Origin of the sequence: Janthinobacterium sp. EB271-G4-7A, from assembly GCF_020858075.1 — a bacterium.
GTDB classification, from domain to species: Bacteria; Pseudomonadota; Gammaproteobacteria; order Burkholderiales; family Burkholderiaceae_D; genus Janthinobacterium; species Janthinobacterium lividum.
On sequence record NZ_JACYMI010000002.1, the window covers coordinates 519,045 to 616,972 of the forward strand.

86 protein-coding genes and 1 rRNA gene (1 of these 87 only partly in view) are annotated in these 97,928 nt (G+C 61.9%); 59 read left to right on the plus strand and 28 right to left on the minus strand.

The genetic code is table 11. The features are described 5' to 3' along the window. The 22 genes from IGS58_RS19895 to IGS58_RS20005 all read left to right on the plus strand — a co-directional run. Positions 1-1,440, plus strand: the 3' portion of a protein-coding gene (locus tag IGS58_RS19895) for an ATP-binding cassette domain-containing protein (protein ID WP_034782110.1). The gene continues 453 nt to the left of window position 1, outside the view; 1,440 of the gene's 1,893 nt are visible here — the last part of the coding sequence; the start codon falls outside the window, past its left edge; its stop codon occupies positions 1,438-1,440. A 149-nt stretch (positions 1,441-1,589) separates the two neighbouring features. Then, on the plus strand, positions 1,590-2,279 hold the full coding sequence (locus tag IGS58_RS19900; RefSeq protein WP_230522482.1) for a CAAX prenyl protease-related protein: 690 nt from the start codon (positions 1,590-1,592) through the stop codon (positions 2,277-2,279). A 40-nt stretch (positions 2,280-2,319) separates the two neighbouring features. Further along, the gene (epsL, locus tag IGS58_RS19905; RefSeq protein WP_070253532.1) at positions 2,320-3,594 is read left to right on the plus strand and encodes an XrtB/PEP-CTERM-associated polysaccharide biosynthesis outer membrane protein EpsL; all 1,275 of its coding nucleotides are present in this window, start codon (positions 2,320-2,322) and stop codon (positions 3,592-3,594) included. A 7-nt stretch (positions 3,595-3,601) separates the two neighbouring features. Further along, complete coding sequence (locus IGS58_RS19910; RefSeq protein WP_070253533.1) at positions 3,602-4,984, plus strand: undecaprenyl-phosphate glucose phosphotransferase; 1,383 nt, start codon at positions 3,602-3,604, stop codon at positions 4,982-4,984. 662 nt (positions 4,985-5,646) lie between these two features. After that, complete coding sequence (locus tag IGS58_RS19915) at positions 5,647-6,663, plus strand: EpsD family peptidyl-prolyl cis-trans isomerase (RefSeq protein WP_230522483.1); 1,017 nt, start codon at positions 5,647-5,649, stop codon at positions 6,661-6,663. 46 nt (positions 6,664-6,709) lie between these two features. Next, a complete protein-coding gene (epsE, locus tag IGS58_RS19920) occupies positions 6,710-7,498 on the plus strand; it encodes a polysaccharide export protein EpsE (protein WP_070253535.1) in 789 nt (262 codons plus the stop codon). Positions 7,499-7,551: 53 nt separating this feature from the next. Next, positions 7,552-8,961, plus strand: coding sequence for a chain length determinant protein EpsF (epsF, locus tag IGS58_RS19925; RefSeq protein WP_070253536.1), 1,410 nt, complete (start codon positions 7,552-7,554; stop codon positions 8,959-8,961). A gap of 15 nt (positions 8,962-8,976) precedes the next feature. Then, on the plus strand, positions 8,977-9,852 hold the full coding sequence (gene epsG, locus IGS58_RS19930; RefSeq protein WP_070253537.1) for a chain length determinant protein tyrosine kinase EpsG: 876 nt from the start codon (positions 8,977-8,979) through the stop codon (positions 9,850-9,852). 1 nt (position 9,853) lies between these two features. Next, on the plus strand, positions 9,854-10,753 hold the full coding sequence (gene xrtB / locus IGS58_RS19935) for an exosortase B (protein WP_070253538.1): 900 nt from the start codon (positions 9,854-9,856) through the stop codon (positions 10,751-10,753). A 17-nt stretch (positions 10,754-10,770) separates the two neighbouring features. After that, complete coding sequence (gene epsI / locus IGS58_RS19940) at positions 10,771-11,436, plus strand: exosortase-associated protein EpsI, B-type (RefSeq protein WP_230522484.1); 666 nt, start codon at positions 10,771-10,773, stop codon at positions 11,434-11,436. 49 nt (positions 11,437-11,485) lie between these two features. Then, positions 11,486-12,946 (plus strand): oligosaccharide flippase family protein, encoded by a 1,461-nt coding sequence (locus tag IGS58_RS19945; protein ID WP_230522485.1) that lies wholly within the window; start codon positions 11,486-11,488, stop codon positions 12,944-12,946. 46 nt (positions 12,947-12,992) lie between these two features. Then, complete coding sequence (locus IGS58_RS19950; RefSeq protein ID WP_230522486.1) at positions 12,993-14,492, plus strand: O-antigen ligase family protein; 1,500 nt, start codon at positions 12,993-12,995, stop codon at positions 14,490-14,492. A 58-nt stretch (positions 14,493-14,550) separates the two neighbouring features. Then, positions 14,551-15,036, plus strand: coding sequence for a serine O-acetyltransferase (locus IGS58_RS29210; RefSeq protein ID WP_070253542.1), 486 nt, complete (start codon positions 14,551-14,553; stop codon positions 15,034-15,036). After that, the gene (locus IGS58_RS19965; protein WP_180277067.1) at positions 15,014-16,015 is read left to right on the plus strand and encodes a glycosyltransferase; all 1,002 of its coding nucleotides are present in this window, start codon (positions 15,014-15,016) and stop codon (positions 16,013-16,015) included. Before IGS58_RS29210 ends, IGS58_RS19965 begins: the two co-directional genes overlap by 23 nt. 53 nt (positions 16,016-16,068) lie before the next feature. Then, positions 16,069-17,409: a phenylacetate--CoA ligase family protein gene (locus IGS58_RS19970; RefSeq protein WP_230522487.1), complete on the plus strand. Its 1,341-nt coding sequence runs from the start codon at positions 16,069-16,071 to the stop codon at positions 17,407-17,409. Between the two features lie 177 nt (positions 17,410-17,586). After that, on the plus strand, positions 17,587-19,833 hold the full coding sequence (locus tag IGS58_RS19975; RefSeq protein WP_230522488.1) for a heparinase II/III domain-containing protein: 2,247 nt from the start codon (positions 17,587-17,589) through the stop codon (positions 19,831-19,833). A 469-nt stretch (positions 19,834-20,302) separates the two neighbouring features. After that, positions 20,303-21,382, plus strand: a complete 1,080-nt coding sequence (locus IGS58_RS19980) for a glycosyltransferase family 4 protein (protein ID WP_230522489.1) — start codon at positions 20,303-20,305, stop codon at positions 21,380-21,382. Beyond that, on the plus strand, positions 21,379-23,361 hold the full coding sequence (locus IGS58_RS19985) for a heparinase II/III family protein (protein WP_230522490.1): 1,983 nt from the start codon (positions 21,379-21,381) through the stop codon (positions 23,359-23,361). Before IGS58_RS19980 ends, IGS58_RS19985 begins: the two co-directional genes overlap by 4 nt. 27 nt (positions 23,362-23,388) lie before the next feature. Then, complete coding sequence (gene wecB, locus IGS58_RS19990) at positions 23,389-24,498, plus strand: non-hydrolyzing UDP-N-acetylglucosamine 2-epimerase (protein ID WP_230522491.1); 1,110 nt, start codon at positions 23,389-23,391, stop codon at positions 24,496-24,498. Further along, positions 24,495-25,232 carry a WecB/TagA/CpsF family glycosyltransferase gene (locus IGS58_RS19995; RefSeq protein WP_046682608.1) on the plus strand — a complete coding sequence of 246 codons (738 nt, stop codon included), beginning with the start codon at positions 24,495-24,497 and terminating at the stop codon, positions 25,230-25,232. The genes wecB and IGS58_RS19995 overlap by 4 nt, the downstream gene beginning before the upstream one ends. A 49-nt stretch (positions 25,233-25,281) precedes the next feature. Beyond that, positions 25,282-26,562, plus strand: coding sequence for a nucleotide sugar dehydrogenase (locus IGS58_RS20000; protein WP_070253547.1), 1,281 nt, complete (start codon positions 25,282-25,284; stop codon positions 26,560-26,562). A 244-nt stretch (positions 26,563-26,806) separates the two neighbouring features. Then, positions 26,807-28,237, plus strand: a complete 1,431-nt coding sequence (locus IGS58_RS20005; protein ID WP_230522492.1) for a mannose-1-phosphate guanylyltransferase/mannose-6-phosphate isomerase — start codon at positions 26,807-26,809, stop codon at positions 28,235-28,237. Here IGS58_RS20005 and IGS58_RS20010 read toward each other — a convergent pair. Next, the gene (locus IGS58_RS20010) at positions 28,225-28,830 is read right to left on the minus strand and encodes a serine O-acetyltransferase (RefSeq protein WP_070253549.1); all 606 of its coding nucleotides are present in this window, start codon (positions 28,828-28,830) and stop codon (positions 28,225-28,227) included. The genes IGS58_RS20005 and IGS58_RS20010 overlap by 13 nt on opposite strands. A gap of 243 nt (positions 28,831-29,073) precedes the next feature. Here IGS58_RS20010 and IGS58_RS20015 point away from each other — a divergent pair, with 243 nt between their 5' ends. The 3 genes from IGS58_RS20015 to IGS58_RS20025 all read left to right on the plus strand — a co-directional run bounded on the left by IGS58_RS20015 (position 29,074) and on the right by IGS58_RS20025 (position 31,465). After that, positions 29,074-29,628, plus strand: a complete 555-nt coding sequence (locus IGS58_RS20015) for an FxDxF family PEP-CTERM protein (protein WP_070253550.1) — start codon at positions 29,074-29,076, stop codon at positions 29,626-29,628. Positions 29,629-29,706: 78 nt separating this feature from the next. Next, positions 29,707-30,285 (plus strand): FxDxF family PEP-CTERM protein, encoded by a 579-nt coding sequence (locus tag IGS58_RS20020; RefSeq protein WP_081345400.1) that lies wholly within the window; start codon positions 29,707-29,709, stop codon positions 30,283-30,285. Between the two features lie 157 nt (positions 30,286-30,442). Then, positions 30,443-31,465: a TIGR03790 family protein gene (locus IGS58_RS20025; RefSeq protein WP_211551180.1), complete on the plus strand. Its 1,023-nt coding sequence runs from the start codon at positions 30,443-30,445 to the stop codon at positions 31,463-31,465. A gap of 40 nt (positions 31,466-31,505) precedes the next feature. Here the strand turns inward: IGS58_RS20025 and IGS58_RS20030 are convergent, their stop codons facing one another. Then, positions 31,506-32,255 (minus strand): PEP-CTERM sorting domain-containing protein, encoded by a 750-nt coding sequence (locus tag IGS58_RS20030; RefSeq protein WP_211551178.1) that lies wholly within the window; start codon positions 32,253-32,255, stop codon positions 31,506-31,508. 456 nt (positions 32,256-32,711) lie between these two features. Here IGS58_RS20030 and IGS58_RS20035 point away from each other — a divergent pair, with 456 nt between their 5' ends. The 4 genes from IGS58_RS20035 (at position 32,712) to IGS58_RS20050 (ending at position 38,068) form a co-directional block, all read left to right on the plus strand. Next, positions 32,712-35,705 (plus strand): ExeM/NucH family extracellular endonuclease, encoded by a 2,994-nt coding sequence (locus tag IGS58_RS20035; protein ID WP_230522493.1) that lies wholly within the window; start codon positions 32,712-32,714, stop codon positions 35,703-35,705. A 10-nt stretch (positions 35,706-35,715) separates the two neighbouring features. After that, the gene (locus tag IGS58_RS20040) at positions 35,716-36,354 is read left to right on the plus strand and encodes an NF038129 family PEP-CTERM protein (protein WP_099395144.1); all 639 of its coding nucleotides are present in this window, start codon (positions 35,716-35,718) and stop codon (positions 36,352-36,354) included. 347 nt (positions 36,355-36,701) lie between these two features. Further along, a complete protein-coding gene (locus IGS58_RS20045; RefSeq protein WP_230522494.1) occupies positions 36,702-37,400 on the plus strand; it encodes a winged helix-turn-helix domain-containing protein in 699 nt (232 codons plus the stop codon). Continuing rightward, the gene (locus IGS58_RS20050; protein WP_070253555.1) at positions 37,397-38,068 is read left to right on the plus strand and encodes a LuxR C-terminal-related transcriptional regulator; all 672 of its coding nucleotides are present in this window, start codon (positions 37,397-37,399) and stop codon (positions 38,066-38,068) included. The genes IGS58_RS20045 and IGS58_RS20050 overlap by 4 nt, the downstream gene beginning before the upstream one ends. Here IGS58_RS20050 and IGS58_RS20055 read toward each other — a convergent pair. The 3 genes from IGS58_RS20055 to IGS58_RS20065 form a co-directional block, all read right to left on the minus strand. Beyond that, the gene (locus IGS58_RS20055; RefSeq protein ID WP_230522495.1) at positions 38,065-38,484 is read right to left on the minus strand and encodes a protease inhibitor I9 family protein; all 420 of its coding nucleotides are present in this window, start codon (positions 38,482-38,484) and stop codon (positions 38,065-38,067) included. The genes IGS58_RS20050 and IGS58_RS20055 overlap by 4 nt on opposite strands. Before the next feature lie 112 nt (positions 38,485-38,596). After that, positions 38,597-41,749, minus strand: coding sequence for a S8 family peptidase (locus IGS58_RS20060; RefSeq protein ID WP_230522496.1), 3,153 nt, complete (start codon positions 41,747-41,749; stop codon positions 38,597-38,599). 43 nt (positions 41,750-41,792) lie between these two features. Then, positions 41,793-42,551, minus strand: coding sequence for an NF038120 family PEP-CTERM protein (locus IGS58_RS20065; RefSeq protein ID WP_034782165.1), 759 nt, complete (start codon positions 42,549-42,551; stop codon positions 41,793-41,795). A 465-nt stretch (positions 42,552-43,016) separates the two neighbouring features. On the opposite strand from IGS58_RS20065, the gene gspG reads away from it, so the two are divergent. The 12 genes from gspG (at position 43,017) to IGS58_RS20125 (ending at position 53,151) form a co-directional block, all read left to right on the plus strand. Further along, a complete protein-coding gene (gene gspG, locus IGS58_RS20070; RefSeq protein WP_034782166.1) occupies positions 43,017-43,460 on the plus strand; it encodes a type II secretion system major pseudopilin GspG in 444 nt (147 codons plus the stop codon). A gap of 36 nt (positions 43,461-43,496) precedes the next feature. Further along, complete coding sequence (locus IGS58_RS20075) at positions 43,497-44,702, plus strand: type II secretion system F family protein (protein ID WP_230522497.1); 1,206 nt, start codon at positions 43,497-43,499, stop codon at positions 44,700-44,702. Then, entirely contained in the window at positions 44,699-46,405 is a 1,707-nt protein-coding gene (locus tag IGS58_RS20080) for a GspE/PulE family protein (protein ID WP_230522498.1), read from the plus strand. Before IGS58_RS20075 ends, IGS58_RS20080 begins: the two co-directional genes overlap by 4 nt. Further along, positions 46,398-47,216 (plus strand): hypothetical protein, encoded by an 819-nt coding sequence (locus IGS58_RS20085; protein ID WP_230522499.1) that lies wholly within the window; start codon positions 46,398-46,400, stop codon positions 47,214-47,216. Before IGS58_RS20080 ends, IGS58_RS20085 begins: the two co-directional genes overlap by 8 nt. Further along, complete coding sequence (locus tag IGS58_RS20090; RefSeq protein ID WP_070253560.1) at positions 47,213-47,761, plus strand: hypothetical protein; 549 nt, start codon at positions 47,213-47,215, stop codon at positions 47,759-47,761. Before IGS58_RS20085 ends, IGS58_RS20090 begins: the two co-directional genes overlap by 4 nt. Continuing rightward, a complete protein-coding gene (locus IGS58_RS20095; RefSeq protein WP_230522500.1) occupies positions 47,758-48,330 on the plus strand; it encodes a hypothetical protein in 573 nt (190 codons plus the stop codon). Before IGS58_RS20090 ends, IGS58_RS20095 begins: the two co-directional genes overlap by 4 nt. Further along, a complete protein-coding gene (locus tag IGS58_RS20100; RefSeq protein WP_070253562.1) occupies positions 48,327-48,848 on the plus strand; it encodes a hypothetical protein in 522 nt (173 codons plus the stop codon). The genes IGS58_RS20095 and IGS58_RS20100 overlap by 4 nt, the downstream gene beginning before the upstream one ends. Next, a complete protein-coding gene (locus IGS58_RS20105) occupies positions 48,848-50,872 on the plus strand; it encodes a secretin N-terminal domain-containing protein (protein WP_230522524.1) in 2,025 nt (674 codons plus the stop codon). Before IGS58_RS20100 ends, IGS58_RS20105 begins: the two co-directional genes overlap by 1 nt. Beyond that, entirely contained in the window at positions 50,869-51,360 is a 492-nt protein-coding gene (locus IGS58_RS20110; protein WP_230522501.1) for a type II secretion system protein, read from the plus strand. Before IGS58_RS20105 ends, IGS58_RS20110 begins: the two co-directional genes overlap by 4 nt. A 3-nt stretch (positions 51,361-51,363) precedes the next feature. After that, entirely contained in the window at positions 51,364-51,756 is a 393-nt protein-coding gene (locus IGS58_RS20115) for a type II secretion system protein (protein WP_230522502.1), read from the plus strand. A gap of 5 nt (positions 51,757-51,761) precedes the next feature. After that, positions 51,762-52,412: a type II secretion system protein gene (locus IGS58_RS20120; RefSeq protein ID WP_230522503.1), complete on the plus strand. Its 651-nt coding sequence runs from the start codon at positions 51,762-51,764 to the stop codon at positions 52,410-52,412. A 241-nt stretch (positions 52,413-52,653) separates the two neighbouring features. Further along, positions 52,654-53,151, plus strand: a complete 498-nt coding sequence (locus IGS58_RS20125) for an FxDxF family PEP-CTERM protein (RefSeq protein WP_070253567.1) — start codon at positions 52,654-52,656, stop codon at positions 53,149-53,151. A gap of 179 nt (positions 53,152-53,330) precedes the next feature. On the opposite strand, the gene murJ is transcribed toward IGS58_RS20125, so the two are convergent. Continuing rightward, a complete protein-coding gene (gene murJ, locus IGS58_RS20130; RefSeq protein ID WP_230522504.1) occupies positions 53,331-54,878 on the minus strand; it encodes a murein biosynthesis integral membrane protein MurJ in 1,548 nt (515 codons plus the stop codon). Between the two features lie 308 nt (positions 54,879-55,186). Here murJ and rpsT point away from each other — a divergent pair, with 308 nt between their 5' ends. After that, the gene (gene rpsT / locus IGS58_RS20135) at positions 55,187-55,453 is read left to right on the plus strand and encodes a 30S ribosomal protein S20 (RefSeq protein WP_010395935.1); all 267 of its coding nucleotides are present in this window, start codon (positions 55,187-55,189) and stop codon (positions 55,451-55,453) included. 161 nt (positions 55,454-55,614) lie between these two features. On the opposite strand, the gene IGS58_RS20140 is transcribed toward rpsT, so the two are convergent. The 3 genes from IGS58_RS20140 to IGS58_RS20150 form a co-directional block, all read right to left on the minus strand. Beyond that, positions 55,615-56,058 carry a DUF192 domain-containing protein gene (locus IGS58_RS20140; RefSeq protein ID WP_070253569.1) on the minus strand — a complete coding sequence of 148 codons (444 nt, stop codon included), beginning with the start codon at positions 56,056-56,058 and terminating at the stop codon, positions 55,615-55,617. Positions 56,059-56,185: 127 nt separating this feature from the next. Continuing rightward, positions 56,186-56,506: a hypothetical protein gene (locus IGS58_RS20145; RefSeq protein ID WP_230522505.1), complete on the minus strand. Its 321-nt coding sequence runs from the start codon at positions 56,504-56,506 to the stop codon at positions 56,186-56,188. A gap of 110 nt (positions 56,507-56,616) precedes the next feature. Continuing rightward, positions 56,617-57,180, minus strand: coding sequence for a pseudouridine synthase (locus IGS58_RS20150; protein WP_034782188.1), 564 nt, complete (start codon positions 57,178-57,180; stop codon positions 56,617-56,619). Between the two features lie 290 nt (positions 57,181-57,470). Here IGS58_RS20150 and icd point away from each other — a divergent pair, with 290 nt between their 5' ends. Next, positions 57,471-58,724 (plus strand): NADP-dependent isocitrate dehydrogenase, encoded by a 1,254-nt coding sequence (gene icd / locus IGS58_RS20155; protein WP_070282785.1) that lies wholly within the window; start codon positions 57,471-57,473, stop codon positions 58,722-58,724. Between the two features lie 87 nt (positions 58,725-58,811). Here icd and cspE read toward each other — a convergent pair whose 3' ends face one another. Further along, positions 58,812-59,015, minus strand: coding sequence for a transcription antiterminator/RNA stability regulator CspE (gene cspE / locus IGS58_RS20160; RefSeq protein WP_010395943.1), 204 nt, complete (start codon positions 59,013-59,015; stop codon positions 58,812-58,814). Between the two features lie 321 nt (positions 59,016-59,336). Here cspE and clpS point away from each other — a divergent pair, with 321 nt between their 5' ends. From clpS to IGS58_RS20175, 3 genes are all read left to right on the plus strand, one after another. Then, a complete protein-coding gene (gene clpS / locus IGS58_RS20165; RefSeq protein WP_034751577.1) occupies positions 59,337-59,639 on the plus strand; it encodes an ATP-dependent Clp protease adapter ClpS in 303 nt (100 codons plus the stop codon). Continuing rightward, positions 59,636-61,936, plus strand: a complete 2,301-nt coding sequence (gene clpA, locus IGS58_RS20170) for an ATP-dependent Clp protease ATP-binding subunit ClpA (RefSeq protein ID WP_034751575.1) — start codon at positions 59,636-59,638, stop codon at positions 61,934-61,936. The genes clpS and clpA overlap by 4 nt, the downstream gene beginning before the upstream one ends. Before the next feature lie 171 nt (positions 61,937-62,107). Continuing rightward, positions 62,108-65,461, plus strand: coding sequence for a S41 family peptidase (locus IGS58_RS20175; protein ID WP_230522506.1), 3,354 nt, complete (start codon positions 62,108-62,110; stop codon positions 65,459-65,461). Between the two features lie 5 nt (positions 65,462-65,466). Here IGS58_RS20175 and IGS58_RS20180 read toward each other — a convergent pair whose 3' ends face one another. From IGS58_RS20180 to prpR, 5 genes are all read right to left on the minus strand, one after another. Beyond that, on the minus strand, positions 65,467-66,186 hold the full coding sequence (locus IGS58_RS20180; protein WP_034782191.1) for a LytR/AlgR family response regulator transcription factor: 720 nt from the start codon (positions 66,184-66,186) through the stop codon (positions 65,467-65,469). Beyond that, positions 66,183-67,232 carry a sensor histidine kinase gene (locus IGS58_RS20185; protein ID WP_230522507.1) on the minus strand — a complete coding sequence of 350 codons (1,050 nt, stop codon included), beginning with the start codon at positions 67,230-67,232 and terminating at the stop codon, positions 66,183-66,185. Before IGS58_RS20185 ends, IGS58_RS20180 begins: the two co-directional genes overlap by 4 nt. A 3-nt stretch (positions 67,233-67,235) precedes the next feature. After that, positions 67,236-68,108, minus strand: coding sequence for an alpha/beta fold hydrolase (locus IGS58_RS20190; protein ID WP_230522508.1), 873 nt, complete (start codon positions 68,106-68,108; stop codon positions 67,236-67,238). Positions 68,109-68,198: 90 nt separating this feature from the next. Then, positions 68,199-69,137 carry a phytanoyl-CoA dioxygenase family protein gene (locus tag IGS58_RS20195; RefSeq protein ID WP_230522509.1) on the minus strand — a complete coding sequence of 313 codons (939 nt, stop codon included), beginning with the start codon at positions 69,135-69,137 and terminating at the stop codon, positions 68,199-68,201. A gap of 25 nt (positions 69,138-69,162) precedes the next feature. Beyond that, positions 69,163-70,776, minus strand: a complete 1,614-nt coding sequence (gene prpR, locus IGS58_RS20200) for a propionate catabolism operon regulatory protein PrpR (RefSeq protein ID WP_151093313.1) — start codon at positions 70,774-70,776, stop codon at positions 69,163-69,165. Between the two features lie 211 nt (positions 70,777-70,987). Between prpR and IGS58_RS20205 the strand changes: the two genes are divergently transcribed. Then, the gene (locus IGS58_RS20205) at positions 70,988-74,650 is read left to right on the plus strand and encodes a sensor domain-containing protein (protein ID WP_230522510.1); all 3,663 of its coding nucleotides are present in this window, start codon (positions 70,988-70,990) and stop codon (positions 74,648-74,650) included. Here the strand turns inward: IGS58_RS20205 and xth are convergent. After that, positions 74,647-75,411 (minus strand): exodeoxyribonuclease III, encoded by a 765-nt coding sequence (gene xth, locus IGS58_RS20210; RefSeq protein WP_034782197.1) that lies wholly within the window; start codon positions 75,409-75,411, stop codon positions 74,647-74,649. The two genes, IGS58_RS20205 and xth, sit on opposite strands and share 4 nt — an antisense overlap. A 569-nt stretch (positions 75,412-75,980) precedes the next feature. Between xth and IGS58_RS20215 the strand changes: the two genes are divergently transcribed. Genes IGS58_RS20215 through IGS58_RS20230 form a run of 4 tightly spaced genes read left to right on the plus strand, consistent with a single transcriptional unit; the run spans position 75,981 to position 77,599 of the window. Then, the gene (locus tag IGS58_RS20215; protein ID WP_034751548.1) at positions 75,981-76,352 is read left to right on the plus strand and encodes a hypothetical protein; all 372 of its coding nucleotides are present in this window, start codon (positions 75,981-75,983) and stop codon (positions 76,350-76,352) included. 10 nt (positions 76,353-76,362) lie between these two features. Next, positions 76,363-76,551, plus strand: coding sequence for a DUF1653 domain-containing protein (locus IGS58_RS20220; RefSeq protein ID WP_034782199.1), 189 nt, complete (start codon positions 76,363-76,365; stop codon positions 76,549-76,551). A 32-nt stretch (positions 76,552-76,583) separates the two neighbouring features. After that, complete coding sequence (locus IGS58_RS20225; protein ID WP_058049645.1) at positions 76,584-77,054, plus strand: CreA family protein; 471 nt, start codon at positions 76,584-76,586, stop codon at positions 77,052-77,054. Positions 77,055-77,065: 11 nt separating this feature from the next. Then, on the plus strand, positions 77,066-77,599 hold the full coding sequence (locus IGS58_RS20230; protein ID WP_230522511.1) for a hypothetical protein: 534 nt from the start codon (positions 77,066-77,068) through the stop codon (positions 77,597-77,599). A gap of 186 nt (positions 77,600-77,785) precedes the next feature. On the opposite strand, the gene IGS58_RS20235 is transcribed toward IGS58_RS20230, so the two are convergent. Continuing rightward, entirely contained in the window at positions 77,786-79,279 is a 1,494-nt protein-coding gene (locus tag IGS58_RS20235) for a leucyl aminopeptidase (protein WP_230522512.1), read from the minus strand. Between the two features lie 67 nt (positions 79,280-79,346). On the opposite strand from IGS58_RS20235, the gene lptF reads away from it, so the two are divergent. From lptF to IGS58_RS20255, 4 genes are read left to right on the plus strand one after another with little or no spacing between them, the layout of a single operon-like run. Beyond that, positions 79,347-80,492 (plus strand): LPS export ABC transporter permease LptF, encoded by a 1,146-nt coding sequence (lptF, locus tag IGS58_RS20240; RefSeq protein WP_034782206.1) that lies wholly within the window; start codon positions 79,347-79,349, stop codon positions 80,490-80,492. Further along, positions 80,489-81,658 carry an LPS export ABC transporter permease LptG gene (gene lptG / locus IGS58_RS20245; protein WP_034782207.1) on the plus strand — a complete coding sequence of 390 codons (1,170 nt, stop codon included), beginning with the start codon at positions 80,489-80,491 and terminating at the stop codon, positions 81,656-81,658. The genes lptF and lptG overlap by 4 nt, the downstream gene beginning before the upstream one ends. Further along, positions 81,658-82,065 (plus strand): sirohydrochlorin chelatase, encoded by a 408-nt coding sequence (locus tag IGS58_RS20250; protein WP_230522513.1) that lies wholly within the window; start codon positions 81,658-81,660, stop codon positions 82,063-82,065. The genes lptG and IGS58_RS20250 overlap by 1 nt, the downstream gene beginning before the upstream one ends. Next, a complete protein-coding gene (locus IGS58_RS20255) occupies positions 82,062-83,030 on the plus strand; it encodes a Stealth CR1 domain-containing protein (protein ID WP_230522514.1) in 969 nt (322 codons plus the stop codon). The genes IGS58_RS20250 and IGS58_RS20255 overlap by 4 nt, the downstream gene beginning before the upstream one ends. Here IGS58_RS20255 and IGS58_RS20260 read toward each other — a convergent pair. The 8 genes from IGS58_RS20260 to IGS58_RS20295 form a co-directional block, all read right to left on the minus strand. Beyond that, positions 83,027-83,677, minus strand: a complete 651-nt coding sequence (locus tag IGS58_RS20260) for a hypothetical protein (RefSeq protein ID WP_230522515.1) — start codon at positions 83,675-83,677, stop codon at positions 83,027-83,029. The genes IGS58_RS20255 and IGS58_RS20260 overlap by 4 nt on opposite strands. A 245-nt stretch (positions 83,678-83,922) precedes the next feature. Continuing rightward, positions 83,923-84,687 carry a uroporphyrinogen-III C-methyltransferase gene (gene cobA, locus IGS58_RS20265; protein ID WP_230522516.1) on the minus strand — a complete coding sequence of 255 codons (765 nt, stop codon included), beginning with the start codon at positions 84,685-84,687 and terminating at the stop codon, positions 83,923-83,925. A 28-nt stretch (positions 84,688-84,715) separates the two neighbouring features. Further along, on the minus strand, positions 84,716-86,032 hold the full coding sequence (locus IGS58_RS20270; RefSeq protein WP_034782214.1) for a sulfate adenylyltransferase subunit 1: 1,317 nt from the start codon (positions 86,030-86,032) through the stop codon (positions 84,716-84,718). Beyond that, a complete protein-coding gene (gene cysD, locus IGS58_RS20275; protein ID WP_034782216.1) occupies positions 86,032-86,943 on the minus strand; it encodes a sulfate adenylyltransferase subunit CysD in 912 nt (303 codons plus the stop codon). The genes IGS58_RS20270 and cysD overlap by 1 nt, the downstream gene beginning before the upstream one ends. Before the next feature lie 39 nt (positions 86,944-86,982). Further along, positions 86,983-87,699 (minus strand): phosphoadenylyl-sulfate reductase, encoded by a 717-nt coding sequence (locus IGS58_RS20280; protein ID WP_070282804.1) that lies wholly within the window; start codon positions 87,697-87,699, stop codon positions 86,983-86,985. Between the two features lie 9 nt (positions 87,700-87,708). Then, entirely contained in the window at positions 87,709-88,269 is a 561-nt protein-coding gene (locus IGS58_RS20285) for a DUF934 domain-containing protein (RefSeq protein ID WP_034782220.1), read from the minus strand. Beyond that, complete coding sequence (locus IGS58_RS20290; protein ID WP_070253892.1) at positions 88,262-89,950, minus strand: nitrite/sulfite reductase; 1,689 nt, start codon at positions 89,948-89,950, stop codon at positions 88,262-88,264. Before IGS58_RS20290 ends, IGS58_RS20285 begins: the two co-directional genes overlap by 8 nt. Before the next feature lie 81 nt (positions 89,951-90,031). Further along, the gene (locus tag IGS58_RS20295; RefSeq protein WP_070253893.1) at positions 90,032-90,805 is read right to left on the minus strand and encodes a sulfite exporter TauE/SafE family protein; all 774 of its coding nucleotides are present in this window, start codon (positions 90,803-90,805) and stop codon (positions 90,032-90,034) included. Between the two features lie 160 nt (positions 90,806-90,965). Between IGS58_RS20295 and IGS58_RS20300 the strand changes: the two genes are divergently transcribed. From IGS58_RS20300 to IGS58_RS20310, 3 genes are all read left to right on the plus strand, one after another. Next, the gene (locus tag IGS58_RS20300) at positions 90,966-91,907 is read left to right on the plus strand and encodes a CysB family HTH-type transcriptional regulator (protein ID WP_034751505.1); all 942 of its coding nucleotides are present in this window, start codon (positions 90,966-90,968) and stop codon (positions 91,905-91,907) included. A 61-nt stretch (positions 91,908-91,968) separates the two neighbouring features. Further along, the gene (locus IGS58_RS20305; RefSeq protein ID WP_034782226.1) at positions 91,969-92,619 is read left to right on the plus strand and encodes a class I SAM-dependent methyltransferase; all 651 of its coding nucleotides are present in this window, start codon (positions 91,969-91,971) and stop codon (positions 92,617-92,619) included. A 185-nt stretch (positions 92,620-92,804) separates the two neighbouring features. Beyond that, on the plus strand, positions 92,805-93,752 hold the full coding sequence (locus IGS58_RS20310; protein ID WP_052140115.1) for a porin: 948 nt from the start codon (positions 92,805-92,807) through the stop codon (positions 93,750-93,752). Positions 93,753-93,798: 46 nt separating this feature from the next. On the opposite strand, the gene IGS58_RS20315 is transcribed toward IGS58_RS20310, so the two are convergent. From IGS58_RS20315 to IGS58_RS20325, 3 genes are all read right to left on the minus strand, one after another. Beyond that, entirely contained in the window at positions 93,799-94,992 is a 1,194-nt protein-coding gene (locus IGS58_RS20315) for a PAS domain-containing sensor histidine kinase (protein WP_230522517.1), read from the minus strand. A gap of 156 nt (positions 94,993-95,148) precedes the next feature. Beyond that, positions 95,149-95,907, minus strand: coding sequence for a LytR/AlgR family response regulator transcription factor (locus IGS58_RS20320; protein WP_034782231.1), 759 nt, complete (start codon positions 95,905-95,907; stop codon positions 95,149-95,151). A gap of 68 nt (positions 95,908-95,975) precedes the next feature. Further along, positions 95,976-97,256 carry a sensor histidine kinase gene (locus tag IGS58_RS20325; protein ID WP_070253895.1) on the minus strand — a complete coding sequence of 427 codons (1,281 nt, stop codon included), beginning with the start codon at positions 97,254-97,256 and terminating at the stop codon, positions 95,976-95,978. 605 nt (positions 97,257-97,861) lie between these two features. On the opposite strand from IGS58_RS20325, the gene IGS58_RS20330 reads away from it, so the two are divergent. Beyond that, positions 97,862-97,928: ribosomal RNA gene (locus IGS58_RS20330) — 16S ribosomal RNA — on the plus strand; the annotation flags it as partial.

The window sequence follows — 97,928 nt, forward strand, 5'->3', positions numbered from 1 at the left end:
ATGCTGATGAAAACCCTGTCCGGCGGGATGCAAAAGCGCGTGGCGCTGGCGCGCGCGCTGGTCTCGGCACCCGACGTGCTGCTGCTCGATGAGCCGACCAACCATCTGGACTTCAGCTCCATCCTGTGGCTGGAAGGCTTGTTGCGCGACTTCAAGGGTAGCGTGCTGTTCATTACCCATGACCGCTCCTTCCTCGACAATGTTGCTACGCGCATCATCGAGCTCGACCGCGGCCGTTTGCTGTCGTACCCGGGCAACTTCACGGCTTACCAGACCCGCAAGGCGGAGCAGCTGGAAATCGAGGAAGTGGAAAATGCCAAGTTCGACAAGTTCCTGGCGCAGGAAGAAGTGTGGATACGCAAGGGCGTCAAGGCCCGCCGCGTGCGCGACGAAGGCCGCGTGCGCCGCCTGGAAGCACTGCGTCTGACGCGCAATGCGCGCCGCGAACAGCAGGGACAGGTCAAGCTGGACGTATCGGCCGGCGAACGCTCGGGCAAGATCGTGGCGGACCTGGAAAACGTCTCGAAGATCTATGGCGACAAGGTCATCGTCAAGGATTTCAGCGCCACCATCCTGCGCGGCGACAAGGTTGGCCTGATCGGTGCCAACGGCGCCGGCAAGACCACCTTGCTGAAGATGATCCTGGGCCAGGAAGAGTCGGACACGGGCACCATCCGCCTGGGCACCAAGCTGCAAGTGGCGTACTTCGACCAGATGCGCACGCAGCTGAACGAAGAGGCAAACCTGATGGAAACCATCGCGCCAGGCAGCGACTGGGTCGAGATCAATGGCCAGCGCCGTCACGTGATGACCTACCTGAACGATTTCCTGTTCGCGCCGGAGCGTGCCCGTTCGCCCGTCAAGTCGCTGTCCGGTGGCGAGCGCAACCGTTTGCTGCTGGCGCGCCTGTTCGCCAAGCCGGCCAACGTGCTGGTGCTCGATGAGCCGACCAATGACTTGGATATCGATACCCTGGAGTTGCTGGAAGAGTTGCTGGAAGAATACACGGGCACTGTTTTCCTTGTCAGCCATGACCGCACCTTCCTCGACAACGTGGTCACGCAAGTGATCGTTGCCGAAGGCGAGGGCAAGTGGCGCGAATTCGTCGGCGGCTACACGGACTGGGAGCGCGTGCGCACCTTGCCGATCGCCACGGCGCCCGCCAGCAAGCCGGCCGTGAAGGTCGAGGCTGCCGCGCCGGCCGCCAAGCAGAAAAAGCTCAGCTACAAGGAACAGCGCGAGCTGGAAGAGTTGCCGAAACTGATCGCCAAGCTGGAAGACGAGCAATCGGTGCTGGCCGCCGAGCTGTCGCACCCGGACTTCTACAAGAAGACGCCGGCCGAAGGCAAACGCCTGAATGCGCGCGTGGCCGAGATCGAAGGCGAACTGCTGGAAGCGCTGGAAAAGTGGGAGCAGATCGAGGCGCGCGCCAACGGTTGATTGTTTTCCACCTCTCCTGTTGTAATTAAGTTAGGATTATTTGCCACGGCAACGGTTCAGCTTGATATAATTATATAATTATATTTTTTACATCGGGGGATGCATGTTTGTTATTAAAAGCACGCGCTCCGGACCACGGCGTCCGGCGCGTGGTTCCGCCTCCAGTGCGCATCAGCATGTTTGACCGCGCCGCCTTGCCCCGGGTAGCGCCATTCCTCGCCTACCTTTCCTTCATCTTCATCGCCGACATGCTGGGCCGGCTCGGCTTTGCCGCGCAGGACCTGCGCTGGCTGTATGCCGTCAAGATCGGCGTCGTACTGGGCATGCTGCTGTACTGGCGCCGCAGCTATACGGAATTGGCCAGGGTGCCATTGGGCGCGCGCGCGCTGGCCGTGGCGCTGGTGACCGGCATTGTTGTTTTCCTGCTGTGGATCAACCTCGATGCGGGCTGGATGACGATCGGCAGTGCCGACGGCTTCGACCCCCGCAATGAGGGGCGGATCGAGTGGAGCCTGGTGGCCGTGCGCATCGCCGGCGCCGCCCTGGTGGTGCCCGTGATGGAAGAGCTGTTCTGGCGCTCCTTCCTGCTGCGCTGGATCGATGCCCCTGATTTCCTGAAATTCCAGCCACGCCTGGCCAGTGCCAAGGCGTTTGTCATCAGCGTCGTGTTGTTTGGCTTTGAACATAATTTGTGGCTGGCGGGCATTGTTGCCGGTGCCGCCTATACACTGCTTTATATGCGCAGTCAGTCATTGTGGTCGCCCATCCTGGCGCACGGCGTCACGAATGGCGTACTGGGTCTCTGGATTGTTTCCGGTGGATACTGGACTTACTGGTAATATTGCCAATCAACTGTTTGCTCTATCAAAGAGAATACCTATGTTGAATTCCCCGCAAAAAAAAGATGTCGATGACAGTTACCGTCTTGCTGCTGCATCACGCCGTTTTCCGGCTGCATCAGCATTGCGTGCCGGTTGTTTATTGTTGCTGGGAAGCATGGCCAGCCCGGCTGCTCTTGCCTCATGGAGCGACACGATTTTCCCATTCCTGGCCACGTCATATTCGTATGATGACAACCTTTTGCGTCTTGACGACAACACGCCTGGCTACACTGGGCCCCGTTCCGATACTTCGCGCCAGATCCAGGCCGGCTTTCTGTTCAACCGGCCGATTGGACGCCAGGTGCTGAGCGGACAAGCCAAGTGGTCGCGGGTATCGTTCCAGCATTTCGATGACTTGAACTATAACGGCAAGGATTTGCAGGCCGACCTGGAGTGGCATATTGGCAATCACCTGGATGGCCATGCGGGAGCGACCTATTCGGAGACCCTGACGCCATTCAGCGACTTTCAAACCACAGGTACGGATCGCAATATGCGTACGCGGCACAGGACCTACCTCGACGGCGGCTGGCTGTTTCATCCGAGCTGGCGCCTGCGCGGTGGCGTTAGCCGCGAGCGCTATTACTATGACCTTTCACGCCTCAGTTATGCGAATCGCGTCGAGGATGCGAGCGAACTGGGGCTCGATTACCTGGCTTCGAGCGGCAGCAAGATCGGGGTGCAGCTGCGGCACTTGAAGGGCAATTATCCGAATCGTCTTGCCGGTTCGCAATTTAGCCTGGTGGATGGTTATACCCAGGACGAGGTGAAGGCGAATATCTATTGGCGCTACAGCCAGGTGACGCAGGTGCAGTTGCTCGCCGGCTGGGTCCGGCGCGGCTATGCCTCCTTTTCGGGACGTGATTCGAAAGGCGCGAACGGACGCCTGATCGTCAATTGGGCACCGCTGGGGAAAGTGCGCTTTACGGGCAACTTATGGCACGAATTTGGCGCGGTGGAAAGCGCGCTGGTATCGAGCAGCCTGAATAACGGCGCCAGCGTGGCCGCTGCATGGGATATTTCGTCGAAGGTGCGCATGGATGCCGAAGTGCGGCGCCAGAAACGCGATTTTTCCGCTGCCAGCGGGCTGGTCTTTCCTGTCGATGTCACGGACTCCACACATACGGAGTCGCTGGGGCTGACCTATGCGCCGCGGCCGAATATCCAGCTGGGCTTGAATGCCTTCCGCGATACCCGCAAGGGCGCCCCTATTATTAATACAGGCAGCTACCGCGCCAAAGGCGTTTCCTTCAGCGCCAGTGTTCAGTTCTGAGTGTAATATGACGGTTAATGATATACCCCTGATCTCGTTTTTCCAGCGCATACTCGACCCATTGATCATCATGGGCACGCTGTATCTGCTGTCCGCCTTGTCAGGTTCGCCATTTACCGGTTACTCGCTGGTACTGATGATCCTGGCGTTCTTTATTTCATCATCAGTATTCCAGTATGTCGATCCCTATCGTACCTGGCGCAGCGGTCGCATGCTGGCCTATGCCCGTGATATCTTCGTCAGCTGGGGCATCACGGCCCTGATCCTGGTATTCCTGGGTTCGGCGACGGGACTGGCGTTTCACTATGACCGCGAGCTGGTGTTGGCCTGGTTCATGCTGACGCCATTCATATTGCTGCTCAGTCATCTTGCCGCACGGCGCATGGTGGCCGACCCCGGGCGCGACAGCGAAGTGCGTTCGGTCGTCATCATCGGCGCCAATGACGCCAGCCTGAAGTTTGCCGCGACCGTGGAGCGCAACCCGAATCTGTTCATGAGCGTGCGGGGCTTTTTTGACGACCGTACGGATGACCGCTGGCCGGAGACGATGCGCGAACCGATGCTGGGCAAGATGGCCGATATTGCCGCCTATGTGCGCGAACACAATATCAAGATGATATTCATCAGCCAGCCCATTTCGGCCCAGCCGCGCATCCGCAAGATGCTCGATGAGTTGCAGGATACGACGGCTTCCGTGTACTTCTTGCCCGATATCTATATCTTCGACCTGATGCAGGCGCGCTTCGACAATGTGGGCGGCATGCCGGTGATCGCCATCCGCGAATCGCCGTTCACGGGCTTTAACAGCATGGTCAAGCGCGGCAGCGACATCGTGCTGGGCCTGCTGATCCAGATCATGCTGCTGCCCGTTATGCTGGTCATCGCCATCGCCGTCAAGTCGACGTCGAAGGGGCCGGTGATCTTCCGCCAGCGCCGCTACGGCCTGTATGGAGAGGAAATTATTGTGTATAAATTCCGCTCGATGACGGTGAGCGAGGATGGCGACAAGGTGGTGCAGGCAACCAAGAACGACCAGCGCGTGACGCGCGTGGGCGGCTTCCTGCGCCGCAGTTCGCTCGATGAGCTGCCGCAGTTCATTAACGTGCTGCAGGGAAGGATGAGCATTGTCGGGCCCCGTCCGCACGCGGTGGCGCACAACGAGCAGTACCGCAAGCTGATCAAGGGCTACATGCTGCGCCACAAGGTCAAGCCGGGCATTACCGGCTGGGCGCAGGTGAATGGCTTGCGCGGCGAGACGGAGACGCTCGACAAGATGGAGGCGCGCATTCATTTCGACCTCGACTATCTGCGCAACTGGTCGCTGTGGCTGGACTTGTGGATCATTTTGCGCACCGTCAAGGTGGTGCTGAAGCGCGACAACGCGCATTGAACGTGGACCGATGGCGGGCCGCCACACCAGGCTTGAATATTTTTTGCGGAGAATTAATACGCGTTAAAATGGCGCAATCATGCAAGATGTCCAATAGCCGGTTCCTGGAGCCGGCCGAACAGTGATTCGACGAGCCAGACGATCCTATGAGGCAAGCACGGCGACATGATGTGCACGGTGACATGCTCCGCCTGCCTGGCGGCGGGCCAGCTTGTGCCCCGTGGCATGCCCGCTGTCGCCGCGCCCGGCCCGCATGGCGCACGGCGGCTGTTCAATTGATACTGTTCCCAAAGCACCGGCCCCATCCCTGCCGCTTTCCCATGCTGGCCCGCCTTCCATTATTGTGCGGCGTCATGCAAGTGCCCGTCGCTGTGCGAGAAATATTGCCTTGTGAAAACTATTTATTGAGGCTTGGCGATTGCACGGATTGTGTTTCTGATGAAACAGTTGTTTTTAAGACCTTTTAATAGTTTTTTAAGCAAATAGTTTCCTAGCAAGCTAGTACACTGTGTATCATATTTATAATATTGACAATCATGTGGTCGCAAGCCCATAATTTCAATCGAAATCTGTTTTTTTGACAATGTTTTGTTGTTAAGTGAGTTATCATCACGCTCACAAAGCTGTCAGCGGATTTCCTTACCTGAACTGAAGGAGTCATTTTGAACCAAGCGCAAATCGCCCGTGTGCCCTCGAGCAAATCCGCCACGCATTCCCGCCTGCTGTGCGCAGGCCTGGTAGTACTGGCCGTCGCAGGATTGTCTGCTTGTGGCGATAAAGAAAAAAAGGCCGGCCAGGCGCTGGCGAGTGTGAATGGGGAAGAAATCACCGTCCTTCAGCTCAATGAAGAAATGCAGCGCGCCAATGTGCAGGCTGCGCAACAGGAAGCGGCCAGCAAGCAGTTGCTGGAATCGCTGATCGACCGCCAATTGCTGCAGAATGAGGCGGCCAAGGACAAGACGGACCGCGATCCCAAGGTGGTGCAGGCGATCGAGCGCGCCAAGGCACTGATCGTCGCGCAAGCCTACATGCAAAAACGCATCGGTACGATCACCCGCCCCACCAAGCAGGAAGTGGAAGAGTATTTCCAGAAGAACCCGCAATTTTTCACCGAACGCAAGCAGTTCGACATGCGCGAACTGATCATTGCCAGTGCCGACATGAACGACCAGTTGAAGGCGGCCATGGACAGTGCCAAGACACTCGACGACGTAGCGGCCTGGCTTGAGACAAACAAGGTCAAGTTTGCCCGTACCCAGCTCTCGCGCACCAGCGCCGACCTGGCGCCGGAGCTGAGCGCGAAATTGCTGTCGATGCCGAAGGGTCAGTTGTTCATCATCCGCGAGGGCGACCGCACCTTGCTCATTTCCCTGGCCGATATCCGCGACAATCCCGTGACCCTGGCACAAGCCGCACCGCAAATTGAACAATTTTTGTTCAACAAGAAAAACAAGGATGCAGCCGATGCTGAACTGAAACGTTTGCGTGCCGCCGCCAAGATCGAGTACCTGAACAAGAATGGCGCCTCGGCATCGGCATCGGCAGTGGCCAGTGCGCCGGCTGCGGCACCGGCCGTTGCGACGCCTGTCGCGCCAGCACCAAGCGTACCGGTGGCGCCGGCGGCACCGGCACCGAGTTCTTCGGAATCGAATGATCGTGGCGTTGCTGGCTTGAAATAAGCCGCAGCATTTTAAGTTAAGCAACTCATTATGGATTGAACGAATCATGAAACGACTTGTCATGTGGTGCCTGACCCTGTTGCTGGCCATTGGTACGGGGGTTGCCAGTGCCGCCGATGTACAGCTGGGTGCGGGCGATGTATTGAAAATTTCCGTGTATGGCAGTCCTGACCTGGCGCTGGAGACGCGCATCAGCGAAGCTGGGCAGATCACCTTCCCGTTGGTTGGCAACGTGGCGCTCGGCGGCTTGTCGGTTTCCGCGGCAGAAAAGAAACTGGGCGGCTTGCTTGAAAGCGGCGGTTTCCTGCGCAAGGCACAGGTCAACATTATCGTGACTTCGCTGCAAAGCCAGCAGGTGTCGGTGCTGGGCCAGGTGAACCGTCCGGGACGCTATCCGATCGAAGGGCGCCGCAGCGTGATGGATATGCTGGCCATGGCTGGCGGCGTCAGCGCCGATGGCGGTGATTCGATCAACCTGATCCGCAAACGCGATGGCAAGACCAGCCGGGAAGTGATCGATATCGTGGAAATGGTGCGCAGCGCCGATTTGAACCGAGACCTTGATGTGGCTGGCAACGACGTGATTTTTGTCGAGCGTGCGCCACGCTTTTATATTTATGGCGAAGTCCAGCGTCCTGGCCCATTCCGCCTGGAGCGTTCGATGACCGTGTTGCAGGGTTTGTCCGCAGGGGGCGGCTTGACGCAGCGGGGCACGGAACGCGGCATCCGCATCAAGCGCCGCGATGCGGAAGGCAAACTGCAGATTCTTGAAGCCAAGCATGACGATATGCTGCAGGTCGATGATGTCGTGTATGTCAAAGAGAGCTTGTTCTAGTCTTGAACGGGGCCGGCGCCTCGTTCTTATCATTCAGTATTGAAGGTTCCAACATGAATTTCTCTCAATTTTTGCTGATTTTGCAAGCGCGCAAGAAGATTATTTTCTTGACCTTGATCATCACCGTGCTCGCCACGCTGTCTGTCAGCCTGTTATTGCCGAAGAGCTATAAAGCCACCAGTTCCTTGGTCATGAACTACAAGGGCGTCGATCCTGTCACGGGCCTGGCCATGCCTGGACAATTGTTGCCTGGATACATGGCCACGCAGATCGATATCATCAGCAGCAAGAATGTGGCTTTGCGCGTGGTCGATCACCTGGGCCTGGCCAATAGTCCGGCCGTCATCGAGCAATTCAATGCGGCGACAGAAGGCAAGGGAACGGTCCGTGACTGGCTGGCCAATCTCTTGCTGAAAAAACTGGAAATCGTGCCATCGCGCGAAAGCAGCGTGGTCGACATCAGCTTCAAGGGGTCCGATCCGCAATTCGTGGCAGCCGTGGCCAATGCCTTTTCCGACGAATATCAGAAAGTCAGCATCCAGCTGAAAGTGGAGCCGATGAAAAAAGCGGCCAGTTATTTCGATGAGCAAACCAAGATGCTGCGCGATAACGTGGAAAAGGCGCAAAACCGCCTCTCCAAGTATCAGCAGGAAAACGGTATCGTCAGCGTCGACAACCGTCTCGACGTGGAATCGAATCGCTTGAATGATCTGTCCGCACAGCTGGTGATGGCACAGGGCCAGTTGATGGAGGCAAATTCGCGCCAGCGCATGGCTACTGGCGGCAATGGCGGCGAATCGCCGGACGTGGCGTCGAATCCCCTGATTCAAAGCTTGAAAATGGGGCTCGGCAATGCCGAAGCCAAGCTGGCCGAACTGGGACAGCGTCTTGACAAGAATCATCCACAGTACCAGAGCGCGAAGGCCGAAGCGGACAAGCTGCGTGCCGATCTGCGCGAACAGCTGCGCGTCGCCTCGAATAGCGTAGGCAATGCGGCGCAGATCCAGCAGCAGCGCGAAGCTTCGGTACGCGCGGCGCTGGCGGCGCAAAAGTCGAAGGTGCTGGAACTGAACCGTACCCGCGATGAGATGGGCGTGCTGCAAAAGGATGTGGAAAGCGCCCAGCGCGCCTTCGACGTGACATCGCAACGCTTCTCGCAAACCAAGATCGAAGGCCAGTCCGACCAGTCCGACATTGCCGTGCTGAACCCTGCGGTGCCACCGATCGAACCGTCCAGCCCGCGCGTGCTGATGAATACCTTGTTGTCCATCGTCCTGGGAACGTTCCTGGGTATCGGCCTGGGCCTGTTGATTGAAATGCTGGACCGCCGCGTGCGTTCCGACCATGATCTGGCTGACTTGCTGCAAGTGCCAGTACTGGGCATGGTCGACTGGAAAGCCGCACCGCGCCGTCGCAAGGGCTTGCATCGTCTTCTGCCGGCCCGCCGCCTGAGTGCCAATTAATTGATGGAATTGAATATGAACTTTCCCGCGCATCCTGTTTCGAAACCGTCACCCCTGCGGGGCGGCGACTCCAGCATCGGCGCCCTGTTGCTGGCCTCGGGCAAAATCACCCCGGAAAATGCCGAGCGCGTGCTGCGCATGCAGAAGGAGCTCGGCATCCGTTTTGGCGAAGCGGCCTTGCGTCTCGGCTTGATCAGCGAAGCCGACATCCAGCACGTGCTGGCGCGACAATTCGACTATCCGTATCTGCAGGAAGGCGAGGGCAAGTTTGCCAGCGAGCTGGTGGCGGCATATCAGCCCTTCAGCCCGCAAATGGAAACCTTGCGCGCCGTGCGCAGCCAGTTGATGCTGCGCTGGTTTTCGCTGGGGCGCAAGGCGCTCGTCGTGGCCAGCGTCGATAGCGGCGATGGCGCCAGCCTGTTCGCCGCCAACCTGGCCGTGGTGTTTTCGCAGCTCGGTGAAAGCACCTTGCTGGTCGATGCCAATCTGCGCAAGCCGCGCCAGCACGAGATTTTCGCGCTGGAAGAGCGCCAGGGTCTCTCCGATGTCCTGGCCGGGCGCGCCCAGCAGGACGCCATTTCCGTCATCGATTCCTTCGTCGATCTGTCCGTGCTGGGTGCGGGTACCTTGCCGCCGAATCCACAGGAGCTGCTGAGTCGTCCTGCCTTTGGCGCGCTCAATACGCAGCTGGAAGAGCGCTACGATGTCGTGCTGTATGACGTGGCGTCCGTGTCGTCGGGATCCGATGCGTTCGTGATGGGTGCCCGCGTCGGTGGCGTGTTGCTGGTCGTGCGCAAGAACAAGACGCGCCTGGCCGATATCGACGCCATGCGCGAGCAGCTGCAGCGCAGCGGTTCGGAAGTGGTTGGTTCCGTACTGGTCGATTACTGACATGGCCACGCTCGCACAGTCGCGACCAGCCGCCTCGCTGGACTGGAAACAGTTGCTGCTGCACTGGTGGCCTATGCTGCTGGGCTTGCTGGCCATGTACGTGCCCACCTTCCACGACCTGGCCTTTGGCCTGTGGTCCACGGAGAGTTACGCGCACGGTCCGATCATTCTGCTGCTCGCCTTGTGGCTGCTAGGGCGGCAATGGCCGGCCATGCTTGCCGCTGCGGGCGGCACGGGCGGCTCGGCTGCCGGTTGGCCGCTGGCCATACTGGCATTGCTGTTCTATGTAATGGGGCGTTCGCAGAGTATCCAGAGCATGGAACTGGCTTCCTTCATCATGATGCTGGCGGCCCTGCTGCTGCTGTTCTTTGGCGCGCGCGCCTTGAAAACGCAGTGGTTCCCCTTCTTTTTCATGTTGTTCATGATTCCCTTGCCAGGCGCTATTGTCAGCGCGCTGACGATGCCGATGAAAATGGCCGTATCGTATGTCACCGAGCACCTGCTTTTCTGGGCCGGCTATCCGATCGCGCGCAGCGGCGTCATCTTGCAGATCGGCCAGTACCAGCTGCTCGTGGCCGATGCCTGCGCTGGCTTGCAGACGCTGCTGACCCTGGAATCGCTGGGCCTGTTCTACATGAATGTGGTGCGCCATACGTCGGCATTTCGCAATGTCATGCTGGCCATCCTGATCGTGCCGATTTCGTTTACCGCCAACGTGGTGCGCGTCATCGTGCTGACATTGATTACCTATTACTTTGGCGATGCCGCAGGCCAGGGTTTCCTGCACGGTTTTGCCGGCATGGTGTTGTTCATCAGCGCCCTGATCCTGATCATTTCCATTGATTCGCTGTTGCAATGGTTCGTGAATATGCGCCAGCGCCGTCACAAGGGGGCAGTATGAAACCATCGCGACTTTCCATGTTTGTGCTGAGCTGCATGATGGTGCTCGCCTCCCTGGCTGCGGCGTACGCCAAGCCGACCATCCGCCTGGCCGAAACCATGCCGATGCCGGCGCTCGAGAAAATCGTCCCCAGCCAGTTTGGCGTATGGCATGAGGAAAAGACGTCTATCGGCGCCGTGATCGACCCGCAAATTCAGGCAGAACTCAAGCGCATCTACACGCAGATCCTGTCGCGCACCTATGTCAATGACCGGGGCGAACGTATCATGCTGTCGATTGCCTACGGCAAGGACCAGAGCGACACCACGCAAGTGCACTATCCGGAAATCTGCTATCCGGCACAGGGCTTCCAGATCGGTGCCACGCGGGAGGAGATCCTGTCGACGCGCCAGGGCGATATCCCATTGAAGCGACTGGAGACGAGCATGGAAAACCAGCGCTACGAGCCTGTGACGTACTGGACGACGGTGGGCGATGTGGTGGTGACGAACCGCACGGACAAGAAACTGGTGGAAATGCGCTACGGTTTCAAGGGACAGATTCCCGATGGCCTGCTGTTCCGCGTGTCGTCGATCGACCGCGACACGGCTGCCGCTTTCCGCCTGCAGGACGACTTCGTCAAAGCTATGCAGGTGGCGCTCGACCCCGCCAGCAAGCTTCGCCTGATGGGCATACACGGCTAGACACACGGTGCGCGCCGCACCATGTGCTGTTTCACTTACCTAGAAAAACATGACTCTTGCAGCAAAGACACTCGGCGCGGTGAAAAGTAACTACGCAGGCACTCTGATCCGCGTGCTGGCGCAATTCGGTGCACAAGTCGTCATCATGCGCGAACTGGGACCGGAACTGGTGGGAACGTTCGGCTATGCACTGCTGGTGTTCGGCGTGCTGGCGCTGGTGATCGACCAGGGTTTTGGCTGGGCATTGATGCAGGGTGATTTTTCGGAAGAGGAACTGCGCGTGGTATTGTCCCGGTTAATGCTGGGTTCGGTATTCGGCATGCTGTTCGTTTTCGGCATGTCCTATCCGCTTGCCATCTGGCTGGACAATCCGCTGGCTGGCACCTTGTTCCGCTATTCGGCGCCTTCGTATCTGGTCATTGCCGTATATGGCATTTCTCAGGCCCGGCTACGCGCCGAGTTGCGTTTTCGTGAAATCCAGTATGCCACCACCGGCGCTTACCTGATCGCCTATCCCGTCGTTGGCGTCGGCATGGCCCTGGCCGGAGCCGGTGTATGGGCGCTGCTGGCGGCCTGGTATGCGCAGGCGATATTGCAGTTTGCCCTCAGCTATTACTTTAGTCCGCATCCTTTGGTATTCGGCAATCCGTTTCACTCCTGCAAGGCCGCAGCACTGGGCCGCCAGGTGGCTGGCATCAATGTGTTGAATTGGGCCGTGGACAACGCCAGCGGCGTCTTCACCGGTGCGCTGGGACCGCAGGCACTGGGTAATTTCAATGCCGCGTCGATGCTCTCGCGTACGCCGGCCATGCAGTTGGCGCAGACCATGCAAACCGTGTTGTTTTCCACTGCGTCCGCGCTGGCGGGAGACCTGGCACGCATACGCCAGCTTTACCTGAGCGCGCTGGCATCGATTGCCATCCTGGTAGTGCCATCGTATGCGTATGCGCTGACGCATGCCGATTTCCTCGTGCATCTGGTGTTTGGCGAGAAATGGCTGCAGGCCGCGTCCTTGTTTGCCGCCATGACGGTCGGCATGGTGGCGCTGGCCATGAGCACCCTGTCTGGCGCGGTATTGACGGCGACGGGCGGGCAAGGCACGGTGCTGCGCTCGCAGGCTTATTGCCTGGCCTTGATGTTGGCCGGACTGTACTTCGCCGTGCATGTGGAGCTGGTTTATGTGGGCATCGTGATCAGCATCGCTTATACGGTGCGCCTGCTGCTGCAGATGCGAACCATCGCCGTCAGTGCCCGGCTTGCCGGGGCCGACTTCGGCAATGTGCTGCGCGGCCCGCTCGTGCTGGGCATGCTCTGGTCCTTGCCCCTGGTGTCATGGCTGGCGCCGGGGCATCCGGGCCTGCTTGCCGAGCTGCTGGAACTGGGGGGCAAGCTGATCTTGAGCGTGTGCGTGTGCAAGCTGTTCCCGAGCTTCTTCTTCTGCCCCGCGCTGATGTATGTTTTGCAACGTTTTGGCCCCGGACGCCGTCTGGCGAGTGCCTTGGGCCTGTGAGAAATTGATGAAAAAAAATAGTATGAAAGCGAGCTAAGGGCTATCCATGGAAGAGTTAATCATCTATTTTCTGTTGCCTCTGGGCGCCTTGCTCTTTGCTTTGCTGGCGATTGGCGGCGCCGTTTTCGTGGCCGGCATTGCCGCACGCTGGCGCGGTTGGGCATTTGCGACGGTCTTGTTGCTGACGGTGGCCGCCAGCATCAGCAGCATCGTCCTGTCGTTCCGCAAGCTGACCCTGAGCGAGCAGGGGCTGATGAACATGAGCGACGGCGATGGCGCCTCGGGCCTGTTGTCCAAGCTGATCCTGATGGCCGTGATCGGCAGCTCCTTCGCCCTGTGCCTGGCATGGTTGTTCGATTTCAACAAGAAGCTGCGCCAGCACTCGCGCTTTACGCGCCGTGACATGTGCGCGCCCAACGATATCGTGATCGCCTTCATGGTGTTTTATGTGGCGTTCAGCATCGTGCCCATCTTTATGGGCCAGCGTTATTACTTCCACGTGTCGCTGATCTATCCCTTTTTTGTCTACCTTGCCATGTTCCTGTATCTGCAGGTATCGGACATCGATCCTGTGCGGGTTTCAAAGTATTGCCTGGGAGCCCTGGTGTTCGGTAGCCTGGTCGCGGCCATCGTCACGCCCAGCGCCGCTTTCCAGCCTGGCTACAATGGCTTGATTCCAGGCTTCAACCTGCGTTTATGGGGCGTGACGGCGCACGCCAATGCGCTCGGCGCGGTCGCCTGCGCGTTTTTCCTGATGGAGATGGCCGAGCCAGAAAAGAAACGCTGGCTACATTTCGGTATTCTTTTTGCGGCAGGGCTGACGATGATCATGTCGCAGTCCAAGACGTCGATCCTGACGGCTTTCATGGGTGGCATGATGATCACCTGCATGCAGATATGGAACTACCTGAGGACGCAAACCCGCGGCTACAACCGCAACAGTTCGGCCTTTCTGGCCGTGCTGCTGATGGGCTTTTGCTTCGTGATCGTCATGGTGGGTATCTGGATCATGTTTTCTGACGTGAATTTATTAACGATGATCGAGAGCAAGCTCGACTCGCGCGCGGTGGGTGATCTCAGTACGGGCACGGGCCGGCTGTGGATCTGGTCCGCAGCCATCAAGGGCGGGATGGAAAATCCCCTGTTTGGCCAGGGAGCATCGTTCTGGAACCTGGAAAACCGCCTGCGCCTGGGGCTGAGCGGCGCGGTTTCCGCGCATAACTTGTACTTGCAGGTGTTCAGCCGTTCGGGGCTGATCGGACTGGCATCCCTGCTGGCCTTTCTGTTTTTCCTGGTCCGCTATGCGATGCGCGCCTCGAAGGCCACCAATGGCGCCAGCCTGGTGATGCTTGCCGTGCTGCTGGTCCGTTCGATGACGGAAGTGCCGATCGCGCCGAACGGGATACTGGGCGCCGAGTTTTTCGGCACCATGGCGTATATTTTTTACATCATTGACCGCGGGGCGCGGCCGTTGAGCAAGCGTAATGTCATTGAGAAAAAACAGCCGGCATACTTTGCCAACGGGCGTTTCAGGGAGCCAGCATGAGTTGCCGTGTTGTTTCTTCTTGCCAACGGACGGCGCGTGAGCGGAGCGGGGAGGCGCCATGCTGACCATTTACCGGATTGCGCACTTGCTCGCGCGGGCCCGCATCCCCCTGTTGCCGCGCCTTCTCTATATGTTCAACCGTATCGTGTTTTCGATCGTGCTGCCGCCGACCAGTATCGTCGGCCGCGATGTGCTGTTCGGTTATAGCGGACTGGGCATCGTGGTGCATGCCCGCTGCAAGATTGGCGACCGCGTCAATATCGGCCCGCATGTGACGCTCGGTGGACGGGCCGGATTGAACGGGGTGCCGGAAATCGGCGACGATGTGCTCATCGGTAGCGGTGCCAAGATTCTTGGCCCCGTGCATATCGGCAATGGCGCGCGCATAGGCGCCAACGCCGTCGTGCTGCACGACGTGCCTGCCGGCGCCACGGCCGTTGGCATTCCTGCACGTATACGCGGTGGCCAGGCCGGCGGGCCGCTATCGACAGATGGACTGGACAGCTCTACACAGGTGGATAATGAAGTTAGCGATCTTAATTAAGACATACAACGAAGCGCATAATATCGAACGCTGCCTCAACGCCGTGTTTGATGCCATTGCCGGGATTGCCGGGGGCGTGGAGGTGCTGGTCGCCGATTCGTTGTCGACCGATGCCACCGTCGCCCTTGCACGGGCTTATCCTGTGAAGATCGTCCAGTTGACGCTGCCCGCCGATCGCGGCTGCGGCGCCGGGGTGCAGCTTGGTTATCAGCATACGCGCGCCCAGTTCGTGTATCTGCTTGACGGCGACATGGAACTGCAGGGCGACTTTCTGAAGCAGGCGCTGGCGCTCATCGAAAACGACGCGACGCTGGGTGGCATTTCCGGCGTATTACGCGACCGGCACATCAATAATCGGTTTGACCGGCACCGGCTGAAAAACAAGCCCGCCGCGCGCGCCGGCGACGTCGAGTGGCTGGCGGGTGGCGGACTGTATCGCCGTGCGGCGCTGGACGAGGCCGGAGGATATGCGGGAAACCGCAACCTGAAGGCATATGAGGAGGCGGAACTGGGCTTGCGCCTGGGCAGTCACGGCTGGCGCATGCTGCGGCTCGACACGGTGGCGGTGTATCATACGGGACATGCCGAATCGACTGGCGCGCTGATCTGGCGCCAATGGCGTAGCAGACGCATGGATGCTGGCGGCGTGCTGCTCAAGTCAGCCTTGGGACGGCCCTGGTGCTGGCGTGTGATGCGCATGTGCTTGCATCCGCTGGCGGTGCTGTGTTTCTGGACGCTGGTGCTCGGTGCCGCGCTGCTGGCCCCCGACTGGCGTCTGCCTGCGGCATGCCTGGGGCTGGGGGGGCTGGCGGCATTGGCCCTGTGCGTCAAGAAGCGCAGTGTCAATGATGCCGGTTTTTCTATTTTGCTGTGGCATCTTTCTGCCGCAGGCCTGGTAAGGGGTTTCGTTACGGCCAGGTTGCGCTCGCCGTGCGAGGCGATTCCCAGTCAGATCCTGTCCGAGAATACGGCGGTATAGGCCGGTGCAGTTTGGCACCATGGTAAATGTGGTACACGTATTAAAGACACCGAATGAAGAAAAATGTAAAAAAAGAGCTGTTTTATGGCCTTCGTTCGCTGCTGCGCGATAATTTTCTGAGCCGGCATCTGCTGGCACGCCTGCGCCGCAATGCGCAGCTGGACCAGGCGGGCATGGACCGTTTGCAGTTGAACTTGCTGCACGCAACCTTGCAATGCGCGATCGACAAGCTGCCGTATTACGCGCACATCGACAAGCATTTTCCCGTAGGCGACACGCTGCAAGTGTTGCGCCGGGACTTTCCCATCATCGACAAGGGTACCTTGCTCGCCAACCGCCAGCGTTTGTATCCGAACGGTGGCAAGACCAAGCCCTGGTACAGTGTCGGCAAAACCAGCGGCACCACGGGCACGCCACTGACGATCTTCCGCAGTCCGCTTTCCGTGCTGTACGAAATGGCTTTTGTGTGGAGGCACTGGGAATGTAGCGGTTTTCGCCGCGGCGCGCGCAGCGCCGTGCTGCGCGGCGACGTTGTCGTGCCGCAGTCGCGCGAGGCGCCGCCATTCTGGTTTCATAACCGCCATGACAAACAGTTGATGATCTCCTCGCGTCACCTGAAGGAAGGCTATATGGCAGCGATTTGCGATCAGCTCGACGCTTACGCGCCGGCCATGCTGCAAGCCTATCCATCCACTGCCTTCACCCTGGCCAGCTACCTGCAGCGCCAGCAGCGCTTCCTGTCCATTCCGCTGGTCTTTACCAGTTCCGAGCCTTTGTATCCGCATCAGCGCGCGCTGATCGAGGAGCGTTTCCGTGCGCGGGTCAGCGATATGTATGGCATGGCCGAACGGGTGGCGTTTGCCAGCGCCTGTGAATTTGGCGCCATGCATGTAAATGCCGATTATGCATATGTGGAAATTGTTGATGGCGATGGCCAGCCGACGGCGGATTTCGGTTTTGTCGTCGGTACGACGCTGCATAACCACGTCATGCCATTGGTGCGCTACCGTTTGTCGGACCGCGCGCGCTGGAAGGCGGGGGCTTGCGCCTGCGGCCGGCCATTTCCCGTGCTGGAAGAAATCAGCGGCAAGTACGAGGATGCGATTTTTGGCGGCGATGGTCAACCCGTCAGCCCATCCGTGCTGACCTTCGCCTTCAAGGGCGTCGAACATATCCTCAAGTCGCAGGTGGCGCAGGTGGCGCAGGACCGCTGGCAAATCCGCATCGTACCCGCACCCGCGTTCTCCAAAGTGCAGGAACTTGCGCTCATCGAGAATATTCGACAATTGGTAGATAAGGATATCATGGTCGAAATTGTATTAACGTCGGATATCCCCAACACATCTTCTGTTAAGTTCCGCTGGGTCGTGAATGAGCATAAAAAAAATAAATGAAAATGCGTATAATAAAATGCTAGGCGTCAACTCCAATTGAGGCCTGTCCAGGTCTCTAAATCTCGCGTTGAATCACAAATATTTTTGCGCTGCAAAATGGTTTATCTTGCCAGCCTTGTCACACCTATTTTTCAAGATCGGTTCCGATCTTATTGCCGTTGCCTCGGAGGCTAAATTATGAAATTCTTTCCCGTGAAGCTGCCAATATTGCTGGCAGCTGGTGTGTTGTCGGTCGCAGGGCCGGCGCATGCCGACTGGGTGCAGTCCGTCGACCCAGTCGTGGTGGCGCCAGCACCAACAAACCTGCAGATTCAAGCGCAAAATCCCCCCACCTTTACCTGGTCGCGCCATGTGTCGGCGCCGGCATCTTATACGGTGGAAGTCAAATCGGCCACCGGCGCGGTGAGTACCTATACAACGACCCGTAACTGGTTGTTGCCCAGCCAGCTATTGCCAGTCGGTAGTTATTCCTGGCGCGTACGCCCCACGCCGACCGTGGAATGGTCCGATTACCGCAACTTCACGATCACGACGGCTTCGGCGCCGTTCGTTGTGCCGGAGAATGCGGAATTGCGCGCGCGCATCGCTAAAATGCCGAGGCCGCGCAGTTTGCAGGGCCTGCCTTTATATAGTGCCTGGAGCGCGCCGCTGAAGGCCGAGCGCAATGCCGCCATGCTCAAGATGCGTTCCGAGGTCGACTGGGTGACAGTCAAGCCTGGCGCTGGAGTTCTGGATTCGAACTGGACACTGCAGACGGGTTCCGTGTTGACGGCTGCCAACGTTGCGCAGACGGCTAATATCCGTGCTCTGGTATCGGCGAATGGACGCCAACTGGAGGGCGCTTCGCTGCTGTACCGCCTGACCGGCGAGCAGAAGTACCTGACCGAGGCGATCTACCGCGGCGATATGCTGGCCGCGCTCAATCCATATGGTCCGACCAGCTATGTCAACCAGGACCAGGGCACGCGCGTCATCGCGCTGACGCTGATCAAGGCCATCGATACGCTGGGCAGTGCCATCGACGGTACCCGCCGCGCCGCGTGGCTCAATGTCGTGCGTTTGCGCACCAACGATATCTACGCCGATCTGGCCGGTAGCAATGGCCGCATGGATCAATATCCGTTCGACTCCCATGGTGGCACGAATCTGGGTTTCCTTGCCCTCATCGCCACCTTGTCGCTCGGTGAAATCAAGGAAGCCGATACCTGGTTTGACTTTTCCTTCCGCGCCTACGCGGCGGCATTCAGCGCCTGGAGCGGTCCGGAAGGCGGCTTTGCGAATGGCACGGCGTATGCGCAGTACACGGCGGACCTTGCCTTGCAGGTATGGCAGCCGCTGGCCAGCGCTTCCGGCATCGACATGTTCGGCAAGCCATGGTCGAAGGGTTTCGTGCGCTACTTCATGCACTTCGTGCCGCCCGGTACGCCGCGTCATTTGTTTGGCGATGAGGCGGAAGTCGTACCCACCTTCGCGGTACTGAAGGCCTTCGTGTCGCATTATGCGAGTCCCGAGGCGGCCTGGTATTTCCGCGCGCTGCCTGTGGAGATGGACGCGCTGACCCTGCTGCAGGCGCCGTATCCGCTGCCCGTCTCGTCGGTCAGCACGCCGCTGCCTCCGGAGAATGCCCGTTTGTACCCCAGCATAGGCTGGGCGGCCATGCACAGCAGCATGGCCGACAACGGACGGACATCGCTGTATTTCAAATCGAGTCCGTACGGCTCGTATAACCACAGCCATGGCGAGCAGAACAGCATTGTCCTGGTACGCAACGGCGTCGCGCTGCTGGGGCAGTCTGGTTACTCCGACTATTATGGTTCACCGCTGGCCAGCACATGGTATCGCCAGACGCGGGCGCACAATGCCGTCACCTTCGATGGCGGCCTGGGTCAAGCCATCGATGGCTATACACCGCAGGGCTACACGAGGACCAAAGCCTATGGCGGCAAGATCACGGCCTTCTCGACCACACCTCAGCTCGATTATGTGGAAGGCGATGCCACGCCGGCGTACAGCGGCGCCCTGACGCAGGCCGTGCGCAAGGTCTGGTATTTGCGCGGTGCCAATGCGGCGGTGGTCGTCGACGTCCTGGCGTCGGCCACACCGCGCAAGTTTGAATGGAATTTCCATTCCTATGCACCGATGCAGACGGGCGAGAATGGCAAGGTGGTTGTCGCCAAAGATGGACAAATGGTGTGCCTGATTCCCGTGTCGACGGGTATGCCGATTGCTTTCGAGAAGCGCACCGGCCCTCCGCCAAAAGTAGGCACGGTGGAAGACCACGGCGCGTTTGTGAATACCGTGCTGCAACCCAAGGCCGAGTTTGTGGTCGTGCTCGATGTCGGCTGCAGCAATCCGGCACCCGTGTTCGATCCTGTCGCGCGCACCCTGAAGGTTGGGGCACAGACGGTCACGATACCGAAATGACTGCCTGCCCGGCAGCCGGATCAGTTCGCATCGGAAAGCTCGATGCGGGATTGGTTTAGACGCTGCAGGCAATGGTTGAGCAAGTTGTGGACGCGTTTTTTTGCCGATCCCCTGACGCTCTCCTGATATGAAATGACCTCTCCGCGCAGCGCTGGCGGAGAGGTTTTTTTTTACCGGAGGCGGTCGATACCTGTTGGCAAACCGATGTTGAGAGAAAGAGACAAATTTCCATGCGTCATGATTTATGCTTGGCGCATGGTTTTCCAGATGCGCACAGACAAGAAAAGTGCCGTGCTGCGGTTGACAATTGTGGTAATGAATGCAATGATTGTGTTGTTTTAACATTATTTTTTTGTTAGTCGTATTGCACGTGCACAAAGTGTTTTCTGCAATGTCTTCAATGAATCTGATCTGGGAGATGATCGATGGGTGAGTTACTGGTCACGGTGGGCTGGCATGGGATGGCGGCGTGAGTGACGAAAGGCCGCAGGCATTGATGCTGGGCACCGCGCCGGAAGGCAAGGGTGGCGTGGCGGCCGTCGTTTGCGTCCTGCTGCGGGAGGGTTTCCTGGATGAGCATGCGGTACGCTATGTCGTGACGCATGCCGAAGTGCCGGCGATGGACAAGCTTGCCCTTGCCTTCAACGCATTGCGCCAGTTGCTCGCGGTGCGCCTGACCGGGGCGAAGCCGCTCGTGCATGCGCATTGTTCGTCGCGCGCCAGTTTCTACCGCAAGTCCGTCCTGCTGGCGCTGGCCCGCGGCATGGGATGCAAAACCATCTTTCACTTGCACGGTGGCGAGTTCCGCCAGTTCACCATGGATGAGGTGGGTCCCGTGGGCCGTTGGTGGATCCGCCACACCCTGGAAAAAAGTTCGGCCGTGATCGGCCTGTCGCCATCCTGGGCCGAGTTTCTGCAGACTTTCGCGCCGCGCGCGGCCGTGCTGGTCGTGGCCAATTCGGTCAAGTTGGCCGCCTTGCCCCCCGTGCTGCCGGAAGAGGAGGGGCGCCTGTTGTTCCTCGGCCGCGTCGAAAAGAAAAAAGGGGTGTTTGAACTGGTCGAAGCCGTGGCCAGCCTGAGCGCACAATTTCCCCACCTGCGCCTGGTCATGGGCGGCGAGGGCGCACTGGCCGAGGTCCGTGCGCGTGCTGCTGAACTGGGTATTGCCGACCGGCTTGAATTGCTCGGATGGATAGATCCAGATCAGAAAGCCGCGGAAATGGAGCGTGCGAGCATCTTCGTGCTGCCTTCTTATCATGAAGGTTTGCCCATGGCCATGCTCGAGGCCATGGCGGCCCAAAAGGCGGTGGTGGTGACGACCGTCGGCGGCATCCCCGAAGCGGTGCAGGACGGCATCAATGGCTTGCTGATCGAGCCGGAGAGTGTCGCGAGCCTGGCTGGTGCATTGCAGCGTTTGCTTGCCGACAAGCCGTTGCGCGAGCGCCTGGCGGCGGCGGGGCGGGCCACGATCGAGCAGCGTTTCGATACCGAACTGATGCTCGACAAGCTGGCGACGCTTTACGCGCGCCTCGAGGGAGCGGGACGATGAGTGTGGCGACGAGCGTGGTGCGCGCGCGGACCAGTCGCCTGGGCTGGCTATGGAACCGGCTGCGCTGCATGCCGCCAGGCGAGCCTTTGTATCGCCTGCGCCAGGTGTGGCAGTCGCGGCTGTTGCGCCATGGCTTGCTGAGCACGGCCATCCCGGCGCCGCTGGCGCAAACCGGCACCGCCTCGCCGTATACGGCACCACGGCTGGCGGACGCGGCACTGTATCTGCGCGAAGCCGACGCGATCATGGCGGGTGACGTGGTACTCTTTGCCACGGCGCATTTCCAGGTGGGTGCTTCGCCGCGCTGGAATACCGATCCCCTGACGGGCGTGGCGGGACCTGCCAGTTTCAGCCTTGCGCTCGACATTACCGACCGTAGCAGCGTGGGCGATATCAAGCACGTGTGGGAGCTGAACCGCCATCTGCATCTGGTGCGGCTGGCACAGGCCTGGGCGCTGAGCGGCGACGCGCGCTACCGCGATGCGCTGGCGGGGCAGCTGGACTCCTGGCTGGAGCAATGCCCGCCGTTGACGGGGCCGAACTGGACCAGCTCACTGGAACTGGGCATCCGCCTGATTAACTGGAGCCTGATCTGGCACATCATGGGGGGCGGCAACGGTGCCCTGTTCACGGGAGAAGCCGGGGCGCGGCGGCGATCGCGCTGGCTGGACAGCATTTTTTCCCACTGCCAGTTTATCCAGCGTCATCTGTCGCGCCACTCGTCGGCAAACAATCATCTGATCGGTGAATTGGCCGGCCTGTATGTTGCGGCGCAGACCTGGCCGTGCTGGCAGCACAGTGCGGCCTGGCGCGATCAGGCGGCGCGCGAATTGGAGCAGCAAGCGCAGTTGCAGCATTCAGCCGATGGCGTCAACCGCGAGCAGGCATTTGCCTATCAGGTATTCGCCGCCGAATTCCTGCTGCTGGCGGGCTTGAGCGGTGCGCGCGCCAAAACGCCGTTCAGCGACGCTTACTGGCAGGTACTGCAGCGGGCCACACATTTCCTGCGTGCCGTGCGTGATGTCGGCGGCCATGTGCCTATGGTGGGCGACGCCGATGACGGCATCGTCTTTCGCCTGGAGCCCGGTACTATGGGCGACCGGCCGGCAATGCTGCTGGCGCTGGCCGATGTACTGTGGGGAGGGCAAGCGCCATCGCAGTATGGCGCGACGGCGCAATGGTTGCTTGGCGGCACGGAGTTGCCAGCCGTGCCTGCCGTGGATGGACGGGCCAGCGACTGGAACTTTGCCGATGGCGGTTACCTGCTGTTCGGTAACGATTTCGGTCTACCCACAGAAATCAAGGGCATGCTCGATTGCGGTCCGCTCGGCTACCTGGGCATCGCGGCGCATGGGCATGCCGACGCGCTGGCGCTGACCCTGTCGATCGGCGGCGAAGAGTGCCTGGTCGATCCCGGTACCTACTCGTATTGGCAGGATATGAAGTGGCGCGATTATTTCCGCGGCACTTCCGCGCACAACACCTTGCGGGTCGATGGTCTGGACCAGTCCGTCAGCGGCGGCCGCTTCATGTGGTTGCGCAAGGCGGCGAGCAGCGTGCTGCAGATGCCGCAGGATCCCGCGCAGTTTGTCTTTCGCGGTGCGCATGATGGCTATTTGCGCCTGACCGACCCCGTGCGCCATGTGCGCAGCGTGCAATTCGATGCGGCAACACGGCGCTTGAGCGTGCAGGATTGCGCCGAGGCACGCCAGGCGCACCGCCTGGAACAGTTCTGGCATTTTGCGCCCGACCTGTCGGTGGCGCTGGACGGCGAGGTGCTGGTGGTAAGCGGCGCGCGTTTCCGCCTGGAAGGCCGTTTTACCGGCAGCCAGCTGCGTTTGCAGTTGTCCAGCGCCAGAGAGCAGCCGCCGCTGGGCTGGTATTCGCTCCACTACGAAGTCAAAGTTGCCTGTACGACCTTGTGCGTCACTGCCGAGGGCAGCGATATCGCGGCAGAATTTACGATGGCATTATTTTAGACCTTATTAACGTTGAAAGAACATTCGATGCCTACCCTCTATCTGGTTGCCGGAGCGCGTCCCAACTTCATGAAAATCGCACCGATCGTGCGCGCCTTGCAAGCCCACGGCGGGCTTGGATTCAAGATCATTCATACCGGCCAGCACTATGATCGCGAAATGAACGACGTCTTCTTCGAAGAGCTGGGTATCCCCCAGCCCGACGTCTTCATGGGCGCCGGCGGCGGCAGCCATGCGCAGCAGACTGCCAAGATCATGCTGGCCTTCGAAGAGCTGTGCCTGGCCGAGCGTCCCGACGCCGTGCTGGTGGTGGGCGACGTGAATTCCACGCTGGCCTGTTCCATCGTTGCCAAGAAACTCAATATTCCCGTTGCCCATGTCGAAGCCGGTTTGCGCAGCGGCGACATGACCATGCCGGAGGAGATCAACCGCCTTGTCACCGACAGTATCAGCGACTGGTTTTTCGTCACGGAACCCAGCGCGCTGGAACACCTGCGGCGCGAAGGCAAGCCGGAAGCGGCCGTGCACTACGTGGGCCACGTGATGGTGGACAACGTGCTGTATCAGGCCGACAAGCTCGGTGCCGGCGTCGTCACCGAAGGCGAGGGGGTGCTTTTCAAGGCGGCCCATACGGGCGCAGGACAGCGCTACGGCGTGGTCACCCTGCACCGGCCCAGTAACGTGGACAACGCGGACATGATGCAATCGATCGGCGGCGCGCTGCGCACGATCGCGCAGGACTTGCCGCTGATTTTCCCTGTGCATCCGCGCACGCGCGCCAACCTGGACAAGTTCGGCATCGACCTGGGGCCGAACGTGACCCTGGTGGGACCGCAGGGATACATGGCCTTCCTGAATCTGTGGAAGGATGCTTGCGTAGTGCTGACCGACAGCGGCGGCTTGCAGGAGGAAACCACGGCGCTGGGCGTGCCGTGCCTGACGATCCGCGAAAACACGGAGCGTCCCGTCACTGTCGATGAAGGTAGCAATGTACTGGTAGGAACGGATCCGCAGCGCATCGTGGCCGAGGCCGGCAAAATACTGCGCGGCGAAGGCAAGCGCGGGCAGCGTCCGCACCTGTGGGACGGCAAGGCTGCCGAACGTATCGTGGCCGTGCTGGCCGCGCAGCTGTCATGAGCGCCCGTATCACGATGATGGGCTGTCAGATTGATAATCTGACGATGGAAGAAACCCTGCAAAAAGTCGAGGGATTCATCCAGTCCGGCCATCCCCATCAGCATGTGGTGGTCAATGTGGACAAGCTGGTCAAGGCGGAACGCGATGCCGAATTGCGGCGCATCATCAATGACTGCGCGCTGATCAATGCCGATGGCATGCCGGTCGTGTGGGCGTCGCGCCTGCTGGGCAAGCCGCTCAAGGAGCGCGTCGCGGGCGTCGATTTGTTCGAGGCGCTGATGCGCCGCAGCGCCGACAAGCAGTGGCGCGTGTATCTGCTGGGCGCGCGCGAGGAGGTCGTCAGCGAGGTCAAGCGTCTGTACGAGCTGAAGTATCCAGGATTGACCGTGGCCGGCTACCGTAATGGCTACTGGAGTGCGGAGGAGGAGCCTGGCGTCGTCGCGCAGATCACGGAGGCGCGCGCCGACCTGCTGTTTGTCGCCATCAGTTCACCCAAGAAGGAACACTTCCTGGGACAGTACCAGGGGCAGATGAAAATCCCGTTCGCCATGGGCGTGGGCGGCACCTTCGACGTTGCCGTCGGCCGCGTCAAGCGTGCGCCCGTGTGGATGCAGAAATCGGGTCTGGAATGGTTTTATCGTTTTTTACAGGAACCGCGCCGCATGTTCCGGCGCTACTTTATCGAGGACATGGGCTTTATCCGCCTGTTCTTCAAGGAAGCGCTGCGCCGCTAGGCGCCATCGCCGAATTACGGTTTCCACCTTTTAGATTGAAAGTATTGTTATGACTACTATTGCCGTGATTGGCCTCGGTTATGTCGGTTTGCCCCTCGTTGCCGAATTCGGCAAGCAGGCGCGCACCATCGGCTTTGATATTGTGCAAAGCAAGGTTGACAGCTGCCTGCGGGGCGTCGATCCGTCGCGCGAGCTGAGCGACGAGCAGATGGCCGCCGCCGTGCATGCCGAATACTCGTCCGACCCCGCCATTCTGGCGCAGGCCGACATCATCATCGTCGCCGTGCCGACGCCGGTCGACGTGGCCCACAGCCCCGACTTCGGCCCCCTGATCGGCGCCAGCAAGAGCGTCGGCCAGCACATGAAGAAGGGCGCCATCGTCGTCTACGAGTCGACCGTATACCCGGGCGCGACCGAGGAAATCTGTATTCCCGTGCTGGAACAGGCGTCGGGCAAGCAGTGGAAGCGCGATTTCTTCGTCGGCTATTCTCCGGAGCGCATCAACCCGGGCGACCGCAAGCACATGCTGACGAACGTGGTGAAAGTGGTCTCGGGCGACACGCCGCAAACGCTGGAAACGGTGGCCGCCATGTACGAATCCATCGTCGAGCCGGGCGTGCACCGTTGCTCCAGCATCAAGGCGGCGGAAGCGTGCAAGGTGATTGAAAATACCCAGCGCGACCTGAACATTGCGCTGATGAACGAACTGGCGATCATCTTCGACAAGATCGGCATCGATACTTCCGAAGTCTTGACGGCGGCCGGCACGAAGTGGAACTTCCTGAAGTTCAGCCCAGGTCTGGTGGGCGGGCATTGCATCGGCGTCGATCCGTATTACCTCACGCACAAGGCCGAGACGCTGGGCTACCATCCTCAGGTCATCCTGGCCGGCCGTCGCATCAATGACGGCATGGGCAAGTACATCGCCGAGCAGACCATCAAGAACATGATTGCCGCCGGCAGCTATATCAAGGGCGCGCGCGTGAATGTGCTGGGCTTGACCTTCAAGGAAGATTGCGCCGACCTGCGCAATTCCAAGGTGGGCGACGTCATTAACGAACTCAAGACCTATGGCGTGGAAGTGTTCGTGCACGATCCGTATGCCGATGCGGAGGAGGCCATGCACGAGTATGGCGTGCGCCTGTTTGCGTGGGATGAGTTGCCGCGCGCCGATGCCATCGTCGCTGCCGTGTCGCACCGCGCGCTGACGTCGCTGCCCGTGGAAGACTTCCAGCAAAAACTGATCAAGGGCGGCTGTTTCATCGATGTGAAGGCGTGTTTTGACGAGGCGGCATTGCGCGCCGTGGGGATCAAGGTCTGGCGCTTGTAACAGCCGCTGGGCGGCACGGCGGGACAGGCGGCCACGCTTGTCCCGTTAATGTGCTCCTCTTTTGCACTGTATCAATTTCCTCTCTGGCATAGTCCCCTACACTGGGCCTGGCCATCTTCCTGGGGCGCCGACGGCGCCTTATCGAACTATCCTTCAGACAGACAGACAGACAGGCAGCGGCGCCGCGGCCGGAGTGCCGGACCGACGATGGAAGCGTGCGCCATTGAGTCGACAGGAGCCCGACATGAAAATCTACCCAGTGATCCTGTCGGGAGGTGCCGGCAGCCGCCTGTGGCCCTTGTCGCGCCAGGCGTTGCCCAAGCAATTGTTGCCGCTGCTTTCGCAGCAGACCCTGCTGCAGGAAGCCGTGCTGCGCGTGCGCGGGCTGGGTCATGCCGCGCTCGAGGCCATGCCGCCGCTGCTGGTGTGCGGCAATGAGCACCGCTTCATGGTGGCGGAGCAGTTGCGCCAGATCGGCGTGGCGCCGCTGGCCATCGTCCTGGAGCCGCTGGGACGCAATACGGCGCCGGCAGTGGCGGTGGCCGCGCAATATCTGCTGACGCTCGATGCCGAGGCGGTCATGCTCGTCCTGCCTGCCGACCACTGCATCGCCGACGTACCGGCGTTTCACCAGGTGGTCGGGCAAGCGGCTGCGCTGGCCGGGGCCGGCGAGCTTGCCACCTTTGGCATCGTTCCTACCACTGCGGAAACGGCTTACGGCTATATTCTTTCCGGCGCACTGCTGGCCGGTTCGCCGCAGGGCCGCGAAGTTGAGCGTTTCGTGGAAAAACCGGACTTGGCGACGGCGCGTGGCTTCCTCGCCGATGGCCGTTATCTGTGGAATAGCGGCATGTTCATGTTCCGCGCCGCAAGTTACCTGCGCGAGTTGCAGCAATTCGAACCGGCCATGCACGCGGCGTGCGCCGCTGCGGTGGCCGACGGTTGCCGCGACCTCGATTTTTTTCGCCTGGCAGCGGATGTTTTTTCGTCCTGCCGCAGCGTCTCGATCGACCATGCTGTGATGGAGCACACGCGCCGCGCCGTGGTGCTTCCCGCCGCCATGGGCTGGAGCGATATCGGTTCCTGGTCCGGCTTGTGGGACGTGTTGCCAGGCGATGAGCAGGGCAATGTCGTGCGTGGCGATGTCTATCTGGACGGCGCCCGCAACTGCATGATACGGGCGGAAAGCCGCATCGTGGCCGTGTTGGGCGCACAGGACCTGGTGATCGTGGAGACGGACGATGCCGTCCTGGTGGCGCGGCGCGATCAGGTGCAGCGCGTGCGGCAAGTGGTTGAACACCTGGAGCGCCATGGGCGCACCGAGCACGTGCAGCATCGGCTCGTGTACCGTCCCTGGGGCAGCTATGAAGGCATCGACGTGGGCGAGCGTTTTCAGGTCAAGCGCATCGTCGTCAATCCAGGTGGGAAACTATCGCTGCAGATGCACCATCACCGTTCTGAACACTGGGTGGTCGTGCGCGGCACGGCGCGCGTCACATGCGGCGAGACGGTGCGCCTGCTGACAGAGAATGAATCGACATATATTCCGCTCGGCATGATCCACCGGCTGGAAAATCCTGGCAAGCTGCCGCTGCACCTGATCGAGGTGCAGACGGGCGCTTACCTGGGAGAGGACGATATCGTGCGCCATGCGGATGCGTATCAGCGCGCCTGAGATGCGGGCGTACCGAGCGGCGCCGCATTCATGACGTCGGGAACGCAGTCGCTGGCGATGATCTTGCCGGGATTGCCCGCGACGATGGAGGCGGGCGGCACGTCGGCCACGACCACGGTGCCGCCGGCGACGCGGCTGCCCTGTCCGATGGTGATCGCGCCGGTAATGATGGCATGGGGGCCGACCCAGACGCCGTCCTCCAATGTCGGATAGGCGCTGCTGCGCTGGTCCGGGGCGGTGATGCTATCGCGCCGGCCCAGGGTCGCGCCGTGCAGCAGGGTGACATTGCTGCCGATGACGGCGCCAGGCGAAATGACGGTGCCCCAGCCATGCGTCAGGGCGAAACCGGGACCGACCCGGGTTTGCCAGGAAAAGTCGATACCCGCGCGGCGGGTGGCGCTGCGATGCAGCAGCTTGCAAAACGGTAGCAGATATTTCCAGGGAGCGCGGGCGTCGCGCGCGGCCTGGCACAGGCGCATGGTGACGATCGCGCGGAAGGGACGGCTGCCGACAGCCCCTTTCAGCGTCAGGCGCCAACCACTGCGCCCGTATAACCGGAATGTGTCCGCATGCAATGCCGTCCAGGTGGACATATGACTTCCTTTTCTTGAGATGATCCGTCAATCTGATAAAACTTTGCCAATTATAACTGCTGCATGTGCCTGCCCTGGTGGCTGACGGGCGATAGTTTTCGCCTCTTATTTTGATGCCATAAAGAAACTTTTCATTAAAAAATAAATAACTTAAAAAGTTACTTTATGCTATTATCCTTGCTGGTTTGATTATATAAATTCATGTGGCCGCGTTGCGGCCACAATTTTGCTTGGTGGAGTCGCATGAAGAACAATACCCGCTCTATTCTGGCTGTCCTGGCTTTTGCCGGTTCGGCCCTGCTGTCCCAGGCGGCCACTGCGGCTGTCGACATCAGTTCCCTGCCGAAAGCCGTCAAGCTGGAGAGCGGCGGTTCGCTGACATTTGGCGACAAGTTCAAGAACAATCAACAGGGCAGCTTTTTCAATGATGTGTTTACGTTTAACGTGACGCAGCCCAGCGCGCTCAACGTGGTCCTGACTTCGCAAAGCACCAGCGCCCTGACCGGCTTGAATTTGACGGGCTTTGGCTTGTACAGCAGCGTCGGCAACACCTTGCTGCAGGGCGGTACCCAGGAGCTGAGCGGTGCGACCGACAAATGGAGCCTGTCGTTCGCGAACCTGGCCGCCGGTGCGTACTATATGAAGGTCAGCGGCGATATCGTCTTCAGCACCGGCGCCACGTTCAGCGGCAATGGCAACCTGGTATCGGCCGTGCCCGAGCCTGGAACCTATGCGATGCTGCTTGCCGGCCTGGGCTTGCTGGGGTTTGTCGCCCGCCGCCGTCAGAAATCCGCCTGAACACGACTCGCTGTCGTGACGCTATAGTCCCTTTCCCGCGGCGCGCTTGCGTTGACCGCCGTTATCTTGGTGAAAAGTATGCATAAAATATTGAAATCCCTGTTCATGACGTTCGTGCTCTCCGCTGCCAGCGTGGGCGCCCACGCCGCTCCCGTCGACCTGAGCCATGCGCCGGTCGACCTGACGCAGGACCTGATCGACTATTCCAGCGGTGAACTGTTTGGTTCCTTCCGCCTGGGCGCCGGCCAGCTTGCTGGCGCCGGGAATAATTTTTTCAGCGACAAATTCCTCTTCACGCTGACGGGCATCCATGATTTCAGCGGGCTGGCAACTTCGCTCAAGCCAAGCGCCAATTCCGGCCTGACCCTGACGGGATTTAGCCTGAGCAATACCAGTGGCGTAGTGCTGCAGGGCGCGCTCGATCTGCTGAATTTCACGGCGCAGGACCAAGCCTGGGTGCTGAACAGCGGCAAGACGCCTTTGCTTGAGGGAACCTATTTCCTGCAAGTTGACGGCTATGTCGCTTCCGCAACGGGTGGTAGCTACAGCGGCAATATCTCGGCCAGTGCCGTGCCGGAAGCTGAAACCTACGCCATGCTGCTTGCCGGCCTGGGATTGATGGGCTTTGTGGCGCGCCGGCGCAAGCTGCAAGCCTGAGCGCGCGCTGGCATTATCAGCAGCAATAAGAAACGGAAGCCTTGGCTTCCGTTTTTTGTTTGCCGCGTTGCGGCACTATTTCCAGCGCTATAATTGGCCGTCAAGCTCCGACTGCCATGCTGCGGTCGTTTCGATTCATCTTTCTGGCAGCCATCCATTGCATACTCCACTACGTTTTTTGCCCGTGTTGCTGGCGGCTTTCTTCTCCGTGCCGCAAGCTGGCGCGGCGCCAGGATTGCAGCCCGCGCACCTGGCGGTCATCATCAATGATGCGGAACCGAATAGCGTGGAGGTCGGCGAGTACTACCGCCAGTCGCACGACATTCCGCTTGCCAACGTCGTGCATGTGAATATTCCAAACCGGCCACGCAAGCTTAGCGCCGAACAATTTTCCCAGCTTAAGGAGCGCATCGAGGCGCAGCTCAAGCCCGAGATCCAGGCCGTGCTGATGGTCTGGAGCGCCCCCTATGCGGTCGAGTGCAATTCGATCACCTCCGCATTTACCCTGGGATATGACATGGCGCAGTGCGTCAAGACGTGCGACCCGGGCAAGCCCAGCATCTATTTCAACAGCAACGTGGACCGGCCCATGACCCAGATGGGCATGCGCCTGTCCATGCTGTTGCCTGTCGATTCCGTGGATGATGCCAAGGCCGTCATCAAGCGCGGCACGGCCAGCGGGTTTGCCGTGCCGGCCGCCGGCGCCTATTATTTGACTACCAGCGACGCCGCGCGCAATAGCCGCGCGGCATTCTTTCCGCCGACCGGCATGGTGCGTCAGCGCAAGCTGACCATTACGAATGTGCATGCCAACAGCATTGAAAGCGTCCAGAACATCATGGTGTACCAGACCGGCGTGGCCAATGTGGCCAAGCTGGACACGCTGCGATTTTTGCCGGGGGCGCTGGCCGATCACCTGACGTCATTCGGTGGCGATTTGCAGGGCACAGGGCAGATGAGCAGCCAGCGCTGGCTGGAAGCTGGCGCGACGGCCAGTTACGGTACGGTGAGTGAGCCGTGCAATTATTGGCAGAAATTCCCGAATCCTACCGTGCTCCTGCGCCGCTACCTGAACGGCATGACGGCGCTGGAAGCGTACTGGGGGAGTGTGCTGTGGCCGGCGCAGGGGCTGTTTATCGGCGACCCGCTGGCCGCGCCGTACATGGCTTACCGGCGCTGAGCGCTGACCTGGCGGTGCGCCCGACGCCGGGGAGGATAGCTTAAGCGGCTTTGACGCTTCGCTTTCTGCGCGCCGCGAATGCCACCAGGCCGAGGCCGGCGATTAGCATGGCGTAGGTTTCCGGCTCAGGCACGACGGCGATAGGCGGCCTGGGAACGCCGATGCCGCTATTGCCGCTGTCGATCCCGCCTGTCGCCCCGCCGCCACCCACGCTGGAGCCGCCAGCCGGCGAGCCGGTGCCGCGCGAGGCGGACGTGATCAGCGGTGCATAGGTATCGGTGCCGGTGGCGCCATGGTAGGCGCGCCCCGGTCCACGGTAGCCGGCGCCGCCATCGATCGGCGGGAACTCCTGGCTGGTAACGAAATCGCGGGTGCCAAACTGATAGCTTCCCGTGTCGCGCGCCGGACGCGCACGCGTGCCGCCCGCCGTATCGCCCGCATCGGCAAACTGATTGCCCAGGCGGTGGCCGCCGCCGCCAAATTGCGGGTTGCGCAATTCCTGGTCCGAAGCGCCGCTGCCGAATTCCGGCGGCGTGCTGGTGCCGTCGTTGATGCGTGCGCCGAAGCCGATGAAACCATCGACGAGGCTGCAAGCGCTGTACGTGCTATCGAGGTCGGCGTCCTTCGCCTTGCCGCCTGCGTTGCTGGCGGCTCCCGTGGCCTGGCAGCGTTTATCGTCGCCGCTGGCGCGCTGCGCATCATTTTGCGCTTGTGCCGTGCTAGCCGCCAGCAATAACACGCTGCAGGCGAACAAGGATGCGAACTTGGATGGGGTGGCTGGTTTTAACATTACTTACCTCTTGGAAATGCATTCTGAGCGCGGCGCATATCGCCAGGCGCTGAGGATGTAATTGGTGCCTACGCTAGCTGTGCGACATTGTTTGTGCACGCCAGGATGGCAGATGAAGAGCCGGGCATGTATGGGGCCCGCTCAATCCATTTGTATTGCAAGGTTCTCAAAGTTGCCAATGGCTTATCAAGAACAAAACTTATTTGCCTGAAATATATCATATTTTTCACATTGGCGCTTTCTTTGCGTAAATGGAAAGCATTGTTTGTTGTTTGAAAGATACTTATTTTGATGCGTCTGGAAAGAAAATTACTCCATTCGGCTTAATCAAATGTCATCAAGTCGTCATCCCGGGCCTTTAATATGCAAATAACAAGTCTGAAATACTTTTGTTAATTGTGGCGCGCCGGCCGATCATGCGGGACCGGCGTCATTTATTTATCGACCGGGATCCTCATGCACACCTCGTTTTCCCCCTTGCGCACGCCGTTGCGCCTGACCGTCATGGCCTCCCTGCTGGCCAGCCTGTCCGTGCCGGCCCTGGCTGCTTCCGATATCGTCATCAGCCAGGTGTATGGCGGGGGCGGCAATACGGGGGCGCTGTACCGCAACGATTTCATCGAATTGTTCAACCGCGGTGCCAGCCCCGTGAATGTGAGCAACTGGAGCGTGCAATACGCGTCCGCCGCCGGTTCCAGCTGGTCGGTGACGGCCTTGCCGGCTATCGAATTGCAACCTGGCCAGTATTTGTTGGTCCAGCAAGCCAAGGGCGCGGGCGGTACGCAGGACTTGCCTGCGCCGGATGCCACGGGCAGCCTGGCCATGTCCGGTACGGCGGGCAAGGTGTTGTTGAGCAATAGCAAGACGGCGCAGACGGGCACCAGCCCCACGGGCGCCGCCGTCATCGACCTGGTCGGTTTCGGCACGGCCAACGGCTTCGAAGGCGCCGTCGCGCCCGCGCCATCGAATACGCTGTCGATTGCGCGTGCGAATGGCGGCTGCGCCGACACGGACGATAACAGCGCCGACTTCGCCACAGGCAGCGTGACGCCGCGCAATACGGCTTCGCCATTGAATGCCTGCGGCGGCCCTGTCGTGCACCAGATCGTCACCAGCTGCCCAGCCAGCCTGGCCTTGGCCGTGGGCAATGGCGGCAGCGCCGTGCTGCGCGCATCCGACGTCGATGGCGTCGTGAATGCCGCCACCTTGAGCTCGCCGGCCGTGGCCGGCATCAGCCTGGCCAATTTCAGCGCGGCCGGCGTGGCGGGCGAGAGCGCCATGGTCAGCCTGCTGGTGGCCGCCGGCGTGCCGGTGGGAAATTACCCTGTCATCGTGAATTTCAGCAACGACCAGCAGCAAAGCGCCAGTTGCAAGATCGATGTCGCCGTGCAAGGCCTGGCTGCCGTCAGCCACACGATCCCGCAAATCCAGGGCAGCGGCGCTGCCAGCCCGTACGCCAATTCCGTGCAGACGACGCAGGGCGTGGTCACCCTGAAAGTAGGCACCGGCTTCTTCATCCAGGATGCGGCCGGCGATGGCGATCCATCGACCTCGGACGGCATCTTCGTGTACACGGGCGCCACGGCCACCACCGTGCAGCCGGGCGAGCTGGTGCGCGTGACGGGCACGGTGGTCGAATACACGCCGTCGGGCGCGAAAAATTCCTATACGGAATTCAAGGACGTGACGGCCATCCTCACGCAAAGCGCGGGCCACGCCATCGTGCCGACGAATGTGATCTTGCCGAACGAGAACCTGGCCGCCGTGGAAGGCATGCTGGTGCGCTTCACGCAGCCCTTGACCGTGTCGCAAAACGCCTACCTGGGCGCGCGCGGCGAATTGAGCCTGTCGGCGGGACGGCGCGAAGTGCCGACCAACCGCCATCCGGCCGGTTCCGCCGAGGCGCAAGCCTTGATCGCCGCCAATGCGAACAACCTGATCGTGCTCGATGATGGCATCTTTGTCGCACCGCCGACGATACCGTACATCGGCCAGGATAACACCGTGCGCAGCGGCGACACGGTGGCCGACCTGACGGGCGTGGTGGACTTTGGCGCCATCGGCGGTGGCGGTGCCGCCTACAAACTGCAGCCGACGCAAACGCCGCAATTTTCGCGCGACAATCCGCGCACGGGCAGTCCGGAACTGCCATCAGGCAACGTCAAGGTGGCTAGCGCGAACGTGCTGAACTTCTTTACGACCTTTACCAATGGCAATAACGTGTTTGGCCAGACGGGGCAGGGCTGCACCGTGGGCTCGTCTACCAGCAAGAGCAATTGCCGCGGCGCCGACAACCTGGCCGAATTCGTGCGCCAGCGCGACAAGATCGTCGCCGAACTGAAAGCCATCGATGCGGACGTGGTGGGCTTGATGGAAATCCAGAACAATGGCGAAACAGCCGTCAGTTACCTGGTTGAGCAGCTCAACGCCGCCATCGGCGGCGTCACGTATGCCGTGGTGCCGAAGCCGGCCGCCACGGGAACGGACGCCATCCGCGTGGCCATGATCTACAAGCCGGCCAAGCTGGGCCTGGTCGGCGCCGCCTTGTCGGATGCCAATGCCATCAACAACCGTCCGCCCATGGCACAGACCTTCCGCGCCGGCAATGGCGAGAAATTCTCGCTGATCGTCAATCACCTGAAATCGAAAGGCAGCTGCCCGTCGAGCGGGCTGGATGCGGACCAGAACGATAGCCAGAGTTGCTGGAACGCCACCCGCGTGCAGCAAGCCCAGCGTCTGGTGGGCAGCTTCGTGCCGCAGGTGGCGGCCGCTGCCGGCGACGCTGACGTGCTGGTCATCGGCGACCTCAATTCCTATGGCGCGGAAGACCCGATCCAGGTCATCACGGGCGCCGGCTTCGTCAATGAACTCGAGCGTTTCGTGCGGCCGTCCGGCATGCCGTATTCGTACGTGTTCGGCGGCCAGAGCGGCTACCTCGACCACGCGCTGGCCAGCGCGTCGCTGAGCGCGCAAGTGGCGGGCGTGGCCGAGTGGCATGTGAATGCGGACGAGCCGGAAGTGATCGACTACAACATCGACTCGGCCAAGCCGCAAGACTTGTACAACGGCTTGCCTTACCGCGCCTCGGACCACGACCCGGTCGTCATCAGCCTGGACTTGCAGCCCGCTTACCGCGACATCACGGCTGGCGTGGCGCAAGCCAGTTCGGGCCTCGCGTACAACCGCGTGACGCAAAAATACACGGGCACCTTCTCGTTCACCAACACGGGCACGAGCGCCTTGTCCGGCCCGTTCCAGGTGGTGTTCGGCGGCTTGCCTGCCGGCGTGGCCCTGGCCAATGCCACGGGCAGCCATGCGGGCGCCCCGTATGTCACGGTCAACGCGGCCAGCCTGGCGCCGGGCGCGACAGCCTCGTTTGCCGTCAGTTTCACCAATCCGTCGAAAGTGACGATCAATTATTCCGCCAGCATTTTCGCCGGCAACTTCTAAGGACACCATCATGTTGACAACGACACTTCATCCGGCCCTGCGCCGCGCCGTCCTGGCCGCCGTGCTGGCCGCCAGCTCCAGCCTGGCGCTGGCGGATCCGCTCGGCTACCGCGTGGAAATCGACACGAGCCAGTTCTCGGGCGCCGGTTTCCTCGACTTCGCCTTTATCGCCGGCAACAGCCCCGCGCCGGGCGCCAGCGCCGTGCTCAGCAATTTCTCGGGAGCGTTCGGCGGGCTGGCATCGCAGGAAGGCAATGTCAGCGGCAGCTTGCCCGGCACCTTGACCTTCGGCAATAGTGGCGCCTACAACGACTGGTTTCACAACGTGACCCTGGGCGGCAAGTTCGGTTTCAATATCGTCTTCGGCGGCGACTTCCTGAACACGGCCGGCAACGCGGGCACGACCTTCGGCGTGGGCTTGCTCGACTACACCGGCATGGCTTATCTGGGCAATGCGAACGGCAACCTCGTGCAATTCGAACTGACCCCGCTCAACGGCGGCTTGCCCGCCAGCATTGCGGGCAGTAGCTACGCCAGCATCGCGACGATCTCGGCCGTGCCGGAGGCGTCGGAATGGATGATGCTGACGGGCGGCCTGGCGCTGATCGGTTTTGCCCTGCGCCGCCGCCAGCCTGGCACACGGGCCTAGTCTTTCCAGCCTGGACACAGCGCGCCTGCGGGCCGCTGTGTTTTTTTTGTTTATTTATTTGAAATAGCTATAAATCAGGAAACTAAATTGTATTGGTCACCGTTTTACGCTTGATGCATAGTAAAAAACTTGTCGGGCAGTCTAAGTAACCCCCAATAAATTCTTGTGTTTTCTAGCTTCCATAAGTGGCGCGCTGCTGCGTTACCCATCGCTAGCAGTGCTCGCACTGCGTCGCGCCGGGCGCCTTGCATCACATCCACTTCTGTTTGCAATAAATTCACAATAATTTTCTGGCGATTACTTAGTTCTTCATAGATTGCCGCCAACTTTTTTCGGGAGATGCATCGATGCCTGGCCATATCCTGGTGCTGGACCCTGCGCCTGCCATGCAGGCGCTGCTGGCGCATAACTTCGCAGGCGCCGGCTACCGGGTCAGCTGCGCCGTGGATGCGCGCGGCGCGCTGGCGCTGCTGGCGGCCGGCCCGCCCGATGTACTGCTGCTGGAATGGGAGCTGCCGGATGCGTCCGGCATCGCGCTGCTGCGCCAGGTGCGCCAGGATGGCGTGTTGTGCGACTTGCCCATCATCATGGTCAGCGCGCGCGACAGCGAACAGGACAAGGTGCTGGCGCTGGAAAGCGGCGCCGACGACTATCTGTGCAAGCCTTTCGGTCCCCGTGAAATGCTGGCCCGCGTGCACGCGCTGCTGCGCCGGCGCGCGCCATCGGCCTTGCGCGCAGGCACGGCAGCGCTGCGGCTCGACCCGCACACCCTGCGCGTGACGGCCGGTAACGTGCCCGTCAACCTGGGCCGCGTGGAATTCAAGCTGCTGCATTTCCTGATGAACCATCCGGGCAGGGTGCATAGCCGCGCGCAGTTGCTGGACCAGGTGTGGGGCCATGCAGCGTATCTCGACGAGCGCACGGTCGACGCCCACGTGGGGCGTCTGCGGCAGGCGCTGCAGCCGGGCGGCTGCGGCCACCGCATCGAAACCGTGCGCGGCAGCGGCTACCGCTATCTGGCGTTTGACGCCGCCGTGTGCGCATGATGCTGCTGACGGGGCGGGAGCAGGAATACCTGCTGCACGCCATCCTCGGCGCGCATGGCATCGTCGCGCCCGGCGATTTCTTTCTGTGGAGCCAGGGGCCGCTGCAAACGCTGTTACCGCACGACATATTAATGTGCGCGCAACTGGATGACGATGGTGCCGTGCTGCGCAGCGAAGCCTGGCACAGCGCCGCGCCCGATCACGCGCTGCTGCGCGAGCGCCAGGGCCAGCTGGCGCACCTTGCGCTGGCCTGGCGCGCGGGCGGCCAGGGGGCTGCCGTCATCGACGGCGTGCTGGTGCACGGCAGCGTGGGCGACGCCGGCGGCAGCTTTTTTGCCCTGTTCGCCGTGATGCCGGCGGACGCTGCGCGCCAGGCGTATGTGCTGGAACTGCTGTTGCCCTACCTGCACGTGCACTGGCTGGCGCTGCCAGGCAGCCAGCATGCGCGCATGGCCGGCCCGGCTGCCACGCGCGCGGCCAGTGCGCGCGAACTGGAAGTGCTGCATTGGGTGCGCGAAGGGAAAAGCAATGACGAGGTGGGGGAAATTCTCGGTATCAGCGGCGCCACCGTGAAAAGCCATTTGCAGCGTATCTACAAATTATTGGGCGTGAGCAATCGCATGCAAGCCGTGTCGCGCGGCATCGCGCTGCGCTTGCTCAGCCATTAGCGCTGGTCCTGCGGCCTGGCCTGCGGCTTGCCGCTGCCGCCGCCATCTTGCGTGTGTTCGATGCTGCCGGGTGATACACGTACCACGTCCGGGCTCGCTTGCAGGCGCGCCACTTCGGCGCGTGTCAGCATGGCGGCAAAGCCATTGAAGGCCACCGTGTAGCGGTATTGCACTGGGGCATCGGGCACCAGCGCCAGCACGGCGCGCTGCTGCGCTTCCAGCTGGGCCGTGTAGCGCCGCGCCGCGTCGCTGTCCGTATCGAGCCTATGCACGCCGTCCGCTTGCGAGGCCAGCGGCGGGGCGCGCAATTGCACCAGATAGGACAGTCGCGCCGCAGCGGCCTGCGCCGCGACAGGCAGTGCATGGAGGCTGGCCATGCCGGCCAGGATGGCAATGCTGAGGCGAAATGCGGACATGCAAACTCCTTTGCGCATGGCGGACGAGTTGCCCGTGCGCCGATTGTACGCGTGTTACGCATAAAAAACGCGCCCCGCAGGGCGCGTCGTGTTACCGCCTGGAGCGATACCGTTACAGCTTGGCGTCCGCCTTCACGTTGCGCTGGCTGGGGACGGCCAGCGGCAACGGGCTGTTGGTCTCCACCGACAGCACGGTGGTGGACGCTGCCGCGTTGTTACCATCAAGGAAGACTACGCCGCCCAGGTAGCGCTTGCCCGTTTCCAGCCCCGACCAGCTGACGCCGGCCGTGGCGCTGCCGCCCACATACACCTTGGTAGGCAGGGTGGCTTTCAGGTTGCCGCCCTTGTCGGCTGTCGTGACGACGGCCGACGACAGGCCGAAGCCGGTCGACGCGCCATTCGCCAGCTCATAGCCGACCACGCACACCTTGTAGCTGCCTGCCGCCGGGGTGGTCACGGTGATCGCCTCGTTCGAGCCGGCCGTGGCCGAGGTGGCAACGGTCGCGCCAGCGCTGTTGAGCAGCAGCAGGTCGAGGTCATTGCCCGCGCCTTCGCTGGTGTCGCGGTCGAAGATTTCGAAGCGCGCCACGACGGTGCTGGCGGGAATGCTGACATTGACGACCCGCACGCCGCTGCCGCCCGCCTTGCACGCGTCGGCCATCTGCACCAGCGTTTCCACGCTGCCCGGCGCGGCCTGGCTGATGGTTTGCGCGCTGCGCGCCACTTCCTTCAGGCCGCCCGTCGCCGCGCCGACCTTGCCGGCAAAGCCGGTGGACAGGGTCAGCGAACGCAGGCCGCTGACCTTGTCGGCCTGCAGCAATGCCGGCGACTGCACCGCGCGGCCCGAGCGGGCCGTGACGGGGCTGCGTACCGTGTGCACGCCGTCGCTCCACACGAGGGCGCCATACTGCCAGACGTTGTCCGGCGCCGTGGTGCGCGTCAGGGTGACGGTGAAGGACTTGGTTTCGCCGGGCGCCAGCGCCAGGGTGGCAGGCGCCACCGCAACGCTGTAGCCGCTGAGCGAGGCGCTGGCCGTGTAGGTGGCGCTGCTGCTGCCCACGTTGGTGACGCGGCGCGTTACCGTTTGCGTGCCCAGCACGTTGCCGATGGTGATGGACGGCATGTTCAGGTTGTAGCCGGCCAGGGTGCCGCCCGCGCACTCGGCCGTCATGCCGACGCCGCACATGTATTTCTTGTAGTCGGCCAGGTTGGCGTCATACACGAGGCCGGGATCGGTCGCCTTGTTCGGCGTCACGTGGCCGGCGCCCTGGCCCCATGGCAGGATGCCGCGCGCGTCGCCTGCCTGGATGTCGGGCAAGGTGGTGCTGCCGGTCGTCATCAGGGCCGACTTGATGGCGGCCGGGCTCCAGTCCGGATGCTGCTGGCGCAGCAGGGCGGCCAGGCCGGCCACATGCGGGCTGGCCATCGAGGTGCCTTGCAGGAAGATGTAGGCTTGCGCAGGGACCAGGCTGCCATCCTGCACGGCGTCGCGCTGGGCGCGCGACAGGGCAGGCGTGCCGCCGGCCAGGATGTCCACGCCAGGTGCGGTGACGTCCGGCTTGAGCAGGTTGGCGTCGTACAGGTTCGGGCCGCGCGACGAGAAGTCGGCCACCACGGGCGCGGCAGGGCCGTTGCCGTTGGTGACGAAGCGCGAGATGGCGGCCGTGGCCGTGCCCGTTTGCGCCTGGGCATTGATCAGCGCGCCATCGGCGGCGCTCACGTGCACGGCCGGCAGCACGTGCGGGTCGGACACCAGGCCCACGCCCGTGTCGACCAGCACCATGCCGGCGCCGCCCGCTTCGAGCACGGCGACGCCCTTGTCGGTGCGCGCCGTGGTGCCGCGCAGGCAGCTGACGACCTTGCCGGCGACCTTGGCCGGATCCAGCAGGGCCACGCCGCCGTTGTCGCCGGCGCGGTAGCACAGGGCCAGTTTTTGCGCATCGGCGCCGGCCAGGCCCGCGTCTTGCGCGCGGATCAGGGTGGTGGCCGGCAGCGGATTGTAGTTGAGCGAGGCGCCCGTGTAGCTGGCGCCGTTGCTCAAGGTCACCTTGGCCTGATTGGCGCGGTTGTGCGTCGAGGCGGCCACCGTGGTGATCCATGGGCTGACGTGGGCCACGGTATTGGCCGGTCCCGCATTGCCGGCCGAAGCGGCAACGAAGACGCCCGCATTCGAGGCGTGCAAAAAGGCTTGCTCGACGGGATCGTTGACGGTGCCGCCGCCGCTGATCGAGTAATTGATGACGTGTACGCCATCCTGTACGGCTTTTTCAATCGCCGCCACGCTGTCGCCGCCGTAGCAGCCGTTCTTCGCACCGGTCGGCTGGGTAGCCAGATTGTATGACCAGCACACCTTGTAGACGGACAGGCGGGCGCGCGGCGCCACGCCGGAAATGGCGCCCAGCGGCGAGCCGTTGGCCGTGACGGGCACGCCCGCATTGCCGCCCGCGGTGGACGAGGTGTGCGTGCCGTGGCCGCCTTCGCCATTCGGGTCGCCGATGGAATCGCGCGGCGAGGTGAATTCGCTCCAGTGCTGGATCTTGTCCGTCTCGGTCAGGCGCACGGCATTGAAGTATTGCGCACCGAGCAGCTTGTTGTTGCAGTGGTCTTGCGTAAAGCCTTCGCCCGTCTGGCAGCTGCCTTTCCAGGCGGCCGGCGCGGCGCCGTAGGCCAGGGTGGCGTTCGGGTCGAAGGTCGGGGCGCCGTTGGCGTCGACCTTGTCCGCATACGACAGGTTTTCCGGCCACACGCCGCCATCGACGATGCCGATGATGATGTCTTCGCCCGCATGCTGCTTGCCGCCCAGCTGGCTCCACAGGCCGCCCGGCTGGTCCAGGCCCAGGAAGGTGGGCGTGTAGTTCGTCTGCAGGGCGCGCGGTTCGTCGGGGGCGATGCTGGCCACTTCGCCGCTCGCCTGCAGCTGGCGCACTTCGGCGTCGGTCAGCAGGGCGGAGAAGCCGTTGAGGACGATCTTGTACTGGTATTGCACGGGCGCGGCGGCGACGAGGGCCTGTACCCGGGCCTGTTTCTGTTCCAGGTAGTCGCCGTACAGCTGCACTTGTGTGCTGGCCAGGTCGAGGCGGCCGCCGGCGGCAGGCTGGGTGGCGCCCAGGCCTTCCACCGAGCCGGTGTAGGAAGCGATCGGTTTGTCGTTCAGTTGCACGATGTAGGGGCGGCGCAGGTCGTCGGCGTGGGCCTGGAAGCTGAGGCTGGCAAACAGGCTCAGCACGGCGAGCGAAATGGGACGCAAGGCGGGACGGAATGTCATGTAGGGTTTCCTGGTGACGGTAGCGGGAATCGAAAGGGATAAATCAGGCTTGCTGGCGGCGGCGCGCCGCGAAACCGATGCCTGCCAGGCCCAGCAGCATCATCGCGTAGGTCGATGGCTCCGGTACCGAGGCGACGATATTGTCGAGCGCAAACTGGCCCTTGTTGGTGCTGAAGGCGTTGCAATTGCCGGCCGTGTTGCAAGTGAAGCCGAAGAAGGCCAGCGAGGCGAATTGCTGGCTGCCGAAGCTGGCGCTGGTGTTGTAGTGTTGGAACTGGAAGTTGCCGCCGATGGGGCCGCCCAGCTGGTATGTTTCATACAGGGAAGAGCCGTCCGCGTAGAAACCTTGCACGCGCAGCAGGCCGGCTACCGCCGGATAGGTGACGCCCTGGGCGTAGCCGATGAAGCTGGCGTCGAAACCCTGCAGGCTGACGCTGCCGCCCGGGTTCAGCGGGTCCAGGTAGATGATGCCGTCGTTGAGCGAGGCATAGTAATTGCTCGTATTGTTGGTCGGGCACGCCATGCCGCAGGCGGCCGGATCCGTGCCGTCGAACACGGCGCCGACCAGGTCGCCATAACTGGCGCCGGCGGCATTCGAAGCACCCGTCAGCAGGAATTTGCCGAATTCCAGGGAGTCGCCGTGGCCGACGAACTGGCTATCCAGATTGTCAAAGTTGATCACGTCCGCGATGGCGGCGGGGGCCCAGGCGGCGGACAGGGCCAGGATGGCGGCGCCGGTCCACTGCTTGGCCGAGAAAGGACTTGCTGCGGAAGCTGCCTTCGAATGCACAATACGAGTCATGAATTTTCCCTTGGTGATTATGTAGGATGCAATATGTTTTGCGTCTGGGATGCTCTTTCCTGCGTGGACGGATAAGACCAATACGTAGAAAATTGATTTTTACTATAGCAAAAGAGGCAATTTCATTGTTTGATATTCTTGCAAATTTAATTTGAAAGTTACAAATAATGAATGAATAAAATTCATCACTTACTATGAATTGGTAACCAGTAGTAGATAGTTTCCGCATTGAAAATAGTTGAGTGATTGACCAGCCAGTCAAGCGCGCGCGTCGCCGTGGCGGTTTCGCGCACACTGGATGGTTTCCGTCGGAATTTGTTGTTCACAGTACAAAGAAAAGATTGTATGAACCATAACCGGCATGGTAGGCTGATAAGCATCAGGCAAGCGCGTGTCGCCTGTGCGTGGCCATCCGCCGCGCGCAGCGACGCAATGTATTGAAGGTAGGCAATAAGGAGTTACCGGATGCATGCAGCACACAGGCAGAACCTTGCGGCAACGCGCCATGCGCGCGGCTTTACCTTGCTCGAATTGCTGGTCGTCATCGTGATCATCGGCTTGCTGGCGGCGTATGTCGGCCCCAAGTATTTCGCCCAGCTGGGCAAATCCGAAGTGACGGTGGCCAAGGCGCAGATCGAGGCGTTTGAAAAATCGCTCGACACCTACCGCCTCGACGTGGGGCGCTATCCCACCACGGAAGAAGGCCTGGCCGCGCTGCTGGCCGCGCCGCCTGCCGCCGGCACGCGCTGGAATGGTCCCTACCTGAAAAAGGCCGTGCCGCTCGACCCGTGGGGCCATGCCTATCAATACCGCGCGCCCGGCAGCAAGGGCGAGTACGACATCGTCTCGATGGGCAAGGATGGCCAGCCGGGCGGCAGCGGCGAGAACGCCGACATCAGCTCGCAATAACGCCAGCGCCATTCTTTTTCCTACGGACAAGCCATCATGCAGTTCGAAGTACGCGCGCTTTCCACGGACCAGGCCGTAGCAACCTTGCATACGTGCGTGATCGACGGCCGAGATGAAGCCGACGCGCGCCGCCAGGCCGAAGCGCGCGGCTTGTTTGTCAGCGCCATCCGCCCGTTGCGTGCCACGCCGTTCAGCGCGGCCGGGCGCCAGCGGGCGCGCGCCTTGCCACTGCTGCTGTTCAGCCAGGAATTGCTGGCGCTGCTGCAAGCGGGCCTGGGCATCGTCGAAGCGCTGGAAGCCTTGCTGGAAAAGGAAGCGTCGCCGGCCACGCGCAGCGTGCTCACGCGCCTGCTGGAAGGCTTGCGCGAAGGCAAGCGCTTTTCCGCCGTGCTGGCAGAGCAGGCGGAACTGTTCCCCCCTCTGTATATCGGCATCGTCAAGGCGGCCGAGGGCACGAGCGACTTGCCGCGCGCGCTGTCGCGCTACATCGACTACCAGCAGCGCATCGATACGGTGCGTGGCAAGATCGTCAGCGCCGCCATCTATCCCACCATCCTGCTGGCCGTGGGCGGCGGCGTCAGCGCCTTCCTGATCAGTTATGTGGTGCCCCGTTTCGCCGAGGTTTACCAGGGCGCAGGGCGCAACCTGCCGTGGATGTCGCAAGTCATGCTCAGCTGGGGCCAGTTCGTCACGCAGCATGGCGTGCTGTTGCTGCTTGGGCTGGCGCTCGCCGGCAGCGCGGTGTTCATGGCCGTGCGGCGCGTGCTGCGCCATGGCGGCGTGGCGCGCCTGCTGGCGAAACTGCCCGGCATCGGCGAGCGCGTGCGCATCTATGAACTGTCGCGCCTGTACCTGACCCTGGGCATGCTGGCCGAAGGCGGCATCACCATCGCGCAGGCGATTTCCACCGTGCAAGCGATGGTCTCGCCGGGCATGCAGGCATCCTTGCAGGGCGCGCGCGGCGCCATCGAGGCGGGCCAGCCCCTGTCGTCCGCCTTCGAGCAGCATCAATTGACGACGCCGATTTCCCTGCGCATGCTGCGCGTGGGCGAGCGCACGGGCGACATGGGGCCCATGCTGACGCAGTCGGCCGCCTTCTACGACGGTGAAATCAGCCGCTGGATCGACCGCTTTACGCGTACTTTCGAACCCTTGCTGATGGCTGGCATCGGCCTGGTCGTGGGCGCCATCGTGATCCTGCTGTATATGCCCATCTTTGACCTTGCCGGCGATATTTCATGATGCAGACCGCTGCCGAATCCACCCTGGCCAGCGTCGCCATCGACGCCGCCCTGCTGCAGCGCGCCCGCGTCCTGAGCCGCCAATCGAAGCGCAGCCTGGTCGAGGAATTGCAGGAACTGAGCGGCATCGAGGCGCGCGCCGTGGTGCGCGAACTGGCGCGCCCGTTCGGCCTGGACGTGCTGGAAACGGCCGACATGCTGGCGTTTTCTCCCGCCTTCGATGTGCTGCCCCTGTCGCAGGCGCTGGCGCGCCACAGCGTGCTGCTGCGCGCCGCCGACGGCCAGCTGGTGGGCGTGATTGCCGACCCGTTCGATCTCGACCTGCAAACCTGGCTGAGTGCGCGCGCCGGGCAGGGCACCTTGCACGTGCGCCTGGCGCTGCAGGCCGACATCGGCGCCTATCTGTCGAAGCAGGAAGAATCGGCGCGCGCCGTCGACAGCCTGCTGCCCGGCGCCGCCACGGATGCGCGGCGCGACGGCAAGACGGCGGCCGTGCTGTCGTTCGCCAGCGTGTCGGAAGCGGCCAGTCCCGCCGTCAAGCTGGTCAACTCGACCTTATATGACGCGCTGAAGGCGGGCGCTTCCGACATCCACCTGGAAAGCACGGCCGGCGGCCTGGCCGTCAAGTACCGCGTCGACGGCGTGCTCGATCACGCCACGTCCGTCAACGGCATCGAAGTGGCCGAGCACATCATCTCGCGCCTGAAAGTGCTGGCCGAACTCGATATCGCCGAGCGCCGCGTGCCGCAGGACGGCAGCTTCCGCGTCGAATCGGGCGGACGCGAAATCGATCTGCGCGTCTCCATCATGCCCAGCATCCATGGCGAGGATGCGGTCATCCGTATCCTCGACAAGCGCGCCATGATCGAGGCGTATGGCGCCCTGACCCTGGAAGCGCTGGGCTTTGACGCGCCATCGCTGGAAGCCTTGCGCGCGCTGGCGCAGGAAGCCTACGGCATGCTGCTCGTGACGGGACCGACCGGCTCCGGCAAGACGACGACCCTGTATGCGGCGCTGACGGAAATCCACAACGGGCGCGAAAAGATCATCACCATCGAAGACCCCGTCGAATACCAGCTGCCCGGCATTTTGCAGATACCCGTCAATGAAAAGAAGGGGCTGACGTTTGCCAAGGGCTTGCGCTCCATCCTGCGCCACGACCCCGACAAGATCATGGTGGGCGAGATCCGCGACCGCGAAACGGCGGAAATCGCCGTGCAGTCGGCCCTCACGGGCCACCTGGTGCTCACCACCGTGCATGCGAATAACGTCTTCGACGTGTTCGGCCGGTTTACCCACATGGGCATCGATCCGTATGCGTTCGTCTCGGCCCTGAACGGCATCTGGGCGCAACGGCTGATCCGCACCAACTGCCCCCATTGCGCCACCGACTACACGCCCGACGATGGTGAGCTGGCCAGCGTGGGCCTGGCGCGCGCCGACGTGGCGCAGTATCAATTCAAGCAGGGCAAGGGCTGCGGCGACTGCCGCGGCACGGGCTACAAGGGGCGCCGCTCGATTGCCGAAATCCTCGTGCTGACCGATGAAATCCGCGAACTGATCGTCGACAAGAAACCGATCCGGCAGATCAAGGCGGCCGCGTATGCGAACGGCACGCGCAGCCTGCGCCTGGCGGCGCTGGAACTGGTCAAGCGGGGCGCCACCACCATCACGGAAATCAAGAGGGTCACCCTGCATGCGTAGAGGTTTTGGACAAGGTTTGCGCCTGGGCGTGGCGGCGGGCAAGGTGAGCCTGTGGCGCAGCAGCCGCTGGCGCGCCCCTGCATGGATATTGCTGGGCGAAGCTGCGTATGTGCCGGACGGCACGCTGCATGGCGACTTTGCCGCCCTGGGCCAGGCGTTGGAACAGATTCTGCCAGCCAGCCAATACGCCGGCTGGCCCCTGTCCGTGGTGCTCGACAATGGATTGGCGCGCCTGTGGCAAGTGGACATGCCGCAAGGCGCCGCGCGCCTGGCCGATATCGAGGCTGCCGCCGCGCTGCGCTTCCAGTCGCTGTATGGCGATGCGCCCGGCCTGTGGCACAGCAGCAGCGCCTGGGATGCGCGCGCGCCGTTCTTTTGCGCCGTGCCCCGTGCGCTGCTGGCGCAGCTGACGCGCGTGGCCGACGCACGCAAGCTGGCCCTGATTTTTATCGCACCGCAATTCGCGCGCCACTGGAACCGCTGGCACGGCGCGTTGAAGCCAGGCGCCTGGTTTGGCCAGTTGCAGGAGAACGTCCTGACCCTGGGCGTGCGGCACGATGGCCGCCTGCGCGCCGTGCGCGCGCTGCCCGTGCCCGCAGACGCCGGCCTTGGCTGGCTGGCGCAGACCTTGGCGCGCGAGGCGCTGCTGCAAGGCGTGCCCGCACCGGTGCTGCTGCAGCTGTGCGGCGCGCCGCCGCCCGCATGGATGACACAGGCGAAAGAGTTCCACTGCCAGATTTTTTCCACGCCGGACGGGGACGGCGCCTTGTCGCCGGCCGCCCGGCTGGCCCGCAGCGGGGGCGTGGCATGACGCGCCTCGATATCGATTTCGCGCCGCCCAGCTGGCGCCGCAGCCTGCACCGCGTGCCCGCGTGGGCGTGGAGCATCGGCGCCGTGGGTGCGGCGCTGATCGCCACGGCGGCGTACAGCGGCAGCGCCGCGCTGCAGCGGCAGCAGGCAAGCGAGGCACATTGGCGGCTGGCGCAGCAGCGCGTCATGGCCGCCACGCAGGGACCGGTGGCTGCACCGCAAACACCCATCGCGCCGGCGCAGGCGGCGGCCGTGAATGCGGCCATCCTGCAACTGAATCTGCCGTGGCGCGACGTGCAGGATGCGCTGGCCAGCGCCACGCCACCCGCCATCGCGCTGCTGGCGCTGGAACCGGATGCGCGCAAGCGCGTGCTGAAGATCACGGCCGAGACGACCAGTAGCGACGCCATGGTCGCGTATGTGGCGCAACTGAAGCAGCAGGAGCTGTTCGGCACCCGCGTGCAACTGCTGCGCCATGAAATCAACGCGCTCGATCCGAACAAACCCTTGCGCTTCCAGCTTGAAGCGCGCTGGGGCACGCCATGATGGCCATCGACATCAATAGCGTGCGCCTGCGCGCGCAACTGCTGCTGCGCCGCCTGGGCGCGCCTGCCTGCCTGGCCGTGGCCCTGCTCGCGCTGGGCTTGACCGCCTGGGCGTGGGCCTGGCAGCAGCGCGCCGTGGCGGCGCAGCTGGAAGCGCGGCCCTTGCCGCAGCCATCGCTGGCCGCAGTCATCGCGGCGCCGCCGGCGACATCCAGCGAGAACCTGGCGCGCTTTTATGCCGCCCTGGGACAGCAGCGCCACGCGGAGCAGCAAGTCAAGCAGCTGTTCGACCTGGCCGCGAAAAACGGCTTGCTGCTGGCGCAGGGCGAATACAAGAGCGGCTACGACAAGGCCAGCAGGGTTGCCAGCTATCAGGTGACCTTGCCGCTGAAGGGCAGTTATGCGGCCGTGTGGCAGTTCGCGCTGCAAGCGCTGCGCGCCGTCCCCTTCGCCTCGCTCGACGAACTGAGTTTTCGCCGCGAGCAGATCGCCGATACGGAACTCGAAGCGCGCTTGCGCCTGACCTTTTATCTGACCGATACGCCTGGCGATGCGGGAGAGGCGCCATGACCCCGCGCCATTGGCTCATGCTGGCCGGCGTGCTGGGCGCGGGCGCCTTGCTGCTGTTCGGCGAGCGCCAGCCCGTGGCCGAGGTGGCCGAAGCGGTGGAGCGGGCCGTCGCGCCCGCGCGCCATGCGGCAGCCAAGCCGCCAGCCGCGCAGCCGGCCATCCTGGCCCTGCTGCCGCGCAGCGAAGTGGCGGGCGAGGATGGCGATACCTTTGCCGGCGCCGGCGCTGTCTTCCAGAGCCAGAACTGGAATCCGCCGCCGCCGAAAATGGTAGCCGTCGCGCCACCGCCGCCGCCACCGCCGATGGCGCCGCCGCTGCCCTTCGTCTACCTGGGCAAGGCGGCCGCCGATGGCGCCTGGGAAGTGTTTTTGTCGCGCGCCGACAAGACGTATATCGTGCGCGCCAATACCGTCATCGATGGCGCCTACAAGGTCGTGACGATTGCGCCGCCCGTCATGACGCTCACTTATCTGCCGTTGAACCAGGTTCAGCAGCTCAACATTGGAGTTTCCGAGTGATGTCTCGTTCCTTTTCATCGGCGCTGCTGCTCTTGCTGCTGTCCGGCTGCGCAGGGCAGCAAGCCTACCGCGACGGGCGCGAGCTGATTGCGCAAGATCAAATCCCGGCCGGCCTGCAAAAACTGCAGGAGGCGCTGCAGCAGGACCCCGGCAATGCGCAATACCGCAGCGCCTATCTGCAGGCGCGCGAACGGGCGACTGGCAGCCGCTTGCAGCAGGCCGAGCGCCAGGCGCAGGCAGGGCAGGGCGACCTGGCGCGCGCCTCGTTCATGAGCGTGCTGGAAATCGATGCGCAGAACGAACGGGCCAACAGCGGCTTGCGCGCGCTCGAGCGCGAGCAGCGCCAGGGCAAGCTGCTGGCCGAAGCGCAGAAAGATATCGATGCCAAGCGCTACGACCCGGCGCGCCAGCGCCTGAACGCGATCCTGACCGAGCAGCCGAATCACGCCGGCGCGCGCGCGCTGCTGCGCGAGGTCGATGACAAAACGGCGCCGCCCATCGTCGAATCGGGCCTGGCCAAATCGTACAAGCAGCCGATCACGATCGAGTTTCGCGAAGCGCCATTAAAACAGGTGTTCGAGCTGATCGCGCGCCGTTCCGGCCTCAATTTCGTCTTCGACAAGGACGTCAAGGCGGATGCGAAAACCTCGATCTTCCTGAAAAACAGCACGGTGGAATCGGCCGTCTACTTCCTGCTGGTGACGAACCAGCTGGAACAGCAGGTGATGGATGCAAACACGATCTTGATCTACCCGAACGTGGCGGCAAAATTGAAGGAGTACCAGGAAGTGCTGGTGAAAACCTTCTTCCTGGCGAATGCGGACGCCAAGCAGGTGGCCAACACCCTCAAGACCATCTTGAAGACGCGCGACGTGGTGGCCGATGAAAAACTCAACCTCGTCATCGTGCGCGACACGCCGGAGGCGATCCGCCTGGCCGAGCGCCTGATCGCGCTGCAGGACGTGCCGGAGGCCGAGGTCGTGCTGGAACTGGAAATCCTCGAAGTCAAGCGCAGCCGCCTGATGGAACTGGGCGTGGCCTGGCCCACCAGCCTGACCCTGACGCCGCTCTCCACCTCGGGCGGCGCGGGCCTGACCATCAATGACTTGAATAACCTGAACCAGCGCACCATCGGCGTGAGCGACCTGTCCGTGACGGCGAACGCCAAGAAGACGGACGGCGACGCGAACATCCTGGCCAATCCGCGCATCCGCGTGCGCAACCGGGAAAAGGCGAAGTTCGTCATCGGCGACAGGGTGCCCGTGGTCACCACCACCATTTCGCCCGGCACGGGCGGCTTCGCTTCCGAGTCCATCAGTTACCTGGACGTGGGCTTGACGGTGAATGCCGAGCCGACCATTTATTTGAACAATGAAGTGGGCATCCGCATCTCGCTCGAAGTGAGCAACCTGGGCGCGGCCACCACCACCCGCAGCGGCTCGACCCTGTACCAGATCGGCACGCGCCAGGCCTCGACCATGCTGCAACTGAAGGATGGCGAAAACCAGGTGCTGGCGGGCCTGATCAACAATGAAGAGCGCAGTTCGGGCAACAAGGTGCCTGGCCTGGGCGACATACCCGTGCTGGGGCGCCTGTTCGGCAGCAGCAAGGACGACAGCCAGAAGACGGAAATCGTGCTGTCGATCACGCCGCACCTCGTGCGCACGGTGCAGCGTCCGGAAGCGAAGGAATCGGAATTCTCGGCCGGCACGGAAGGCAGCTTCCGCCGCCGGCCCGACATGGCGGCCAAGGCGCCCACGCAGATGCCGGGCACGGTGATCGTGCGTTCCGGCCCGTCGGCCGTCGGCATGCAGCCGGCGCCGGCGCAGCCGCTGATGGTGCCCGGCCAGGTGCCATCGGCCTTGCCGCAGAGCGTTCCGGCGCCGGAAGTGGCGCCATCGCCCGAGCCGGCCGCCTCGCCCTTGCCGATATCGTCGGGCCAGCCCGTGCCGCTGCAGGCGGCGCCTTTGCCGCTGTCATCGAGCCAGCCGGTGCCGGTGGTGCCGCCGCCGCCCGTCAAATGAGACTGGCGCATGCGCAGGGTGGGCAGGGCGGCTTCACCCTGATCGAGCTGCTGGTGACCCTGGCCATCCTGGGCGTGCTGGCCACCCTGGTGATCCCCGTCACCCAGGTAACGGTGCAGCGGCGCCAGGAGCAGGAATTGCGGCGCGCGCTGCGCGAGATCCGCCAGGGGCTCGATGCCTATAAACGGGCCGGCGACGAGGGCCGTATCCTGCGCGCGCCAGACGCCAGCGGCTATCCGAAAAGCCTGGAACTGCTGGTCGAGGGCGTGCCTGACCAGCGCAACCCGAAGCGAAGCAAGCTGTTTTTCCTGCGCCGCGTGCCGCGCGACCCGTTCAACGCGGACGCTGGCCTGAGCGATGCGCAAACGTGGGGCAAGCGCAGCTACGCCAGCGAAGCGGCCGAACCACGCGAGGGCGACGATGTCTACGATGTGTATTGTACATCCGGCAAAATGGGCTTGAACAACGTGCCTTACCGTCTATGGTGAACCATGGCTGCTGAAAATATCCCACACCGCAGGCGCGGCTTTACCCTGATCGAGTTGCTGGTGGTGCTCGGCATCGTGGCGCTGCTGCTGACCTTGGCCGTCCCCCGCTACTTTCCCAGCCTGGACAAGGCGAAGGAAACCGTGTTGGCGGACAACTTGCGCAACCTGCGCGCGACCATCGACCAGTTCCACGGCGATACGGGGCGCTATCCCGATACGCTGGATCAGCTGGTGGAAAAGAAATATTTGCGGGCCATGCCCATCGATCCCATCACCGATAGCGACAGCAGCTGGCTCATCGTGCCGCCGCCCGACGACACGCCGGGCCAGGTGTATGACGTGAAAAGCGGCGCGCCCGGCAAGGACCGCAGCGGCACGCCGTTTGCCGACTGGTAGCGGCCATGCACCGTCCTGCGCGCCGCCAGCGTGGTTTTACCTACCTGGGCCTGATCATCCTGGTGGCTATCCTGGGCCTCGTGGGGGCGGCCGGACTGAAGATGGGTTCCTTGCTGCAGCGCCAGGCGACCGAGCAGGAGTTGCTCGACATCGGCGCGCAGTTTTCAGATGCCCTCTACAGCTATGCAGCCGCCACGCCGGCCGGCCAGCCGCAGCAGCCTCCGACCCTGGCGGCCTTGCTGCGCGACCCCCGCTTTCCGCAACTGCGCCGCCATTTGCGCAAGCTCTATGTGGACCCCATCACGGGACGCGCCGAGTGGGGCTTGCTGTACCAGCCCGGCAGCCAGGGCATCATCGGCGTACACAGCCTGTCGCAGGCGGTGCCATTAAAGGTTGGCAATTTCGAGGCCCGGTTTGCGGGCTTCGAAGGCAAGGCGCATTTCTCGGAGTGGCGCTTCATGGTCGATGCACGGCTGTCATCGGTGCCGCCTGCGGGACCGACAACTGTTCCGGCTAGTGATGAGGCCGGCATCATGCCCGCCTTGCCGGCGCCACCGTTGTTTTCCCGCCCTGTTACTCCATCGCAAGAACAGGCGCCACCAGAGCCAGTTGAGCCGCCTGAACCGCAAAGTCCCGTTGAAAACCCTGCCGAATAGGCGTTTTCACCGTTAAACATGGGAAAAATTAGATGTATGCCCCGGTAACTATTTTTCCATAGAAATTCATAGATAGTGGCAAATAGTTCATTTCGAAAATAGTTATCATGGATGAAACTTCGATAAAATATTTATAAGTAATTTGATGTGATTATGCTACCATCCTGTCTAGTACTTCCGGTACTAAAACTATTGGTGGCCTGCGCATTGCAGCCATAAATTACTTTTTAAGGGATAAACTATGAAATTGAAATTTATCGCTGCAGGCATTCTGGCAGCAGCATCGTTCAGCGCGTCGGCAGCAACCTACGACTTGGGCATCCTGGACCCAACCGGTTCGGACACCCTGTCGGCTTTCACGACCAAGTTCGCCATCAATTCGGAAATCAATGATTCGTGGACTTTCCAGTTGCTGGCCCCATCGTCGACCTCGTTCGGTGCATTGCAAACGTTCTCCGTTGCTAACGGCGCGATCAAGGATTTCGCCGCCAGCCTGGTCGGCTATGGCAGCCTGGCCAAGAGCACGGCCAACGGCATCCAGAATCTGAGCTGGGCCGGTCAATTGGCTGCAGGCACGTACACGGTGCAAGTCACGGGCCTGACGCTGGTGAAAAATGTTCAGTACGTAGGCACGGTTTCGGCCCTGCCAGTACCAGAACCAGAAACCTATGGCATGCTGCTGGGCGGCCTGGCACTGGTCGGCGCCGTGGCACGCCGCCGCGCCAAGAAAGCTGCCTAAGCTTTCGCTGCAATGAAAAAAAACCCGCTTCGGCGGGTTTTTTTTCGTCTTTCGTCAGTATGGCGAGACGCCGCAACAACGTCCTGCACAATCCGGACAAGCTGCGCAGGACCAGGCGCCAAGTCGAAGACAGTACGCTAGTACGGCGAGACGCCGGCAACAACGTCCTGCACAGCTTGTCACGCGTGGCGCTTGAAATCGCGGAAGCGGAAGCCAACCAGGAACAAAGTGGCAAAGTACGCCACGCCGCACACGGCCACCACCAGGGCCAGCGTGCCGGCCCGCAGCAGCGGATGGGCTTGCATGGCGATCCAGTCGATGCGCATGGCGCCAACATATGCCACGCCGCCCATCACGATGAGTGCCGGCAGCAGGCGCAGGAAGAACTTGGCCCAGCCCGGCTTCGGCTGGTAGATGCCGCGCTTGCGCAAGCCCCAGTACAGGAAACTGGCGTTCAGGCAGGCGCCCAGGCCGATCGACAGGGCCAGGCCGGCCACGGCGATGTAGGGCACGAACAGCAGATTCATCAGTTGCGTGGCGATCAGCACGCCGATGGCGATTTTCACGGGCGTGCGGATGTCCTGGCGCGCATAGAAGGCGGGCGCCAGGGTTTTCACGAGGATGATGCCGATCAGGCCCAGGCTGTAGGCCACCAGCGGCTGCGTCGACATGGTCACGGATTCGGCCGTGAACTTGCCGTAGTGGAAGAGGGTGGCGATCAGCGGCGTGGCCAGGGTCGCCATGCCGACGGCGGCAGGCAGGGCCAGCAGGAAAGTCAGGCGCAAGCCCCAGTCCAGCAGGGCCGAGTATTCCGTCTTGTCGCCATCCACATTCGCCTTCGACAGGCTGGGCAGCAAGATGGTGCCCAGGGCCACGCCCAGCATGGCGGTGGGGAATTCCATCAGGCGGTCCGCATAGGACAGCCAGGAAATGCTGCCCTCGGCCAGGCGCGAGGCGATGCTCGTGTTGATCATCAGGCTGATCTGCGCTGCCGAGACGGCAAACACGGCCGGCCCCATCTTTTTCAGCACGCGGCGCACGCCGCCGTCGGACAGGCCGATGGCGGGGTTGATCGACAGGCGCGGCAGCATGCCGATCTTGATCAGCGCAGGGATCTGGATCGCCACCTGCAGCAGGCCGCCGGCGAACACGGCAATGGCCATGGCATAGATCGGCTGCTCCAGATGGGGCGCGAGGAACAGCGAGGCGGCGATGAACGACAGGTTCAGCAGCACCGGCGTGAACGCGGGAATCTTGAATTCGCGCCAGGTATTCAGAATGCCGCCGGCCAGGGCCACGAAGGACATGCAAGTAATATAAGGGAACATCAAGCGCGTCATCCACACGGCCGCGTCAAAAGCGCCCGGGTCCTTGGACAGGCCGGTGGCAATCACATATACGAACCACGGCGCGCCGACGATGCCGATGGCGGACACGAGCAAGGTGGCCCAGACGAGGGTGGTGGCCACATGGTCGGCCAGTTGCTTGCTGGCTTCCTGGCCATGTTGGTTCTTGTATTCAGACAAGATCGGCACGAAGGCTTGCGAGAAGGCTCCCTCGGCAAACAGGCGGCGCAACAGGTTGGGGATGCGGAAGGCAACAATGAAGGCGTCCGTGTAGGCGCCGGCGCCAAAGGCGCGCGCGAACAGGCTTTCGCGCAATAATCCGGTTACACGGGACAGCATGGTCATGCTGGAAATGGCGGCGAGGGTTTTAAGCAAGTTCATGGGGCCAGATTATAGCCGGGCGCGGTACTGGCAAACGGTTAAAATATGGTAACAAGCGGGTAACAAGCGCCGCCGATTCGCCCTTGTCGGCCCCATTTTCAGGTGTTTTTGACGCGATACCCGGTTTTTTGATTTGCCCCCGCTTGAAAATATCGCTATAATCGAAGGCTGTACAGAATTCTGTTACGCAGACACTAATGTTTGACAGGCACTGGTTTGGCACACATGGTTCGGCAGACGCACAGAACGCACCGGTTGGCAAACACTAATGTTTGCAAACGCACTTTGACCCTGTTTTAGGAAATTCCATGGCAAATACCGCACAAGCGCGCAAACGCGCTCGTCAAGCAGTTAAGCAAAACGCACACAATTCGTCCCAACGTTCGACCTTGCGCACGGCTATCAAAGCTGCTCGCAAAGCGATCCAGGGCGGCGACAAGGCAGCTGCTGCTGCAATCTTCCAAGCATCCGTGTCGACCATCGACCGTATCGCTGACAAGAAGATCATCCACAAAAACAAGGCAGCTCGCCATAAGAGCCGTCTGGCAGCCGCTTTGAAAGCACTGTCCGCTTAATATTCGCCAGCAGGCAAGCCACCATGGTGGCCTTGCCTGTGCCGGTACGCTGGCGCTGGTTGAAAAGCAAAAACCCGCAGATTCATTCTGGCGGGTTTTTTCGCGTTTTTTCACCTTTTTTGCGGCCACGCCCGCCAGCGGCAGACCGCGGCCGCGCCGGCCTAGCGTGCCGCCGGCAAGTTGCCGATGTTCATTCCCGGCTTGATGTTTCTTTGCTTGAACCAGCCTAGGTGCATTTCCAGCGCATAGCGCACGGGTACTGTCCTGGTCGAGCAATGGCTGTCGAGCGTGTGCGGCTGCATGTCTTCGATATTGACGATCTTGCCGCCGGCATCGATAAAGGCCACGGACAGGGGCAGCGGCGTGTTCTTCATCCACATGCATTGCGTCGATGGGTTGCCAAAGACGAACAGCATGCCCGCATTGGCCGGCATCTTTTCACGGTACATCAAACCCTGTTCGCGCTGCTCTTCCGTGGCGGCCACTTCCGCCTGGATCAAATGCATGCCAGCCGACAGTTGCAAGCTCTTTGTCTGCGCTTGAGCAATGCTGGCGCACGCCAGCAGGGCGATCGACAGGCTGAGACGGCGTAGGGAATTTTTCATGGGGCGGGACGGTGGCTGCGAAGCGGCGATTAAGCCATGCTGGTGGCCGCCTGGTCAAGCGTGCTGCCCGGCCGCGCCGAAAGCGTGGGGTTACAGCAACATGCTGCCGTAACCCCGGGAACCGCGTTTATTTCACGGGCTTGCCTTCAGTGGCCGGCTGCTTGGTCTTGCGCGCCTGGGGAATCAGGCGCGGCGCATCCGTTGCCGCCGAGGCCTTGGTCGATGCACCTGATCGCGCCGCATCCGTCGCGGCCGAAGCGTTGACGGTGGCCGATGCCGGCGGCACCGGCTTGGCGGCGTCGGTGGCGGCCGAGGCATGGCTGGCAGCCGATGCGGGCGGCGGCTTGACGGCATCGGTCGCGGCGGAAGCGTGCACCTGGGCGCCCGATTGCGCCAGTGCGGTGCCGGCAAGCAGGGAAGCGGCCAGGGCCAGTATTACTTTTGTCATCATCTTTCCTTTTCGGTCATGTTGAGGTCAGATGATTTTAATGCATTATCTAAAAATAAATAGTGCTTATTGGCAAAATTCGGTACGGAAGGCGTTTTTTCTTGTCCGGCTCACGTTTTCCCAATGTTCTCGGCCGGCACCTCGCACCATTCTCCGGGCAGCAAGGGATGGCTGGCCAGCGAGAATGGGCCGATGGCGCTGCGCACCAGGCGCAGGGTGGGCAGGCCGACGGCGGCCGTCATGCGCCGCACTTGCCGGTTCTTTCCTTCTTTCAAGGTGATTGCCAGCCATGAGGTCGGCTTGTCGGCGCGTGCGCGGATGGGCGGATTGCGCGGCCACAGCCAGTCCGGCTCGGCGATGCGCACGGCCTTGCATGGCTTGGTGATGAAGTCGCCCAGGTCCAGCGGCGCCTGCAGGCGCGCCAGGCTGGCTGCATCGGGCACGCCATCGACCTGTACCAGGTAGGTTTTCGCTTCCTTGCGGTCGGGGTGGCTGATTTCGTGCTGCAGGCGGCCGTCGTCCGTCAGCAGCAGCAAGCCTTCGCTGTCGGCGTCGAGCCGGCCGGCCGGGTAGATGCCGGGGATGCTCAGATGGTCGGCCAGGGTGGCGCGGCCATCCTGCGGCGAAAACTGGCACAGGACCTGGAATGGTTTATTGAAGAGGATGAGTGGCATGCTGGTAGAGGAATTGATGTAAACGATGGTGGCTGCTGGTTGGCGCCGCAAAAGCGTGGCGCCCTGTAGGATACTGGTGCATAATATGGATGTTAGTCTTATGTCTTATAGAAGACATGGACGGTATGGCATTGAGATTCTTTGGCGCCCCAGATAGCCCGGGTGTTCTTTCCCTGCTAAAGTGCGTTGTTGCCGCCATGTTCGCACTTGTTTTTGTAAACTCTGCAACCGCAGAGCGCGTCGCCGGCCTGCGTTGCCCGCCAGCGGTGTGTCCCACTTCGGAGATCACGATGTATCAACATATCACTGTACCTGCTGACGGCCAAAAAATCACCGTCAACGCCGATTTTTCGCTGAATGTACCAGATAATCCCATCGTTCCCTTCATTGAAGGCGATGGCACGGGCATCGATATCAGCCCGGTCATGATCAAGGTGATCGATGCCGCCGTGGCCAAGGCCTACGGCGGCGCGCGCAAGATCAGCTGGATGGAAATCTATGCGGGCGAAAAATCGACGAATGTGTACGGCCCCGATGTGTGGCTGCCGGAAGAAACTTTGGCCGTGCTGAAAGATTACGTGGTTTCCATCAAGGGCCCGCTGACCACGCCCGTCGGCGGCGGCATCCGCTCGCTGAACGTGGCCCTGCGCCAGCAGCTCGATCTGTACGTCTGCCTGCGCCCCGTGCGCTACTTCACGGGCGTGCCATCGCCCGTGAAAGAGCCGGAAAAGACGGACATGGTGATTTTCCGCGAAAACTCGGAAGATATCTACGCCGGCATCGAATACCAGCAAGGCTCCCCCGAGGCCAAGAAATTGATGGATTTCCTCGTCAATGAAATGGGCGTGACGAAAATCCGCTTCCCGGCCACGTCGGGCCTGGGCATCAAGCCCGTGTCCATCGAAGGCACGCAGCGCCTGGTGCGCAAGGCCATTCAGTATGCTATCGACAATGACAAGCCATCCGTGACGATTGTGCATAAAGGCAACATCATGAAGTACACGGAAGGCGGCTTCCGTGACTGGGCGTATGCGCTGGCGCAAAAGGAATTTGGCGCCGAGCTGATCGATGGCGGCCCATGGTGCAAGTTCAAGAATCCGAAGACGGGCCGCGACATCATCGTCAAGGATTCCATCGCTGACGCGTTCCTGCAACAGATCTTGCTGCGTCCGGCCGAATACAGCGTCATCGCCACCCTGAATTTAAATGGCGATTACATTTCCGACGCGCTGGCGGCGCAAGTGGGCGGCATCGGCATCGCGCCGGGCGCCAACCTGTCCGATTCCGTCGCCATGTTCGAAGCGACGCACGGCACGGCGCCCAAGTACGCAGGCAAGGATTACGTGAACCCCGGTTCGTTGATTTTGTCGGCGGAAATGATGCTGCGCCACATGGGCTGGCTGGAAGCGGCTGACCTGGTGATTTCTTCGATGCAAAAATCGATCGCCTCGAAACGCGTCACCTATGACTTTGCCCGCCTGATGGAAGGCGCCACGCAAGTGTCGTGCTCCGGCTTCGGCGAAGTGATGATCGAGCACATGTAACTGGAGGGGCAGGGTGCCGCGCACCTTGCGGACGAAAAAAAACCCCGTCAGGAGACGGGGTTTTTCACATCTGAGGGCCGGCGATGCTTAGGCTGCTTGGATGTTGGAAGCTTGCTTGCCTTTAGGGCCTTGCGTGACTTCGAATTGAACTTTTTGACCTTCTTTGAGGGTCTTGAAACCGTTCATGTTGATTGCGGAGAAATGAGCAAACAAATCTTCGCCGCCATCATCTGGAGTGATGAAGCCAAAACCTTTGGAATCATTGAACCACTTAACTGTACCTGTTGCCATAAAAAGAACTTTCAAAATTAAAACAAATCACACGAGCCATAAAAGCAAGAAGCTTCTTGCCCCCTCCTCGACGTCTCACTTCTTATCAAGCTGTACATTACTGCAACAGTCGATACAGCATTGTTGGCGGAATAAATAATGAAGTCAAGCGCTTTTCCATCGATATTGCCAAATTCTTCACGGCAACCAAAAAAGCAACTCTTGATTTTGACGGCAAGGTCGCCATCTGCGCAGTATTAAGAAAACGCGTAAGATTGAAAACAATTGGAAAGGCGTAGATATTGCGCATGACAACCACTGTGAAAGCATTAGAATAAGCGTATGGCAACCAAGCACGACACAGAAACCCTGCTGGAGCGGCAAGTGCTGAAGCCGCCACCGCTCTACCAGGTAGCCTTGCTCAATGACGACTACACCCCGATGGAATTTGTGGTGGCCATCATTCAGGAGTATTTCAACAAGGACCGTGAAACGGCGACGCAAATCATGCTCAGTGTTCATCGCTACGGCAAAGGAGTGTGCGGCGTGTTCTCTAAAGATATAGCGTGTACCAAAGTGGAGTTCGTTTTAACGCATGCGCGCAAGGCGGGGCATCCCCTGCAGTGCGTGATGGAGGAAGTATGATTGCGCAGGAATTAGAAGTAAGTTTGCACATGGCGTTTGTCGAAGCTCGGCAGGCACGGCACGAATTCATCACGGTTGAGCATTTACTGCTGGCACTGCTGGACAATCCCTCCGCTGCCGAGGTGTTGCGTGCCTGCGCGGTCAATATAGAAGACCTGCGCAAGACCCTCACCAATTTCATCGGCGATAACACGCCGACCGTGCCTGGCACGGGCGAAGTCGACACCCAGCCGACGCTTGGTTTCCAGCGCGTGATCCAGCGCGCCATCATGCATGTCCAGTCCGCCTCGAATGGCAAGAAGGAAGTCACGGGCGCCAATGTGCTGGTGGCCATCTTCGGCGAAAAGGATTCGCATGCGGTGTACTACCTGCACCAGCAGGGCGTGACGCGCCTGGACGTGGTCAATTTCATTTCGCACGGCGTGCGCAAGGACCAGTCGACGGAAAGCGCGAAAGCCTCCGAAGGGGTGGAAGAAGCGCCCGTCGACGGCCAGCCGAAGGAAAGCCCGCTCGACCAGTTCACGCAAAACCTGAACAAGGCCGCTGCCGAAGGCAAGATCGACCCGCTGATCGGGCGCGAGGAAGAAGTCGACCGCGTGATCCAGATCCTGTGCCGCCGCCGCAAGAACAATCCGCTGCTGGTCGGCGAAGCGGGCGTGGGCAAGACGGCCATCGCCGAAGGCCTCGCTTACCGCATCACGCAAAGCGATGTGCCGGAAATCCTGCAGAATGCCGTCGTGTATTCGCTGGACATGGGCGCCTTGCTGGCCGGTACCAAATACCGCGGTGACTTCGAACAGCGCCTGAAAGCCGTGCTCAAGCAATTGAAGGACAATCCGAACGGCATCCTGTTCATCGACGAAATCCACACCATCATCGGTGCGGGCTCGGCGTCGGGCGGCACGCTGGACGCGTCCAACCTGCTGAAACCGGCACTGGCCAACGGTCAATTGAAGTGCATCGGCGCGACCACGTACACGGAATTCCGCGGCGTGTTCGAGAAAGACCATGCGCTCTCCCGCCGTTTCCAGAAAGTGGACGTCAACGAGCCGACCGTCGAGCAAACCGTGCAGATCCTGCGCGGCTTGAAATCGCGCTTCGAAGAGCACCATGGCGTGAAATACTCGGCTTCGGCCCTGTCGACGGCGGCCGAACTGGCGGCGCGCTTCATCAACGACCGCCATCTGCCCGACAAGGCGATCGACGTCATCGATGAAGCGGGCGCGGCACAGCGCATCTTGCCAAAGTCGAAGCAAAAGAAAACCATCGGCAAGGCCGAGATCGAGGACATCATCGCCAAGATCGCGCGCATTCCGCCGCAAACGGTCAACCAGGACGACCGCAGCAAGCTGCAGACGATCGACCGCGACCTGCGCAATGTCGTGTTCGGGCAAGATCCCGCCATCGATGCGCTGGCGTCGGCCATCAAGATGGCCCGTGCCGGCCTGGGCAAGACAGACAAGCCGATCGGTTCCTTCCTGTTCTCCGGTCCGACCGGCGTCGGCAAGACCGAGGTGGCGAAACAGCTGGCCTTCATCCTCGGTATCGAGCTGATTCGTTTCGACATGTCGGAATACATGGAACGCCACGCCGTCAGCCGTTTGATCGGCGCGCCACCGGGCTATGTTGGTTTCGACCAGGGCGGCTTGCTGACGGAAGCGATCACCAAGAAGCCGCATGCGGTCTTGCTGCTCGATGAAATTGAAAAAGCCCATCCGGACATTTTCAATATCCTGCTGCAAGTGATGGATCACGGTACCTTGACGGACAACAATGGCCGCAAAGCCGATTTCCGCAACGTGATCATCATCATGACGACGAATGCGGGCGCGGAAAGCTTGCAAAAGACGTCGATCGGCTTCACGAATTCGAAGCAGGCTGGCGACGAGATGGCCGACATCAAGCGCATGTTTACGCCGGAGTTCCGCAACCGTATCGACGCGACCATCAGCTTCCGCGCGCTGGACCAGGAAATCATCCTGCGCGTGGTCGACAAGTTCCTGATGCAACTGGAAGAGCAGTTGCACGAGAAAAAGGTCGAAGCCGTGTTTACCGAGAAGCTGCGCGCTTTCCTCGGCAAGAAAGGCTTCGATCCGCTGATGGGTGCGCGGCCGATGGCGCGTTTGATCCAGGACATGATCCGCAAGGCCCTGGCCGACGAACTGCTGTTCGGCCGCCTGGTGACGGGTGGACGTGTCACGGTCGACCTCGACGACAAGGACCAGGTCTTGCTGGAATTCCCGGAACCGCCAGACGCGGCGCCGACGGCTGCGCCGGAAACGGTGGAAGTGGAATAAGCTTCCTGCTGTCAACAAAAACCCGCCCACGCAAGTGGCGCGGGTTTTTTTACGTTTTTGTGGGCAATAAAGAAGGTTTTAAGAAGGTTTTCTTTGGTCATAGTTATGCCAGAATTGCTGTCCGGTATCGACATGATGTCCATGCCACCTGACCGCTATCTGGATGCTCATATGAAAATTTCCCGCAATCTTAGCTTGCTCCTGTTGTCCGCCGGCCTGCTGGGCAACGCCACCGCTGCCTCTTCTCCTGCCAGCAGCTATTTCCGCTTTCCCGCCGTGCGCGGCGATACCGTGGTGTTTACCGCCGAAGGCGACTTGTGGAAAAGCAGCGTGCGCGGTGGCGCCGCGCAACGCCTGACCACGCATCCCGGCTATGAAACGAACGCGGCGATTTCGCACGATGGCCAATGGATTGCCTTTTCCGCCGCCTATGAAGGGGCGCAGGAAGCGTATGTGATGCCGCTGGCAGGCGGCTTGCCGCGGCGTATTTCGTATGACAACGGCGGCGTGCTGGTCCTGGGCTGGACGGCGCAGGGCGAGGTGCTGGTCAGCACGCAAAACACGGATGGTCCCGCTTCGCGCCGCATCGTCGCCGCCATCGACCCCGTGAAACAGACGCGCCGCGTGTTTCCCGTGGCCGATGCCAACGACGCCGTGCTTGACGATGCGGGCAAGACGCTGTTCTTCACGCGTTTCGGCCTGGCCATGACCAACGACAATGTGCGCAATTACCGGGGCGGCGCGCATGCCACCCTGTGGCGCTATGAGCTGGGCGGCACGGGCGAGGCCGTGCGCATGCATGCGGAACCTGCCGTATTGGCTGGCAACAACAAGCGTCCCATGTGGTGGCAGGGCCGCGTCTACTATATTAGCGACGTGGGCGGCAGCGACAATCTGTGGAGCATGCTGCCGGACGGTTCCGACCGCCGCGCATTGACGACGCACAAGCAATGGGACGTGCGTAATGCTTCCTTGGGCGATGGCAAGATTGTGTATCAATTGGGCGCGGACCTGCAGGTGCTGGACCTGGCGGCAGGGACGGACTCATCGCCATTGCCGATCAGCCTCGTATCCGACTTCGACCAGCAGCGCGCGCGCCAGATCCGTTCGCCGCTGGATACCTTAAGCAATGTGCAGCTGTCCGGCAAGGATGAGCGCATCATCCTGACGGCTCGCGGACGCGTCAGCATCGCCGGCACGGGCAGCATGCGCCGCGTCGATATCGCCATTCCCGAAGGGGCGCGGGCGCGCGACGCCGTCTTTTCCAGCGATGAAAAATCCGTCTTCGCCATCGTCGACACGAGCGGAGAGAATGAAATCTGGAAGTACGCCGCCGATGGCTCTGGCAAGGGCGAGCAGCTGACGACGCAGGGAGATAACCACCGCTGGAAACTGTACCCGTCGCCGGACGGACGCTGGCTGGCCCACACGGACAAGAAGGGCCGCTTCTGGCTGCTGGACCTGGCGACCAGGGGCAACGCGCTGATCGACGACGCGGGCAAGGCGGGCGTGGACAAGCACGACGAAGTGCAATGGTCGCCCGACAGCCGCAACCTGGCCATCGTGCGTGTGGCCAGCAATGAGCAGCGCGAGCAGATCGGCCTGTACAACCTCGCGTCGAAACAGCTGCAGTTCGTCACCAGCGACCGCTATACGTCCGGTTCACCCGTGTTTTCGCCCGACGGGCGATGGTTGTACTTCATGTCGGCGCGCAATTTTCAGCTGGCCAATGGTTCGCCGTGGGGCGACCGCAACATGGGCCCCGTATTCGACAAGCGCATCGGCGTGTATGCGCTGGCGCTGCAGCCGGGCAACCGTTTCCCGTTCCAGCCCGACGATGAACTGAGCCGCCCTGGCGTCAAGCCGGCCGAGACGGACGATGAGAAGGCGGCCGAACTGGCGGCGGAAAAGGCACTGGAAAAGGCCGGCGGCAAGGGCGCCGTGAAAAAGGTAGCGGCTGCGCTGCCGGCCATCGTCAGCCAGGGCCTGGCCGAGCGCCTGTATGAAGTGCCGCTGGCGGCGGGCAATTACAGCGCGCTGGCCGCCGATGACAAGCGCCTGTATTTCCTCGAACGCGACAGCGGCGAGAACAAGTCCAGCCTGAAGACTTTGTCGATTGGCAATACCGGTTCCAAGCCGGAACTGCTGGTGGCCAACGTGCGTGAATTCGACCTGGCGCAGGATAAAAAGCATTTGTACTACCGCACCGCGGCAGCTACGGGACCGGGCGAGATGCTGGTGATCGAAGCGGGCGCCAAGCTGCCGTCCGACCTGTCGAAAGCCAAGGTCAAGGTTGACGACTGGACGTTTGTGTCGAATCCGCGCCTGGAATGGAAGCAGATGTTCAACGATGCCTGGCGCTTGCACCGCGACTTCCTGTACGACGCGAAGATGCGCGGCGTGAACTGGAAGGCGGCGCGCGACAAATATGCGCCGCTGGTCGAGCGGGTCACGGACCGCGCCGAACTCAATGATCTACTCGGCATGATGGTGGCCGAAGTGGGCGCGCTGCATTCGCAGATCCGTCCCGGCGAATTGCGCCGCACCGAGCAGGAAGGCACGCCTGCGGGCCTGGGCGCCGTGCTGGCGCGGACAAGCGACGGTTATCGGGTCGAGCATGTCTACCGCAGCGAAGCGGAATTGCCCTCGGCGCGCGCGCCGCTGTCGCGCCCCGACGTGGATGTGAAGGCGGGCGACGTGATCACGGCCGTCAACGGCAAGGACGTGCTGGCCGCGCGCGATATCAGCGACCTGCTGCTGAACCAGGCCGACAAGCAGGTCTTGTTGCAGGTCAAACGGGGGAATGGCAAGGGCGCGCCGCGCGCCGTCATCGTCACGCCCGTCAACATGGCGAAACAGACGGCGCTGCGCTATGGCGACTGGGAATTGAGCCGCGCCGAGCAGGTGGCGGCCGCTTCGCAGGGGCGCATCGGCTACCTGCACCTGCGCGCCATGGGCCCGAATGACATCGCCTCGTTCGCGCGCGATTTTTACGCCAACATCAACCGCGAAGGTCTGATCATCGACGTGCGGCGCAATAACGGCGGCAATATCGACAGCTGGATCATTGAAAAACTGCTGCGCAAGGCCTGGGCCTACTGGGCGCCGCCGGGCGTGCAGCCATCGTCGAACATGCAGAACACCTTCCGCGGCCACCTGGTGGTGCTGGTCGATGAACTCACGTATTCAGATGGCGAGACCTTTGCCGCCGGCGTCAAGGCCCTGGGCCTGGCGCCGCTGGTGGGCAAGCGCACGGCCGGCGCCGGCGTCTGGCTCAGCGACAATACGCGCCTGGCGGATAACGGCATGGCGCGCGTGGCGGAAAACGGCCAGTTCGGCATCGATGGCCAGTGGCTGATCGAAGGCGTGGGCGTGGTGCCGGACGTGGAGGTGGAAAACCCGCCGCACGCCACCTTCAATGGCGCCGACCGCCAGCTGGAAGTGGCGCTCGACATGCTGGCGAAAAAGCTCAAGGAGCAGCCGCGCCCCGTATTCCAGGCGCAGCCGATCCCCGCGCTGAAATAGTCCCGCTATAGGCCGCAGGCGGCCTTGAACTGTTGCGCGCGGCGGCGCGAGACCTCGACCACGCTGCCGTCCAGCAGGTGCAGGTCGAGGCCATCGGCGCCGTTCGGTGACAGCTGCGCCACCTGCGCCAGGTTGACGATCTGGCGCCGGTTGGCGCGCAGGAACAGGGCGGGATCGAGTTTTTCTTCCAGCTGGTTCAGGGTGCGCAGCATCAGCGGACGCTGTTCGCCGAAATGCACGCGCGTGTAGTTGCCTTCCGATTCCAGCAGGCGGATATCGTCAAACGCCACAAACCAGCAGCGTTCCCCATCCTTGATGAAGACCTTGCGCGGCGCAGGCGGCGGCACGGCTTGCGCCCGTGCGCCGGCACGCGCCAGCGCCGTGGCCAGGCGCGCCGCCTGCACGGGTTTTTGCAGGTAGTCGAGGGCGCTGACCTCGAATGCCTGCAGCGCATACTGGTCGAAGGCCGTGCAAAAGATGACGTCGGGCGCATCGTCCAGCGCGGCCAGCAGGTCGAAGCCGGAGCCGCCCGGCATCTGCACGTCGAGCAGCAGCAGGTCGGGGCGCAGCTTGCCGATCTGCGTGATGGCGTCGGCCGCGCTGGCCGCCTCGCCCACGATTTCCACGGCACCTTGCTGCACATGCGGCGCCAGCAGGCGCCGCAGCTCGGCGCGCGCCAGGCGCTCGTCATCGACCAGCAGTATCTTGAGCGGCTGGCCGTTCATGCCAGCTCCGGCAAGTGGATGGTGGCGTATACCCAGCCGGCCTGTTCGCACAGTTCCAGGCTGGCGCGCTCGCCGCAGGCCAGCTGCAGGCGCTGGCGCGCATTGTGCAGGCCGATGCCGGTGGAGCCGGACGCGCTGCGCAGCCTGCCCGTGTTGGCGACCTCGATCTGCAGCGTATCCATGCCAGCGCCGCGCCGCGCCGCGATGCGGATGTCGCCGCCATCGGCACTCGCTTCGACGCCATATTTGACGGCATTTTCCACCAGCGTTTGCAGGGCCATGGGCGGCACGCGCACGAGCTCCAGGCCGGGGGCGATGTCGAAGCTGACGCGCAGGCGTTCCTCGAAGCGACTCTGTTCGATGGCCAGGTAGGCGCGCACGGCCTTCAGTTCTGCCGCCAGCGGCACGGTGGCGTGCTGGCTGGACTGCAGCGCATGGCGCATCAGGTTGGCCAGCTGATCGATCATGCGCGCGGCCGCTTCGCGGTCTTCGAAGATCAGCGCGCGCACGCTATTGAGGCTGTTGAAGAAAAAATGCGGATTGACTTGCGCCTGCAGGGCACGCAACTGGGCATCCTTGGCCAGCACTTCCAGGCGCAGCGCCTCGGCCTCGAAACGGCTGGCGCGGCGCAGCGACAGCGCGGTGAAGTAGAACACCGTCCAGGTCAGGAATACCCCGAACCAGAACAGCAGCGCGCCGGGCAGCCAGGCGATGCCGCGGATGGTGTCCGGCGGATACATGACGTGGAAGGCGGCCGTCACGCTGGCCGTCTGGATGGCGGCCAGCACGATCAGCGACGGTACGATGCGTCTCCAGCGCAAGCCGTTCACCGCCCAGCCGCGCCGGCGCAGGACGCCATGCCACAGGTGCGACAGCAGCAGCCCGCCCAGCGAGCCCCAGCTGGCAATCGTCACGACGATGCGCAGCTGCGTGGAGCCGCCATACACGCTGTTGAACAGGGTGAGCGCGCCCCAGCCGGCCAGCTGGAAGGTCCAGTACCAGTTGATCCTGGCCAGCAGCGGCGGCCGATGCAAGGGTGCGTTCATCGCCTAGTCCAGGAACTGTTCGATGCGCGCCTGCATCCAGTCCGGCTGGTCGTACATGATGAAGTGGCGCGCCGTGTCGGCCAGCGCGACTTTTACGCCGGGCAGCTGGGCATACTGCTGCTGGAAGGTCGCCTCGATGGCGGCGCGCGGCGCATAGTCCTTGTAGGCGATCCAGGTACCCAGCACCAGGGTTGGCGATTTTATTTTCGCCACGTCCTGGCGCAGGTCGCTGGCCACCAGGGTGCCCATGGCCTTGATCACCGTCTCGCGGTCCGAGCGCTGGCCCCAGCCGATGATGCGCTCCACGTCGGCCGGCGCGCTGGCCATGCTGCTTACCGTGCGGCGCTGGCTGGCGGCGTAGGTGGTCCCATCCTGCGCGCGCATGGCCGATTGCATCTGCGCGGCTATGGCTTGCAGCTGCGGCGGCGTGATGGAGGGCAGCTGCGTCGCGCCCAGCGCCGGCAGCGAGTCGACGATCACCAGCTTGCCCGTTTGGTCAGGATGGTCGATGGCCATTTTCAACGCCAGGAAGCCGCCCAGGCTATGCCCGATGATGGCCGGCTGGCCCAGTTTTTGGGTGCCGATGTAGTCGGCCAGTTGTTGCTCGGCCTGCGCCAGCAAGTCGCCCTCGATGGGCGCCACGCCGGCAAAGCCGGCCAGTGTCAGCACGTGGCATTGGCGTGCGGCTTGCGGGCCGCACAGGCGCGCCACCGTGCCTTGCCAGACTTCGCCGGAAGACGCCAGGCCGGGAATCAGGACCAGGGGACGGCCTTGTCCTGTGACCTCGACCTTGAATGCCGTGGGCGCGGCGGCCTGGCTGGCGCCTGCCAGCAGCGCCGTACTGAGCAAGATCAATGTTTGCAGTGTTTGTTTCATGGGGTACTCCTCCTTGACGACCATGCTAGCGGCGCCGGGAGCGCGCGGCCAGCGCTGCGGGATGAGCGGCGCCAGGGCGGGATGAGTGGTTCAGATCCACGCATCCTGATCCTGGCAGTGCTCCGGGAGGTAGGTCAGGTACTGCACCATGCGCGGCGCCGGGCCGCGGTTGGGCGTGGCGCAATGGGGCAGGGCCTGGTGCCAGATGATGAAATCGCCGGCCATGCCTTCGACGGGCACGGGCCGCAAGTCCTCGACGGCCCATTCGCGCGGCTGGCGGCCCGGCGGTACTTGCCGCAGCCAGCCGGCCATGTGGTGCTGGAAGCCGGGCACGCAGTGAAAGGCGCCGTGCTGCGCCGGACAGTCGCTCAGGTACAGCATGCCTTGCAGCTTGAAGGGAACCGGCTGTTGCAGGCTGACGTCCCAGTGCAGGGCGCTGCCAAGGAAACGGTGCTGCGGCGTTTCCGGCGGATTGAAGCTCACCTTGTCGATGCTGGCGTAGATGCCGGTGCCGGCGCCGATGCCGGTGTCATATAGCTGCTGACAGGCGTGGCGTATGTGCGCGCAGTGGCGGTTTTCCTCGAGGGCCGGATGGTCGGAAAACTGCAGCATCAGGCCCCGCTTGCCCGGGTGCGGCCGGTACCACGATGCCATATCATCGGGGCTGGCGCCCAGGTATTCCCATATCGCCGTTTGTGCGGCGAGGCACTGCGCGCGCGGTACGGCGCCGCGCAGCACCAGGTAGCCGTGCTCCTCGAAATGGCGCAGTTCGGCGGCCGACAGCACGTCCTGATGCGCGCTGGCGGCGTGCGCCGGGCGGACGCGCGTGCGGCCCGCCAGCCACGCCTGGAAGGCTTCCAGCGTAGGGCGTTGCTGGAACAGGAACTGCATGGCGTCTTCCATGGAAATGCCGCGCGCATACAGCGCCTTGATGTCCCGGTGGTCGCGCGCCAGTCCCTGGCTGCCGGCCGCGCCGCCGTGTCCCGTGCAGCGTTGCCATAATTCGTGCAAGTGAGGCCAGTCGTCCATGGTGTCTTTTGTCTGGTTGAAGAAATCAGCCGGTGCGCAGGCGGCGCCACAGGGTGGTGCGGCTGATGCCGAGGTAGTGGGCGGCGGCGTCGCGGCGTCCGCCAAAGCGCGCCAGCACGGCGCTGGCGCTTTCGTCTTCCGGGCGCGGCGCGATGGCGGCGGCCGGCGCCGGCGTGCCGGCAGCATTGGCCAGTTCCGGCGCCACGCCCAGCACGAAGGCGGGCGTCAGCGCCTGCAGCGGTTCGGCGGCCAGGAACAGGGCCAGGCGCTCGGCCAGGTTGCGCAGTTCGCGCACGTTGCCGGGCCAGTCGTAGCGGCGCAGCAGCGGCGCGCAAGCCTGGATTTCCGCATGCAGGTTGGGGTGCGGACGGGCGCCCAGCGCGGCCAGCGCGTTTTTCAGCGACCACTCGGCCAGGCCGGGAATGTCGCTGGCGCGTTCGCGCAAGGCGGGCAAATGCAGGCGCAGCACGGCCAGGCGGTAGAACAGGTCGGCGCGGAAGCGTCCTTCGCGGATGCGCTGTTCCAGGTCACAATGCGTGGCGCTGATGATGCGTACATTGATGGCGATGGGCCGCGTGCCGCCCACGCGCACCACTTCGCGCTCTTCCAGCACGCGCAGCAATCGCGTTTGCAGGGCCAGCGGCATTTCGCCGATTTCGTCGAGGAACAGGGTACCGTGGTTGGCCGCCTCGAACAGGCCCGCATGGCCGCCCCTGCGGGCGCCCGTGAAGGCCCCATCCTCGTGGCCGAACAGTTCCGATTCCAGCAGGGACTCGGCGATGGCGCCGCAGTTGATGGCGATGAAGGGGCGGTTCGCGCCCAGGCTGCGCGGGCTTTCGCGATGGATCGCCTGCGCCACCAGTTCCTTGCCGCTGCCCGTTTCTCCCTGGATCAGCACCGTTGCCGGCGAGCGCGCATACAGCACCACCGACTGGCGCAGCGCTTCCATCGCTTCCGACTCGCCGCGCAGATCGTGCAGGCCGTGCCGCGCGCGCAGGGTGTCGGCCACTACCGTGCGGCGTCCGCGGTTCGATTCGATCTGGGTCAGGCGCGCCAGTTCCAGCGCATCGTCGAAGGCGCGCCGGATGGCCGTGGCCGAATACACGAAGACGGCGGCCAGTCCCGCCTCTTCGGCCAGGTCGGTGACGAGGCCCGCGCCGACGACGGCTTTGACGCCGGCCGCCTTCAGTTCATTGATCTGCGCGCGCGCGTCTTCCTCGGTGGCATAGGTGCGCTGAAAGATCTGGAAGCCGAAGGTGGCGGCAAATTCCGCCAGTTCCGGCATCGGGTCCTGGTAGGTGACGACGCCGATGTGCGGCGAGATGCGCCGCGCGCGCGCCAGCGCCTGCATCACGTCGTAGCCGCTGGCCTTGGCGATGATGACGGGTACCGACAGCCGGCCTTTCAGGTAGGCGCCGTTCGAACCGGCCGCGATGACGGCGTCGCAGCGCTCCGTGGCCATGCGTTCGCGGATGTGGCGCACGGCGTCGTCAAAGCCCAGGTTGATCGGTTCGATCGTCGCCAGGTCGTCGTATTCGAGCGTGATGTCGCGGAACAGGTCGAACAGGCGCGAGACGGAGACGGTCCAGATGACGGGTTTGTCGCGATGGTCGAGCGGAGGTTGGGGAGGGCGGCGCATGCTTTATTCTAAACGATTTGTTTCATTTTTCAGCCATGCAACGGCGTTGCAACGGGCGTGTTGCAAGTGGTCTGTGGTGTTTCAGATATTGCCAATAAGGAATATGAAAAAACCCCGGGAAACTGGTTTATGATCTAGCAGCACCATGATGCTTGGAAGAATATTTGCCCAGGCGCATGTTTATCTTGTCTTTAACCATCCCATGGTGTCCATGAACCGCGTACCGACCAGTCCCGATTTCATCGCCGATGCCTTGCAACTGATCGCCTTGCCGGCCTGCGCCTGCGATGCCTGCGGCATGGTGGTGGCCGCGAATGGCGCCTTGCAGGCCCTGCTGGGTCGGGATATGGCGGGCCGGCTGCTGGCCGACTGCTTTACGGACGCTTACCGCGCGTCGAGCACCAGCATGCTGCGCGGTACGCTTGGCGCGGCCGGGCGCGAGCGGCACTGGGACAGCAGCCTGGAAGGGGAGGCGGGCGCCATCGCCGTGCAGGTCTGGTCGCGGCCCCTGCTGGTGGACGATGGCTTGCCCGGTGCGACCCTCGTGTTTGCCGACATCAGCGTGCAGCAGCGCGACCAGCAAGCCTTGCGCAAGACCTTGCTCGAGCAGCAGGCGATCCTGGAAAGCGCGGCCGTCGGCATCGTCTTTTCCAAGGGCGGCTTCATCGAGGAATGCAATATCCGCGCCGCCGAGATGCTCGGCTACGCGCGCCACCAGCTGACGGGCATGCCGGGCGCGGTGCTGTACCGCTCCGCCGAGCATTGCCGCGCCCTGGGGCTGGAAGCGGCGCCGCTGCTGTCGAAGGGCAAGCCCTACCGCACGGAACTGGAATTGCGGCGCCAGGATGGCACCCTGTTCTGGAGCCGCCTGCACGGGCGCGCCGTCGATCCCCTCAATACGCATGACGGCACGGTCTGGATCATCGAAGACATCAGCGACCACCGGCGCGATGAAGACCAGCTGCGGCGCGCCATGCTGGAAATGCAGGCCGTGATGGATAACGCGCCCTTGGCCATCGGTTTTCAGCGCGACAAGGGCGTGCTGCGCTACAACCGGCGTTTCGCCGAATGCTTCGGTTTTGACGGCGACAGCGGCGTGGGCCTGGCCGTCGCCGACCTGTATCCGTCGCGCGCGGCGTATGACAATGTCGTGCGCCAGGCCGCACCGCTGCTGCGGCGCGGCTTGCCGTTCCAGGGCGAGATGGAGATGCGCCGCCGCGACGGCTCCACGTTCTGGGCCCTGGCGTATGGCTATGTGCTGAATCCCGAGAGCCAGTCCGACCGCGCGCTGCGCGACACGATCTGGCTGTTCGACGACCGCAGCGCGCAGAAGGCGGCCGAGGAGGCGACGCGCCAGCTGATGCTCGAGCAGCAGGCTATCCTCGACAATGCCTCCGTCGGCATCCTGTTTTCCCGTTCGCGCCTGATCCTGCGCTGCAATCCCCGTTTCGCCGAAATGTTCGGCTACGCGCAGGAGGAGATGACGGGCCTGCCCGCCGCCGAACTGTTTCCGTCGCCCGCCGCCTACGAGGAGTTTGGCGTGCAGGCCACGCCGCTGCTGGGACAGGGCTTGCCTTACGAGCAGGATGAATCGCTGTTCCGCCGCCGCGACGGCAGCCTGTTCTGGTGCCGCATCCGCGCCAAGGCCGTCGACCAGACGCACAGCGAGCAGGGCGCCATCTGGATACTGGAAGACATCACGGCCAGCCGCCAGACGCAGATGGAAGTGGCGGCCATCATGACGAATGCCTCGGTGAGCATCCTGTATACCAAGAATCGCCTGATCACGCGCTATAACCTGGGCTTTGCGGCGATGTTCGGCTATAGCGGCGACGAGGCGCTGGGCTTGCCCGGGCGCGCGCTGTACGTGTCGCAGCAATCGTACGAGCTGCTGGGCGCGGCGGCCTTCCCCTTCCTGTCGGTGGCCAAGCCCTTCCAGACGGAAGTGGAAATGATGCGCCGCGACGGCAGCACCTTGTGGGCGCAGCTGATCGCCTATGTCGTCAATCCGGACGATCCCGCCGCCGGTACCATCTGGATCATCGAGGACCGCACGGAAGCCAAGCGCGCCGAAGAATCCCTGCGCAACGCGCTGCTGGAAAACCAGGCCATCCTGGACAGCGCCGTGCTGGGTATCTCGGTGATAGAGGGCGGCTACAATTTGCGTGCCAACAGCAAGATGGAAGAGCTGTTCGGCTATGGACCCGGTGAAATCAACGGCCTGTCGGTGCAGGCCCTGTATCCGGACATGGCCGCGTGGAAGGTGGCGCGCGGCGAGACGGCGCGCGACTTCGATGCGGGACGCGTGCACATGTCGGAATACCAGCTGGTGCGCAAGGATGGCAGCCGCTTCTGGGCGCGCCTGTCCGGCCGGCCGTTCGACCTGGCGCATGCGCATGGCCGTTCCGTGTGGCTGGTCGACGACGTGACGGCGCGCCGCGAGGCGGCCGAGGCGGTGCGCCGCGCGCGCGACGAGCTGGAATTGCGCGTGCAGGAACGCACGGCCGAACTGGCCGGCGCCAACCTGCTGTTGCAGGGCGAGATCGTCGAGCGGCGCCAGGCCGAGGCGCGGGTGCACCACATGGCCTATCACGACAACCTGACAGGCTTGCCGAACCGCGCGTTGCTGTCGGACCGGCTGGAACGGGCCATGCTGGCCTCGCAGCGTTCCGGGCGCAAGCTGGCCGTGATGTTCATCGACCTGGACCGCTTCAAGACCATCAACGATTCGCTGGGCCACATGACGGGCGACTTGCTGCTCAAGGAAGTGGCCGCCCGGCTGTGTGGCGCCGTGCGCGCCAGCGACACGGTGGCGCGCCTGGGCGGCGACGAATTCGTCGTGCTGGTGCCGGGCATCCGCGGCAGTGACGAGGCGGCGCGCGTGGCCGAGAAGATCATCGAAGCGCTGACACCCGCCTTTCCGCTCGACGGCCATGTGCTGCACGTGACGCCGTCGATCGGCATCTGCGTGTATCCGGACGATGGCGGCGACGTCGACGCCCTGATGCGCCATGCCGATGCGGCCATGTACCACGCCAAGGGCAACGGCCGCAATAACTACCAGTTCTTCACGCAGACGATGAACCAGGCGGCGGCCTTGCACTTCGACCTGGAAAGCAGCCTGCGCACGGCGCTGGCGCTGCAGCAGTTCGAACTGTTTTACCAGCCCGTCATCGATATCGCCACGCGCCGGCTGCACGGCATGGAAGTGCTGCTGCGCTGGCGCCGCCCGGGCCACGGCCTGGTGCTGCCGGACCGCTTCATTCCCATCATGGAGGAAAACGGCCTGATCGTGCCGGTGGGCGAATGGGTAATGCGCCAGGCCTGCGAGCAAAGCATGGCCTGGCAGCGCCAGGGCTTGCAGCCGGTGCCCTTGGCGGTGAATCTGTCGCCGCGCCAGTTCATGCACAAGGGCCTGGTGGCGGCGATTGGCGCCGTGGTGCGGGAAACGGGCATCGACCCGGCGCTGCTGGAATTCGAGATCACCGAGACGGCGCTGATGCAGCACGGCGAGCATACGCTGGAGATTTTGCGCCAGATCAATGGCATGGGCTTGCGCCTGTCGATCGATGATTTCGGCACCGGCTATTCCAGCCTGGCCTACCTGAAGCGGTTCCCCGTGAAGAAGGTCAAGATCGACCGCGCCTTCATCAAGGACCTGGAGCACAGCGGGGAAGACCGCGCCATCGTGGCGGCCATCATCGCGCTGGCCGACAGCCTGCAATTGTCGGCCGTGGCCGAGGGCGTGGAGACGGAAGAGCAGTTCGCCCTGCTGCAGGCGAACGGCTGCCGCTATGCGCAGGGCTATCTGTTTTCCGCGCCAGTGCCTGCCGTGAACGCGCAGGCCTTGCTGGAGCGGATAGCCGTTAGCTAGTCAATCGTCGCCACGACTGGCGCATGGTCGGACGGCTGTTCCCACTTGCGCGGTACGCGGTCGATGACGCACGCCGTGCAGCGGGCGGCGAGGGCGGGCGAGAGCAGGATGTGGTCGATGCGCAGGCCCTTGTTCAGGCGGAAGCCCAGCTGGCGGTAATCCCACCAGCTGAACGATTTGTCCGCCTGCTCGAACAGGCGGAAAGCATCCGTCAGGCCGATGTCGAACAGGCGCTGCAGGGCGGCGCGTTCCTTGTCCGACACCAGTACCTGGCCTTCCCAGGCGACAGGGTCATGCACGTCGCGGTCGTCGGGCGCGATATTGTAGTCGCCGACGACGGCCAGTTGCGGGTGCTGCTGCGCTTCTTCGGCCAGCCAGTCGTGCAGGGCGGCCAGCCAGCCCAGCTTGTATTCGTACTTGTCCGAGTCGACGCTCTGGCCGTTCGGCACGTAGGCGCAGACGACGCGCACGCCACCGATGGTGGCGGCCAGGATGCGCTGCTGCGCGTCTTCATAGCGCGGGTTGTTCTTCACCACGTCGGTGATCGGCAGCTTCGACAGGATGGCCACGCCGTTATACGTTTTCTGGCCGCTGAAGACCACCTGGTAGCCGGCCGCCTCGATCTCGGCGACGGGGAACTTGTCGTCCGTCAGTTTGGTCTCTTGCAGGCAGAGTATGTCGACCGGGTTGTCTGTCAGCCACTGCAGCACTTGCGGCAGGCGCACTTTGAGCGAGTTGACGTTCCAGGTGGCGAGTTTCATGGGAAAAATCCTTGCTTGAATGGGTATCGATAGGCGCGAATCTTACCGCATGCGTGTCGATGACGTCTTGCGCCGCTTGCCGGGTAGGAGCTTTATTTGCTGGCAGGGAAAAAGAGTACAAATAAAGTATTTATACTTAACCAATCGTGGCGCATGAATATTATGTTTTTGTGTATCATTGATCAACCCCTATGTTTGATTTGGCATAAGTGGCTGGCGCGGCAGGATGCGTCTCGCTGATTAACGCGACAAAGGTGTAAAGTTTCTCGCTAAAACGCGATAAAAACTACTAAAATGGCACCGTGTAACAACTGTGTCACACAGCTTTGTTACGGCCAAGTTGGCAACCAGACAGGAAGCAGTTGTAATTAGTTGTAATTGCTATTCCGATTACATGACCACTGTGCCGGGGACGGAGTGTCAATTCCGTCCCTGGCGCCGCCAGACTTGTTATATAAATTGCAGTACTATATCTATGAGACTGTTTTGCGACATCAATAGATGGTACTATTTTGAAATGTTGCAGTTTTAATAGTGAGACTTGCGCGTAGCATTTGCAAAGGAAGAAAATGCGAACTGCATTTGAAGCGTGGGCGCAGCGTGACGGCCACATTGTGCGGCGAAGAGAAGACAAACCGGATGAGTACCTGATTTTCGAGACCCAGCGCCGCTGGGTTATCTGGCAGGCTGCTCTGACGCATGGCAAGACGGCTGCCAAGCCGCGCGTGAGCGCTGCCGAAAAGGCGGCGAAAGCCCAGCGCGCGCTGGAAATGTCTTCCGATGAAGCGACCGTGCGCAACAAGGTGCTCAATGAAGTGCTCGACGCCTTCAGCGGCGCCGATGGCGCGGCCGGCATGGAAGGCATACTGAAAGTGATCCAGGGCCTGAAGCAGAAGCAGAAGGCACTGGCCGACGACAAGAGCGAAGATTCAACGGCTTGAGGGGACGGCGATGCGTTATCGGCACTACAAGGGCGGCATTTACGAACTGGTGTGCGAAGCCACGCTGGAAGCGGATCTGACGCCGATGATCGTCTATCGCGCCGCCGACGGTTCCATCTGGACCCGGCCGAAGGACGTATTCTTTCAACTGATCGAAGTCGAAGGCGTCATGGTCCAGCGTTTCGCTCCCATCAACTGATGGCCGCCTGCGTGCGTGCCCGGGATACTTTCATGCGTAAATTGCTGCCTGCCGCTCTGGTGCTGGGCTTTGCCTGCGCCGCGGCGCACGCCGAAACCATCGGTTCGGTCGACACGGTGTTCAAACTGATCGGCCCTGACCACAAGATCGTCGTCGAAGCGTATGACGACCCGCGCGTCGCCGGCGTCAGCTGCTATCTGTCGCGCGCCAAGACGGGCGGCATCAAGGGTGCCGTCGGCCTGGCCGAAGACAAGGCCGATGCGGCCGTGGCGTGCCGCCAGGTGGGGCCGCTGCAATTCAAGGGCAAGCTGCCACGCCAGGAGGAAGTGTTTACCGAGCGTGCCTCGATCTTCTTCAAGCATGTGCGCGTCGTGCGCATGGTCGACAGCAAGCGCAATGCGCTGGTCTACCTCGTGTATTCCGACCGCCTGATCGATGGCAGCCCGAAAAACAGCGTCACCGCCGTTGCCGTGCCCGGCGACCAGCCGATTCCCGTCCGTTAAGCGAGCTTCCCATGCGCGTGCCGCTGTCTGTCCCCCTTGCCGCCTTTGCCGCCGGGACGCTGCTGTTTGGCCTGGGCGGCTGCGCCACCCTGACTGGCAACACCGAGCAGATGGTGCTGGTGCAAACCATCCAGGATAACCGCGAACTGACGGGCGCCGGCTGCATCCTCAGCAACGACGTGGGCAAGTGGTTCGTCACCACGCCCGGGCGCATCACCATCCGCAAGAGCCAGGAACCGTTGAAGGTCGATTGCCGCAAGCAAGGTTCGCCCGCCATCGCGACGGACGACCATATCGACCCCAAGCTCAATGGCAGCGTCTGGGGCAATGTCATCCTCACCCTGGGCGTCGGCTATTTCGTCGACCGCAACACGGGCGCCGGCTTTGACTACCCATCCATTTTGACCATCGTCATGCAGGACCCCGCGCGCCTGGTGCCGCCGCCCGCGCCCGTCGCCGCGAAGCCGCAGCCGGCCGCCGTGCCGGAAACGGTGGTGCAGCCCAAGGTGGCGCCAGCGCCCTTGCCCAATCCCGTCGTCTACTGATTCAACTGCACATAAAAAAGCCGCCAGGGTCAGTGACTATGGCGGCTGTCTTCTTGCGTAACGACGCCTGACAAAACCGTAGCGAGCGGGAGCTAGTGGTGGCCGAGAAGCGCAGCTGTACTTTATGTACAGCGAGCATCGCCGGCCGCCAATAGCCCCGCACAGTAGGTGTGGTCTGGCGTTCTCTTACACGCGGTTGATCAGGAACGTCGTCAGCAGTGGGACTGGACGGCCGGTCGCGCCTTTTGCGCCGCCCGATTTCCATGCCGTGCCGGCGATGTCCAGATGTGCCCAGGTGTACTTCTTGGTGAAGTTTTCCAGGAAGGCCGCTGCCGTCACCGAACCGCCGCCTGGCGTGCCGATGTTGGCCAGGTCGGCGAAGTTCGACTTCAGCTGCTCGTTGTACGCCTCTTCGATCGGCATGCGCCATGCCGTGTCGCTCGACTGTTTGCCCGCTGCCAGCAATTCATTGGCCAGCTGGTCATGCGCCGCATCGCTGCGCGTAAACAGGCCGCTGTTGTGGTGGCCCAGGGCCACGACGCAAGCGCCCGTCAGGGTGGCGATATCGACCACGGCTGCCGGCTTGAAGCGTTCGGCGTAGGTCAGCGCGTCGCACAGCACCAGACGGCCTTCGGCGTCCGTGTTCAGCACTTCGATGGTCAGGCCGTTCATGGAAGTGACGATGTCGCCCGGCTTGGTGGCACGGCCCGACGGCATGTTTTCGCACGCGGCGATGATGCCGATGACGTTCAGCTTCAGGTTCATTTCGCCGATGGCGCGGAAGGTGCCCAGGACGGAGGCGGCGCCGCACATGTCGTACTTCATTTCATCCATGCCAGGACCGGCCTTGATCGAAATGCCGCCCGTGTCGAAGGTGATACCTTTGCCGACCAGGACGACTGGCGCATCCTTGGCCTTGCCGCCCATGTGTTTCAGGACGATGAACTTCGGCGGCTGCTCGCTGCCGTTGGTGACGGACAGGAAGCTGCCCATTTTCAGCGCTTCGAGCTGTTTGCGGTCCAGCACTTCGACTTCGAACTTGTAATCCTTGGCCAGCTGCTTGGCCGTGTTGGCCAGGTAGGTCGGATTGGCGATGTTTGCCGACAGGTCGCCCAGGTTGCGCGTCAGGTCGGAACCGTTGGCGATGGCGATGGCTTGCGCCAGCGCGCCGCGCGTGGCGGCCGTTGCAGGAGCAGCCAGGACGATCTTGCGCACGCCTGCTGGCGCCGGATCTTTTTTGCTTTTTTGCGAGTCGCAGCGGTATTGGCTGTCATGTGCGGCTTGCACCACGCAACGGATTGCCCAATTTACGTCGCGCTCTTTCACTTCAGCCAGCGGTAATGCGATAATGGCGTCCGCAGCGCCCAGCGAGCCGAAGGCCTTCAGTGCGGCTTGTACGCCGGTCGTGAAGCTTTTTTCGCTGACAGTGTCATCGCTGCCCATGCCTACCAGCAGAACACGTTCGGCGGCGACGCCATCGACTGCGCGCAGCAGCAAGGTGCTGCCAGGCTTGCCGCTGATGTCGCCGGACTTCAGCGCAGCCGAAATCGCACCCTTGCTGTCCAGCGATTTTGCCGCTGGCGACAGTTTTTTGTTTTCGAATACCGCAACCGCGATGCATCCGCTTTTGGCCGTGCCGAGGGTGCTCTTGGTATCGAATGCTTTTATGCTAAAGTCCATTTGGTTCTCCGTTTTCATTTACTAGTAACGTGTTACTCAACTAACTGATCCGAATTATAAACTCCGAATGATCTTTCAACGCGCCCTTCGACGTGAATTGGCTAGTGCCGCCGGGGCCACCTTCACAGTTTTGTTCAGCATCCTGCTCACCTGGATGCTGATCGGTATTCTCGGCAAGGCGGCGGGCGGCAAGATTGCGTCGTCCGACGTCATGTCGCTGATGGTTTTTTCCGCCCTGATGCAGCTGCCCACCATCATCATCCTCACCGGATTCATTTCGGTGCTGATGGTCGTCACCCGCAGCTACAAGGAGTCGGAGATGGTGGTGTGGTTCGCTTCCGGCCTGAGCCTGTCGCGCTGGATCTGGCCCGTGCTCAGCTTCGGCCTGCCGCTGGTGCTGGCCACCGGCATCCTGAGCCTGTACGCCACGCCGTGGGCGCAAAAGAAAAGCGATGAATATGTGGCGCGCTTTGAAAAGCGCGAAGACCTGCAGAAAGTCACGCCGGGCCAGTTCCGCGAATCGGCCGGCAGCAACCGCATCTTCTTCGTCGAGGGCGTCAGCGGCGAGAAGACGGTGGTGCAAAACGTCTTCGTCAATACCGTCGATGAAAAAGGCAGCGCCGTCGTCGTCGTCGCCAAGGAAGGCGTGATCAATACCGACGCCAAGGGTGAACGCTTCCTGGTGCTCAAGAGCGGCCGCCGCTACCAGGGCGTGCCGACGCAGGCGGACTTCCAGACCATGGAGTTCGAACAGTACATCATGCGCATCGAGAGCAAGCAGCAGGAACTGGGCGCGGAACTGGGCGTGCGCGCCATGAGCACCATGGCGCTCATCGCCGATCCGAATCCGTATACCATGGCCGAATTGCTGTGGCGGGTCAGCGCGCCCCTGATCGGCCTGATGCTGATCCTGCTGGCCATTCCGCTGGGCTTTGTCAATCCGCGTGCCGGCAGTTCGACCAACCTGATCATCGCCCTGCTGATTTTCTTTACGTACAGCAATCTGATCAAGGTCATCGAAGCGAGCGTGAAACAGGGCCGCCTGACCTTTGGCCTGGCCTGGTGGCCGCTGCACCTGCTGGCGGCGCTGGCTGTGGTGGCGCTGTTTGCGTGGCGCCTGAATGTGAACCACCGCTATCATCCGCTGGTCCTGCTGGCGGCTTTCAAGCGCGCGCGCCGCGCCGGCAATACAAGTAAAGCGGCATCGAAATGAAGATTTTACAGCGCTATTTTGCGGTCTCGATATTCCAGGCGGTGCTGTTCGTGCTGCTGGCCTTCCTGGCACTGCAAGCCTTCATCGACCTGACGGGCGAGCTGCCCAAGGTGGGCCGCAACGGCTACACCATCCAGTATGCCTTCCTGTACGTGCTGGTGCTGGTGCCGGGGCACGTGTACGAGGTGATGCCGATCGCGGCGCTGATCGGCACGATCTATACGATGGCGCAGTTTGCCGCCAGTTCCGAATTTACCATCATGCGCGCATCGAGCATGTCGACGGCGATGGCGGCCGGTTTCCTGTTCCGCATCGGTATCGTCTTCGTCGTCATCACCTTCATCTTCGGCGAGTTGATCACGCCGCGCACGGAACCGCTGGCCGAACGCCTCAAGCTGACCTCGCGCGGCGCGGCCGTGTCGAGCGAGTTTCGCTCGGGCCTGTGGACCAAGGACATGGTCAAGAGCGATGGCCTGACGGGCACCGTCACCGGTTCGCGCTTTTTCAATGTCGGCGAAGCGCGTCCGGACGGCCAGCTGAAAAACGTCAAGCTGTATGAATTCGACACCGATATGCGTTTGCGCACCCTGACCGTGGCCAAGGGCGCGACGTATCGGGGCAATAATATCTGGCGCCTGACCGATGTGACGGAAACCTCGTTCTCGAACAGCGCGGCCACGTCGCCCGGCTTCGAGCCGAAGCTGTCGAACTACTATGGGCAGGAAACGAGCCTGGTGCACACGGTGCAAAGCGCCAGCAAGGACATGACGTCGGAAGTGACGCCGAAGATCCTGACGGTGTCGGCTTCCGATCCCGAGCGCATGTCGGCCAGCGAACTGGCCGTGTACACGCGCCACCTGGCCGAGAACAAGCAGGAAACCGAGCGTTTCCGCATCGCCTTCTGGAAAAAGCTGATCGATCCGCTGGCCATTTTCGTGTTGATGGCGCTGGCGCTGCCGTTCGCCTATATGCATACGCGCAGCGGCGGCATCAGCCTGAAGATCTTCATCGGCATCATGATCGGCGTGAGCTTCATGCTGGTCAACACCCTGTTCTCGCATCTGGGGCTGCTCAGCACCTGGCCGGCCTTCCTGACGGCGGTGGCGCCGAGCGCGCTGTATCTGTTGCTGGCGCTGGGCGCCCTGTGGTGGGTGGAGCGGCACTGATGGAGGCGAACGCGGAACAGGCGCTGATCCTGTTTGCCCATGGCGCGCGCGCCGCATCGTGGGCCGCACCCTTCGAGCGCCTGCGCGACCTGACCCAGGCGCGCATGCCCGGCACCGGCGTGCACCTGGCTTTCCTTGAACTGATGACGCCACGCCTGCCCGAGCTGGTGCAAAGCCTGCTGGCCAAGCTGCCGGCCGGCGCCATTCTGGACGTCACCGTGGTGCCCGTGTTCCTGGGACAGGGCGGGCATGTGCTGCGCGACTTGCCGCTATTGCTGGAAGAATTGCGCCAGCGGCATCCGGCACTGCGCCTGAAGGTGGTCGAGGCGGTCGGCGAGAACGCCAGCGTGCTCGCCGCCATCGCCGATTACTGCGTGGCGGCGCCAGGCTCCAGCACTCTCCCTTGAGCGGCATCGACATCGTCTACCTGTGGGTCGACGGCAGCGATCCCGCCTGGCGCGCGCGCTGGCAGCACGCGTATGCCGCCTGGGCGCAGACGCATCCCGGCCAGCTGGCCTTGCACGGCAACGTGGCGGGGCGCTACCGCGACAACGGCGAGCTGCGCTACAACCTGCGCGCGCTCGAGCGCTTCTTCCCCGGCCACGGCCACATCTACCTGCTGACGGACCGGCAAGTGCCGGAGTGGCTGCGCGCCTCACCGCGCCTGACGGTGATCGACCATGCGAGCCTGATGCCCGGCGCCGCCTTGCCCGTGTTCGATTCCGGCCATATCGAATCGTATCTGCACCATATTCCGGGCCTGTCCGAGCGCTTCCTGTATCTGAACGACGACGTATTTTTTGGCGCGCCGTTCGAGCCCGCGTTCTGGTTTGGGGAGGAAGGGGACGGGCGTTTGAGTGTTTTCACGGAGAGTGCGCTGCACGAAGACATGCAGGGCTTGCGCGCCGACGTGGCGGCCCCTGTCAATTGCGCCACCTTGTCGCGGCAATGGCTGTCGGCGCAGTATGCAGCTTACCAGCATGAACCGCGCCTGTATGCGCACGCGCCGCGGCCCATGCTGAAAAGCGCGCTGCATGCACTGGAAGGGCTGGCGCCGGCCATGTTTGCCGGCGTGCGCGCGACGGTGTTTCGCTCGTGGCAGGTGCCGGCGTTGCTGCCCGACCTGGTGCCGCGCTGGATGGTGCATCAGGGGATTGCGCGGTCGCGCATGCTCGACCCGCTGCATATCGCCAGCGGCGATGTGGCGGCGCCGCAGCAGCTTGAGGAGCTGGCGGCGCGTTTTGGCAGCTTGCCGTTTTTCTGTATCAACGATACCTGCGACGAGGCCGAGGATGATGACCCGCGCCTGCTGCGCGTGGCCGCGACCTTGCAGCGGCTGCTGCCGCTGCCATCTTCATTTGAAGGCGCTTAAGCCGATTTCTTCTTTGGTGCCAGGCTGATGCGGGCGGCGGCCGAACTGTCGGACAGCGAAGCGAGGAACAGCAGCAGATAGGCGCCCAGTTCGAAGACTTCCTCGCCCAGCAGCGCGTAGGCGTCCGGCATGCCATGGAAGACCTTCTTGTCGAAGGGCCAGCCGGCGACCATCAGCAAGCCGCCGATGGCCGTCAGGATGGTGATGCGCATGCTGAAAATCAGGCCGGCATGGGCAAACACCTTGCGGGCACGCGGCGCGAAAAAGATCAGGATGCGTATCAGGATCAGCAATTCCAGCACGCGCAGGGCTTTTTCCAGCTGGGCCCAGACGGGCGCCGTGCCGAACTGGTCGATATCGAGTTCGCGCAGCAGGAAGCCGAACAGCAGGGCGCACAAGCCTGCATGCATGAGGAAGCGCAGCGACTGGCGGTCAGTCTCTTGCCAGGCGCGCACGCCGTGCACGTTGCAGGCCAGGGCCAGGAACAGCGCTTGCAGCCATTCCAGCAAATGGTTTTCGTCGTCGATATTCGGGAACACCGTCCACAGGGCGATGGAGGCGAGCATGCTTAACAGCACAGCACTGGCGACGCCGACATTGCTGCGGCTGAGCGAAGTCAGGGCTTCGCGCATGGAGGTGAAATTCATGTGTGGTCGTAAGGCTAAAGTTGCGCGGCGCGGTATTGCAGCCTGCGGGCGCAGCTTTTTTCGGGGAGGTTGCCAGTGGTTCCGTCAGCCGGGAGACCGCATGGCAAGCGCTATGGCGGGGCGAAGCGTGAATTTATTGCTATCACGCAACAACTTCTCGAGAAAAGATGCGTCCGCATCGTATCATGTTTCCTCTGAAGACGTCGATTACTGACTTTAAAGTCGGTAAAATACGGTGTGTTTATTCAAGCATGGCGCGCCAGCATGGCGGCGGCTGCTTCGGTGCTCTGGTGCGCGCGCGCGGCCATGGCGTCGCCCAGCATCACCAGCACGGGGCCGTGGGTGTCGCCCAGGCCATGCGCCAGGGCGCTCAGCGGCAGGCGCACGATGCGCTGGTCCGGGCGGCTGCAGTTTTCAATCACCACCACCGGGGTGTCGGCACGGCGGCCCTGCGCCAGCAGGCGCTGTGCCGTGGCGATGGCTTCACGGCCGCCCATGTATTGCACCAGGGTGTCGCAGTCGGGAATGCGCGTCTGGTCCGGTTCGCCCGGCGCCGTGCTGGACGTGAAAAAGGCCACGCTGCGCGACACGCCCCGCTTGGTCAGCGGCTGCTGTGTGGCGGCCGCTGCCGCCAGTGCCGTGGTAATGCCGGGCACCACTTCCACCGTGATGCCCGCCTCTTCCAGCGCGCGCAATTCCTCGTCGGCGCGCCCGAACAGCATGGGGTCGCCCCCTTTCAGGCGCACGACGACGGCGTGCTTGCGTGCATGGTCGACCAGTTGCTTGTTGATGAAGGCCTGCGCCGTCGACAACTGGCCGCAGCGCTTGCCTACGAGGATTTTCTTCGCCTGCGGGCACAGCTCCAGCATCTCTTCGGTGACCAGCGCGTCGTGCAGCACGACGTCCGCTTGCGCCAGCAGGCGCGCGCCGCGCAAGGTCATCAGGTCTTGCGCGCCGGGGCCGGCGCCGACCAGGTAGACCTTGCCGGGGAGAGATGGGGAGCTGTTCATGTGGCTGCCTTTCCTGGACGATGCGGAGTTAGAGTCGAACCATGCCGGCCGCGACCGTTTGGTGGGTGACTTCATCGATCAGGATGAAGGCACCGGTGGCGCGGATATCGGCATACGCGTCGGCCGCCAGCGCCTGCTGCACATTCAGGCTGATGCGGGCGATATCGTTGAGCTTCAAGCCTTCGGCCGGATGGCGCTGCTGCGTATTGATGTCGAGGATCGATTCGATCGCCGTCACCTTGGCTGCCGTCTGTTTCGTGCCGTGCTTGATCCAGTACTTGCGGCGCAGGTCCAGCGCGTCTTCCGACAGCCAGCACACGTCGGCCACCACCTGTTTCAGCAGGGTGGCAGGACGCTCGCTGCTTGCCAGCAAGTCGCCGCGCGAGATATCGAGGTATTCATTGAGCAGCAGGGTCACGGACTGGCCCACCACGGCCGTCGACAGCGAACCGTCCAGGGTGACGATGTCTTTGACTGTTGCCGTCTGGCCCGATGGCTGCACCACCAGGGTGTCGCCGATGCTGACCTTGCCCGCTTCGATGCGGCCCATGTAGCCGCGGAAGTCGTTCGCTTCGTGGCCATTGTGGCGCGCCACCAGCTGCACCGGGAAGCGGAATGGCGTGTCGTGCGATTCATCGTAGACGGACAGCGATTCGAGCAGCTCGATCAGGGTCGGGCCCGTGTACCAGCCCAGCTTGTCGCCGCGTTCGACGACGTTGTCGCCGGTAAGTGCCGACAGGGGAATCGGCGTGATGTCCTTCAAACCCAGCGACTGGGCAAATTCGCGGTAGGCGGCCACGATGCGCTTGTACACCGTTTCATCGTAGTCGACCAGGTCCATCTTGTTGACGGCCACGACCACGTGCTCGATCTGCAGCAAGTGCGCGATGGTCGAATGGCGCTTGGTCTGGATCAACAATTCCACGCTGCCATCGTCGCCCAGTTTTACCTTCGACACGTCGATCAGGATGATGACGGCATCGGCGGTGGAAGCGCCCGTGACCATGTTGCGGGTGTATTGTTCGTGGCCCGGGGTGTCGGCGATGATGAACTTGCGTTTCGGCGTGGCAAAGTAACGGTAGGCCACGTCGATGGTGATGCCTTGCTCGCGTTCCGCTTCCAGGCCGTCCGTCAGCAGGGACAGGTCGACCGTGTCGCCCACCGTGCGCTTGTGCTTGGAGCGCGACATGGCGTCGAGCTGGTCGGCGAAGATGCCCTTGCTGTCGAACAGCAAACGGCCGATCAGGGTGCTTTTGCCGTCATCGACGGAACCGGCCGTGATGAAGCGCAACATGCCGCGCTCCAGGCTGTCGGTGAGGTTGGTGTTCTGGATTGCTGCGTTCATTAGAAGTACCCTGCTTTCTTGCGTTTTTCCATCGAGGCTTCGGAAGTCTGGTCATCCATGCGGGTGGCCCCCCGTTCCGTGATTTGCGTGATTGCCGTTTCGGCGATGATGGCGTCGACCGTCGCCGCATCGGAGGAGACAGGGCAGGTGCACGAGATATCGCCCACCGTGCGGAAGCGCACGACTTGCGTTTCCACCGTTTCGCCTTCGCGTGGCGGCGTCAGATCCGTCAGCGGCACCAGCAAGCCGTTGCGCGGGATCACCTGGCGCTCGTGCGCGAAGTAGATCGGCGGCAATTCCAGTTGCTCGCGGGCGATGTATTGCCACACGTCCAGCTCCGTCCAGTTCGAGATGGGAAACACGCGCATGTTTTCACCGGGATGCACGCGGGTGTTATACAGGTCCCACAGTTCCGGACGCTGGGCTTTTGGGTCCCAGGCGCCGAATTCGTCGCGGAACGAGAAGATGCGTTCCTTGGCGCGGGCCTTTTCTTCATCGCGGCGGGCGCCGCCGATGCAGGCGTCAAAGCCGTGTTCGGCGATGGTTTCCAGCAAGGTCACGGCTTGCGCCGCATTGCGCGAATCCGTGGCCGGGTTGCGCAGGCGCACGGTGCCGCGCTTGATCGAGTCTTCCACGGAGCCGACGATCAGGCGTTCGCCCAGTTCCGCCACCTTTTTATCACGGAAAGTAATGACTTCCGGGAAGTTGTGGCCCGTGTCGATATGCACGAGGGGAAATGGGAACTTGCCCGGACGGAAGGCTTTCTCGGCCAAGCGCAAGAGGACGACGGAATCCTTGCCACCGGAAAACAGCAGCGCAGGATTGGCCGATTCGGCCGCCACTTCGCGCATGATGTGGATGGCTTCCGATTCAAGGCTGTCGAGGTGACGCTGGTTCAAAATATTGCTCATATGGGTGCTTTCTTATTCTGCTGAGTCTGTTGTGTCTGTTCAGGCTGCCACGGATTTGATGCGTATCAATTTGCCGTCCACCATGTGCAGGCCGCATTCCTTGGAGTCAGGGTTTTCCCACCACCAGCGTCCGGCGCGCACATCTTCGCCCGGCTGGACGGCCCGCGTACAGGGTTCGCAGCCGATCGACGGGTAGCCCTGGTCGTGCAGCGCGTTGTAGGGCACGTCGTTGGCGCGGATGTATGCCCACACGTCTTCTTCCGACCAGTCGGCCAGCGGATTGAATTTCGTCATCGCGTGCGCCGCGTCGTCTTCCTGCACGTGCAATTCGGCGCGCGTGGTGGACTGGGCGCGGCGTTGTCCCGTCACCCAGGCCTTGTTGCCGGCCAGGGCGCGCCCCAGCGGTTCGACCTTGCGGATGCGGCAGCATTCGCGGCGCATCTCGACGCTGTTATAAAAGGCGTTCAGGCCGTTCTGTTCCACGTAGGCAGCCACCGCTTCCGGCTGCGGGCGGTACAAGGTGATGTCGTGGTCGTAACGGGTCTTGACCTTGTCGAGCACGGCCAGGGTTTCCTGGTGCAGCCGGCCCGTTTCCAGGGAAAAGATGCCGATGGGCAGCTTCGCCTTGAGAATCATGTCGGTCAGCACCATGTCTTCGGCTGCCAGGCTGGACGCGAACACGGCCGGCGAAAAATCCGCGGCGATGCGTGTCAGCGTTTGCTCGGTGGCGTCAATCAAAGAAGTCAAATTGCTCATGATGGGCCCTCAGATGCCGGCCGCGTTGTCGAGGTCAGGATTCTGGCCTTCGCGCTGGTGGCGGCGGAACAGTGGTGATTTTTGATCCCACGAAGCCTGGTAGGTTTCCGAAAAGACCGACAAACCTTTCAGGGCGTCGTGGATGCTGCGGTCGGGCCGGGTGGCATAAGCGTCAAAGCCTACCCTGTGCATGGAAAACAGCTGATCGCGCAACACGTCGCCGATGGCGCGCAACTCACCCTGGAAACCCAGGCGGGCGCGCAGGTTGAAGGCGATCGAATAGCCGCGGCCATCCGTGAATTTCGGGAAGTCCACGCCGATCACGGGCAGTTGCGCCACGTCGGCCGCCAGTTCTTCCGGGCGCTCGTCGCTGGCCAGCCATACGCCGATATCGGGCAGGCGGGCGGCCAGGGTCTCGCGCTGGGCTTGCCATACGAGCAGGGGCACGATGACCTTGCCTGCAGGCACGACGACCGTCTCCGGCGTGTCGTTTTCATCGAGGCGCAGCAAGCCCCAGGTATTTGGCACCACGGCGGCGTTCTTGATGATTTCTTCGCGTACTTCAAACATATTCGTCCTCTCCCACCAGGTTGCCGACCGTGATCGGCGTTGCATATACGTGTTCCTTGAACGGCGCCACGCCCAGGCGCTGGGCCGTATCGACGAAGCGCTCGCCTTCGTGGCGGTCGCGCACATAGACGTGCAGCAGGCGGCCGATGACTTCAGGCATCTGCAGGGAAGAGAACGATGGTCCGATGATCTTGCCGATGGCCGCATTGTTGCCCTGCGCGCCGCCAATCGACACTTGATACCATTCGCTGCCATCCTTGTCGACGCCGAGGATGCCGATGCTGCCCACGTGATGATGGCCGCAGGCATTGATGCAGCCGGAAATATTCAGTTCGATCTCGCCGATGTCATGCTGGAAGTCGATGCTGTCGAAGCGTTCGGCAATGGCGGCCGCGATCGGCAGCGACTTGGCGTTGGCCAGCGAGCAGAAATCGCCACCGGGGCAGCAGATCATGTCCGTCAGCAAGCCGATGTTCGGCGTGGCCAGGCCGTGCGCCTTGGCTTCCTGCCACAGTTTGAACAGTTTCGACTGCTCCACGTCGGCCAGCACCAGGTTTTGCTCGTGGGTCACGCGCAGTTCGCCAAAGCTGTAGCGGTCGGAGAGATCCGCCACGAAGTCGATCTGCTCGGCCGTCGCATCGCCCGGCGGCACGCCCGTTTTCTTCAGCGACAGTACCACGGCCACGTAGCCGGGACGCTGGTGCGGCTTGACGTTGCGCGCCAGCCAGTTCACATACGCCTTGTTGTCCGCGTGCTCCGCCTTGTAGTCGAGTTCCGGCAGGGCAAGATAGGCGGGTGGATTGAAGAAGTCCGCCACGCGCTGCATTTCCTCGGCCGTCAAGGTTTCCGGACCATCTTTCAAGTCGACCCACTCTGCTTCCACCTGGCGCGTGAATTCTTCCACGCCGATGGCTTTCAACAGGATCTTGATGCGCGCCTTGTATTTGTTGTCGCGGCGGCCGTGCAGGTTGTACACGCGCATGATGGCCTGGATATACGTCAGCAAATGCTGCCACGGCAAGAATTCGCGCACGACGCTGCCCAGGATCGGCGTGCGGCCCATGCCGCCGCCGGCCATCACCTTGAAGCCCACTTCGCCAGCTTCGTTGCGCACGGCCGTCAAGCCGATATCGTGCACGGCGATGGCGGCACGGTCTTCTTCGGCACCATTGATGGCGACCTTGAATTTACGCGGCAGGGCGATGAACTCGGGGTGGAAGGTGCTCCATTGGCGCAACACTTCCGCGTACGGGCGCGGATCGATGATTTCATCGGCGGCGACGCCGGCGAACGGGTCCGATGTTGTATTACGGATACAGTTGCCGGAAGTCTGGATTGCGTGCATTTCCACCGATGCCAGGTCCGTCAGGATATCGGGAGTTTGCTCCAGTTCGATCCAGTTGAACTGGATATTCTGGCGCGTCGTGAAGTGGCCATAGCCGCGGTCGTACTTGCGCGCGATGTGTGCGAACATGCGCATCTGCTTCGACGACAGCAAGCCGTATGGCACGGCGATGCGCAGCATGTAGGCGTGGCGTTGCATGTACAGGCCGTTTTGCAGGCGCAGCGGAATGAACTCCTCTTCCGTCAGCTCATTGGCGATACGGCGCGCAACCTGGTCTCGGTACTGGGCGATGCGTTCTTTGATGATGAGGTGGTCGTACTGATCGTAGTGGTACATATCAATTCCTAAAAAAGCCGGGGTGCTGGAAGATTGCCTGGGATTATGTTCTTGATACTGCTCTTGTCACTTGTTCGGTAATTAATAGATTAGCTTCACTGCCACGCCGGTCAAGGTCATCGCCAGCAGCACTCGTAAAAACTTTTCCGGCACGGAGCGGGCGACCCAGGAACCGAGCGTGATGCCGGGCAGGGAGCCGACCAGCAAGGAGGCCAGCAATTCCCAGTGGATGGAGCCGAGCCACCAGTGGCCCAGGGCGGCGATGGCCGTCAGGGGCACGGCGTAGGCGATATCGGTGCCCGCCACTTCGGCCGAGCTCATGCGTGGATACAGCATCACCAGCAGGGTCGCGCCGATGGCGCCGGCACCGATCGACGACACCGTGACCAGCACGCCCAGCACGGCGCCGGAAATAATGGTCGCAGCGGCAAGCTTGTTACCTTGCAATTGTTTCTCGGGGTGTGCATTGATCCAGGCCAGCATGCGGCCCTTGAAAATCAGCGCCACGACGGTCAGCAGCACGGAGCCGGCGATCGAGTAACGGATGATCTGGCCGATTTCCGGCGACAGGGTGCCGAACGATTTCAGCGCCAGGGTCGCGATGACGGCGGCGGGCAGGGCGCCCATGCACAGGCGCTTGACGATATCCCAGCGGATGGTGCCGCGCAGGCGGTGCGTCAGGGTGCCGGCGCTCTTGGTGATCGAGGCGAACGCCAGGTCGGTGCCCACCGCCACGGAAGGCGGCACGCCAAACAGCAAGGTTAACAGCGGCGTCATCAGCGAACCTCCGCCCACGCCGGTCATTCCTACGAGTAATCCTACGGCAAATCCTGAGACTATATAAGACAAAGTCATGCTTGCACCCCCAAAGTACCCGCAATAGTAATAAACTTAGTGTTTATTCCAAACTACTAAGTACGCATTTGCTTATATGCGATATGCGTATATGCATGAACGTAAAATCATGGGTGGGGCGGAAACTCGGCAAATCACGGCAATCTAGGGCAAACCAGCAATGAATCTCCATCAATTGCGCTTCGTGCGCGAAGCGGTCCGGCAGAATTACAACCTGACGGACGCCGCCAAGGCCTTGTTTACGTCGCAACCGGGCGTATCGAAAGCCATCATCGAGCTGGAGGAAGAGCTGGGCGTGGATATTTTTACGCGCCACGGCAAGCGCATCCGCGGCTTGACGGAGCCGGGCCGCCTGGTGCTGGAGTCCGTCGAGCTGATCATGCAGGAAATCGACAGCATGAAGCGCATCGGCAAGGAATTCGCGGCGCAGGACAGCGGCAGCTTTACCATTGCCACCACGCATACGCAGGCGCGCTACACCTTGCCGAAGGTGGTGCAAGCCTTCATGTTGAAGTTTCCGAAGGTAAGATTGTCTTTGCTGCAAGGCAACCCGCGCCAGATCGCCGAAATGGTGCAGCGCGACCAGGCCGACCTGGCCATCGCCACGGAATCGATCGCCGCCATCGATGGCTTGATCACCTTGCCATGCTATCAGTGGGAGCACGTGGTGGTGGTGCCGGTCGACCATCCGCTGCTCAAGTCGAAGTCCGTGACCCTGGAAGAAATCGCCGCCTTCCCCCTGATTACCTATGACAGCGCGTTTGCCGGACGTAACAAGATCGACCACGCTTTCGTGCTGCGCGGCCTGAAGCCTGACATCTTGCTCGAAGCCATCGATGCGGATGTGATCAAGACTTATGTCGAGTTGGGCATGGGGATTGGTATCATAGCGGGTATGGCCTTCGATGCCGAGCGCGACAAAGGCTTGCGCGCCATCCCTGTCGGCCACCTGTTCGGCATGAATGTGTCGCGCGTGGCTGTCAAGCAAGGCGCGTATTTGCGCAGCTATATTTATACCTTTATCGAGTTGCTGACGCCGACCCTGAACCGCAAGCTCATCGAGCAGGCGATGAGCGGTGATAAAGAGCACTACGAACTATAACAATGCACGAAGTCGGCCGGGCGAGGTGCCTGGCCAAGATTATTTAAGAAGAGAAGAAACAATGATTACCGATCAGCTTGCCAAATATTACGCCACCATCGCGCAGCAGTACGAGCGCGTCTATGACAAGCCCGAACGCCAGGAAGACCTGGAAGTGTTGCGCGACAAGGTCGCCGACGTGCTGGAAGGCCACACCGTGCTGGAACTGGCTTGCGGCACCGGCTACTGGACGGAAGTGGTCGCCGAGTCGGCCGAGTCCGTGCTGGCTACCGACATCAACGATGAAATGCTGGCGCTGGCCCAGGCGCGCGGCTTGCCCGACAACGTCACCTTCGCCAAGCTCGACGCGTTCAACTTGCCAGACGATTTGCTGGGCAAGTTCACGGCCGTATTTGCCGGCTTCTGGTGGTCGCACGTCAAGCGTGAAGACCAGGACAAATACCTGAAGCAATTGCGCAGCAAGCTGGGCAAGGACATCCTGCTGGTACTGATCGACAATTCCTATGTCGATGGCAGCAGCACCGTTATCGCGCGCACCGACCTGGAAGGCAATACCCACCAGTTCCGCACGACGGATGGGGGCGAGCGCTATGAAGTGCTGAAGAATTTCCCGTCGGATAGCCACCTGCGCAAGAAGTTCGCCCATTCGGCCCGCGAAATCCGCATGAAGCGCCTGGAATACTACTGGCTGCTGAGCTGCCGCCTGAAGTAAGGCCGGACTGCCGCCACAAGCCGCCCTCGGGCGGTTTTTTTTCGCCTGTTGTTTTTATCTGACAAGACATTGTGCCAAAAAACAACATCTTGTCGATGTCATATTGTTGAAGTATTTGGTGGGCATGATTCGGTTCAGCAGCTAAGCAGCAACATTCTTGTCCAACCTAATGTAGAGAATCTCAAGTGAAAAAAATTACTCTGGCAGCATTGATCATCGGCACCTTCGCAGCAGCTACGGCACAAGCACAATCGAACGTCACCGTGTATGGCCTGGTTGACCTCGGTATTGCCAAGACCACTGGCCAGCCGACGGTACAACGCGAAAACAATGCGTCGCGCCTCGGTTTCAAGGGTACGGAAGATCTGGGTGGCGGTCTGTCCGCAATTTTCAACCTGGAAAGTGAATTCCTGGCCGATACCGGCGCGCAAAAAGGCGTGTTATTCGACCGTCAAGCTTACGTGGGCTTGAAAGGCGCGTTTGGTACCGCCATCCTGGGCCGCACCAAGAACCTGGTCGATGGCACCATCGCCCGCGTCGATCCATTCAACACCTACGGCGTGGTCGGCAAGAACAATGAAACCCTGCTGCGTTCGGGCGTCGGCACATCGCGCGTCAACAACGCCGTGACCTACAACAGCCCAAGCTTTGAAGGTTTCGTGGGCAGCCTGCAATACGTGCTGAGCGAAGTCAACAGCGCTGACGCAGGCGTGATCGGCCTGGCAACCTACGACAATGGCCCGATCAGCTTGCACGCCGGCTACGAAAAAGCCGTGCAAGCAACGGCAACGGCCGCCAAGCCTGACCTGTGGTCCATCGGTGGCGGCTATAAATTCGGCCCAGCCAAGATCACGGCCGCCTACTCGAAAGGCGACACCAAAGTTGCCACGACCGGCGAATTCAAGTCCTACCTGATCGGCCTGAACTACACGGTTGGCGGCGGCGATGCCAAAGTGTCGTATGGCAAGCAAGAGCAAAGCAACAACAAGTTCAAGGATCAGGACACCATCAAGGAATTCGGCGTCGGCTACGACTACCACCTGTCGAAGCGCACCGACGTGTACGCTTACGCTGGCCGCGAGCGCGTCAAATCGCTGACCTCGTACCAGATCGGCCTGGCACACAAATTCTAAGCATCGTTCGATGTGACGAAGTGAAAGGCGCCTGCGGGCGCCTTTTTTATTGCATCGCCGCTGCTGCTGCCGCCTCCGCATGCATGGGCAGCGAGATGTCGATTCGCGTGCCGCCCAATTCGCTATCGGCGCCGATATGGATGCTGCCGTTCAAGCCCCACACCCGTTCGCGCATGCCCAGCAAGCCCAGGGCCGTGGCTTTTTCCAGGTCGTGTTCGGCAATGCCGCGGCCGTCATCCTGGATGGTGATGGCGAGCGAGGAATCGATGCGGTGCAGAGCGATGGTGATGTGGCTAGCCTCGGCATGGCGCGCGATATTCGTCAGCGCTTCCTGCACGATGCGATAGATGGCCGTGCTGCGCGCATCGTCGAGCACGAGGTCGGCTTCGTCGGCCAGCAAGTCGAAATGGATGGCGCGGCGCAGCAGGAAGTCGTGCCGCAGTTTTTGTAGCGCAAAATATAAGCCCCCTTCATCGAGCGCGCGCGGACGCAGGTTGCTGGCGATGCGCCGCAGCGAGGTGATGGCCGTCACCAGCAAGCCGTCCATGCTGTGCAGCAGTGCTTGCAAGGATGCGGTGGTATCCGTGTGCTGGCGCACCAGGGTCAGGTCGACGCGCAAGGTGGCCAGCAGCTGCCCCAGGTCATCATGCAGTTCGCGTGCGATATGCTTGCGCTCCTCTTCGCGGATGGATTGCAGCGCGCTCGACAATTCGCGCAGTTGCGAAAAGGAGCGGGCCAGCTGTTCATGCATTTGCTGGCGCGCAGTGATATCGCGCACGATGATGGTAAACACGCTATGGCCGTCTTCCTGCATGGCCGAGAGCGAACCTTCGAGGGGAAACATGGCGCCATCGCTGCGCCGGCCCGTCAAGGTGTAATCGGTGGCGCGCCGGCCCGTCAGGCGCAGCTCCTGGCTGATGTCGCCAAACGGCGGATCGCCATCGTGCTTGCCCAGGCCGTCAAGGGTACGCAAGTCGCGCAGGATGTAGTGGCCCAGGCGCATGCCGCGCATGCCGCCTGGTGTGTCATCGAACAACCTGGCTGCCGCCGCGTTCGCATGCAGGATGATTTGCCCGCTGTCGATGCTGATGATGGCGTCGCTGGCGCTATCGATGATGGCCTGGCCACGCGCCTGCCGTTGCCGGAGGGCTTTCAGGGGAGGAAACAAGCACAGCAAAAGCGCTGCCGCCATGCCCAGTGGCAGGATGCGCAGCAGTGTGGAACTGCCTCGGTCAGGCATGGGGTTCTCCTTGCGAACGTGAACGAAGGCAAGACAGGAATGGCAGACAGGACTTTAGCCTATGCCTGTTGGCACGGCGCGGCTTGATGTGGCGCAGGAAGGGGAAAGAAGAGAGTGATGCGCCGCGCCGGCCTGGGCCGGGCGGCGGCGAGAGACTTACATTTGCTTGAACAGGTGCAGGAAGCTGCGGCTCACTTCGAGCTTGTCGGACTTGCCTTTGATGAGCACCAGGTGGCGGCCGCGGATGTCGCGCGTCACGCCTTCGATGGCATTCACATTGACCAGTGTGGCGCGGTGGATTTGCCAGAACAGCGAAGGATCGAGCTCTTCGGCCAGGTCGCGCACGGGCTTGCGGATCAGCGCCTCATACTTGGCTGTCTGCACGCAGGTGTATTTCTCGTCAGAACGGAAGAACAGAATCTCTTCCACGGGGATCATGCGCAAGTCCTGGCCGATACTGGCCTGTATCCATTGCAGATACGTGGGCTTGGCCGTGATTTTTTCCGCCAGTTGCGACAGCATGGCCGTGACGCTGCTGTTGACGTCCAGGGCCGGCTTGTTCAAGTGGGTTTTCAGGCGCTCCACCGTGACCAGCAAGCGCTCATGCTCGGGCGGCTTGAGCACGTAGTCGACGGCGCCCCGCTCGAAGGCTTCGACGGCGTGGGTATCATAGGCCGTGACGAAGACGATATGCGTCTTGCCGCCAATCACTTGCGCTGCTTCCATGCCTGTCTTGCCCGGCATGCGGATATCGAGGAAGGCAAAGTCCGGCTTGAGTTGCTCCACCAGTTCGATCGCTTCGTCGCCATTCTTGGCTTCGCCGATGATTTCCAGTTCAGGCCAGGCTTGGCCCAGGCGCAGGCGCAGCTGGTCGCGCATCAGTCTTTCGTCGTCGGCAATAATAGCGGTAGGCATAGGTCTCAAGTGTGAACAGGCGAAGATTGATTATTCAATGATTTAGCGTTTTTATCAACTACTCTGTCTTATTTGGACAATTGATATGGCACTTCGATCACGGCGCATACGCCGGACGGTTGATTAGGCGTAATGGTCAGGCTGCCCTGGTCGCCATGCAGCAGCTTCAGGCGCTCACGGATGGTGGGCAAACCGAGTCCCGTGCCATCGCTGGGTACCACGCCAAAGCCGAGGCCGTCATCGGTCACCGTGACGCGCAGCTTGCTGTGCGCCACTTCTGCCACGATGCGCAGGGTGCCGCCTTCCGGTTTGACTTCCAGGCCGTGTTTGATGGCATTCTCTACCATCGATTGCAGCATCATGGGCGGGAAGGCGGCGCTGCGCAGGCCGTCTGGAATCTGGAAATCGACGGTCAGGCGTTCTTCCATGCGCATTTTCAGCAGGTTCAAGTACGCTTGCACCATATCCGCTTCGCGGCCCAGGTTGGTAATCAGGGCGTTGTCGCGCATTTGCGGCAGCACGGCGCGCAGATACTGGATCAGGCTGCGCTGCATCTTGGCCGCGCGCGGCGGATCGACCTGGATCAGGTGTTCGACGGAGGCCAGTGTGTTGAACAGGAAGTGCGGCTCGACTTGCGCCTGCATCATCTGCATCTTCGCCTCGCTGAGCTGGCGCTGCATGGATTCGCGCTCGGCGGCCTCGTTTGCCGTGACAGTTTCCGCTTCCGCACGTTTCTTGCCGCCAACCAGGGCTTTCATGGCAAACAGGGCCAATACCAGCAAGGACACAAAGCTCTTGAACCAGGTCGATGCCTGCTGGTGATAGCGCGACACTTTTTGTTCTGCCGCATCATCGACCGCTTCTTCAATAGCATTCGACAGCTCTTCGCCGATTTGCGGCGGCAATTCGATATGGACTTCTTCGCCCGAGGCATTCGTCGTTACTGGATAGCTGGGTTTGGCAGGGGCCGCCGGTGGTTCAGGCGGTTCGGGCGGCACGGCACCGGCTTGTGCGTCTGCCTCGGCCGCATCGGCTGGATCGGCCGAGCTGCTACGGCGGTTCTTGCTGTTGCGGGGATTGAAGTGAATGCCCGTATCGTCGATCAGGATATTGGTTTCACCCGAGCCCTTGCTGCTGCGTTTATGCGACTTGATGACCACTTCTTCGTCCGGGCTGGACGAGAACAGCTCATCTTGCAAAATGGAGCCGGCGATCAGTGCCAGTGCAGCGAACAGGAAGAATTTCCACCAGGACAGTTGGGTAACCCAGGTCGTCGTCGCGTCGAATGCCCGTTGCAACCAAGCGAGGATGGTTTTCAACAATTGGGGCAGGCTGGAAATCGGAAGCATGAGGGCACTTTCAAGTACAAGAGTTAATCGACGCAGCGGGCAAGTTTAACCCCTTGTTGAGTAGCGTCAGAGTCTGATGTTGCCACTGTGCCTAAAGACCACGAACTACGCCAGCCGATTGCGACAGGCTGCACAAAAAGGCGCTTGAAGTGAAGACTATGCTTGCTGGGCGGTGAGGGTGGAAAAATAGCGCTTGCGGGGGCGTGCGGGGCACGGCTATAATTCGCCCCCTCGCTGAACGACGCATGCAAATGCAGCGTAAAGTGAGAAAAAAGAAGGAGTTGACGATTGTGCTGAAATGCTTCATACTCTTCCTTCTTCGCAGCTGACAAACACAACGCTTTGTCGATAGCGCGAAAGCAGTAACCGAATACAGTTCTTTAACAATTAACAGTCGATAAGTGTGGGCATTTGATGTAAGTGCAGCGTCAATCTTCGGATTGGCGTCAAACTTAAAATATCAAATGTTCACAAGAAATAATGAAATAGGCGCTACGAAAGTAGTGGCCTGTCAGTTTTTTGAGTGAGCAAATCTTTTGCAATGCAAAAGATTTGGATGGTAGTGATACTGTCCGACCTGTCAGAAATGACATTAAACAGAGATTAAACTGAAGAGTTTGATCCTGGCTCAGATTGAACGCTGGCGGCATGCCTTACACATGCAAGTCGAAC

What these genes read in the sequence shown, in the direction of transcription:
- epsL (WP_070253532.1), top strand. Translation starts at nt 2,320, where the DNA reads ATGTTGAATTCCCCGCAAAAAAAAGATGTCGATGACAGTTACCGTCTT.
- IGS58_RS19910 (WP_070253533.1), top strand. Translation starts at nt 3,602, where the DNA reads ATGACGGTTAATGATATACCCCTGATCTCGTTTTTCCAGCGCATACTC.
- epsE (WP_070253535.1), top strand. Translation starts at nt 6,710, where the DNA reads ATGAAACGACTTGTCATGTGGTGCCTGACCCTGTTGCTGGCCATTGGT.
- epsF (WP_070253536.1), top strand. Translation starts at nt 7,552, where the DNA reads ATGAATTTCTCTCAATTTTTGCTGATTTTGCAAGCGCGCAAGAAGATT.
- epsG (WP_070253537.1), top strand. Translation starts at nt 8,977, where the DNA reads ATGAACTTTCCCGCGCATCCTGTTTCGAAACCGTCACCCCTGCGGGGC.
- xrtB (WP_070253538.1), top strand. Translation starts at nt 9,854, where the DNA reads ATGGCCACGCTCGCACAGTCGCGACCAGCCGCCTCGCTGGACTGGAAA.
- epsI (WP_230522484.1), top strand. Translation starts at nt 10,771, where the DNA reads ATGTTTGTGCTGAGCTGCATGATGGTGCTCGCCTCCCTGGCTGCGGCG.
- IGS58_RS19945 (WP_230522485.1), top strand. Translation starts at nt 11,486, where the DNA reads ATGACTCTTGCAGCAAAGACACTCGGCGCGGTGAAAAGTAACTACGCA.
- IGS58_RS19950 (WP_230522486.1), top strand. Translation starts at nt 12,993, where the DNA reads ATGGAAGAGTTAATCATCTATTTTCTGTTGCCTCTGGGCGCCTTGCTC.
- IGS58_RS29210 (WP_070253542.1), top strand. Translation starts at nt 14,551, where the DNA reads ATGCTGACCATTTACCGGATTGCGCACTTGCTCGCGCGGGCCCGCATC.
- IGS58_RS19965 (WP_180277067.1), top strand. Translation starts at nt 15,014, where the DNA reads ATGAAGTTAGCGATCTTAATTAAGACATACAACGAAGCGCATAATATC.
- IGS58_RS19970 (WP_230522487.1), top strand. Translation starts at nt 16,069, where the DNA reads ATGAAGAAAAATGTAAAAAAAGAGCTGTTTTATGGCCTTCGTTCGCTG.
- IGS58_RS19975 (WP_230522488.1), top strand. Translation starts at nt 17,587, where the DNA reads ATGAAATTCTTTCCCGTGAAGCTGCCAATATTGCTGGCAGCTGGTGTG.
- IGS58_RS19985 (WP_230522490.1), top strand. Translation starts at nt 21,379, where the DNA reads ATGAGTGTGGCGACGAGCGTGGTGCGCGCGCGGACCAGTCGCCTGGGC.
- wecB (WP_230522491.1), top strand. Translation starts at nt 23,389, where the DNA reads ATGCCTACCCTCTATCTGGTTGCCGGAGCGCGTCCCAACTTCATGAAA.
- IGS58_RS19995 (WP_046682608.1), top strand. Translation starts at nt 24,495, where the DNA reads ATGAGCGCCCGTATCACGATGATGGGCTGTCAGATTGATAATCTGACG.
- IGS58_RS20000 (WP_070253547.1), top strand. Translation starts at nt 25,282, where the DNA reads ATGACTACTATTGCCGTGATTGGCCTCGGTTATGTCGGTTTGCCCCTC.
- IGS58_RS20005 (WP_230522492.1), top strand. Translation starts at nt 26,807, where the DNA reads ATGAAAATCTACCCAGTGATCCTGTCGGGAGGTGCCGGCAGCCGCCTG.
- IGS58_RS20010 (WP_070253549.1), bottom strand. Translation starts at nt 28,830, where the DNA reads ATGTCCACCTGGACGGCATTGCATGCGGACACATTCCGGTTATACGGG.
- IGS58_RS20015 (WP_070253550.1), top strand. Translation starts at nt 29,074, where the DNA reads ATGAAGAACAATACCCGCTCTATTCTGGCTGTCCTGGCTTTTGCCGGT.
- IGS58_RS20020 (WP_081345400.1), top strand. Translation starts at nt 29,707, where the DNA reads ATGCATAAAATATTGAAATCCCTGTTCATGACGTTCGTGCTCTCCGCT.
- IGS58_RS20030 (WP_211551178.1), bottom strand. Translation starts at nt 32,255, where the DNA reads ATGTTAAAACCAGCCACCCCATCCAAGTTCGCATCCTTGTTCGCCTGC.
- IGS58_RS20035 (WP_230522493.1), top strand. Translation starts at nt 32,712, where the DNA reads ATGCACACCTCGTTTTCCCCCTTGCGCACGCCGTTGCGCCTGACCGTC.
- IGS58_RS20040 (WP_099395144.1), top strand. Translation starts at nt 35,716, where the DNA reads ATGTTGACAACGACACTTCATCCGGCCCTGCGCCGCGCCGTCCTGGCC.
- IGS58_RS20045 (WP_230522494.1), top strand. Translation starts at nt 36,702, where the DNA reads ATGCCTGGCCATATCCTGGTGCTGGACCCTGCGCCTGCCATGCAGGCG.
- IGS58_RS20050 (WP_070253555.1), top strand. Translation starts at nt 37,397, where the DNA reads ATGATGCTGCTGACGGGGCGGGAGCAGGAATACCTGCTGCACGCCATC.
- IGS58_RS20055 (WP_230522495.1), bottom strand. Translation starts at nt 38,484, where the DNA reads ATGTCCGCATTTCGCCTCAGCATTGCCATCCTGGCCGGCATGGCCAGC.
- IGS58_RS20060 (WP_230522496.1), bottom strand. Translation starts at nt 41,749, where the DNA reads ATGACATTCCGTCCCGCCTTGCGTCCCATTTCGCTCGCCGTGCTGAGC.
- IGS58_RS20065 (WP_034782165.1), bottom strand. Translation starts at nt 42,551, where the DNA reads ATGACTCGTATTGTGCATTCGAAGGCAGCTTCCGCAGCAAGTCCTTTC.
- gspG (WP_034782166.1), top strand. Translation starts at nt 43,017, where the DNA reads ATGCATGCAGCACACAGGCAGAACCTTGCGGCAACGCGCCATGCGCGC.
- IGS58_RS20075 (WP_230522497.1), top strand. Translation starts at nt 43,497, where the DNA reads ATGCAGTTCGAAGTACGCGCGCTTTCCACGGACCAGGCCGTAGCAACC.
- IGS58_RS20080 (WP_230522498.1), top strand. Translation starts at nt 44,699, where the DNA reads ATGATGCAGACCGCTGCCGAATCCACCCTGGCCAGCGTCGCCATCGAC.
- IGS58_RS20085 (WP_230522499.1), top strand. Translation starts at nt 46,398, where the DNA reads ATGCGTAGAGGTTTTGGACAAGGTTTGCGCCTGGGCGTGGCGGCGGGC.
- IGS58_RS20090 (WP_070253560.1), top strand. Translation starts at nt 47,213, where the DNA reads ATGACGCGCCTCGATATCGATTTCGCGCCGCCCAGCTGGCGCCGCAGC.
- IGS58_RS20095 (WP_230522500.1), top strand. Translation starts at nt 47,758, where the DNA reads ATGATGGCCATCGACATCAATAGCGTGCGCCTGCGCGCGCAACTGCTG.
- IGS58_RS20100 (WP_070253562.1), top strand. Translation starts at nt 48,327, where the DNA reads ATGACCCCGCGCCATTGGCTCATGCTGGCCGGCGTGCTGGGCGCGGGC.
- IGS58_RS20105 (WP_230522524.1), top strand. Translation starts at nt 48,848, where the DNA reads ATGTCTCGTTCCTTTTCATCGGCGCTGCTGCTCTTGCTGCTGTCCGGC.
- IGS58_RS20110 (WP_230522501.1), top strand. Translation starts at nt 50,869, where the DNA reads ATGAGACTGGCGCATGCGCAGGGTGGGCAGGGCGGCTTCACCCTGATC.
- IGS58_RS20115 (WP_230522502.1), top strand. Translation starts at nt 51,364, where the DNA reads ATGGCTGCTGAAAATATCCCACACCGCAGGCGCGGCTTTACCCTGATC.
- IGS58_RS20120 (WP_230522503.1), top strand. Translation starts at nt 51,762, where the DNA reads ATGCACCGTCCTGCGCGCCGCCAGCGTGGTTTTACCTACCTGGGCCTG.
- IGS58_RS20125 (WP_070253567.1), top strand. Translation starts at nt 52,654, where the DNA reads ATGAAATTGAAATTTATCGCTGCAGGCATTCTGGCAGCAGCATCGTTC.
- murJ (WP_230522504.1), bottom strand. Translation starts at nt 54,878, where the DNA reads ATGAACTTGCTTAAAACCCTCGCCGCCATTTCCAGCATGACCATGCTG.
- rpsT (WP_010395935.1), top strand. Translation starts at nt 55,187, where the DNA reads ATGGCAAATACCGCACAAGCGCGCAAACGCGCTCGTCAAGCAGTTAAG.
- IGS58_RS20140 (WP_070253569.1), bottom strand. Translation starts at nt 56,058, where the DNA reads ATGAAAAATTCCCTACGCCGTCTCAGCCTGTCGATCGCCCTGCTGGCG.
- IGS58_RS20145 (WP_230522505.1), bottom strand. Translation starts at nt 56,506, where the DNA reads ATGACAAAAGTAATACTGGCCCTGGCCGCTTCCCTGCTTGCCGGCACC.
- IGS58_RS20150 (WP_034782188.1), bottom strand. Translation starts at nt 57,180, where the DNA reads ATGCCACTCATCCTCTTCAATAAACCATTCCAGGTCCTGTGCCAGTTT.
- icd (WP_070282785.1), top strand. Translation starts at nt 57,471, where the DNA reads ATGTATCAACATATCACTGTACCTGCTGACGGCCAAAAAATCACCGTC.
- cspE (WP_010395943.1), bottom strand. Translation starts at nt 59,015, where the DNA reads ATGGCAACAGGTACAGTTAAGTGGTTCAATGATTCCAAAGGTTTTGGC.
- clpS (WP_034751577.1), top strand. Translation starts at nt 59,337, where the DNA reads ATGGCAACCAAGCACGACACAGAAACCCTGCTGGAGCGGCAAGTGCTG.
- clpA (WP_034751575.1), top strand. Translation starts at nt 59,636, where the DNA reads ATGATTGCGCAGGAATTAGAAGTAAGTTTGCACATGGCGTTTGTCGAA.
- IGS58_RS20175 (WP_230522506.1), top strand. Translation starts at nt 62,108, where the DNA reads ATGAAAATTTCCCGCAATCTTAGCTTGCTCCTGTTGTCCGCCGGCCTG.
- IGS58_RS20180 (WP_034782191.1), bottom strand. Translation starts at nt 66,186, where the DNA reads ATGAACGGCCAGCCGCTCAAGATACTGCTGGTCGATGACGAGCGCCTG.
- IGS58_RS20185 (WP_230522507.1), bottom strand. Translation starts at nt 67,232, where the DNA reads ATGAACGCACCCTTGCATCGGCCGCCGCTGCTGGCCAGGATCAACTGG.
- IGS58_RS20190 (WP_230522508.1), bottom strand. Translation starts at nt 68,108, where the DNA reads ATGAAACAAACACTGCAAACATTGATCTTGCTCAGTACGGCGCTGCTG.
- IGS58_RS20195 (WP_230522509.1), bottom strand. Translation starts at nt 69,137, where the DNA reads ATGGACGACTGGCCTCACTTGCACGAATTATGGCAACGCTGCACGGGA.
- prpR (WP_151093313.1), bottom strand. Translation starts at nt 70,776, where the DNA reads ATGCGCCGCCCTCCCCAACCTCCGCTCGACCATCGCGACAAACCCGTC.
- IGS58_RS20205 (WP_230522510.1), top strand. Translation starts at nt 70,988, where the DNA reads ATGAACCGCGTACCGACCAGTCCCGATTTCATCGCCGATGCCTTGCAA.
- xth (WP_034782197.1), bottom strand. Translation starts at nt 75,411, where the DNA reads ATGAAACTCGCCACCTGGAACGTCAACTCGCTCAAAGTGCGCCTGCCG.
- IGS58_RS20215 (WP_034751548.1), top strand. Translation starts at nt 75,981, where the DNA reads ATGCGAACTGCATTTGAAGCGTGGGCGCAGCGTGACGGCCACATTGTG.
- IGS58_RS20220 (WP_034782199.1), top strand. Translation starts at nt 76,363, where the DNA reads ATGCGTTATCGGCACTACAAGGGCGGCATTTACGAACTGGTGTGCGAA.
- IGS58_RS20225 (WP_058049645.1), top strand. Translation starts at nt 76,584, where the DNA reads ATGCGTAAATTGCTGCCTGCCGCTCTGGTGCTGGGCTTTGCCTGCGCC.
- IGS58_RS20230 (WP_230522511.1), top strand. Translation starts at nt 77,066, where the DNA reads ATGCGCGTGCCGCTGTCTGTCCCCCTTGCCGCCTTTGCCGCCGGGACG.
- IGS58_RS20235 (WP_230522512.1), bottom strand. Translation starts at nt 79,279, where the DNA reads ATGGACTTTAGCATAAAAGCATTCGATACCAAGAGCACCCTCGGCACG.
- lptF (WP_034782206.1), top strand. Translation starts at nt 79,347, where the DNA reads ATGATCTTTCAACGCGCCCTTCGACGTGAATTGGCTAGTGCCGCCGGG.
- lptG (WP_034782207.1), top strand. Translation starts at nt 80,489, where the DNA reads ATGAAGATTTTACAGCGCTATTTTGCGGTCTCGATATTCCAGGCGGTG.
- IGS58_RS20250 (WP_230522513.1), top strand. Translation starts at nt 81,658, where the DNA reads ATGGAGGCGAACGCGGAACAGGCGCTGATCCTGTTTGCCCATGGCGCG.
- IGS58_RS20260 (WP_230522515.1), bottom strand. Translation starts at nt 83,677, where the DNA reads ATGAATTTCACCTCCATGCGCGAAGCCCTGACTTCGCTCAGCCGCAGC.
- cobA (WP_230522516.1), bottom strand. Translation starts at nt 84,687, where the DNA reads ATGAACAGCTCCCCATCTCTCCCCGGCAAGGTCTACCTGGTCGGCGCC.
- IGS58_RS20270 (WP_034782214.1), bottom strand. Translation starts at nt 86,032, where the DNA reads ATGAACGCAGCAATCCAGAACACCAACCTCACCGACAGCCTGGAGCGC.
- cysD (WP_034782216.1), bottom strand. Translation starts at nt 86,943, where the DNA reads ATGAGCAATATTTTGAACCAGCGTCACCTCGACAGCCTTGAATCGGAA.
- IGS58_RS20280 (WP_070282804.1), bottom strand. Translation starts at nt 87,699, where the DNA reads ATGAGCAATTTGACTTCTTTGATTGACGCCACCGAGCAAACGCTGACA.
- IGS58_RS20285 (WP_034782220.1), bottom strand. Translation starts at nt 88,269, where the DNA reads ATGTTTGAAGTACGCGAAGAAATCATCAAGAACGCCGCCGTGGTGCCA.
- IGS58_RS20290 (WP_070253892.1), bottom strand. Translation starts at nt 89,950, where the DNA reads ATGTACCACTACGATCAGTACGACCACCTCATCATCAAAGAACGCATC.
- IGS58_RS20295 (WP_070253893.1), bottom strand. Translation starts at nt 90,805, where the DNA reads ATGACTTTGTCTTATATAGTCTCAGGATTTGCCGTAGGATTACTCGTA.
- IGS58_RS20300 (WP_034751505.1), top strand. Translation starts at nt 90,966, where the DNA reads ATGAATCTCCATCAATTGCGCTTCGTGCGCGAAGCGGTCCGGCAGAAT.
- IGS58_RS20305 (WP_034782226.1), top strand. Translation starts at nt 91,969, where the DNA reads ATGATTACCGATCAGCTTGCCAAATATTACGCCACCATCGCGCAGCAG.
- IGS58_RS20315 (WP_230522517.1), bottom strand. Translation starts at nt 94,992, where the DNA reads ATGCCTGACCGAGGCAGTTCCACACTGCTGCGCATCCTGCCACTGGGC.
- IGS58_RS20320 (WP_034782231.1), bottom strand. Translation starts at nt 95,907, where the DNA reads ATGCCTACCGCTATTATTGCCGACGACGAAAGACTGATGCGCGACCAG.
- IGS58_RS20325 (WP_070253895.1), bottom strand. Translation starts at nt 97,256, where the DNA reads ATGCTTCCGATTTCCAGCCTGCCCCAATTGTTGAAAACCATCCTCGCT.